87 protein-coding genes, 1 tRNA gene, 10 pseudogenes and 1 riboswitch (1 of these 99 running past the window's edge) are annotated in these 115343 nt (G+C 33.1%); of the genes and pseudogenes, 50 read left to right on the top strand and 48 right to left on the bottom strand.

What is annotated here, in order from left to right:
• On the top strand, window positions 1-671 hold the 3' portion of the coding sequence (locus ACZZZT_RS00490) for a SusE domain-containing protein (protein WP_073394814.1). Its footprint begins 151 nt before the window's first position; only the last 671 of its 822 coding nucleotides appear in the window; its start codon lies beyond the left edge, outside the window; it ends in the stop codon at window positions 669-671.
• 76 nt (window positions 672-747) lie between these two features.
• On the top strand, window positions 748-3624 hold the full coding sequence (locus ACZZZT_RS00485; protein ID WP_463459080.1) for an alpha-amylase family glycosyl hydrolase: 2877 nt from the start codon (window positions 748-750) through the stop codon (window positions 3622-3624).
• Between the two features lie 77 nt (window positions 3625-3701).
• Here the strand turns inward: ACZZZT_RS00485 and ACZZZT_RS00480 are convergent, their stop codons facing one another.
• The 4 genes from ACZZZT_RS00480 to ACZZZT_RS00465 all read right to left on the bottom strand — a co-directional run bounded on the left by ACZZZT_RS00480 (window position 3702) and on the right by ACZZZT_RS00465 (window position 6258).
• On the bottom strand, window positions 3702-3926 hold the full coding sequence (locus ACZZZT_RS00480) for a DUF6814 family protein (RefSeq protein ID WP_042563404.1): 225 nt from the start codon (window positions 3924-3926) through the stop codon (window positions 3702-3704).
• Between the two features lie 14 nt (window positions 3927-3940).
• Complete coding sequence (locus tag ACZZZT_RS00475) at window positions 3941-5437, bottom strand: MFS transporter (protein ID WP_463459079.1); 1497 nt, start codon at window positions 5435-5437, stop codon at window positions 3941-3943.
• A 408-nt stretch (window positions 5438-5845) separates the two neighbouring features.
• Window positions 5846-6133 carry a GIY-YIG nuclease family protein gene (locus ACZZZT_RS00470; protein WP_073394820.1) on the bottom strand — a complete coding sequence of 96 codons (288 nt, stop codon included), beginning with the start codon at window positions 6131-6133 and terminating at the stop codon, window positions 5846-5848.
• A 49-nt stretch (window positions 6134-6182) separates the two neighbouring features.
• Window positions 6183-6258: transfer RNA gene (locus ACZZZT_RS00465), tRNA-Phe, on the bottom strand.
• 103 nt (window positions 6259-6361) lie between these two features.
• Here ACZZZT_RS00465 and ACZZZT_RS00460 point away from each other — a divergent pair.
• From ACZZZT_RS00460 to ACZZZT_RS00425, 8 genes are all read left to right on the top strand, one after another.
• Window positions 6362-7096 carry a type III pantothenate kinase gene (locus tag ACZZZT_RS00460; RefSeq protein WP_463459078.1) on the top strand — a complete coding sequence of 245 codons (735 nt, stop codon included), beginning with the start codon at window positions 6362-6364 and terminating at the stop codon, window positions 7094-7096.
• Window positions 7089-8315, top strand: coding sequence for a hypothetical protein (locus tag ACZZZT_RS00455; RefSeq protein WP_463459077.1), 1227 nt, complete (start codon window positions 7089-7091; stop codon window positions 8313-8315). The genes ACZZZT_RS00460 and ACZZZT_RS00455 overlap by 8 nt, the downstream gene beginning before the upstream one ends.
• A 51-nt stretch (window positions 8316-8366) precedes the next feature.
• Complete coding sequence (gene lptC / locus ACZZZT_RS00450) at window positions 8367-8918, top strand: LPS export ABC transporter periplasmic protein LptC (RefSeq protein WP_042566073.1); 552 nt, start codon at window positions 8367-8369, stop codon at window positions 8916-8918.
• Window positions 8919-8928: 10 nt separating this feature from the next.
• Complete coding sequence (locus ACZZZT_RS00445; protein WP_042566074.1) at window positions 8929-9123, top strand: hypothetical protein; 195 nt, start codon at window positions 8929-8931, stop codon at window positions 9121-9123.
• A 3-nt stretch (window positions 9124-9126) separates the two neighbouring features.
• On the top strand, window positions 9127-10386 hold the full coding sequence (locus tag ACZZZT_RS00440) for a hemolysin family protein (RefSeq protein WP_042566075.1): 1260 nt from the start codon (window positions 9127-9129) through the stop codon (window positions 10384-10386).
• A 107-nt stretch (window positions 10387-10493) separates the two neighbouring features.
• A complete protein-coding gene (locus ACZZZT_RS00435; protein WP_463459076.1) occupies window positions 10494-12245 on the top strand; it encodes a peptidylprolyl isomerase in 1752 nt (583 codons plus the stop codon).
• Window positions 12227-12592, top strand: a complete 366-nt coding sequence (locus tag ACZZZT_RS00430; protein WP_463459075.1) for a hypothetical protein — start codon at window positions 12227-12229, stop codon at window positions 12590-12592. The genes ACZZZT_RS00435 and ACZZZT_RS00430 overlap by 19 nt, the downstream gene beginning before the upstream one ends.
• A 407-nt stretch (window positions 12593-12999) precedes the next feature.
• Window positions 13000-13437, top strand: coding sequence for a hypothetical protein (locus ACZZZT_RS00425; RefSeq protein WP_042566077.1), 438 nt, complete (start codon window positions 13000-13002; stop codon window positions 13435-13437).
• Between the two features lie 19 nt (window positions 13438-13456).
• Here ACZZZT_RS00425 and ACZZZT_RS00420 read toward each other — a convergent pair whose 3' ends face one another.
• Window positions 13457-14371 (bottom strand): GYDIA family GHMP kinase, encoded by a 915-nt coding sequence (locus ACZZZT_RS00420; RefSeq protein WP_463459074.1) that lies wholly within the window; start codon window positions 14369-14371, stop codon window positions 13457-13459.
• A gap of 128 nt (window positions 14372-14499) precedes the next feature.
• A pseudogene (locus tag ACZZZT_RS00415) lies at window positions 14500-15812 on the bottom strand (hydroxymethylglutaryl-CoA reductase, degradative).
• Between the two features lie 181 nt (window positions 15813-15993).
• Between ACZZZT_RS00415 and ACZZZT_RS00410 the strand changes: the two are divergent.
• The 6 genes and pseudogenes from ACZZZT_RS00410 (at window position 15994) to ACZZZT_RS00385 (ending at window position 23292) form a co-directional block, all read left to right on the top strand.
• Window positions 15994-18165, top strand: coding sequence for a S9 family peptidase (locus ACZZZT_RS00410; RefSeq protein ID WP_463459073.1), 2172 nt, complete (start codon window positions 15994-15996; stop codon window positions 18163-18165).
• Window positions 18166-18201: 36 nt separating this feature from the next.
• Window positions 18202-19878, top strand: coding sequence for a peptide MFS transporter (locus ACZZZT_RS00405; protein WP_073395032.1), 1677 nt, complete (start codon window positions 18202-18204; stop codon window positions 19876-19878).
• 1 nt (window position 19879) lies between these two features.
• Window positions 19880-21366: pseudogene (locus ACZZZT_RS00400) on the top strand (peptide MFS transporter).
• A 56-nt stretch (window positions 21367-21422) separates the two neighbouring features.
• A complete protein-coding gene (locus tag ACZZZT_RS00395) occupies window positions 21423-21890 on the top strand; it encodes a thioredoxin family protein (protein WP_042566081.1) in 468 nt (155 codons plus the stop codon).
• A 266-nt stretch (window positions 21891-22156) separates the two neighbouring features.
• Window positions 22157-22570, top strand: coding sequence for a thioredoxin family protein (locus tag ACZZZT_RS00390; protein WP_463459072.1), 414 nt, complete (start codon window positions 22157-22159; stop codon window positions 22568-22570).
• Window positions 22571-23076: 506 nt separating this feature from the next.
• On the top strand, window positions 23077-23292 hold the full coding sequence (locus tag ACZZZT_RS00385) for a hypothetical protein (protein ID WP_463459071.1): 216 nt from the start codon (window positions 23077-23079) through the stop codon (window positions 23290-23292).
• A gap of 8 nt (window positions 23293-23300) precedes the next feature.
• Here ACZZZT_RS00385 and ACZZZT_RS00380 read toward each other — a convergent pair whose 3' ends face one another.
• The 6 genes from ACZZZT_RS00380 to surE all read right to left on the bottom strand — a co-directional run bounded on the left by ACZZZT_RS00380 (window position 23301) and on the right by surE (window position 28112).
• On the bottom strand, window positions 23301-24911 hold the full coding sequence (locus ACZZZT_RS00380; RefSeq protein WP_463459070.1) for a ComEC/Rec2 family competence protein: 1611 nt from the start codon (window positions 24909-24911) through the stop codon (window positions 23301-23303).
• A 17-nt stretch (window positions 24912-24928) separates the two neighbouring features.
• A complete protein-coding gene (locus ACZZZT_RS00375) occupies window positions 24929-25336 on the bottom strand; it encodes a hypothetical protein (protein ID WP_463459069.1) in 408 nt (135 codons plus the stop codon).
• A gap of 53 nt (window positions 25337-25389) precedes the next feature.
• On the bottom strand, window positions 25390-25875 hold the full coding sequence (locus ACZZZT_RS00370; protein WP_463459068.1) for a C40 family peptidase: 486 nt from the start codon (window positions 25873-25875) through the stop codon (window positions 25390-25392).
• Window positions 25876-25885: 10 nt separating this feature from the next.
• A complete protein-coding gene (gene lpxB, locus ACZZZT_RS00365) occupies window positions 25886-27001 on the bottom strand; it encodes a lipid-A-disaccharide synthase (protein WP_463459067.1) in 1116 nt (371 codons plus the stop codon).
• A 66-nt stretch (window positions 27002-27067) separates the two neighbouring features.
• Window positions 27068-27340, bottom strand: a complete 273-nt coding sequence (locus ACZZZT_RS00360; RefSeq protein WP_042566086.1) for a hypothetical protein — start codon at window positions 27338-27340, stop codon at window positions 27068-27070.
• Window positions 27333-28112 (bottom strand): 5'/3'-nucleotidase SurE, encoded by a 780-nt coding sequence (surE, locus tag ACZZZT_RS00355; RefSeq protein ID WP_463459066.1) that lies wholly within the window; start codon window positions 28110-28112, stop codon window positions 27333-27335. Before surE ends, ACZZZT_RS00360 begins: the two co-directional genes overlap by 8 nt.
• A gap of 214 nt (window positions 28113-28326) precedes the next feature.
• On the opposite strand from surE, the gene ACZZZT_RS00350 reads away from it, so the two are divergent.
• Window positions 28327-30510, top strand: coding sequence for a carboxy terminal-processing peptidase (locus ACZZZT_RS00350; RefSeq protein ID WP_463459065.1), 2184 nt, complete (start codon window positions 28327-28329; stop codon window positions 30508-30510).
• Window positions 30511-30595: 85 nt separating this feature from the next.
• Complete coding sequence (locus ACZZZT_RS00345; protein ID WP_463459064.1) at window positions 30596-31393, top strand: DNA/RNA non-specific endonuclease; 798 nt, start codon at window positions 30596-30598, stop codon at window positions 31391-31393.
• Here the strand turns inward: ACZZZT_RS00345 and rpe are convergent.
• From rpe to ACZZZT_RS00305, 8 genes are all read right to left on the bottom strand, one after another.
• Entirely contained in the window at window positions 31370-32032 is a 663-nt protein-coding gene (gene rpe, locus ACZZZT_RS00340; RefSeq protein ID WP_073394850.1) for a ribulose-phosphate 3-epimerase, read from the bottom strand. The two genes, ACZZZT_RS00345 and rpe, sit on opposite strands and share 24 nt — an antisense overlap.
• Before the next feature lie 329 nt (window positions 32033-32361).
• A complete protein-coding gene (locus ACZZZT_RS00335) occupies window positions 32362-33225 on the bottom strand; it encodes a sigma-70 family RNA polymerase sigma factor (protein WP_007804760.1) in 864 nt (287 codons plus the stop codon).
• Between the two features lie 140 nt (window positions 33226-33365).
• On the bottom strand, window positions 33366-35120 hold the full coding sequence (locus tag ACZZZT_RS00330) for a hypothetical protein (protein WP_463459063.1): 1755 nt from the start codon (window positions 35118-35120) through the stop codon (window positions 33366-33368).
• Complete coding sequence (locus ACZZZT_RS00325) at window positions 35108-36283, bottom strand: DUF4249 domain-containing protein (protein ID WP_463459062.1); 1176 nt, start codon at window positions 36281-36283, stop codon at window positions 35108-35110. The genes ACZZZT_RS00330 and ACZZZT_RS00325 overlap by 13 nt, the downstream gene beginning before the upstream one ends.
• 61 nt (window positions 36284-36344) lie before the next feature.
• On the bottom strand, window positions 36345-37541 hold the full coding sequence (locus ACZZZT_RS00320; RefSeq protein WP_463459061.1) for a DUF4249 domain-containing protein: 1197 nt from the start codon (window positions 37539-37541) through the stop codon (window positions 36345-36347).
• A gap of 5 nt (window positions 37542-37546) precedes the next feature.
• Window positions 37547-40327, bottom strand: coding sequence for a TonB-dependent receptor (locus tag ACZZZT_RS00315; protein ID WP_463459060.1), 2781 nt, complete (start codon window positions 40325-40327; stop codon window positions 37547-37549).
• Between the two features lie 5 nt (window positions 40328-40332).
• On the bottom strand, window positions 40333-41076 hold the full coding sequence (locus tag ACZZZT_RS00310) for a hypothetical protein (RefSeq protein ID WP_042566095.1): 744 nt from the start codon (window positions 41074-41076) through the stop codon (window positions 40333-40335).
• A gap of 179 nt (window positions 41077-41255) precedes the next feature.
• Complete coding sequence (locus tag ACZZZT_RS00305) at window positions 41256-42218, bottom strand: helix-turn-helix domain-containing protein (RefSeq protein ID WP_463459059.1); 963 nt, start codon at window positions 42216-42218, stop codon at window positions 41256-41258.
• A 102-nt stretch (window positions 42219-42320) separates the two neighbouring features.
• On the opposite strand from ACZZZT_RS00305, the pseudogene ACZZZT_RS00300 reads away from it, so the two are divergent.
• Window positions 42321-42922, top strand: a pseudogene (locus tag ACZZZT_RS00300) (CDP-alcohol phosphatidyltransferase family protein).
• A gap of 113 nt (window positions 42923-43035) precedes the next feature.
• On the opposite strand, the gene ACZZZT_RS00295 reads toward ACZZZT_RS00300, so the two are convergent.
• From ACZZZT_RS00295 to ACZZZT_RS00280, 4 genes are all read right to left on the bottom strand, one after another.
• Window positions 43036-45171: a polyribonucleotide nucleotidyltransferase gene (locus ACZZZT_RS00295; protein ID WP_042566098.1), complete on the bottom strand. Its 2136-nt coding sequence runs from the start codon at window positions 45169-45171 to the stop codon at window positions 43036-43038.
• Between the two features lie 161 nt (window positions 45172-45332).
• Window positions 45333-45599 carry a 30S ribosomal protein S15 gene (gene rpsO, locus ACZZZT_RS00290; RefSeq protein ID WP_042566099.1) on the bottom strand — a complete coding sequence of 89 codons (267 nt, stop codon included), beginning with the start codon at window positions 45597-45599 and terminating at the stop codon, window positions 45333-45335.
• 215 nt (window positions 45600-45814) lie between these two features.
• Window positions 45815-46426, bottom strand: a complete 612-nt coding sequence (locus ACZZZT_RS00285; protein WP_463459058.1) for a hypothetical protein — start codon at window positions 46424-46426, stop codon at window positions 45815-45817.
• A gap of 100 nt (window positions 46427-46526) precedes the next feature.
• The gene (locus ACZZZT_RS00280) at window positions 46527-46982 is read right to left on the bottom strand and encodes a GAF domain-containing protein (protein WP_042566101.1); all 456 of its coding nucleotides are present in this window, start codon (window positions 46980-46982) and stop codon (window positions 46527-46529) included.
• A gap of 55 nt (window positions 46983-47037) precedes the next feature.
• Between ACZZZT_RS00280 and xrtF the strand changes: the two genes are divergently transcribed.
• From xrtF to ACZZZT_RS00250, 6 genes and pseudogenes are all read left to right on the top strand, one after another.
• Window positions 47038-47589, top strand: coding sequence for an exosortase family protein XrtF (xrtF, locus tag ACZZZT_RS00275; RefSeq protein WP_463459057.1), 552 nt, complete (start codon window positions 47038-47040; stop codon window positions 47587-47589).
• Window positions 47579-48025 carry an exosortase F system-associated membrane protein gene (locus tag ACZZZT_RS00270; protein WP_042566103.1) on the top strand — a complete coding sequence of 149 codons (447 nt, stop codon included), beginning with the start codon at window positions 47579-47581 and terminating at the stop codon, window positions 48023-48025. The genes xrtF and ACZZZT_RS00270 overlap by 11 nt, the downstream gene beginning before the upstream one ends.
• A gap of 44 nt (window positions 48026-48069) precedes the next feature.
• Window positions 48070-48467, top strand: a pseudogene (locus tag ACZZZT_RS00265) (HYC_CC_PP family protein).
• A 104-nt stretch (window positions 48468-48571) separates the two neighbouring features.
• On the top strand, window positions 48572-50578 hold the full coding sequence (locus ACZZZT_RS00260; RefSeq protein WP_463459056.1) for a TonB-dependent receptor plug domain-containing protein: 2007 nt from the start codon (window positions 48572-48574) through the stop codon (window positions 50576-50578).
• Between the two features lie 70 nt (window positions 50579-50648).
• Window positions 50649-50989 (top strand): annotated as a pseudogene (locus tag ACZZZT_RS00255) (heavy-metal-associated domain-containing protein).
• Between the two features lie 131 nt (window positions 50990-51120).
• On the top strand, window positions 51121-51801 hold the full coding sequence (locus ACZZZT_RS00250) for a DedA family protein (RefSeq protein ID WP_042566107.1): 681 nt from the start codon (window positions 51121-51123) through the stop codon (window positions 51799-51801).
• Between the two features lie 191 nt (window positions 51802-51992).
• Here the strand turns inward: ACZZZT_RS00250 and rodA are convergent, their stop codons facing one another.
• From rodA to purH, 6 genes are all read right to left on the bottom strand, one after another.
• Window positions 51993-53228, bottom strand: a complete 1236-nt coding sequence (gene rodA / locus ACZZZT_RS00245) for a rod shape-determining protein RodA (protein ID WP_042566108.1) — start codon at window positions 53226-53228, stop codon at window positions 51993-51995.
• A 15-nt stretch (window positions 53229-53243) separates the two neighbouring features.
• Window positions 53244-55211 carry a penicillin-binding protein 2 gene (mrdA, locus tag ACZZZT_RS00240; protein ID WP_463459055.1) on the bottom strand — a complete coding sequence of 656 codons (1968 nt, stop codon included), beginning with the start codon at window positions 55209-55211 and terminating at the stop codon, window positions 53244-53246.
• Window positions 55208-55714, bottom strand: coding sequence for a rod shape-determining protein MreD (locus ACZZZT_RS00235; protein WP_073394874.1), 507 nt, complete (start codon window positions 55712-55714; stop codon window positions 55208-55210). The genes mrdA and ACZZZT_RS00235 overlap by 4 nt, the downstream gene beginning before the upstream one ends.
• On the bottom strand, window positions 55707-56531 hold the full coding sequence (gene mreC / locus ACZZZT_RS00230) for a rod shape-determining protein MreC (protein WP_042566111.1): 825 nt from the start codon (window positions 56529-56531) through the stop codon (window positions 55707-55709). The genes ACZZZT_RS00235 and mreC overlap by 8 nt, the downstream gene beginning before the upstream one ends.
• 111 nt (window positions 56532-56642) lie before the next feature.
• Window positions 56643-57671: a rod shape-determining protein gene (locus ACZZZT_RS00225; protein WP_007804822.1), complete on the bottom strand. Its 1029-nt coding sequence runs from the start codon at window positions 57669-57671 to the stop codon at window positions 56643-56645.
• 56 nt (window positions 57672-57727) lie between these two features.
• A complete protein-coding gene (purH, locus tag ACZZZT_RS00220) occupies window positions 57728-59254 on the bottom strand; it encodes a bifunctional phosphoribosylaminoimidazolecarboxamide formyltransferase/IMP cyclohydrolase (RefSeq protein WP_463459054.1) in 1527 nt (508 codons plus the stop codon).
• 164 nt (window positions 59255-59418) lie between these two features.
• On the opposite strand from purH, the gene ACZZZT_RS00215 reads away from it, so the two are divergent.
• On the top strand, window positions 59419-60666 hold the full coding sequence (locus tag ACZZZT_RS00215) for an ABC transporter permease (RefSeq protein WP_463459053.1): 1248 nt from the start codon (window positions 59419-59421) through the stop codon (window positions 60664-60666).
• 43 nt (window positions 60667-60709) lie between these two features.
• On the opposite strand, the gene ACZZZT_RS00210 is transcribed toward ACZZZT_RS00215, so the two are convergent.
• The 4 genes and pseudogenes from ACZZZT_RS00210 to tamL all read right to left on the bottom strand — a co-directional run bounded on the left by ACZZZT_RS00210 (window position 60710) and on the right by tamL (window position 65996).
• Window positions 60710-61303 carry a hypothetical protein gene (locus ACZZZT_RS00210; RefSeq protein ID WP_463459052.1) on the bottom strand — a complete coding sequence of 198 codons (594 nt, stop codon included), beginning with the start codon at window positions 61301-61303 and terminating at the stop codon, window positions 60710-60712.
• An 83-nt stretch (window positions 61304-61386) separates the two neighbouring features.
• Window positions 61387-62241 (bottom strand): acetyl-CoA carboxylase, carboxyltransferase subunit beta, encoded by an 855-nt coding sequence (gene accD / locus ACZZZT_RS00205; RefSeq protein WP_042566115.1) that lies wholly within the window; start codon window positions 62239-62241, stop codon window positions 61387-61389.
• A 74-nt stretch (window positions 62242-62315) separates the two neighbouring features.
• The gene (fbaA, locus tag ACZZZT_RS00200; RefSeq protein ID WP_042566116.1) at window positions 62316-63383 is read right to left on the bottom strand and encodes a class II fructose-bisphosphate aldolase; all 1068 of its coding nucleotides are present in this window, start codon (window positions 63381-63383) and stop codon (window positions 62316-62318) included.
• Window positions 63384-63443: 60 nt separating this feature from the next.
• Window positions 63444-65996: pseudogene (gene tamL / locus ACZZZT_RS00195) on the bottom strand (translocation and assembly module lipoprotein TamL).
• A gap of 37 nt (window positions 65997-66033) precedes the next feature.
• Between tamL and ACZZZT_RS00190 the strand changes: the two are divergent.
• On the top strand, window positions 66034-66762 hold the full coding sequence (locus ACZZZT_RS00190) for a TrmH family RNA methyltransferase (protein ID WP_042566118.1): 729 nt from the start codon (window positions 66034-66036) through the stop codon (window positions 66760-66762).
• A gap of 9 nt (window positions 66763-66771) precedes the next feature.
• Here the strand turns inward: ACZZZT_RS00190 and porT are convergent, their stop codons facing one another.
• From porT to ACZZZT_RS00170, 4 genes and pseudogenes are all read right to left on the bottom strand, one after another.
• Window positions 66772-67485 (bottom strand): type IX secretion/gliding motility protein PorT/SprT, encoded by a 714-nt coding sequence (porT, locus tag ACZZZT_RS00185; RefSeq protein WP_042566119.1) that lies wholly within the window; start codon window positions 67483-67485, stop codon window positions 66772-66774.
• A gap of 1 nt (window position 67486) precedes the next feature.
• A pseudogene (ubiE, locus tag ACZZZT_RS00180) lies at window positions 67487-68217 on the bottom strand (bifunctional demethylmenaquinone methyltransferase/2-methoxy-6-polyprenyl-1,4-benzoquinol methylase UbiE).
• 591 nt (window positions 68218-68808) lie between these two features.
• Window positions 68809-69291 carry a dihydrofolate reductase gene (locus ACZZZT_RS00175; protein WP_463459051.1) on the bottom strand — a complete coding sequence of 161 codons (483 nt, stop codon included), beginning with the start codon at window positions 69289-69291 and terminating at the stop codon, window positions 68809-68811.
• Between the two features lie 8 nt (window positions 69292-69299).
• Window positions 69300-69644, bottom strand: a complete 345-nt coding sequence (locus ACZZZT_RS00170) for a 2TM domain-containing protein (RefSeq protein WP_042566123.1) — start codon at window positions 69642-69644, stop codon at window positions 69300-69302.
• A gap of 238 nt (window positions 69645-69882) precedes the next feature.
• Between ACZZZT_RS00170 and ACZZZT_RS00165 the strand changes: the two genes are divergently transcribed.
• On the top strand, window positions 69883-70179 hold the full coding sequence (locus tag ACZZZT_RS00165) for an isoamylase early set domain-containing protein (protein ID WP_463459050.1): 297 nt from the start codon (window positions 69883-69885) through the stop codon (window positions 70177-70179).
• 39 nt (window positions 70180-70218) lie between these two features.
• Here the strand turns inward: ACZZZT_RS00165 and ACZZZT_RS00160 are convergent.
• The 4 genes and pseudogenes from ACZZZT_RS00160 to ACZZZT_RS00145 form a co-directional block, all read right to left on the bottom strand.
• Window positions 70219-71069 (bottom strand): annotated as a pseudogene (locus tag ACZZZT_RS00160) (thymidylate synthase).
• 93 nt (window positions 71070-71162) lie between these two features.
• Window positions 71163-71786, bottom strand: coding sequence for a bifunctional nuclease family protein (locus tag ACZZZT_RS00155; protein WP_042566126.1), 624 nt, complete (start codon window positions 71784-71786; stop codon window positions 71163-71165).
• 164 nt (window positions 71787-71950) lie between these two features.
• A complete protein-coding gene (locus tag ACZZZT_RS00150) occupies window positions 71951-72919 on the bottom strand; it encodes an electron transfer flavoprotein subunit alpha/FixB family protein (RefSeq protein ID WP_463459049.1) in 969 nt (322 codons plus the stop codon).
• 74 nt (window positions 72920-72993) lie between these two features.
• Window positions 72994-73740, bottom strand: a complete 747-nt coding sequence (locus tag ACZZZT_RS00145) for an electron transfer flavoprotein subunit beta/FixA family protein (RefSeq protein WP_302094468.1) — start codon at window positions 73738-73740, stop codon at window positions 72994-72996.
• A 522-nt stretch (window positions 73741-74262) separates the two neighbouring features.
• Here ACZZZT_RS00145 and ACZZZT_RS00140 point away from each other — a divergent pair.
• The 13 genes from ACZZZT_RS00140 (at window position 74263) to ACZZZT_RS00080 (ending at window position 95974) form a co-directional block, all read left to right on the top strand.
• Window positions 74263-74538 carry a hypothetical protein gene (locus ACZZZT_RS00140; RefSeq protein WP_463459048.1) on the top strand — a complete coding sequence of 92 codons (276 nt, stop codon included), beginning with the start codon at window positions 74263-74265 and terminating at the stop codon, window positions 74536-74538.
• Entirely contained in the window at window positions 74504-75568 is a 1065-nt protein-coding gene (locus tag ACZZZT_RS00135) for a hypothetical protein (protein ID WP_463459047.1), read from the top strand. The genes ACZZZT_RS00140 and ACZZZT_RS00135 overlap by 35 nt, the downstream gene beginning before the upstream one ends.
• Before the next feature lie 247 nt (window positions 75569-75815).
• A complete protein-coding gene (locus tag ACZZZT_RS00130) occupies window positions 75816-76082 on the top strand; it encodes a hypothetical protein (protein ID WP_463459046.1) in 267 nt (88 codons plus the stop codon).
• A 191-nt stretch (window positions 76083-76273) separates the two neighbouring features.
• Window positions 76274-77233 carry a T9SS type A sorting domain-containing protein gene (locus ACZZZT_RS00125; RefSeq protein WP_463459045.1) on the top strand — a complete coding sequence of 320 codons (960 nt, stop codon included), beginning with the start codon at window positions 76274-76276 and terminating at the stop codon, window positions 77231-77233.
• A 92-nt stretch (window positions 77234-77325) separates the two neighbouring features.
• Entirely contained in the window at window positions 77326-78558 is a 1233-nt protein-coding gene (locus tag ACZZZT_RS00120; protein WP_463459044.1) for a hypothetical protein, read from the top strand.
• A complete protein-coding gene (locus tag ACZZZT_RS00115) occupies window positions 78540-83861 on the top strand; it encodes a SpvB/TcaC N-terminal domain-containing protein (RefSeq protein WP_463459043.1) in 5322 nt (1773 codons plus the stop codon). The genes ACZZZT_RS00120 and ACZZZT_RS00115 overlap by 19 nt, the downstream gene beginning before the upstream one ends.
• Complete coding sequence (locus ACZZZT_RS00110) at window positions 83765-86917, top strand: RHS repeat-associated core domain-containing protein (RefSeq protein ID WP_463459042.1); 3153 nt, start codon at window positions 83765-83767, stop codon at window positions 86915-86917. Before ACZZZT_RS00115 ends, ACZZZT_RS00110 begins: the two co-directional genes overlap by 97 nt.
• Before the next feature lie 41 nt (window positions 86918-86958).
• A complete protein-coding gene (locus ACZZZT_RS00105; protein ID WP_463459041.1) occupies window positions 86959-87126 on the top strand; it encodes a hypothetical protein in 168 nt (55 codons plus the stop codon).
• Window positions 87127-88225: 1099 nt separating this feature from the next.
• Window positions 88226-89203: a pyruvate dehydrogenase complex E1 component subunit beta gene (locus ACZZZT_RS00100; RefSeq protein WP_042566137.1), complete on the top strand. Its 978-nt coding sequence runs from the start codon at window positions 88226-88228 to the stop codon at window positions 89201-89203.
• Between the two features lie 69 nt (window positions 89204-89272).
• On the top strand, window positions 89273-91774 hold the full coding sequence (locus ACZZZT_RS00095; protein ID WP_463459040.1) for a DUF5686 and carboxypeptidase-like regulatory domain-containing protein: 2502 nt from the start codon (window positions 89273-89275) through the stop codon (window positions 91772-91774).
• 301 nt (window positions 91775-92075) lie between these two features.
• Window positions 92076-92675 carry a DNA-3-methyladenine glycosylase family protein gene (locus tag ACZZZT_RS00090; protein WP_463459039.1) on the top strand — a complete coding sequence of 200 codons (600 nt, stop codon included), beginning with the start codon at window positions 92076-92078 and terminating at the stop codon, window positions 92673-92675.
• Window positions 92676-92785: 110 nt separating this feature from the next.
• Window positions 92786-93316 carry an inorganic diphosphatase gene (locus ACZZZT_RS00085; protein ID WP_042566140.1) on the top strand — a complete coding sequence of 177 codons (531 nt, stop codon included), beginning with the start codon at window positions 92786-92788 and terminating at the stop codon, window positions 93314-93316.
• Between the two features lie 111 nt (window positions 93317-93427).
• Window positions 93428-95974 (top strand): sodium-translocating pyrophosphatase, encoded by a 2547-nt coding sequence (locus ACZZZT_RS00080; protein ID WP_463459038.1) that lies wholly within the window; start codon window positions 93428-93430, stop codon window positions 95972-95974.
• Window positions 95975-96021: 47 nt separating this feature from the next.
• Here the strand turns inward: ACZZZT_RS00080 and ACZZZT_RS00075 are convergent, their stop codons facing one another.
• From ACZZZT_RS00075 to ACZZZT_RS00060, 4 genes and pseudogenes are all read right to left on the bottom strand, one after another.
• A complete protein-coding gene (locus ACZZZT_RS00075; RefSeq protein ID WP_463459037.1) occupies window positions 96022-96390 on the bottom strand; it encodes a helix-turn-helix domain-containing protein in 369 nt (122 codons plus the stop codon).
• Window position 96391: 1 nt separating this feature from the next.
• On the bottom strand, window positions 96392-96688 hold the full coding sequence (locus tag ACZZZT_RS00070) for a type II toxin-antitoxin system HigB family toxin (RefSeq protein WP_042566143.1): 297 nt from the start codon (window positions 96686-96688) through the stop codon (window positions 96392-96394).
• A gap of 178 nt (window positions 96689-96866) precedes the next feature.
• A pseudogene (locus tag ACZZZT_RS00065) lies at window positions 96867-97480 on the bottom strand (deoxynucleoside kinase).
• Window positions 97480-98289: a hypothetical protein gene (locus tag ACZZZT_RS00060; RefSeq protein ID WP_463459036.1), complete on the bottom strand. Its 810-nt coding sequence runs from the start codon at window positions 98287-98289 to the stop codon at window positions 97480-97482. The pseudogene ACZZZT_RS00065 and the gene ACZZZT_RS00060 overlap by 1 nt, the downstream one beginning before the upstream one ends.
• Before the next feature lie 234 nt (window positions 98290-98523).
• Here ACZZZT_RS00060 and ACZZZT_RS00055 point away from each other — a divergent pair, with 234 nt between their 5' ends.
• From ACZZZT_RS00055 to ACZZZT_RS00045, 3 genes and pseudogenes are all read left to right on the top strand, one after another.
• Window positions 98524-99432, top strand: a complete 909-nt coding sequence (locus tag ACZZZT_RS00055) for a GLPGLI family protein (protein ID WP_463459035.1) — start codon at window positions 98524-98526, stop codon at window positions 99430-99432.
• Window positions 99433-99533: 101 nt separating this feature from the next.
• A pseudogene (locus ACZZZT_RS00050) lies at window positions 99534-102220 on the top strand (carboxypeptidase-like regulatory domain-containing protein).
• 95 nt (window positions 102221-102315) lie between these two features.
• Window positions 102316-104541 carry a hypothetical protein gene (locus ACZZZT_RS00045; RefSeq protein WP_463459034.1) on the top strand — a complete coding sequence of 742 codons (2226 nt, stop codon included), beginning with the start codon at window positions 102316-102318 and terminating at the stop codon, window positions 104539-104541.
• Between the two features lie 60 nt (window positions 104542-104601).
• Here ACZZZT_RS00045 and ACZZZT_RS00040 read toward each other — a convergent pair whose 3' ends face one another.
• A complete protein-coding gene (locus ACZZZT_RS00040; protein WP_463459033.1) occupies window positions 104602-106386 on the bottom strand; it encodes a DUF4153 domain-containing protein in 1785 nt (594 codons plus the stop codon).
• A gap of 160 nt (window positions 106387-106546) precedes the next feature.
• Complete coding sequence (gene metK / locus ACZZZT_RS00035; protein WP_073394898.1) at window positions 106547-107797, bottom strand: methionine adenosyltransferase; 1251 nt, start codon at window positions 107795-107797, stop codon at window positions 106547-106549.
• Window positions 107798-108543: 746 nt separating this feature from the next.
• Between metK and ACZZZT_RS00030 the strand changes: the two genes are divergently transcribed.
• The 6 genes from ACZZZT_RS00030 to ACZZZT_RS00005 form a co-directional block, all read left to right on the top strand.
• Window positions 108544-108726, top strand: coding sequence for a hypothetical protein (locus ACZZZT_RS00030; protein ID WP_073394899.1), 183 nt, complete (start codon window positions 108544-108546; stop codon window positions 108724-108726).
• An 81-nt stretch (window positions 108727-108807) separates the two neighbouring features.
• Complete coding sequence (locus ACZZZT_RS00025) at window positions 108808-110112, top strand: O-acetylhomoserine aminocarboxypropyltransferase/cysteine synthase family protein (RefSeq protein ID WP_463459032.1); 1305 nt, start codon at window positions 108808-108810, stop codon at window positions 110110-110112.
• Between the two features lie 183 nt (window positions 110113-110295).
• Window positions 110296-111384, top strand: a complete 1089-nt coding sequence (locus ACZZZT_RS00020; RefSeq protein ID WP_463459031.1) for a homoserine dehydrogenase family protein — start codon at window positions 110296-110298, stop codon at window positions 111382-111384.
• Between the two features lie 625 nt (window positions 111385-112009).
• Window positions 112010-112210 (top strand): hypothetical protein, encoded by a 201-nt coding sequence (locus ACZZZT_RS00015; protein ID WP_042566154.1) that lies wholly within the window; start codon window positions 112010-112012, stop codon window positions 112208-112210.
• A gap of 188 nt (window positions 112211-112398) precedes the next feature.
• A riboswitch (SAM riboswitch) is annotated at window positions 112399-112506 on the top strand.
• A gap of 79 nt (window positions 112507-112585) precedes the next feature.
• Window positions 112586-113569, top strand: coding sequence for an alpha/beta fold hydrolase (locus tag ACZZZT_RS00010; RefSeq protein WP_463459030.1), 984 nt, complete (start codon window positions 112586-112588; stop codon window positions 113567-113569).
• Between the two features lies 1 nt (window position 113570).
• The coding region (locus tag ACZZZT_RS00005) for an aspartate kinase (RefSeq protein WP_463459029.1) at window positions 113571-115343 on the top strand (1773 nt) is incomplete at its 3' end.

Genomic DNA, 115343 nt, shown 5'->3' with positions numbered 1-115343 from the left:
AGGAAACAGAGAAAGAAATTGCTACAACTGTTACGTGGAACAAAGCAACTTATGCAGGAAGTACTGTAGTAGTAAACTATACGATTCAAATTGCAAAAGCAGGAACTAATTTTAAGAGCCCAGTGACGGTAACTAATACTACTGCAGTTTCGCAGGAACTAACTGTAGAAGAATTAAATTCTGCTTTAGTTAATGGAGGTTTTATCGAGAAAGAAGTAAACGATGTTGATCTTCGTATTAAAGCTGTGATAGGTGCAGATGGACTTCCGCAATATTCTAACTCAGTTACTTTTAAAGCGACTCCTTATCATGCGCCACTGGCTAGTTCGCACTGGTTAGTAGGAGGTGCTACTCCTGGTGGATGGTCATGGGATGGAGATGCTGAAACTGAATTTCCGCTAGTTGCCGGACAATCAAAGATCTATGAGGTTAGTCTTGTTCTTAAAAATGGAGAAGCATTTAGAGAATTTTTATCTAATGACTTTACAAGTGGAGGCAACTGGGGCTCAGATAATAGTCACAACTTTGAATATTACGCTAACGCAGGTTATACTATTGATTCAGAATTAGAAAATGCTAATGACGGAGATAAAAACTTCAAATATACCGGAGCAACCGGACTTAGAGTTTTTAAAATTGACAACGTTGCAAAAACAATAACATTAGATTAATTTTTAATGTACATACTGAAAAGGCTATCTCTATGATAGCCTTTTTTTATAATACTAACTAAACCAAAACCACATTATGAAAAAAATTATACTAGTATGTTTATATCTGCTTTTTGTCACTGCCAATGCTCAGCAAATAACAGTGTCTCCTGCTATATTTCAGGTAAATGAACCGATAACAATTACGGCTTCGTTTGCATCACCAACTTGTAATGAAATGGGTACCAATCCTTCAAAAGTATATATGCATTCAGGAATTGGAACAGAAGCTAATCCCTGGGCAACGGCAAAAGGAAATTGGGGAAATGATGACGGAATTGGCTTAATGAACGACAATGGAAATGGCACGTGGAGTATTACCATTACGCCAAGTATCTATTTTGGACTTACTGCAACACAACAAACTGATGCCACAAAAATGGGCATGGTTTTTAGAAACGCAAATGGCTCTCAGACATTAAAGCAAGCGCCATCTTGTTCAGATTTTTTTATTAAAGTTGGTTCTTTTCAGGCAACTTTAACTGCACCATCTGAAAATAGTACTACAATTATAACTTCAGGCGCAAATTTTAATATTACCGCAACCAACACAAACGGAGCAGCAAGCTATACGCTTAAAGCAAACGGAGCTACAATCGATACAAATGCGAGTACATCTTCTTATTCGTTTAATCATACCAATATATTGAGTAATCAAAGTTATGAGCTGAGTATTGTTCAGGGAGCGACAACAATAGTTAAAAAGTTTGCGGTTGTTGTAAATCCCAATACAATTTCTCAGACAATGCCAATTGGTTTAGTTGATGGAATTAATTACAATTCGGGTGATGCAACAAAAGTGACCTTGGTTCTGGATGCGCCTTTAAAAGATTTTGTTTACGTTGCCGGAAGTTTTAATAACTGGCAGCCTTCATCGGCGTATGCCATGAAAAAAGATCCTGCTTCAGGTAAATTTTGGTTAGAATTAACGGGATTAATTTCCGGTGAAAATAATACCTATCAGTATTGGGTGGTTGATGCGACACCGCTTGCCAATTCGCCTTCATTAGTAAAAACAGCAGATCCTTATTCAACTTTGGTTTTGTCGCCTTTTGATGATCCGTGGATTCCTGCAACTTCATATCCCAATATGCCAGTTTATCCTGCAGGACAAAATTTTGAAGTTTCTGTTTTAAAAACAGGGCAAACTCCATACAATTGGCAGGTTACGAATTTTACAAAACCCGAAAAAGAAAAATTAGTAGTGTATGAAGTTTTGGTTCGTGATTTTGATGCAGCCAGAAATTATCAGAGTTTAATTGATCGAATCGAATATTTTAAAAACCTAAAAATAAATGCAATCGAATTAATGCCGGTAATGGAATTTGAAGGCAATGAAAGCTGGGGTTATAATACTTCTTTCCATATGGCGTTGGATAAATTCTACGGGACTTCGGATAAATTAAAAGAACTCATTGATTTATATCATCAAAACGGAATTGCGGTTATTCTTGATGTTGCCTTAAATCATGCTTTTGGAAGAAACCCGATGGTAAGAATGTGGATGAACGATCCTGATGGAGATGGTTTTGGCTCGCCAACTGAAGAGAATCCTTATTTTAATACCGTTGCAAAACATGCTTATAATGTGGGTGAAGATTTTAATCATCAATCCTTAAAAACGCAGAATTATGTAAATCGCGTCATCAAACAATGGATTGAGGAATACAAAATCGACGGTTTCCGTTGGGATTTAACCAAAGGATTTACCCAAAATTGTACAGCTTCTGATGGTGGTTGTACAGATAGTTATCAGCAGGACAGGGTAGATATATTAAAGAAATATGCTGATTATTCATGGAGTCTTGATCCTACACATTATACTATTTTTGAACATTTAGGAAGTGATACAGAAGAGAAAGAATGGGCCAATTATAAAATTGATGAAACGCCAAGCAAAGGTGTTATGATGTGGGGAAAGATGACAGGACCTTATAATCAATTGTCTATGGGATATGCATCAGAAAGTGATATTTCGAGAATGGCGAGTACGGGTCACGGTTTTGTGGCAAACCGATTAATGGGTTATGCCGAAAGTCATGATGAAGAACGTCTGATGTATAAAAATGTACAATACGGAGCTTCAAGCGGAACATATAATGTTAAAGATCTAAATACAGCTTTATCAAGAATGTCCGCCATTGGAGCAGTTTCGCTATTAGTTCCCGGGCCAAAAATGATCTGGCATTTTGGAGAATTAGGCTGGGAAAACTCCATTTTTACCTGCAATGATAATTCTGTAAATAATGATTTCGATGCAATTTCCGGAGATTGTAAATTAGATACAAAACCACAACCGCAATGGGCAAATAATTGGTTAGGAAATTCAAATCGAAATAAAATTTACAACGATTGGGCAAAAATGATTACGCTTAAAACGACTGAGCCGGTATTTTTAGGAACACCAACATTGGCAAGCATAAATTCGTTATCTGTAAATATAAAAATCACCAATAGTAATTTAACTTCTACACAATTAAAAGATGTTTTAATCATTGCCAATTTTGATGTTACGGCTCAAAATGTTGCTACAGGTTTTCAATATACAGGAACATGGTATAATTTAATGGATAACACTGCTGTAGAAGTTACAGATGTAAACGCACCGTTAAATTTACCTCCCGGCGAATATAGAATTTATGGAAATAAAGAAGCCAGCCTGGCCATAGAAAATTTTGAAAAAGGAAATGTTGTGAGTTTATATCCAAATCCGGTTTCTAATTATTTTACCTTAAATATTGCTGCAGCAAAAGTTCAGGTTTACGCAATATCCGGGCAATTGGTAAAAAGTTTTGTGCCTAATGGAAATGTTGATTTTCAATTTGGCGTAAGCGATTTAAAAGCGGGACTGTATGTGGTAAAAGCTTTTGATCAGAATGGTAAAATTCAGGTAATGAAGTTTATTAAAAAATAAATTTCAGAAGAAAATTTTGGTTTTGTTAGTAATGCGAAAGGGTTGTCTGGAAACAGACAACCCTTTTATTTTTCTTTTTATTTCTTTTCGTTGTATTCGCCAATTACAGCAAAATAACCAAAAGTCCCCAGACCTAAAACAATTAAAGGTGTTAGGATAAATAAAATGATGATTCCAAAGACTAAATCGTCTTGTTTGTCTGATAATAGTTTGGGTAAGCCAAATTCAAAGACACAAAAATAAGCTGCAGCCACAGCTAAAATAACCCATAAAACACCTAAAATTTGTTTGATTGCATTCATATTATTATTATTTATTAAAGGTGATTCGTTTTGTTTTTATTATCAATATATACCATTCCAATTACAAAGCATATCGAAGCGATTATAATAGGATACCAAAGTCCGTCAAGATAAAATTCAGGTTTTCCTGCCTCTTTAGAATGCGTCACGAAATAGGTTGAGATTGCTGGCAGCAAACCTCCAAAAATTCCGTTTCCTACATGATAAGGAAGAGACATCGAAGTATACCTGATTTTCGTTGGAAACATTTCTACCAAAAATGCCGCAATTGGTCCATACACCATCGTAACAAATAAAACCTGAACGAAAATTAAAAAAATCAAAGTCCATTCGTCATTTGTATTGATACTAATTGAAGTATTAACCTGAGCTTCTTTTTTGTTTTTAGTATACGTTTTTTTCTCTGTTAAGGTTGTGCCGTCAGTGTATGTTTTTTGAGTTGTAACTATAGAATCATTGATTTTACTGGTTTCAACAACTTGTTTTGTTTCCTGTACAATTTCAGTTTTATTTTTTAAATCAGTTGTTTCGTACATCATTTTATAAATAGGCCTGTATAATAAAACAGCGATTAACATTCCGCCCATCATAATATATTTTCGTCCTATTTTATCGCTAAGCCATCCAAAAACAATAAAAAACGGAGTTCCTAATAATAACGCAATTCCAAGTAATTCATCAACTTGGGAGGAATCAACATTCATTACCGTTTTCATAAAACTCATCGCATAAAACTGTCCAGTATACCAAACAACACCTTGCCCCATTGTGGCTCCAAATAAAGCCAGTAAAACAAATTTTAAATTATATCGGTTTCCAAAACTTTCTTTTAGAGGATTTGTACTGGTTGTACCTTCTTTTTTAGCTTTTGCAAATACAGGAGATTCGTCCATATTTTTTCGAATCAAATACGAAACCCCAACCATTACGATCGAAACCCAAAAAGGTACGCGCCATCCCCAAGAATCAAAATCTTCGGCTGAAAGCACATTTTTTGTAGCCAGAATTACCATTAATGAAATGAATAAACCAACTGTAGCCGTGGTTTGAATCCATGATGTCCAATATCCCTTTTGCCCGGCAGGAGCATGTTCTGCCACATAAGTCGCGGCACCACCGTATTCTCCTCCAAGTGCGAGACCCTGTAATAAACGAAGAATTAAAACCAATAAAGGGGCTAGAAAACCGATCGTTTCATAACTTGGAATACAGCCTATTAAAAAAGTAGAACCACCCATCAATAATAAGGTAGCCATAAAAGTATATTTTCTACCAATAATATCACCAAGTCTTCCGAAGAACAATGCTCCAAACGGGCGAACTACAAATCCTGCCGCAAAAGTGGCCAATGTAGATAAAAAAGCTGCAGTTGGGTTATCGCTTGGAAAGAATTTTGTTGAAATTACAACAGCTAAACTTCCAAAAATGTAGAAGTCATACCATTCAATCATTGTACCCATTGATGAGGCAGAAATTACTTTCCAAATGCCTTTTGTAGAAGTTTTACCCATAAAATAACTCTTGTGTTCTTATTAGTAAAGAAAAGTATAAAGTATTATTTTACGAATATAAAAGATATTTTTTTATTTAATTGATACTTTTTTAACAAAATCATATAATTGTTTAATTTACACTTTTTGGTAATTGAATGTTTACAAATTGGGGTGTTTTTTTACCGCTAAGGCGCAAAGAAAAAGCGCAAAGTCCGCAAAGATTTTATTAAGCTCATATAAAAGCAAAGGTTCGCAAAGCTTTGATAATTAGCTTTGCGAACCTTTGCGTAAATCTTAGCGTTTCTTTGCGGTAAATTTTATTAGATTTTGGAATTTTCCCAAAAGTTATTAAAAACAAAAAACCCACTCAGGTGAGTGGGTTTTGGTGGTACCTCCAGTCCCGAGGCTTCGGGAGAACCAGGGACATTATGGTTTTCTTTTAGACAAGATATCTTTTAAAATAGAAGGATCTGCAATTATTTTGTTATTAAAAGTTTTACTTTTCATTCTTTTAATAAATTTTTCTAAATAAACAGCTTCTTCTCTGTCAATACAATCGACGGTTAAAACAATTTTCCAATCTTCAGCTATTTTGGTAAATGAGTTTGAGTAAAAATGGTTTTGATGTTTCTCAATTCTACTTTCTAAATCGTTGGTTTCGCCAATATAAAATTTTTGAGATGAATCTGAGTAAAGAATATATAAGTAATGCATTTGTAGAAAGTATTAAAAACAAAAAACCCGAATATTGCTATTCGGGTTTTGGTGGTACCTCCAGGGATCGAACCAGGGACACATGGATTTTCAGTCCATTGCTCTACCATCTGAGCTAAGGTACCGTTGTGCGGTTAATGCGGGTGCAAAGATAGAATCATTTTTCGTTTATCCAAAACATTTTTTAAAAAAATCAATTCGTACCTTCGCATTGGTAAATAAAAAAATATGGTTTTAACTGTTGATGTTGGAAATACTCGAATTAAAGCGGCTGTCTTTGAGGGAAGTAAAGTTCTTGAAAATTTTGTTTTTGAGAAAAATGAGCTCGAAAAAAAAATTGAAGAAATTTTAAAAAAGTTTCCAAATTGTTCTGATTTGGTTGTTGCATCGGTTGGAAACATCGAAAAACAATCTTTTTTGACTTTCGAAAAAGAACTCAATATTCATTTTTTAACGCATGAGGATGTTTTTCCCTTTATAAATAAATATGCAACGCCAAAAACTTTAGGAATCGACAGAATGGTTTTGGCGGCAGGGGCAACTTTACAATTTCCAAAACAAAATAGGTTAGTAATCGATGCGGGAACTTGTATTACCTACGATTTTATCGACGAAAACGACAATTATTTGGGTGGAGCTATTTCTCCGGGCCTGCGATTACGTTATGAAGCTTTGCATAATTACACGGCCAAGTTGCCTTTGCTGGCTTTAGAGTTGCCTGATTCATATATAGGAAACTCGACCCAACAAGCCATTCATTCTGGAGTTGTTAATGGTTTCGTCTATGAGATTGACGGTTTTATCGATGAATATCACGCAAACTTTTCAAATTTTATAATAATTTTAACGGGTGGCGATGCAGAATTTTTGGCTAAACGATTAAAAAATACCATATTTGCCAATTCAAATTTCCTTCTGGAAAGTTTGAACCAAACATTTCAATATAAAATCGACAATGATTAAAAAAATTATAATAAGTGCTTGTTTACTTATCTCGTTCGTTTCATTTGCTCAGCAAGGTACTTCGTCACCATATTCTTTTTACGGAATTGGAGAATCAAGATTTAAAGGAACCCTTGAAAACAGATCGATGGCCGGGGTTGCAGTAGAACAGGATAGTATTCACTTGAATATTGAAAATCCGGCAAGTTATGCCAGTCTTGGACAAACGACTTTTACAGTTGGAGGAACTTTTGGAACTAATAATATAAAAAGCAGCACTGAGTCTTCAAAAGCGCAAAGATCAACTTTTGATTATTTAGCATTAGGGATTCCAATGGGTAAATTTGGAGCCGGTTTTGGTTTGGTGCCTTTGTCTTCTGTAGGGTATAAAATTTCAGATCTAAACCCGACACAAGGAGGAGTAAACAGTCAGCTTGAAGGAAAAGGTGGCGTAAACAAAGTTTTCCTTGGTTTAGGTTATAAAATTACACCAAAATGGAATATTGGAGCAGATGTACAATATAACTTTGGTAAAATTTCAACAACTACTATAGAAGCCGTTACCGGAGTTCAAAGTGCTACAAGAGAAACCAATGCTTCTGAATTATCAGGTGTGAATTTTAATATTGGTACAATGTATCAAACTAAAATTGATAAAAAATTAAATCTATATACTAGTTTAAATTACACTTTTGCAAGTACATTAACTTCAGACAGTTCAAGAATTATTGAAGTTGACGGAGATCCGGATGATGTAACCGGTGATCCTGTTGAAAATACGTTGAAATTGCCAAACAAAATAACGTTTGGTGCAGGTGTTGGAGAAGCCAGAAAATGGTTGGTAGGTACAACAATAGCTTTTCAGGGCGATGGAAAACTTAATAATTATTACAACTCAAGTGATAATGTTCGTTACGAAAAGTATTCTAAATATGCAGTTGGAGGATATTATGTGCCAAATTACAGCTCTTTTTCAAGTTATTTTAGCAGAATCACTTATAGAGCAGGTCTTAAATTTGAAAAAACAGGATTAATAGTAAATAACGAATCAATTAATGATGTTGGAATGTCTTTAGGTGCAGGTTTTCCAATTACAGGAACTTTTTCAAACGTAAATTTCGGAATCGAGTTTGGTAAAAAAGGGACAACATCTGCAGGTTTAGTTCAGGAAAACTATTTAAATTTTAGCTTAAGTTTCTCTTTTAACGATAAATGGTTCGTGAAAAGTAAATTCAATTAAGCATAAGGTTTAGGTTTTTTTAAGCTCACTACAATTTACTACATTTGGCAAATGAATTTACCAAAGAGATATATAATAAACGCTGTCACAGTTTTTGCTGTGACACTGTTTTTTGGATGCGAAAGTAATTTTAAAGAAGTTCAGAAAATTAACTTTTCAGAGTTTGTTCCGGGAAGTGATGCTGATACTGTCGATATAAAATATACAGATTCAGGACGCATAACCGGAGTTCTAAAAAGCCGAAAAATGCTCGATTATTCTAATCTTGATTTTCCATTTACAGAATTTCCTGAAGGGATTGATGTTACTTTGTATGATAAAAATCAAAAGCGTACTTTTATAAGATCCAATTATGCTGTTTCATATAAACAAACTGGGATTATTGATTTGCAGGGAAAAGTAAAAATTACCTCAGAAACAGGTCAGATGTTAGAAACAGAACAGTTGTATTTTGATCAGAAAAACGAATGGTTTTATACCGAGAGAAAGTTTAAATTAACAGATGCAAAAGGAGTTTCGTACGGGCAGGGAATTGACTTCAGCAAAGATTTTAAAGTAATAAACTCACAAAGAGTAACCGGCGAATTAGAAGCCGAAGAATAAAATAAAGATTATGGGCATTTTAAAATACACACAATACCTTTACTTAATAATTGCAGTTGCGTTTATTTATGACGGAATTACAAAGTTAAATGATCCTACCGGAAATCCCTGGTTGAGCTTTTTGATTGCCGCAGTGAGTGTTTTTATGTTTTTCTTCAGAAGAAAATATGCTAAAAGATTTGATGATCATTATAAAAAACAATAAAAAATGGAAATTAGTATTATAATACTATGTTTAATACTATCAGCCTTTTTTTCAGGAATGGAAATAGCTTTTGTTTCCTCCAATAAAATTTATCTTGAAATAGAAAAAAAGCAAGATAATTTTCTTTCTCAAATCTTAACGAAACTTACCCAAAATCCGTCAAAATTTATTGCTGCTATGCTTATTGGCAACAATATAGCTCTTGTAGTTTACGGTTTTTTTATGGGAGATGTAGTCCTGAAATGTATTGCTCATTTAGGATATCAGTTTTCAAATATTACCAGTTTATTGGTTCAGACCGTGATTTCTACTTTTGTAGTTTTGATAACGGCTGAGTTTTTTCCCAAAGTTTTTTTTCAGATTTATGCCAATTCCCTGATTAAGATTTTTGCTATTCCGGCTTATTTGTTTTACAGGTTGTTTTATTATATTTCGACTTTTTTCATCTGGATTTCAGATTTTATTTTAAGAAAGTTTTTTAAAACAGAAGGCGATCAGGTTCAATTGTATTTTAGCAAAATAGAGTTAGGAAATTATATCACCGAACAAATGAGTTCTGTAGAAGAAAATGACGAAGTCGATTCAGAAATTCAGATCTTTCAGAATGCTTTAGAATTTTCGGGTGTTAAAGCGCGCGATATCATGACACCTCGTACGGAAATTGTTGATATTGATATATTTGCAGGTGTTTCAGAGCTTAAGGAATTATTTATTGAAACAGGTTATTCTAAAATTGTAGTAAGCCAAAACTCACTTGATGATATTGTCGGCTACGTGCATTCTTTTGATTTGTTTAAAAAGCCTAAAACAATTAAATCGGTTTTAATGACGGTTGAGTTTGTGCCTGAAACAATTTCAATAAAAGACGCTTTAAATTTGTTAATCAAAAAACGAAAAAACGTTGCCGTTGTTTTAGATGAACATGGTGGAACTTCGGGAATTATAACAATAGAAGATATTGTAGAAGAGCTTTTTGGTGAAATTGAAGATGAACACGATTTAGATGAAGAATTAATAGAGCAGGAGCTTGGTGACGGTCAATATTTGTTTTCGACACGTTTAGATGTTGAATATTTAAATGAAACATATAAATTAGACATTCCTGAAGAAGATTCTTACGGAACATTAGGTGGTTTTATCGTGAATTCTACAAAAGAAATACCTCAAAAAGGAGAAAAAATCGTGATTGATCACTTCCATTTTGTGGTTGAAGAAGCGTCAAACAAGAAAATTGAATTGGTAAAAATGACGATAAAAGAGTGATTTTTTCATTAATTAAAAAAAATGTCGAAAATAAAACACTAGTTGTATTGTTATTAACTAGATAATTGTATTTTCGCAAACTGAATATAAAATTAACGATAATAAAAATGGCAGTTTTAGCAAAAATTAGACAGCGTTCCGCTTTATTGATAGGAGTTATTGCACTTGCATTATTTGCATTTATAATACAAGATCTTTTCACAAGAGGAAGCTTCGGTCAGAGTTCAAAAGATGTAGGAAGCATCGATGGAAAAGATATTTCATTTGAAGACTTTAGAGTTAAAGTTAGTAATGTTGAAAAAAGTGGGCAAGGAATTACTTCCACTGAAGCTGCAAACAGAGTTTGGGATCAAGAGGTTTCAATCGCTTTATTGTCATCTCAGTTTGACAAATTAGGATTGAGAGTTGGAGAAAAACACCTTTTGGAAGTTTTAAAAACTGACCCGAACATCGGTAAAAATCCAATGTTTTTAAACGCAGCAGGCGCTTTTGACGTAGCTAAATTTAAAGAGTACTTTAAAACAAATCCTGAAGCAGCACAATATATTTCTGCAAAAGAAAAAGATGCTGAATTAAACGCAAAATTCCAAATCTACAATACATTAGTAAAATCAGGTCTTTACACAACTGCTAGTGAAGGGAAATTGAAATATGAAATGGAAGCTAATAAAGTAAACTTTGCTTATGCTGCCGGATTATATTCTTCAATTAAAGATAGTGATGTAAAAATTTCTGATGATGAAATTGTTGATTATATGAAGAAAAACGAGAAAAAATTCAAAGCGGATGAAACTCGTGAAATTCAATATGTTTTAGTTGAAGACAAAGCTTCAAAAGAAGATGAGGCTGAAATTAAAGCTAAAATTACTGCTTTATTAAACGGAAGAGTAGAATATAACGCAAAAACAGGTAAAAACGATACTTTGCCAGGTTTTAGAAACGCAACAAACATTGCCGAATTTGTAAATGCAAATTCTGATGTTCCTTACGATTCTACATATGTAGCTAAAAATAATTTACCTGCAGTTGATGCTGATAAATTATTCAGCTTGCCTGCCGGAGCGATCTACGGACCTTATGTTTACGGAAGATATTATGCTATATCTAAATCTTTAGGATTTAAATCTGGTGTTAATGCAAAAGCAAGTCATATTTTAATTGGTTATGAGGGATCTCAAACTCCTAACGCAAAAGAAAAAAGAACAAAAGAAGAAGCTAAAGCTAAAGCTGAAGGAATCCTGGCTCAGGTTCAGGCAAATCCTGATAGTTTCATGATGTTGGCTTTTACAAGTTCTGATGATTCATCTGCACAACAAGGTGGTGATTTAGGATATTTTGGTCCAAACCAAATGGTAAAACCATTCAATGATTTTGTATTCAATAATGGAATTGGAAAAGTTGGTTTAGTTGAAACTCAATTTGGATTTCACATTATCAAAATTACAGATAAACAAGACGGAATTCGTTTAGCTACAATTGCTCAAAAAATCGAGCCTTCTGAAGCTACTTCTGATAAAGTATTTACATTAGCAACTAAATTCGAAATGGACGCTGCTGATAAAGATTTTAACGCAACAGCAAAAGCTTTAGGTTTAAAAGTTGCTGCTCCTGTAACTGCAAAAGCTATGGATGAAGCGTTTGGTCCTTTAGGGAATCAACGTAACATTGTAAGATGGGCATTTGACAAGGAAACAAAAATCGGTGATGTAAAACGTTTTGAATTAGCTAATATTGGTCACGTAATCGCACAATACAAAAGCGAAAACAAATCAGGTTTAGTATCTGTAACTGTTGCAAGACCTTATGTTGAGCCTATCTTAAAAAACAAGAAAAAGCAGAAATGCTTAAAGCTAAAATGACAGGTTCAAATCTTGAAGCTATTGCTAAGAGTGCCGGAGTTGCTGTTCAACAAGCTACTGATGTAACTTTGGATAATCCTGTTTTACCTGGTGGAGTTGGGCAAGAGCCTAAAGTTGTTGGAACTGCATTTGCTTTAGGAGCAAATAAAGTTTCTGCTCCAATTGAAGGAAATACTGGGGTGTATGTTGTAAAAAACATTAGTACAGTAAAAGCTCCTGCAATTGCTAACCATGCAGAATATGTTGCAAAAATAAAAACTCAAACTGCATCTGATGCAAGCAGAATTTTACCAGCGTTAAAAAACAATGCTAAAATTGAAGATAACAGATTGCAATTTAATTACTAGTTTATAGTAAGTAAATAAAAAAATATAAAACCCGAAATGTTCATTTGAATGTTTCGGGTTTTTTTATGCGTTTAAGTTTTTAAAGTAATTTTTAGTCAAATTTTTAAAACTAAAACAAGCAATTTCTCGTATGTTATTCTGAACAAGAACTGTAATTTATAAATTGCTTTAATTAGGAATTAAATGTTTTTTTGTTTCCGTTAATTTAGACAAAATCAGAATTATTTTGTAATAAATACATGCCTATTTTTGATAGTTCTATAGGAATAATCGAAATATAATTTAAAAAATTTGTGATATTCAAAATATTGCAGTTTATTTGTCGAAATTTTCAACATAAAATACCAACTAAAATTCCAAAACAAGAATGAGTAAGTACTTTAATAATCAGGCATTTAATTTTTGTTATGTTTAAGTTTTTGTTTAGAAGAAAAGCTAAAGTATACACCAAAATTGAGAATCATATTTTTGGGATAATTACCGAGCTTTTGAAGGTAAGCAGTACTGACATCAATGTTGATGAATTGGGAGGAAAGTATTATTTAAGTAATGAAGAACAACATTTCAAGGTTACGATATTGAGTAACGATTATGTTATCAGACTTACTAATACTCGTGATTCTGTTGCTGAAAAATACGATAAGTTTTTTGTCGAAGATGTTTTAAAAGCGGTAAAGGAAGAGAAACATCGCAGAATGGAACTAGTTTATGATTCTATTACAAATAGTATAGAAAAAATGGCAGAACGCCTGCATAATACTCTTATAGAATCTAACGAACAAGAAAACCAAAAAGTACGCCGACTTGAAACCTCTAAACAAGTTAGGAACAAGAAAGTAAATTAATAAATTGCAGAGAGATAATTTACACTTGTAAAATCATTTCATCATAAGTCAAAATAGTTTCGTATCCTTTCGTAGTAAAATAAGCTTTTGGATCTTCTTTAGAAATTACCATTACAAAATCGCCGCCCCAAGCCCCAAGACTTTTTATTACACCATTAAAATCAGAAAAAGCTATTTCTTTGATTGTTCTTGTTTCCAGGATATTACTTAAATGAATTTCATGTTTTTCTACTGCTAGCGCAAATTCTTTTAGAGTCTTGGCATTTAAAATAGTGTCTGTGATTTTATTGTTTTTAGCAACATTGTCTGCTAAATGTTCGTTTCGGTTATTATAGTAAGCTTTTATTGCTGATTTGCTGTTTTGTTTTTTATTCAAATAAACGAAGTAAATGTTTTCTTTAAAAGCCGGATTAAAAACTACCGGTTTCACAGCATTATTTTCAACCTGATATAAAATAGGAGTATTATTTTGTGCGCAGGCAATATCATATCCGCTGCCTCCAAAACTGTTATTAAGTAAAGTAAACGCATTTATTTTTGCCCATTGCGCAATATTATTTATTAAGGTAGAGGAAGTACCCAATCCCCATTTTCTGGGAAATGTAAGATGTGTACTTACTTTAAATCCTTTAGAATTATTAATAAAATCAGGATTTAATACATAAGCTTCGTGTAGAATATTGATTAAAGTTGTTTTTACAGTTTCTGATTCCGGAATGGTTTTGTTTATAATTTCAGAAAACGAAATAACATCTTCAAACCAAAGATGATCATCATAGTCGTAACTTTTCCATTCTATTGTCTGGTCAGTTCCTTCTGCTATAATTAAATCCTGACCAAATTTTGTGGGCAATGCAAAAGCATTAGCGCCGTCTAAAACAAGATATTCTCCGGAAATTAAAAGTTTTCCATTACTGTAAAAGGTTGTTTTCATTCTATAATTTTTTCAAGGAAATTCCAATCTTTTATCCCGAAGCCTCGGGACTAAATTCCAATTATTGTAGGGAGTTGGAATTTGGGATTTTTATTTGGAAACTATAATTTTTGAAATTTATTAATCAATTATTTTCTTATATTCTCAATAAATTCAACTACCGCACTATGCGAAACGGTATTTTTTTGAAATGAGCTTTAATTAAATGGCGTTCTTCTTCGTTGGCTTCAAATTGGTTAATGATATTGTTTAAATGCATTTTCATGTGTCCTTCCTGAATTCCGGTTGTAGTTAAAGAACGTAAGGCAGCAAAATTTTGCGCCAAACCTGCAACAGCAACAATTTGCATTAATTCTTCTGCAGAAGGTTTTTCGAGCATTTCAAGACATAATTTTACTAAAGGATGTAACGAAGTTAATCCGCCAACGGTTCCTAAAGCAAGTGGGATTTCTAACCAAAAAGTAAATATTCCGTTTTCGATTTTAGCATGTGATAGACTTGCATATTGGCCATTACGTGATGCATAAGCATGTACACCGGCTTCTACAGCTCTAAAATCGTTTCCTGTTGCCAAAATTACGGCGTCAACACCATTCATTATCCCTTTGTTGTGTGTTACGGCTCTAAAAGGCTCAACTTCGGCAATTTGTACTGCCTGAACAAAACGTTCTGCAAAATCCTGTGGATTTGTAATGTGTTTCTCGGTTAAATCTTCAATTGGGCAGGAAACTTCGGCGCGAACAAGACAATTCGGAACATAATTAGATAAAATGCTCATAATTACGTTGATCGCTTCTTCTTCTAAAAACAAATCAGAATTTTGAAACTCCTCTTTTAAAGTCGTTGCAAATTGTTCTAAACAAGAGTTGATGAAATTTGCACCCATGCTGTCTTTGGTTTCAAAAGTAGCATGAAGCTGAAAATAATTTTCTAGTAAACTTCTTTTGTCTTTTAATTTAATATCTAAAATTCCACCGCCACGCTGTTGCATGTTTTTGGTAATGCTTTGCGTTTCTGAGAAAAACTTAGGTTTTATTTGGTCAAAGAAAGATTGTAGTTTTTCTGCATCTCCATTGAAAGTAAAATGAACCTGACCAATTTTTTCGGTGTTAATAACTGTTGCTTTAAAACCACCGCGAGTTGCCCAATATTTTGCTGATTTTGAAGCAGCAGCCACAACTGAACTTTCTTCAATTGCCATTGGAATGGTTTTGTATTTTCCGTTGATTAAAAAATTGGGTGCAACGCCAAGCGGAATATAAAAATTAGTAATCGTGTTTTCTATGAATTCATCATGTAGCTGTTGAAGCTTTTCATCTGAATTCCAGTAATTTCTTATTATATTAAGCGCTTCTTCGGGAGTAGAAAAGTATTCATTGGCGATCCAGTTTATTTTTTCTTTTTTGGATAATTTCGAAAATCCGGCAACAGCATTGTTCATTTTCAGTATTTTAAATAATAATGTTGCGGCAAAGATACCAATTTAAGAGTTTTGTTTATAATCTATTTAAAATTGAAAAATACGCAATCGTTATTTTTTTTAACATTTAACACTTAAAATGTGTATTATGTTTATTTTTTTCACTAAAATTGGGCTCTTTTTTATATTTAAATTAATTCAAATGAATACAAGTAAAATTACTGTTATACTTTTGTTTTTAGTTGCTACGGTTTTTGGGCAACAAAAAATTACTGTTGAGAATATTTATGGTGGAGCATTTCGTGCCAAAGGAATGGATGAATTGCAATCTTTGAAAAATACAGACCAATATACTGTATTGAATGTTGACCAGGCTAGCAGAAGTATGCAAATAGATTTATACGATTTTGCAACGCTTAAAAAAGTGTCTAATTTAATTGATACCAAAAATCATAAGGAATTAGCAGACGGAATTGACAGCTATACTTTTGATGCATCAGAAAAAAAGATTTTAATTGCTTGTAACACGAATCAAATTTTCCGCCACTCTTTTACTGCAGATTATTTTTTATATGATATTGCTTCTAAATCATTAACGAAGCTTTTTGATTTTCAGGTTCAGGAACCAACTTTTTCTCCTGACGGAACTAAAATCGCTTATGCTAAAGAAAACAACCTTTATGTTTATGATGTAGCTTCAAAAAAATCAACAGCGGTTACTACAGATGGAAAGAAAAATGCAGTTATCAACGGTATTACGGACTGGGTTTATGAAGAGGAATTTGCTTTTGTTCGTGCTTTTGACTGGAGTAAAGACAGTAAAAAATTAGCTTATATTCGTTTTGACGAAAGTGCCGTTCCGGAATTTTCAATGTCAATCTTCAAAAAAGACTTGTACCCAACAGTTGAAACATTTAAATATCCTAAAGCCGGAGAAAAAAATTCTGTAGTTTCATTACATATATATGATGCGGCTGCAAATGCAACTAAAAAAGTTGATTTAGGAAATTATAATGATTTTTATATTGCAAGACTAAAATGGACAAATGATAACAATACATTGTCTGCTCAGGTTTTAAACCGTCATCAGGATAATCTTGATTTATTGTTTGTAGACGGAACTACAGCTGCTGCAAAAGTGGTTTTAAACGAAAAAGACAAAGCCTATGTTGATGTGACAGATAACTTAACTTTCTTAAAAGACAACAGCTTTATCTGGACAAGCGAAAAAGACGGTTTTAATCATATTTATGTTTACGACAAAACCGGAAAACTTAAAAATCAGGTTACAAAAGGAAACTGGGAAGTAGTGTCTTACTACGGTTTCGACGAAAAAAATAAAACTATTTTCTATCAATCTACAGAAAATGGTTCAATCAACAGAGATATTTACAGAATTGGTTTAGACGGAAAAAATAAATTACGTTTAACTTCAAAAGTAGGAACAAGTGCTGCTACTTTCAGCCCAAATTTCCAATATTTCATTACTACTTTTTCTAGTAATTTAGTACCAACGACTTATACTTTGAATGAGTCAAAAACCGGAAAAGAAATTCAGGTTATCGAAAATAATCAGGCTCTTGCTGATAAATTGAAAGGATACAGTCTTCCTGCTAAAGAATTCTTCGTTTTAAAAACAGCAAAAGGGAACGAACTTAATGCATGGATTTTAAAACCAAAAGATTTTGATCCTTCAAAAAAATATCCTGTTTTCATGTACCAATATTCTGGTCCGGGATCTCAACAAGTAAACAACGACTGGAACAATACAGATGATTATTGGTTTTTATCTCTTACTCAACAAGGTTATATTGTAGCTTGTGTTGATGGTAGAGGAACTGGTTTTAAAGGTGCTGACTTCAAAAAAGTAACACAGAAAGAATTAGGAAAATACGAAGTAGAAGATCAAATTGATGCTGCAAAAGTAATTGGAGCTTATTCTTATGTTGATGCTTCAAGAATTGGAATCTTCGGATGGAGTTATGGAGGTTTTATGGCTTCAAACTGTATTTTTCAAGGAAACGACGTGTTTAAAATGGCAATCGCTGTTGCTCCGGTAACAAACTGGCGTTTTTATGACAGTGTTTACACAGAAAGATACATGCAGACTCCACAAGAAAATGCAAGTGGATACGACCAAAATTCTCCGATAAATCACGTTGATAAATTAAAAGGTAAATTTTTATTGATTCATGGTTCTGGTGATGATAACGTGCATGTGCAAAATTCTATGCAAATGATGGAAGCGTTGATTCAGGCGAATAAACAATTTGATTCTCAGATATATCCAGATAAAAACCACGGTATTTACGGCGGTAAAACGAGAATTCAGCTTTACAACAAAATGACTAATTTTATCAAAGAAAATTTATAGTACAACTTTATCAACCTTAAATAAATAGTGAATAATATGGAAGAAACTCAAGTGAAAACGGCGCATCCAAAGGGACTGTGGGTTTTGTTCGGGACGGAGATGTGGGAGCGGTTCAATTTTTATGGAATGCGGGCTTTATTGACTTTATTTCTTGTAAACTCATTATTAATGAAAGAAGAAGAAGCCTCGCTGATTTATGGAGGTTTTCTTGGACTTTGTTACCTGACGCCAATGTTAGGAGGTTTTGTTGCCGATCGATTTTTAGGTAACAGAAATTGTATTCTTTTAGGTGGATTATTGATGGCAATTGGCCAGATGTTATTATTTACCAGCGGAAGTATTTTTGAGGCGAATCTGCCTTTGGCTAAAATCATTATGTATTCTGCTTTAGGTGTTATTGTTTTTGGTAATGGATTCTTCAAACCAAATATCTCGAGTATGGTGGGAAGTTTGTATCCAAAACAGGAAAAAACAAAACTGGATACTGCTTTTACTATTTTCTACATGGGTATTAATATCGGTGCTTTTTTAGGACAGTCTATTTGTCCTTTGTTAGGAGATGTTAAAGATTCTGGAGGAATTAGAGATATTCACGCTTTTAGATGGGGTTTTATGGCAGCTTCTGGTGCTATGCTTATCGGAACTGTTCTTTTTTACTTCTTAAAAAATAAATATGTGGTTTCTCCTGAAGGAAGACCATTAGGAGGTTTACCTTCTAAAAATGTTGCAGAAGATTTTGAGGAAGGAGAAGCACAAAAAGCAAATTTTTCTAATAAAGCTTTAACTATTGCGGGAATTGCATTTATCGCTTTAGGTTTCTTTTTTCATTATGTTGTAGGTCAGAATTTAATTTATACTTTGATTTATTCCAGCGGTTTGGCTTTGGCCGGATTAATTATTTCGGATACGTCTTTAACAAAAATTGAAAGAGACAGAATTATTGTAATTTACATTGTCTCGTTCTTTATTATTTTCTTCTGGGCCGCTTTTGAACAAGCCGGTTCATCTTTAACTTTTATTGCTGACAATCAAACAGACAGGCATTTCTTTGGCTATCTAATGCCTCCATCAATGGTTCAGATTTTCAACGGATTATTTGTGGTTGTTATGGCTGTGCCTTTCAGTATTTTATGGGATACTTTGAGAGCAAATCAAAAAGAACCTATTTCTCCTGTAAAGTTAGCTGCCGGACTAGTGATAATCTGTATTAGTTTCTTTATGATTGCCACTCAGGTTTCTTATATCGGAACTTCAGGACTGTTATTAGTAAAATGGCTTATCTTATTATATTTCTTAAATACATGTGCTGAGTTGTGTTTATCGCCAATTGGTTTATCATTGGTAGGTAAATTGTCTCCAAAACGTTTTGCGTCATTATTATACGGAGTATTCTTTTTGTCGAATGCCTCTGGTTATGCTTTAGGAGGAACTTTGGGTTCTATCTTGCCTGCAACCGGAGATAAATTTGCAAAAGCAAAAGAATTAGGAATTGATCTTCAGGCGGTTTTAGATAATAAAATTACACCAACTGCAGAACAATTAGCCTTGTTGGATAAACACCAAATTAGTGCTCATAATCACTTTTTTGCCGGATTTGAAATTCATAATTTATACGAGTTTTTCATGGTATTTGTTGTTCTTACAGGACTTGCAGCAATAATTTTGTTTGCTTTAACTCCTTTCTTGAAAAAAATGATGCATGGAGTTAGATAAGATGGAAAACAATACAATTACATTAGAACAGATACAGGATTTTAAAGGCAAATACCCAAAGCAATTATGGTATTTGTTTTTGGTTGAAATGTGGGAGCGTTTTTGCTTCTACGGAATGAGAGGGGTTTTAGCTTTTTTTATGGTAGACCAGTTAGGTTTGCTTGAAGGAAAAGCAAATCTTCAATACGGAGCTATTCAGGCTTTTGTTTATGCTTTTACTTTTATTGGTGGTATTTTTGCTGATAAAATTTTAGGTTTTAAAAAGTCATTGCTTTTTGGTGGAATCGTAATGATTTTGGGGAATTTGCTAATAGCGGCTTCTCCGCATGATTTCTTTTACTACGGAATTACTTTGTCTATTATTGGTACCGGTTTTTTAAGCCAAATGTGTCTTCAATGGTTGGTGAGTTATATCATGAAAATGACGGACGAAGAGATGCAGGTTATGGAATGTTCTATGCTGGTATTAATATCGGCGGAATGTTGGGTGGTGCAATTCCTATTTATTTAGGAAAAAACTATTCGTGGAGTCTATGTTTCTTATCTGCAGCAATTGTAATGATTATTGGAGTAATTACTTTTCTTTTAACGAAAAAGCATTTGGCGCCAATTGGGAATTCACCTCTTGAAAACCAACCTGCAAAAAAACGTAATCTTTATGAAATCGCAGTTTATGTGGGTTCTATTGTAGTGATTCCGTTAGTTTATATAATGGTTATCAATTCTGATTTTACAGAATATTTTATGTATACGATTGGAATTGCCGCACTATTGTATTTCTTATATGAATTGTTTCAAATAAAAGACAGAAAACAACAATACAAATTATTGGCCGCTTTCATTTTTATCTTCGGATATTTTATGTTCATGGCTATTTCTGAGCAGTCAGGAGGTTCATTGTCTCTTTTTGCTAAAGATAATTTATCAAGCAAACTATTATGGTTTAATATTGATCCAAACGTAGTCAATAACAGTATCAACTCATTATACGTTATTATCTTTAGCCCATTAGTGGGATTATTGTGGATCTTTTTATACAAAAGAAAAATTGAGCCGAATACAGTTATTAAATTTGGATTTTCGTTTATACTATTAGCTGTTGGTTTCTTTATATTTTATAGTGCCAGATTTTTTGTTGATGCAAATGGGCTAAGTTCTTTAGATTTATTTGCGTTAGGATATTTGGTTTATACACTTGGAGAACTTTGTATCGGACCAATCGGAATGTCTGTAATTACCAAATTATCTCCAAAAAGATTGTTTGGTATGATGATGGGGCTTTGGTTTTTATCAAGCGCATTCGGGCAATTTGCAGCCGGAAAACTAGGTTCAGAAATGTCAAATGCTAATACAGGAACGACTTTAATGTCTAAACTTATTGCTTATACAGATGGGTATTATCAATTGGCTATATATGCACTTGTTGCAGGTGTTGTTTTAATTGTAACAACGCCTTTAATTAAAAAATTAATGCAAGAAGTAAAATAGACGACATTTACCGATTCTTTTTTTGTTTAAATTTGTAAAAAATTAAAACGCCGACCATGAAAAAAATATTTTTAGTTGCCTTTTTTGTATTAGGAGCATTTACTTCTCAAGCTCAAGAGTTAAAATGGTATACAGATGTAAAAGAAGCCATTACTGTAAGCAATAAGGAGAATAAACCAATGCTAATGTTTTTTACAGGAAGCGATTGGTGCGGATGGTGTATTCGTTTGCAAAATGAGGTTTTGAAGACAACTGAATTTCAGAAATGGGCAAAAGACAATGTTGTTTTAGTAGAGTTGGATTACCCACGAAGAACTCCGCAAACTCCTGAAATAAAAAATCAGAATAATGAGTTGCAGCAAGCTTTTGGTATACAAGGGTTTCCGACTATTTATTTTACCAGCGCAGAAGCTAAGGATGGTAAAGTAAATTTTAAAGGACTTGGACAGACCGGATATGTTGCAGGTGGACCATCAGCCTGGCTGGCAGTTGCGGAAGGAATTGTACATCCGAAAAAATCTTAAGCGAAAATTTTATTCAATAAATAATTTTAAAAAACTCCCTACAGTAATGTAGGGAGTTTTTTTGTTTAGTAGGAAAAGTTTTGATTTGCATTTTTGGAAATTATTATTTTATTATTTTATTGGTATTAAAAAAACATATAGTGTATTTTTTGTATTAATAAAACTTGTAAAATTAAAATATTATGTTAATTTCGTCATGCTAATCTAACCAAACCTATTACTATGACTAAAAAATTACTTATCCTACTCGTTTTTTTGGATCATTTATGTTACATTCTCAAAATTTAGTCTGGAGAACAAACATGACTGATGCTATCGCTATAAGCAATGAGCAAAATAAACCAATGCTGATTTTGTTTACTGCCTCTGGTGTGCCGGATAATCTTCAAAATGAAATCTTCAAGACGCCTGATTTTGCGGTATGGTCTCGTGATAATGTTATTCTTGTTAAATTGGATTTATCCGATATTAATGCTTCTGATAGCGATAAAGAACAAAACGTAAGACTTAAAAATGCTTTTGGTGTTGTTGAATTACCCGAAGTTTGTTTTGCAAGTGCTTCTGTTAGAAAAAACAAAACGACTTTTAGTGCGTTAGGAAAACTTGCCTACAAACCCGGCGGTGCAAAATCCTGGATTTCTGAGTCAAATTCGATTTTGCATCCCAGCGAAAGCGAATAATAAAACTTTTTAATTACTTTCTAAATTTAATTTGTAGTAATCCCTTTTCACGACAGGTGAAAAGGGATATTTTTTTGCCTGTTCCGGCAATTTAATGTAACGACATTTGCTATTTAAAGCTCGGTTTTTTTTCAAATTGCTATTTTTTTATCAATTTATTGGTGATTTCCTTTTTATTAAGACTTCGTTAACTTTTTAACTCCGTCAGGATTGTTTTTTAGCGTATTTATGTTAAATTGGTTCAATTATTATAACCAAACCTTATTTTTTATGACCCAAAAATTACTTATCCTACTGTTTTTTTTAGGTTCGTTTTTTATGCGATCACAAGGCCTTGTCTGGAGTACAAATCTGACAGATGCGATTGCAATAAGTAATGAACAAAGAAAACCATTATTGATTTTTTTACCGCCTCAAATGCACCGGAAAAAATTCAAACTGAAATTTTTAATACGCCCGATTTTCTAAATTGGTCGAATAAAAATGTTATTTTAGTAAAACTTGATTTGTCTGATACTTCAGCATCTCAGAGTGCAAGAGAGCAAAATGTTTCCTTAAAAAACGCCTTCGGTATAGATGAGTTGCCCCAAGCTTGTTTTGCAACCGCAGCTATGAGAACAGGAAAAACCAACTTTAATTCCTTAGGAAAAATTGGTTACAATTCAGGAGGTGTAAAAGCATGGATTGCTGAATCTAATTTGATTTTGAATCCGGAGGAATAGCTAAAATTTTAATTCAAAGTATAGTATCCCTTTTCGCGTGTTGCGTGAAAAGGGATATTTTTTATCAGGCAACTTGTCCTCCAGCATTTTTGGATAGAATTTGAATTTGTTGCATCTGCCACTACGACTTTTGGTTTTAATTTCTGTAAAATACGATCCAAATTTATTTTGGGTGATTGTGTTAAAATAATAATATCCGGTTGAATTTTATCTTCATAAATACCGGTACTATCTATTAAAAGGATCTTTTTGCCATTAAAAAACAAAAGATTCCTAACGGTTTTTATTTCTTTCAAAGTGGCAAAATTTCCAACTAAATAAGCATCGGTAATGTTGTTTTTTGTTTCTTTTTTTAGAAGGCTGTCATTTGTAAAAATGGAAACATTTTGTCCGGTTCTTTTTGTAATAATTGTTTTTTTTGCTGTATTAAAAACAATTAATTCTCTTTGGTTTTCGGTTTCTTTTTTAGTGTAAACAAATGAAATTTGCAGTAAAATAAAAGTAAAAAGAAACGCAATTAATTTACCGAAACTTGGTTTTTTGAACCATATTATCACTGTTATAGTTACTAAGGAAAATGTAAGCAGATAATAAGAATTGAAACAGATATTTCTAATTACAAAAGAATCAAAAGATGCGACATAATGAATGATAAGGTTTAAAAAATAGATGCTTTTTTCGAAAATTTGAACAATAAATAATGGACAACTTTGAAATACAGAAATCACCATAACAATAATTCCTGCAATCATTATAAAGGATAAAACAGGCAAAATGAGAATGTTGGTAACAAAGAAAAGCCCCGGAAACTGATGAAAATAATACAAGCAAATAGGAAAAGTACCTATTTGTGCTGCGAATGAAACGGTTAAGGCTTCCCACAGATAATTGACGATTTTATTTTTAGGAGTCCATATATTTTTGAATAAAGGCTGAATCCATACAATAGAAAATAATGCAATGTAACTTAACTGGAACCCAACATCAAATAGGAAATAAGGTTCAAAAAGTAAAATCAATAAAACGGAAACAAGTAAAGTATGATAAGTATTAGTACTTCTATGTAAATGATTGCCAATGGCAATAAAAGAAAACATAACAACTGAACGTAAAACGGGAGGCGAAAGTCCTGATACAATACCAAAAAGCGCGAGTGAAATTATAATGACAACTAGTTTTGTAAAAGAACCTTTTTTTGTGTTGGGAATTGGTTTTAAAATAAAAAGAATAAATATCATTATAAAACCTACATGTAGCCCTGAAACTGATAAAACATGTGTAGCTCCTGAATATTGATAATCCTTAATAATATCGGCTGAAATTTCTTGTTGCTGTCCTAAAATTAATGCCATTGCAACATCCATTTCAACTTTATTGAAATTTGCTTTTTCAAGATTACGAATTATTCTTGTGTTTAATCGTGAAGCATAAAACCAAATATCTTTTTTGATTTTTCTGTTAATGTTAATCGCTCCTTTTGATGTATAGATTTGTGCATAAATTTGCTTGTTTGCCAAATATTTACTGTAGTCAAACTGATTTGGATTTTTGGATGGACTATTGTGGTATAAAATTGTTTTTACCTTTATTTTGTTTCCAATAATAAGAAGGTTTGGCAAACTGTCTTTTTGTACGTTTATGATAATTCTCCCCGAATATTTTTTTGGTTAATGCTATTTACAATCGCAATATATCGATCACTATAATCATTGCTTTTGATTTTTTCTCGAAGTGTCAGAGTTATGTAGTGCTCACTTTTAAAAGCGTTTTCGTAATGTGTATAATTAGATTGCTTGAGAGAATCGGTATTGATCAGGAGAGTCGTAATTCCGACACAAAATGAAAGGTAAGTAGTGCTTATTCCAAAAAGATTATTTGCTTTTTTGCTCTTTTTTGAGAGGAAATATAAGATTGAAATTAAAGATATGCCGATACTAAGAGCTATTGTAGCTATTGCAATTGAAGGCTGCCAAAAATAGCAAACCAAAATTCCTAAAATAAAACTGATGGTAATTTTAACCAAAGGAAAATCTAATACTTTCATGATCTAAAAGTATTAAAAATTTGTAAGAAAAATAATATTTTTAATGTGTATTATTAATCAATAATTCGATTAATCTGTGTAAAAGATTTTTGATAATAAACTTCTTTGGTTGATGAAATTATTACGCCTTTTGAAGTTGAAGAATGCACAAATTTTATTTCATCAGAATGGACTTCGGTAATTAAGCCGACATGATTTATTTGGCTGCTTTTATTAGTTTTGAAGAATATTAAATCACCTTTTTGTGCATCATTTAATCGGATTATTTTTCCAATTTTAGATTGCTCATACGAGCTTCTTGGCAGTTTAATATTCTGAGAATCAAAAGTAGTGAAAACCAAGCCAGAGCAATCAAAACCATTTTTGGTTGTTCCTCCGGCTTTATAGCGTACGCCAATATTGTCTGTTGCAGTTTCGATTAAATTATTTACAATATATTTGTTTTCTCGTTTTGATTCAGTTTTGTTTACTGCAGATGATGTCGATTTACACGAAATAAACAGCAAAGACAACAAAGATAAAACGAGTATTTTTTTCAAAATAAAAAGGTTAAGATTTTAAATCGGCAACAATAAGTTTTGCAGTTTTTTTACTTGCGCCAATTCCGCCTAGTTTTTGCTCCAGAATATCATAATTTTTCAGCAGATTTTGACGATAATTTGGGTTTAGTAATTTTTGTAACTCTTCTTTAATACGTTTTGGATTGCATTCATTCTGAATCAATTCTGTTACAACTTCCTGATCCATAATTAAATTAACAAGCGAAATGTATTTTAAGGTAATAATGCGTTTTGCAATTTGGTAAGAAGCCCAGCTTCCTTTATAACAAACCACTTCGGGTACTTTAAAAAGGGCAGTTTCTAAAGTTGCTGTTCCGGATGTTACCAATGCAGCTGTTGAAGAACGCAGCAAATCATAAGTTTTATTAGAAATAAATTTGATGTTTTTATTGGTAATAAATTGCTGGTAAAATTCATAATCCTGACTTGGTGCGCCTGCAATTACAAATTGATAATCTTGGAAATCATCAACAACACTTAACATCAAACTTAGCATTTTGGTGATTTCCTGCTTGCGGCTTCCGGGCAAAACAGCAATAATCGGCTTTTCACTCAATTGATTTTCTTTTCTAAAAATAACTTCATCAAAAGGCGGCTGATTTTGAATAGCATCAATTAAAGGATGACCAACAAAATCTACCGAAAAGTGATGTTTGTCTTCGTAAAAACTTTTTTCGAAAGGTAAAATCACAAACATCTTGTCGACATCCTGTTTGATGGCTTTGATTCTGTTTTCTTTCCAGGCCCAAATTTGAGGAGAAATATAGTAGTGCGTTTTGTAATTTAATGCTTTTGCCCATTTTGCAATACGCATATTAAAACCAGGATAATCTATAAAAATAATGACATCTGGCTGAAAATATGTAATATCTTTTTTGCAAAAAGCAATATTGCTAAAAATGGTTTTTAAGTTAAAAATAACTTCAACAAAACCCATAAAGGCCAGTTCACGATAATGTTTTACCAGAGTTCCTCCGGCTTTTTGCATTAAATCACCTCCCCAGAATCTAATTTCAGCCTGAGGATCTTCCTCATATAATGCCTTCATTAAATTTGAACCGTGTAAATCTCCAGAGGCTTCGCCAGCTATTATGTAGTATTTCATAAAAGTATTTTTGAGATGTGTTTTATTTTAAAAACACAACAAAATTTTGCAATGCAAAGATAGAATTTAAATAAACAAAGTAGAAATCGCCAAAACAATTACAGCAAAAATGACTCCTCTTGCCATAAATTCTTTATTGATTTTTAAAAGAATTGTAAAAACAACTAAATTTAAAGTGGCTCCTAAAGCAATCACTTTTCCCAAATAGCCATATTGTTTTATTGTCTTAATTCCGGTTGAAATTTCAAAATCAGTAAAGATTTTTATAAACAAAAAACTTCCCAGTAAGGCAACAAAAATTCCAATTAGGAAACCAATAATAATGTCTTTTTTATTCATTTAAATTCCATGTATTAAGTTGTTGCATAGTGTGATGTGCTGTTAAGTCAAATTGCACGGGAACAACAGAAATGTATCCGTTTTCCAGAGCCCATTCATCAGTGTCTTCTCCTTGATCTTCGTTTGTAAACTTGCCCGTTAGCCAGTAATAATCTTTCCCAAAAGGTGTTTGGCGCTTGTCGAATTTCTGAGCATAGTAAGCTTTCGCCTGACGACAAATTTTTACTCCCTTAATTTCATTTTCTTTTAATTTCGGAAAATTGACATTTAAAACTACACCTTTTGGTAATCCGTTTGCAATTGTTTCCAGAGTAATTCTTTTGACAAAAGATTTTACAGGTTCAAAATCGGCATTCCAGTCAAAATCTAATAAAGAGAAACCAATTGCAGGAATTCCCTCAATTCCTGCTTCAACCGCGGCACTCATAGTTCCGGAATAAATAACATTTATAGAAGAGTTTGATCCGTGGTTAATTCCAGAAACACACAAATCAGGTTTTCTTTTCATGATTTCATTTACTGCCAGTTTGACGCAATCAACCGGAGTTCCTGAGCAGCTATATTCGGCAATTTCGTCGTCTTCTTTCGAAATTTTATCAAGATAAAGAGTATTGTTGATAGTAATGGCATGACCCATGGCGCTTTGTGGCTTGTCTGGTGCTACAACTATTACCTCGCCAATAGTTTCCATAACACTTATTAAAGCTCTGATACCGGGAGCCAGAATTCCGTCATCATTGGTAACTAATATAAGGGGCTTTTCTTGTTTCATAATTTAAATAAGTGTTGTTATACAGCTAAAAATGCTGCATTATATAACAAATGTAGTGACAGATTTTGTAGAAAAGTAACAATTAAAATAAAATTTGTCAACTAAAGTAAAGATGGCTTTGGTACTTCAAACATTTTTATATCTTTAACAAAAAATTATAGTGAGCTTGGCTTTGTTGGCACAGTTTTTACCGTAACTTAGATTAAAAAATTTGATGAATGCTATTATTATGTTTATGAAAAGAAATTATAAAATACTTATAGCCGTATTATGCTTGTCTTTAACCTTATTTGCTTTTAAAATTAATGCAGATAAGCAAGATGATCCGGATCCAAACAGAGATAAAACGCTTTTAGAATTACTTGCTTTTGTTATTGAAAAAGGACATTACAGTCCTGCTGAAATAAATGATGAGTTTTCTAAAGGAATTTTTAAGGATTATATTGATGCGCTTGACCCTTCAAAAAGATTCTTTTTGCAGTCTGATATTGATGAATTCAAGCAATATGAATTGATGCTTGACGATCAGTTTTTAAATAAGGATCTTACCTTTTTCAATCTTACTTATACAAGATTGATGAAACGTATGGAAGAAAGCAAAAAACGCTATAAAACTATTTTAGCTCAACCTTTTAATTATAATGTTGATGAGACTTTTAATGCAGATTATGAGACGCAGCCTTATGCAAAAAATCCAACAGAAATTAATGAAAGATGGAGAAAGCAAATTAAATTATCTACACTTTCATCACTTGTTACAAAACAAAAGTTAGAAGAAGATAAGAAAAAAACAGATCCTGCTTATAAAGTAAAATCGTTTGAAGCTTTAGAAAAAGAAACTCGTGAAAGTTCACTGAAATCATTAGACGATAACTTTAGTCTTATTAAAGATTTGAATAAGGAAGATTGGTTTTCTGTGTACGTAAATTCTATTATGACACGTTTTGACCCGCATACAAGTTATTTTGCACCAGAGGAAAAAGATCGTTTTGATGTGAATATCAGTGGAAAATTAGAAGGAATTGGTGCAAGATTAACCAAGAAAAATGATTTTACTCAAATCGATGAATTAATTTCAGGAGGTCCGGCATGGAAAGGAAAACAGCTTGAAGCGGGAGATTTAATTTTGAAAGTAGCGCAAGGAAACGAAGAGCCTGTAGATGTTGTGGGAATGCGTTTGGATGATGTTGTGAAAAAAATTAAAGGACACAAAGGAACTGAAGTAAAACTTACCGTTAAAAAAGTTGACGGAAGCATCAAAGTTATTTCTATTATAAGAGATGTTGTTGAAATCGAAGAAACATACGCAAAATCAAGTATTGTTGAAAAGAATGGATTGAAATACGGGGTAATTTATTTACCTAAATTTTATATCGATTTTGAAAATAAAGATGGTCGCGATGCAGGAAAAGATATCGCTCTTGAAGTAGAGAGATTAAAGAAAGAGGATATTAACGGAATCGTACTTGATGTTCGTGATGATGGTGGTGGATCTTTGTCTACAGTTGTAGATATTGCAGGTTTATTTATTGAAGAAGGACCAATTGTTCAGGTAAAATCTGCTGGAAAAAAGAAAGAAGTTTTATACGATAAAGATAAAAAGATAGAGTGGGACGGACCGTTAGTAATTATGGTTAACAGTTTCTCAGCTTCGGCTTCAGAAATTTTGGCTGCTGCAATTCAGGATTACAAACGTGGTATTATCATTGGAAGTAAACAAACTTACGGAAAAGGTACTGTACAAAACGTTCTTGATTTAAATCAGTTTGTTCGTAATGCAAGTTATGGAGATTTGGGTGCCCTGAAAATTACAGGACAAAAATTCTACAGAATTAATGGAGGTTCAACCCAATTAGAAGGTGTTCATAGTGATGTTGTTATGCCAGATCGTTATGCGTATTTAAAAATGGGAGAACGCGATATTGATAATGCAATGCCATGGGATAAAATTGATCAGGCTGATTATAATACATGGACAGAAAACCAAAAATTTAATCAGGCAATTGCGAATAGTACAACTAGAATTGCTCAAAGTCCTCAATTTAAATTAATTGAAGATAATGCAAAATGGATTGATGTTAAAAACAAAGAAAACACTTATAGTTTAAACATAAACAGTTTTAAAGCTACTCAAGAACAAGTTGAAAACGAGGGTAAAAAATATAAACCAATTTCAGAATACAAAAACAATTTGGTTTTTAAATCATTGCCTTATGAAGAGCTTGAAATTAAAAACGATGCAACTTTAAAAGAAAAGAGAGAAGCCTGGCACCAGGCATTATCAAAAGATGTTTATGTAGAAGAAGCATTAAATGTTTTGGATGATTTGCAAAGTAAAGGTAATGTTGTAAAAGGTACTTCATCTAAAATGAAAAAAGATAAATTAGTAAAATCTTAATTTCTTAGAAAATTAATTTGTTATGAAAACGCTCCGAAAGTTTATATTTACGGAGCGTTTTTTTATGAACTTTAATTAAAATAATATGATAAAAAGTCTTGTGTTTAGTTTGATTGGTTTGGCATTGTTTTCTTGTAAAAGTGATGTGAAAGAGAAAAATGAAATTATAATTGAAGAATCTGAAAAAGATAATTCACCATCTTTTGTTTCAAGTCAAAGCAGTACAGATTCGTTGTATAATGTTTCTTATTTGCCAACATCTACAACAAACCAAATTGTGAAACACAAGTATTACACGCTATCATATAATGAAAAATTTGAGCAGGCAGAATGGGTTGCTTATGAATTAAAGAAAGAATATTTAAAAAATAATGATTTTAAAAGACCTTATTTTGTTGAAGATCCAAATGTAACAACGGGTTCTGCTGATTGGAGAAATTATAAAAAATCAGGATATGACAAAGGGCATCTATGTCCGGCTGGAGATATGGAGTTTAATAAAGACGCTTATAATGATACTTTTTATACCTCAAATATTTCGCCTCAAAGACATGATTTTAATAGCGGGATCTGGAATAGATTAGAACAGAAAACGCGTTATTGGGCAGATAAATACAATGATGTGTATGTTGTTACAGGCGGAATCCTGAAAGATTCGGATAAAAAAATAGGAACAGAAAAAGTATCTGTTCCTAAATATTTTTATAAAATCATTTTGGCTAAATCAGGGAAAGAACATAAAGCAATTGCTTTTTTAGTTCCGAATGAAGATAGCGATAAGTCACTTTATGATTTTGTAGTTTCTATTGAAACTTTAGAAAAAATGACTGGTATTGATTTCTTTCCGAATTTGAAAAATTTAAAAAGTAGTAAGGACTTTTAAGTCAGCAATAGTTTGTGTTGGATTCTCGGCTTTAAAAACAAAGCTTCCTGCAACTAAAACATCAGCTCCGGCCTCTACTAATTGTTTTGCATTTTTATTGGTTACACCACCGTCAATTTCGATAATTGTCGAAGCGCCTTTTCTTGTAATTAAATCTTTTAGTTTTTTAACTTTAGCATAAGTGTTTTCGATGAAAGATTGCCCTCCAAAACCAGGATTAACGCTCATAATACAAACTAAATCAATGTCATTAATAACATCTTCTAATAAATCAATATTAGTATGAGGATTAATGGCAACTCCTGCTTTCATTCCTTCGGCTTTGATAGCCTGAAGTGTTCTGTGTAAATGTGTACAGGCTTCGTAATGTACACTTAAAATATTGGCACCTAAATCAGCAAAAGTTTTGATATATCTGTCAGGATCAATAATCATCAAATGTACGTCGATTGTTTTTTTTGCATGTTTAGAAATTGCTTCCAAAACGGGCATTCCAAAAGAAATATTCGGAACAAAAACTCCATCCATAATATCAATATGAAACCAATCTGCCTCGCTGTTATTGATCATTTCGATATCACGTTGTAAATTGGCAAAATCAGCTGCAAGAACAGAAGGAGCAATAAGTGTATTCTTCATTGTGTAGTTGTGTGTGTTATTTTTTGCAAAGGTAGATTTTAGTTTGTTTAAAATAAAATTTTATTTTTCTAACCATTAAGAGATTAAGAAAATAAAGTAGCAGTTGATACCCTTTTTTAGTTTTAGAAACAGAATGATCTTCCTTAATTTAACTTAATATCTTAATGGTTAAAAAGCAATAAAAAACTCCGGTAATCAGCCGGAGTTTCAATCATCAATCAAAAAACGAACAGTCAATCAAACTGTTGTTTGCGTTAAAAAGGTTTCAAGTTTCAAGTTTCAGGTTACTCATAGCAACCTGAAACTTGAAACCTGAAACAAAATATTATTTATCCTAAATATGTTTTTAAGATTTTACTTCTAGAAGTATGTTTTAATCTGCGGATTGCTTTTTCTTTAATCTGACGAACACGCTCACGAGTTAGGTCGAAAGTTTCTCCAATTTCTTCTAAAGTCATTGGGTGTTGATCTCCAAGACCAAAATATAAACGAACAACATCTGCCTCTCTTGGAGTTAATGTTTCTAATGAACGCTCAATTTCAGTACGTAATGATTCATGAATTAATTCTCTGTCCGGGTTTGGAGATTCTCCAGAACGTAAAACGTCGTAAAGGTTAGAATCTTCTCCTTCAACAAGAGGTGCATCCATTGATAAGTGACGACCAGAGTTTTTCATAGACTCTTTTACGTCATTTACAGTCATGTCAAGTTCTTTTGCAATTTCTTCAGCAGAAGGCGGACGCTCGTTAGATTGCTCTAATAACGCATACATTTTGTTGATTTTATTAATAGAACCAATTTTGTTTAATGGTAAACGAACAATACGTGATTGTTCTGCCAAAGCCTGAAGGATCGATTGACGAATCCACCATACTGCATAAGAGATAAATTTGAAACCACGAGTTTCATCAAAACGTTGAGCTGCTTTAATTAAACCTAAGTTTCCTTCGTTAATTAAATCAGGAAGTGTTAATCCTTGATTTTGATATTGTTTAGCAACCGATACTACGAAACGTAGGTTGGCTTTTGTAAGTTTTTCTAAAGCTCTTTGATCACCAGCCTTTATTCTTTGTGCTAATTCTACCTCTTCATCAGCGGTAATTAGGTCAACTTTTCCGATTTCTTGTAGATATTTATCTAACGATGCAGTTTCACGATTGGTTACCTGCTTGGTGATTTTAAGTTGTCTCATTGTATTGTCTCCTTATTTTTAAAGTGTACAATTAGTTATACGTAATAAGTTATGAAAAAGTTACAAATATTTTGAAAAAAATAAAAATTCCCATTTCTACACTTTAGAAACGGGAATTTTTATTTAATGATTTAAGTCTTTTAATTTGACGTTGAGTCTTTTATCTCGATGATTTCTTTTAAAGAAACTGCTGATCCGTTTTTTGCAAAACCCTCAAGTCTTACTTCAAAAGTTCCTGAAATATCTGAGGTGTAAAAAGAATTATTATTCTTGCTGTTTAAAGCGACTTCAGGATTCCAGAACAATTGATTTCTGAAATCTGGAATTCTTGCATTATCACTAGAATTTGTATACTCTATTTTGTTGTATAATTTCTTTGGTTGTGGTCTTAGTACAGTAGGTTTTGCGATAAAGCTTCCTTTTTGTGTGCTTTTAAAATCTTTATCAAAAGTGGTGAAACTAACCAAACCGTTAAAAGATTTTGAACCTACATAATATCTTCCAATAATTACATCAATTTTATAAACGTTTTTCATGTTGTAAATCATCAAATCATTTTGATTTTCTAAATATAATCCATCAACCAAAACTAATGCAGCATCAGGTAATTGAGGAAAAACACTCGGATCGTTTACGTGTAAATAAGTTTTATCGCCAACCTGTTTATGGTAAACTTCTGTAGCAACCTCGGTCATCGTTTCTTTTAATGTTTTAAATCGGGTAAAATCATCCAGAACATATTCTTTTCCAAGAGGATAATAAAACGTTTCCAGAGTTGGTGTTTTTTCAATATTATCTACTTTTTTATGATAATAAGCATTTTCAACCTGACTTGAAACAGATCTGTCCAGAAGGCTTTCTTTGATTACATACGATAAATTAGCATTTTGCTCATAAGATAATTTTGAGTAATCTATTTCCGGAGCATTATTTATAGTCAGATTATAATTAATCGCTTTTTCATCAATTATCTGAACAATAATATCCGGAGTGTAATACGTTTTATTTATGTTGAAAATAAAATTTCCGTCAGCATCCGTTTTTACTACTTTAAATGCAAAAGATTTCCCTGGAAGTGATAAACCAACGCTTATGTCTGCAATTTTATCGCTGCCATTTTGTGCTGTGATTTTTCCGGAAATAGTTTCTCCTCTTAATTCAGGCAGAATTATTTTCTGATCTTTATTTTGTAAATCAAGCAATGCCGGATATGATGATTTTGTTGCAAAATCTGTTGCAGAAATTTGACTTTTAGTTGGTATGTTGTCTAGTTTTCTAACAGATAAAGAATAATTTCCATCTGCGAAAACTGCATTTGAAGTTTCAATTTTCAAATCAACTAATTCACGATTTGAAAATGTTTTTTTATTCAAATTAAGTTTGACATTTTCGTTTGTGATACTACTTTGATTTGATGCAGTTTCTGAACTATTAGAAGAACTAACAGCACTTGAAGTTAAAGCATTTTCAGAAGTGCCTTTTTCAGTTGTTTTATAAGGATTAACGATATTGATATCTAATTGAAATAACTCAGAAACAGGTTTGTTTAACATCCAGTTTGTATAACCAATCAGTTTGTAATTTCCGGTTTTTAAAGTTGTAGCAATAAAATAATCGCCTTGTCCAACTGAGTTTTCCAGCGAAACTTTGGTTTTAAATACCGATTTTTTATTATTGTCTACAAGTTCAACATAGGCTACTTTGCTAATATTGCTGGGTGTTTTATCTGTAGATTTTAAACAATAAATTTTATACAATAAGGTTTCACCCGAAACAAATGTGGTTGCATTTGAATGAATGAAAACAGTCTCATCTAAAGAGATGGTTTGCTGTGCGCCGACGAATTGTGTACTCACGAGTACAAACAATGCAATAAGGTGTTTTATTCTGTCCAAAATGAAGGTATTATGTTAGATGAAAATGATGTGCAATCTCCGCATTCTGCGTCTACTAGTCTATAATTTAGTGCACTGTTACTAATATACGTCATGAGGTTTCTATTGATGTTATAAATCATACTTTCTCCTGAGCAGTCTTCTCCTCCAAAGCAAAACAGAAAAGGAATATCTTCACATGTATTGAAGTAAGGTGCTGGTTTAGCAGGAAAAAAATCATTGTAATTAAAAAATATCCTTATTTCAGAGTAAGAAGCGACATCAAAAAAGCCAATGACTTTTGTGTTAGAATCACTAATGCATTTTATGTTTCCGGATAGCAAACCAGGCTGTTTGGGAGATAAAATACTTGATGATCCTGCTATATCTTTTAATATTCTATGGAAAGTATAAGCTTCTAAGTTTTCTATATATTGTTTAACCAGTATGCTGTATCGATGGCCAATGATATAATTGTCTTCTTGTATAAAACGAATTGGTAAGTTTACCCTGTCTTCTGTCTGAGTGTTAGTATTCGCTAAAATAATATCGCTCGATTTTTGAGTTGAATAACAAATTCTCGTACTTGGATCATTGTTAATCAACGCAACGGTTTGTGGTCCAGTTGCTATAATTTTTAAAGAGTTCCATCTTGGTGCAACAATTTTATAGGTTTCTTCATACTCATAACGATAGTATTTTGAACTCTTGTTTTCATCATAACTATTTACATTAATTTGAATTCCGGTTTCATTATTCTTATTTGTTGCAAGCGATGGCACAACGCTTTCAATTGGATTTACAGCTGTTAAGGTTTGTGGCGTTGATTGGTAAATTTTCCTGTCTTTTGTGGTAATTTCCAATGTGTATTGTCTATCCGGAGCTGCGGCAAAAGCAGTTTGAGATTTGTAAGTTCCTGCACTTTCTTCAAACAAATATTCATTGTTCTGATCATCTTTAACGACAACTTTTGCACCAGTTTCGGGTTCAATACCATCATCTTCAAATCTTGAAGTTTTGGTAATTTTTATTTCCTGGTTTTTAAGTTCGTTAGTTAAAGTGGCTTCAACAACAATTATTTCTTCATATGTGTTAGTCAAAAGCGGATACGTTTCTGTACATCCATTTAAAAGGATAGCAAGAAAAGCAAAAAGGATTATATTTTTTATTTTATGGATTTTCATTACTTAAATTTTGCACTTTTTGATTTAGAAACTTTTCATTTTTTTATTAGAATTGAAAATGTTAATCTGTCCAGAAAGTTGGTTTTATATTCGATGCAAAAGTGGTACAATCTCCACAAGGAGCATTAACCCAATAACTAAATGAATCTGGGCCGTCAATTCCTGTGAAATAAGTTACAAAGCCTAATGCTAAATCTTGGTTGGGCGACAATACATGTGTACAAGGTACAGGAGAAGTTCCGGCTTCAGGATTACCATAACAATATTCCAGGCAATCAGTAACATATGGCGGCGCGCCTTTGCCCGGAAATAAATCAGCATAATTAAAATAAATTCTTTCTGTTGATACTGATGCAACATCGAAATATCCCACTATTTTATTGTTCAGATTGTTGAGAGATTGTATGTTACCCAATAAAAGTCCCGGTTGAGTTGGAGATAAAATACTTTCTGACCCGGATAATTTTTTTAAAGTTGTGTAGTAATTAAAGGCAGCTAAACTTTCTATATATTGTTTTACCAGAATACTATATCTGGTTGTCATTATATAATCCTGATCACTAATGAATCGTGCCAGAAAATCAACACGATCTTCACTCAAATCATTTGTATTGGCTAAAAGAATCTCTGTGCTTTTTTTGCTTCCATAACAAACTTTTGTATCTGGTGAATTTGTAAGGAAAATAAGTGAGCCGGTATCGCTTAGTTCTGCTTTTATTGGTCTCCATTTTGGAGTGACAATCTTATAGGTTTCCTCGTATTCATATCGATAATAGGTTGATGCGTGTGCAGCATCGAAACTTTTTATTCTAATACTTACTCCATTCACATTATCTTTAGCTTCAACTGCAGCAGTTACCTCTTGCATCGGATTAATGGTAGTTAAAGTTTCAGGAGACGATTCAAACGATCTTCCGTCTTTGGTATTAATATGTAATTGATATTTTCTTTCTGGTACAGCTTGAAATTCTACTGTAGAAATATATTTTTCAGCGTCTTCTTTAAAGTTATACTGATTACCTGAGTCATCTGTTATAAAAACTTCTGCGCCACTTTCAGGAAGATAACTTTCATCCTCAAACTTGGCAGTTTTAGTAAGTTTTATTTCCTGCGTTTTCAATTCATTAGTTATTGTAGCTTCAACTACTAAAGCCTCTTCGTAGCTATTAGTTAGCAGCGGATATGTTTCTGTACAGCTATTACAGAGAATAACTAATAGAGTGAAAACCAGAATATTATTTAGTTTATAATTTTTCATTTAAATTAAAATTTAAAATTATAAGTAATACTTGGTACAGGTATTGAGAAAATTGATGTTTTATAGCCTTTTACTTTTCCACTTTGGTCAGTGACAAAATAAATTGAGTACGGATTATTTCTTCCTAAAACATTATAAACGGATATGTTCCAGAAGCTATGAGCCAGTTTTTTTATTTTATGGTTTCCTTCAATGTTAATTCCGATATCCAGACGAATATAGTCAGGAATTCTATAAGCATTTCTGTCGCTATACAATGTATATTGTGCATTTCCATATTGATAAGTTCCAATAGGATAAGTAATAGGTCTTCCGGTTTGATATAAGAAATTGGTTGATAAACTGTAACGTCTTGTAAATTTATAATTTAAAATCGCACTTAAATCATGAGGCTTATCAAAATTTGCAGGGAAATAATTTCCGTTATTTACTTTTTCTGAACTAAACTGGCTGTCAAGTTTAATAAGCGTGCGTGAGTACGTATAACCAATCCATCCGTTTAATCTTCCGGTTGTTTTCTTCAATAAAAGTTCAACTCCATAAGCTTTTCCTTCGCCTTGCAATAATTCTGTTTCTACATTTTCGTTTAAAACAAGTTGTGCTCCAACTTTGTAATCAAGAATGTTTTTAGATCTTTTGTAATATCCTTCAAGACTAATTTCATATTCTTCATCTTTTAGATTTTTAAACAAACCTAAAGAAACTTGTTGTGCGGTTTGTGGCGCAACATTCGAATCTGATAATTTCCAGGTATCTGTAGGTGATTGTGTTACATTACTTGATAAAAGATGAATGTACTGTCTGGTCATGTCATATCCGGCTTTTATCGAGAAATCTTCGGTAATAAAATAACGTGCCGCCAAACGAGGTTCTAAGCCGCCATATGTTTTTATAACTTCATTTTTTTTATAATGTGTAGTTCCTGTTACAGTTTCGTTACTTAAAGGCAAACCTTCCTGATAAGAATTTATATTGGCTTCTCCCAGAGCTGCATAATAAGAATACCTCAAACCTAAATCAAGCAATAATTTATCGCTTAATTTGTAGCTGTCGGCTAAATAAATGGCAGATTCTAGTGCCCTTTCTTTTTCAATATCAGTAGAAATTAAAAGAGATTCAGGATTTTTAGGATGTTGGTATCCTGGAGCAATATTGTATAATTTACTTGCAATACCGTATGATAAATTATGTTTTGGAGTTAATTGATAATTGAGTTTTAACTGTACTTGCGACTCGTTTACTTTATATCCAAAATCAAATGAATCAACATTATCTGAATCATAATCAATATTAAACTTATATTCACTATTTGTAAAAATTAAAGCTGCTTTGCTTTTTTTGTTGAAAGTATGATCCCATTTTAATGAAGCAAGTCTGTTGCTGTATTTATAAATAGAATCTGTATCCAAACTAAAACGGTCATGGCTATAATAAGCCGTAGCTTCAAGATTGTTATTGCTGTTAATAGCGTTATTGTATTTAAGGATTCCGTCATAAAAACCAGCCTGACTATTTTTAAGATTTTCATCATCTAAAGATTTTAAAATCCAATCCGAATAGGTTGCACGACCTCCAAAAATAATACTTGATTTGTTTTTTTCTATTGGCAAACTAAGTGTAAGGTTTGATGTAATTGGACCAATTGCCCCTTCACCGGAAAACTTTTCAGGATTTCCGTTTTTGGTTGTAATATCAAATACAGATGATAATCTTCCGCCAAAATCAGCAGGAATACTTCCTTTATAGATGTCGGCTTTTTTAGCAGTATAAGGGTTTATGGCAGAGAAAAAACCTAAAAAGTGTTGTGGATTATAAAGTACAGCATTATCTAAAAGAATTAGGTTTTGATCGTCTTTTCCTCCCCTAACGTTGAATCCCGCCGATCCTTCTCCCGTTGTTTTAATACCAGGAAAAGTAGTTGCAACTTTTAAAATGTCTCTTTCGCCAAGAATTAAAGGAACATTTTTTATTCCTTCAATATCAATAGAAACCAAGCCTGAAACAGCGGTTTCAGTTTGTTTTCTTCCTTTTTTATTAATTACAACTTCATCTAACTGATTTGATTTGTCGTTAACATTAATATCAAAAGTACCATCATCATAAACCATTAAAGTTTTGGATACATCCTTGTGGCTTAATGATTTTATTTCAATAACATTGATTCCTCTGGGAAGTTGCAAAGTATAATTTCCATCAGGATCACTAGAAGTACTGATGTTTTTATTTTTTACTTTAATATATATGTTGGCTTCGGGTTTACCGGTTTCGGCATTTTTTATAGAACCGGAAACAGTATAGTTTTTCTTGGTTATATCCTTATTTTCCTTACCAATAAAAACAATAGATGCTTTTTTTGTAACGCTGTAACTGTTTAATGAGTCATATTGCTGATAAAAAACAGGATTGTCACTATTATTATCGTTGCTAGGAGTTTCAATCGGAGCGTCAGAAAAATAATTAGCAGGCAAATCATCGTGAATTGTGCTATTTAGTGTCAGAATGATTTTGTTTTTTAGAATGATAAAATTTAAATCGGTTTTATTTAAAATTTTATCCAGTATCTCATCAATTTTAACGTCGGTGTAAGTTCCGTTTATCAACTCTTTATTAGCGCCAACCCATGTAGGATCAAAATAAATCTTGTAAGATGTTTTTGTTTCAATTGCTTTTAATGCACTTTCAAGAGTTTCATCTTTAAAAGTAATAGATATTTTCTCATTCGTATTTTGAGCAACAGATAATTGAAATGAGAATAAAATAATTAAGGCGAGTAGAAATTTTTTCATTTGTCTTATTTGGTTTGAATGGAAAGAGAATTACTAATATATTTCATCAAATTTCTCATAAATTGATTTTCGTCAGATTTTCTAAGTTCTCTATTCATTAAATAAAACCCATTGATTTGTTTTTTTTGATCTGGAAACAGTTTGATGATATCGTTTTTGCTTTTTATAGAATAAATTTTACCTTTTAAATCAAGAAAGTATGATGTGTTTTCTTTAAAAGTATAAAGTAAGACACCTTCATTTATCGATTTTATTTGGTTTTTATGATGCTTAATGTAAAATACAAAATCAGGCGAAATTTTATTCTCTTCATAGTAACCTGCTGTAAATTCAGGAACCGCCGGATCTTTTTTATCGATATTCACAAAGTTTTTATCTTTAATAGAAAAAGATCCAACTTTGGTAGTGATAACATTTATACCAACACTTTCTGATTCTCCAAAAGGATTTAAAACCAAAATATCTCTATAAATATCATATTTTAGTTTTACGTTGTAATATAATTGTCCTTCATAATTAAGGGTTCCTAATTCGTATTGATCAATATAATACAAATGACTATCTCCGGTTGTTCTGTAAGGATTGGTGTGCGGGATGCCGTTAATGATGTCCAGATTCTCTTTCCCTATAGTTTTGTCAAACCAATTGTAAATAGCAACATCATTGCTGGTTTGACTGTGAATAATGGAAATGTTTAAGAATAATCCAAATAAAATAAGGAATGCAGATTTTTTTTGATAATTTTTCAAAGGATTGTGTGGTTTTAATGTTTGGTTTTGGCGATTCCAAAAGTATCAAAAAAATGTTACAAATTTCACGGATAAGTGTTAAAATGTCATTTAATGTTTGTTTTTTTATAAGGAAAATCCCAATTCAAATAAATGAATTAGGATTTTATGTGAATAAATTACGTATTTAATATCTGCTTTTAAAATAATAGATCTACCTGCGAATTTATCTTCTCCAGATAATACTCTATCTTTCTAATGGCTCGATTAAAAAATAAATTTTGCTCTTTTATTCCAGATTGCCCTAAGGGTTTTGAATTTGTGATTTGTTGTTTGAAAAACTGATGTACATTTTTGCAGCCATCTTCATTATCAGTTATAAAATAACCTAGTAGCGTATAAGGTACAAACATCGTTAACTTTTGATCGGTTTCTATGAGCATGTTATTATTTAGTAAAATCAACTCATTATAATAAATTGCAAAATTGGTATTGGGTTCATTGCATTTTTCCTGTATTAAATTAATGATTCTCTTTAAATCTTTACACAGGGCATTTGCATTTTTTAGACTAAGTAATCCTGCTTCATAAAAATACAGAATTTGTTGTAGACTGCTATTGATGGTAGTATCATTCCATATTTCATTTACACGGACATTTTCATATACAGTTTTTAGTTTTTGCATGTATTCTGTAAAGGATTCTTCAATCACAAAATTTTCAAAGGAAACTTTTTTTGGATTTGTATTTAAAAGATTAAGCCAGACAAAAGCTTTAAATTTTGATAATATGGTTCCGTCCATGAAATAAAATAGGGGAATGTCTTTTGCAGAATAAAATAATACGGTATTAGAATCTTTCGTTAATATTTCAATTTGCTCTGCCGATCTTTTGAAATACTGAAGCATATCTTTTAATGTTTCTATTTCAATTGTTTTCTCAACAATAATATTTTCCTTTTTCGCATATAAATTATCCAGTGAAATATTAAAATGATTGGCTAGTTTAATAGTTTCATCCAATGAAAATTTACTTTTTCCGGATATTCTTCGGTGCGATGCATCGTAACTGATTTCTAAAACGGTAGCAATCTCATCTATTAGAGAAGTGGATTTTGGAATTTTGTTTCGAATTGATTTTAAAAAGGATTCCTGATGTTTCATAATTTGCGATAATCACAAATGTATAAATTGTTATTATTGTTTTGCACAAATCAAAATGCGATAATTGCAATAGGTTTGTTGGGAATTATTAAAATTTTAGAAATGAAAAAAGTTCCTTTATTGCTTATTCTTATTAGATTATTGTTAGGTTTCATAATGATTCTAATTGCGAGCACTAATTTTGTGCATGTTAGAATGATTTTAGTGTCATTAATGATCTTCGGATTGTTAACGGATATTTTTGATGGTATTATTGCCAGAAGAGTAGGTGTGTCATCAGAAAAATTACGTCGAATGGATAGTCAGGTCGATTTAGTTTTTTGGATTTGTGTAGGTTGGTGTACGTGGTTATTAAATCCAGAAATTATTATTGAACATAAATATGCGATTATTTCAATTTTTGTAATGGAAGGTCTGACATATGTTTTTAGTATTCTAAAATTTGGAAAAGAAACATGTACACATGCTCTTTTATCTAAATTGTGGGGTATAACATTGTTGCTCGCATTTGTTTCTATGATTGGATTTGGTCACGCCGGAATTCCTTTTTTCTTGCAGTATTTTTTGGAATAGTGGGGCATATTGATGTTTATCTAATAATTTATTTTTTACCTAAATGGACACATGATGTTCCAAGCTCTTATCATGCTTATTTAATTAGAGAAGGAAAATCAATAAAAAGACACAAATTGTTTAATGGATAGTTTTTGAAAAGTTGATTTGTTATGAATTGAAAAAAGATAAAAACGAAAAACCCCAAGTCAAATAAATGAATTGGGGTTTTCTATGAATAAACCTTTAGTAAACTAAGATCTGATTACTCTTTTTTCTCCTCACGTGGAGGTCTTTGTAAAAGTGCTTTTCTTGACACTTTTTCTTTTTTAGTTTTAGGGTCAACACCTAAGTATTTCACTTCAAAAACATCTCCCATGTTTACAACATCAGTTACATTTTCAGTACGTTCCCAAGCTAATTCAGAAACGTGTAATAAAACTTCATTTCCTGGTGCAGAAGTATATTCTACTACAGCTCCAAAATCTAACATTTTAATTACTTTTACTTCGTAAGCTTCTCCCATTTGTGGTTTAAAAGTGATTGACTTAATTTTAGCCAATACTGCTTCGATTCCGGCAGGATCTGTACCTAAGATTTCAATAACACCTTGCTCATCGACTTCGTTGATCACAATAGTTGTTCCTGTAGCTTTTTGTAATTCCTGAATTACTTTTCCACCAGGTCCAATCAATGCTCCAATAAAGTTTCCAGGAATAGTTCTTGTAATAATTTTTGGTGCGTGAGCTTTTACGTCAGCTCTTGGTGCAGCGATAGTTTCAGTAAGTTTACCTAAAATGTGTAAACGTCCTTCACGTGCTTGTCCTAAGGCCTGCTCCATAATATCATAACGTAAACCGTCAATTTTGATATCCATTTGACAAGCTGTAATACCGTCAGCAGTTCCGGTTACTTTAAAGTCCATATCTCCTAAGTGATCTTCATCACCTAAAATATCAGACAATACAGCAAATTTCTCACCGTCAGTAATTAATCCCATAGCAATTCCAGAAACTGGTTTCACCATTTGAACTCCAGCATCCATCAAAGCCATTGTGCCAGCACAAACTGTCGCCATAGAAGAAGAACCATTAGATTCTAAAACTTCAGAAACAATACGAATTGTGTAAGGACAATCAACAGGAATCATATTTTTTAAAGCTCTTTGAGCTAAGTTACCGTGACCAACTTCTCTTCTTGAAGTTCCTCTTAGAGGTTTTGCTTCACCAGTAGAGAAAGGAGGGAAGTTATAGTGTAAGTAGAATTTCTCTTCACCTTGTTCAGATGGAGAGTCAATTTGGTTAGCTTCTCTGGAAGTTCCTAAAGTTACAGTAGCCAAAGCCTGAGTTTCTCCACGTGTAAATAAAGAAGAACCGTGAACTCTTGGTAAATAATCAATTTCACACCAGATTGGTCTGATATCAGTAGTTTTTCTGCCATCTAAACGAATACCTAATTCTAATACTACGTTACGAACAGCTTCTTTGTTTGTTTTGTAAAAATATTTAGAAACTAAATCTCCATCAGCAGCTAATTCTTCTTCAGTAAATAAAGCTTTTACTTCTTCTTTTACTTCAGCAAATGCAGCGCTTCTTTCGTGTTTAGCCGATCCAACTTTTGCAATATTATAAATTTTATCATATGCTGCAGCTTTTACTTTTTTGTAAATTTCTTCGTTTTCTTTCTCACCTTCGTAAGTACGAATTTCTTTTTTACCAAAAGCAGCCTGCAAACGCAATTGTGCCTGAATTTGAACTTTAATAGCTTCGTGAGCAAATTTAATTGCTTCAACCATTTCAGCTTCTGAAATTTCTTTCATCTCTCCTTCAACCATTGCTACAGAATCCAAAGAAGCTCCAATCATCATATCGATGTCTGATTTTTCTAATTCTGTTCTGCTTGGGTTGATTACAAATTTCCCGTCGATACGTGCAACACGAACTTCAGAAATTAAGTTGTAAAATGGAATATCTGAAACTGCTAATGCTGCAGATGCAGCTAAACCAGCTAAAGCGTCTGGCATAACTTCTTCGTCATGAGACATTAACTGAATCATAACTTGTGTTTCAGCATGGTAATCATCTGGGAAAAGCGGACGTAAAACACGGTCAACTAATCTCATTGTTAATACTTCGCTATCGCTAGGGCGAGCTTCTCTTTTAAAGAAACCTCCTGGAAAACGACCTGCTGCTGCAAATTTTTCGCGGTAATCTACCGTTAATGGTAAAAAATCAACCGCTGGGTTAGCGCTACGTGCAGATACTGCTGTTGCAAGTATCATCGTGTCGCCCATTCTTACTACTACCGAACCATCAGCTTGTTTTGCTAAACGACCCGTCTCGATTGTGATGCTTCTGCCATCACCTAAATCGATCTTTTCTACAAATAATTGTGGAATCATAATTTTTCCTTATTGGTTATACAATGGGTTTTAGTTGTGTTGTAGTTGTTGTGTGTAGTTGTTGTTTCTAAAACCCAATGAAAAACCAAACTTTTTTTCTTATAAAATGCTTGTAATCTAAAAACAAAAAGAGGCACTTTCGCACCTCTTTTCTATATTGATTATTTTCTGATATTCAATACTTTGATAATCTCACGATATCTGTTGATCTCTTTCTTTTTCAAGTAATCCAACAAAGATCTTCTTTTACCTACTAATAGTACAAGAGAACGCTCTGTGTTGTAATCGTGACGATTTTTTTTCAAGTGCTCAGTTAAGTGTGAAATTCTGTAAGTGAACAATGCAATCTGACCTTCTGCGCTTCCAGTGTTTGTTGCACCACCGTGTTGTGCGAAAATCTCTTCTTTCTTTTCTTTAGTTAAATACATTCCAATATTATTTAATGATTTTTATGTATGTCATACATCTTTTGTAAGACGGGTGCAAAAATAAGGTAAAAAAACAAAAGAATCAAACAAAAATAAGAGAATCTTAAAATAGAATACCAAATTTTGTTTTTTGAGCAATATTTGATCTTTTTTTAGATTGTTAATTGGTACTGTAATAGGTATCACATATAATGATCTAATTATTATGATTAGAATTATTTTCTGCCTGCTTGTTTCTTATCTAAAGAAGAATACGAAGATTTCACATTGTTTTCATCGATACTAACGCCCGAAATTAAAACGCCCCGATCATAATTATCAATAAAGGTAATCTTGCGCAAAATGTCACTCCCTTGCCACGTACCTTGTTTTAGTCCGTTTTTAATAGTTCCTTTTTGTGTTGTATATTTATCTGTTTCTTCATATTCTCCGTTTCCATCAATTATGGTTTGATTCTTGTTTTCATCCCAGTAATTAAGAATTAAAGTTTGGGATTTTTTTGTTTTTGAATCCCAGAGATTCTGTTTTTCAGATTTCTTACTTTGGTTTTCGTACCAATTAATTTCTTTGCCTGATTTATGATCTTCTAAATAATTTACGACAGATTCTTTTGCCCCATTTTTATAATAACAAATAAATTCTCCATCTTTTTTTAAAATATCCTTGTCTAAAGTAGTACCTGTCATTTTCTTTCTTCCGTTTTTGTAGAAATCGGTAACAACGTATCTTGCACTTTTTTGAGAATAATTCGTAATTATTCGTGTGTAACTGTAGTTTTCGGGCGTTGTTTCACGATTTAATGAGTCAAGAAAAATTTTCTTAGACATTACATTAATTTGTGAAAACAGATTAGCTGAAATTATCAGAAGCAAAAGGAGTAATATGTTTCTCTTCATTCAGTTCTATTTTTTATTAAAAATAGCCCTTTTAGAATAGTTTAGCAACTTCTTGATTTACAAATTCTAAAAATCGTTCATCAGCCTCTGTAAAAGGATCTATAACATGGCTGTCAATATCAATCTGACCAATATTTACACCGTTTACAAATAAAGGAACAACGATTTCAGACTTTACTGTAAAGCTGCATGCAATATAATTATCCTGAGCAGCAACATCAGGTACTACAAAATTGGCATTACTTTCTGCAACCTGTCCACAAATTCCTTTTCCAAACGGAATCACAGTATGATCTGTTTCTGCACCAACATAAGGGCCTAAATGAAGGGTTTTGTTTTCGTGATTGGCAAAATAAAAACCAACCCAGTTATAATATTCTACATTTGCATTTAATAATTGACAAATTGCCAAAAGTTTTTCGTCTCTAACAATGTTGTTTTCAGCTACTATAGCGCTTATTTTCGGTTGTAATTCCTGAAATGTCATGGTATAAAAATTTTATACAAAAGTATTTAAAGCCGAAGTTAAAAAATATATAAATTTGAAAAAAAATCCTTTGAGAAAATATTTATTACAATTCAAGCCATTTCTAATTTTTATTAGCACTTTTTTTGGTGTTTATATATTGCTTACGGTAGTTTATAAATTCTATTTGAATAGTTTTGAAATCAATGATGTTGACGGAATAACAAATGTTGTTGGTCATAATGTTAACCAGTTAATGGATTTGTTTAATTGTGATATTAAAATTTTCAAAAGTATTACGAATCCTTATATAGAGGTTTGGTACAACAAAAGATATACATTGAGAATCATAGAAGGCTGTAATGCCATAAGTGTTATTATATTATTTATATCTTTTGTAGTTGCATTTTCAGGAAAATTTAAAACCACTTTGTTTTTTATTCTTTTTGGAATCCTTATCATATATCTGTTAAATGTAATTCGAATTGCATTACTAACGGTGTTATTATTTCATTTCCCCGAAAAAGAACATATTCTGCATGGAGTTCTTTTTCCATTAGTTATTTACGGAGTAGTTTTTATTTTGTGGATCATTTGGGTGAATAAATTTTCAAAGTATGCTAAATAACATATTCGAACATAAGTGGAAAATTATAATAGCAATTGTAATTGTAACCTGTTTCGGAATTATCAGAGCTTTTGAAAATCAGCTTTTTTATGATCCTTTTTTAGTTTATTTTGAATCTGATTTTAAAAGTTTGCCTTTTCCCGAAGTTGACCTTTTGAGGCTTTTTGGAGGACTTTTATTTCGGTATTTTTTGAATACAGTATTGTCTTTAGTGTTAATTTATTCTTTGTTTGAAGATGTTGAGATAATTAAATTCAGTTCCGTTTTATACGTCTTTTTTTTATTGCTGCTTTTTGGTATGTTTTTCACAATCCTGAAATTTTATCCGGAAGGAAGTTGGATCCTTTTCTATGTAAGACGATTTATTATTCAGCCAATATTTGTGCTGTTATTTATTCCGGCTTTTTATTATCAGCAGCAAAATCTCAAAAAATAACATTTTTTTGCGCTTTTCCGAAGCTTTTTAAATAGTTTTGCAATATGAATTTAAAAAAGTGCACAGGACTATTTTTAGCTTTCCTATTGTTGGTTTCCAACATTGGGTTTGCTTTTGATGTGCATTATTGCGGAGGAAAAATTGCTTCTGTTTCATTAAATACCACAGCTTCTGTTTCCTCTGAAAAAAATGCTGTGGAGCATCCGAAAAAAAATCTTCTTGTTGTAAAGACAAAGTAGTTCATTTTGAAAAAAAATCAGATGATGCCACTATCAAAATATTCTTTTTTCAAATTGCTTTTCCTGCAATAATTCAGGAATTTAAACCAATTGCTTTTTTATCAATTCCTATTTTCAAAAGCAATCAAATCACTTCGTATTATTCTGATGCGAATGCGCCGCCTTTATATCAATTATATCAACAATATATTTTTTACGCCTGATTTTAATGTTTAGAATCAAGCCTGACTTTGGCTTGTGATTCCCTGTTTTTATTTCTTGTGAGAATTCAAAAACAGCATTTTCTAAATAATTAAAATCATTTTTTATGCAAAAAAATATCATGCTTTTTGTGATGACTTTGCTTTCTGTTTCTGTGTTTTCGCAAGAAGATTTGGAGGAAGTGAAAGTTACAAAAAAGCAAAAAGGAATAAAAAAATCCTATACGCTTACGGCAAATACAGCAACAATTACCAGTAAAGAATTACTCAAAGCTGCGTGTTGTAATCTGGCCGAAAGTTTCGAAACAAATCCATCTATTGATGTCAATTTTTCTGATGCTTTAACAGGAACCAAACAAATTAAAATGTTGGGTTTAACAAGTCCGTATTTAATGATTACCGAAGAAAATATCCCTTCAGTCCGCGGTGCTTCTCAGGTTTACGGATTATCATTTACGCCCGGAACCTGGATAGAAAGTGTTCAGATTACAAAAGGGGCAGGAAGTGTTATTAATGGTTACGAAAGTATTTCGGGACAAATAAACACAGAGCTTTTAAAACCGTTAAGCGATATTCCGTTTTTTCTGAATGCCTACGGTTCTACAGATTCGCGGTTTGAGCTAAATACGCATTTCAATAAAAAATTATCTGATAAATGGGCAACAAGTTTGTTTGTACACGGAAATACGCGAGTAGCGAAGAATGATATGAACGATGACGGATTTTTAGATAATCCGTTAGGGAAACAAATCAATGTTTTGAACAGATATCAGTATTATGATCCTGAAAGTGGATTGGTGAGTTTTATCAATTTCAGATATATGAATGATAAAAAACAAACCGGAGAAGTCGATTTTGATAAAGACAGAGATCGCGGTACAACTAATTACTGGGGATCAGAAATTAATACCGAACGTTTTGAGGTTTCTACCAAAATAGGTTATGTCTTTAAAGATATGCCTTACCAGAGTATCGGTTTTCAAAATGCTTTTAACAGTCATAATCAAAATTCTTACTTTGGTTTAAATCAATATGATATTAAGCAAAATAGTTATTATTCGAATTTAATTTTCAATTCGATTATCAATAATACCAAACATAAATTCACAACGGGTTTAAATTTTACTTACGATCAATATCAGGAATTTGTGAATGTAAACGATTATAGCCGAATTGATAATTCAGTTGGGGCATTTTTTGAATATACATATGACAATACCGATAATTTTAGTTTGATTTTAGGAGGAAGGGTTGATAATCATAACCGTCTTGGTTTTTTCGTAACGCCACGTTTACACATGCGATACAATCCTTGGAAAAATGGAGTAATTCGTTTTTCTGCCGGAAGAGGAAAACGTTCTGCCAATATTTTTGCCGAAAATCAACAGCTTTTTGCGAGTTCAAGAACTTTTTCAATTTTAGATAATAACGGAAAAACGTATGGACTAAATCCTGAAATTGCATGGAATTATGGTATTAGTTTCTCTCAAAAATTTAAACTTTTTAATAAAAATGCCGATGCAGGTTTTGATTTTTACAGAACCGATTTTCAAAATCAGGCCGTTGTCGATTTAATGCAAAGTCCGCAGGAAGTTTTGTTTTATAATTTAAAAGGAAATTCATTTGCGAATAGCCTGCAGGTTGAGTTTAATTATGAGTTAGCACATAATCTGAATTTGCGTACCGCTTATAAATATTATGACATTCAGACCGATTATTTGCGAGGAACTTTTCAGCGCCCGTTGCAGGCCAAACATCGTTTTTTAGGAAATTTGGAATACGAAACCAATCTTAACGATGGTAAACAATGGAAATTTGATTATACTTTTAACTGGTCAGGAAAACAACAATTGCCATACACGGCTACAAACCCTGCTGCAGATCAATTTCCTGATTTTTCTCCTTCTTATGCTGTGATGAATATTCAGGTGACAAGAGTTTTTTCTCCTGTTTTTGAAGTTTATATTGGTGGAGAAAATATTGGAAACTATAAACAAGAAAAAGCTATTTTAGGAGCAGATAATCCTTTTGGTCCAAATTTTGACGCTTCGATTGCATATGCACCTATTTACGGACAAATGTATTATGCAGGATTACGATTTAAAATAAAATAATTCAATAGCAATGTCAATGTCAATATTGATATCAATTTTAAAAATCAATTCAATAACAACAAATAATAATATGAAAAATTTAATTTTAATTGCGATGATCACTTTTTTGGGATTTTCGGCACAAGCCCAAACTAAAAAAATAAGAATTTTAAATATACAACAGAGGTAAACGGAAATTGTGAGCAATGCAAAAAACGAATCGAAAAAGCGGCTTATAGTGTTCCTGGCGTAAAAACAGCCAACTGGGATATTAATACACATCAATTAAGTGTAATATTAAATGAAGAGAAATCTTCGCCTGCTGATTTAAATAAAGCCATTGCCAAAGTCGGTCATGACACAAAAGAAGTAAAAGCAACTCAGGAAGATTACGATAATTTGCACTCTTGTTGTAAGTACGAAAGAGGTTAATAATTTAAAGCCCAGGTTTGATAGCCTGGGCTTCTTTGAATAGTTAATTTATCTTTAAAATACCGTATTTTATTGTGGTTAAAGTAAATTATTGTTACTTTCACCAACTATAAATGTAACCAAACCATTTTATGAATAATTTTGATTGGACCCAATTAATTAACCCTGAATTTTATATTACTTTAAGCATCGGAGGTTTCCAAATTGGTTTGTATATTGTTTTGTTTATAGTTTTTGCCGAAACAGGACTTTTTGCTGGTTTTTTTCTTCCCGGAGATAGTTTGTTGTTTTTAGCAGGTATTTACAGTCGTGATTTAATTCAAAATGTAGTTTATATTCCAAGTGATTTTATAAATGTTTTTATACTTTCAATTTTGGTTGCTATAATGGGAGTTCTTGGAAATATGACCGGTTATTGGTTTGGTGCTAAAAGCGGATATTATTTATTTAAAAAAGAAGATTCTTTCTGGTTCAAAAAGAAATATTTGTTACAGTCAAAAGATTTCTTTGAAAAATATGGAGGAAAAGCTATTATCTACGCTAGGTTTTTGCCTATTTTTAGAACTTTCGCTCCAATTATTGCAGGTATAGTTTCGATGGACAAAAAGAAATTTATGTTTTATAATGTTCTGAGTTCAGTTTTATGGTCCTTCTTATTGATTTTTTCCGGACATTACTTATATGGAGTGTTTTTAAAACAAGGAATTAATTTAAAAGAGCATATTGAATATATCATCATTATAATTGTAATAATCTCTACATTCCCGGTTCTTCTTAAATTATTAAAGAAAAGACCAATTGAAAAAATATAATTGAAATCATATATAGTAAGAAGTCCGAAGTTTTAAACTCCGGACTTTTTTTATACAACAAATTTGATCTGTAGCTATTTGTTATTTATGAAAGCAAAGAATGATAAATAAAAAAATCCAAGTAAAATAGAACTTGGATTTTTTTATATCAATTGGAATTTGGAATTTAAAAATTGAAATTTAATGTATGTTTACCATTCATTAACCTTGTTAGCATCCATTTTTAAGAAGATAAACAATAAAATAGTGAATCCCCAAAGTCCGGAACCTCCATACGAAAAGAACGGCAACGGAACCCCGATAGTAGGGAAGATACCCACAACCATTGCTATATTTACAAAAAAGTGAATAAACAGAATTCCTGCAACGCAATAACCATAAACCCGGCTAAACTTCGTCTTCTGTCTTTCGGCTAAATAAATCACTCTTAAAAGCAATCCGGCAAAAAGAAGAATAACAACAAGTGATCCGGCAAAACCCCATTCTTCTCCAACGGTTGTAAAAATATAATCGGTATGTTGCTCCGGTACAAAACCTCCTTTGGTTTGAGTTCCTTCTAAAAAGCCTTTTCCTATCCAACCGCCAGATCCAATCGCAATTTCAGATTGATTGGTATTGTATCCGATACCTTTCATGTCAACTGTTTTTCCTAGTAAAATATTAAAACGGTCTCTATGATGCTGTTTAAAAACGTTGTCAAAAACATAATCGACAGATAAAACAAAACCTGAAATCAAAGCCAAAAGTATCGTGCTTAAAAGTAGATTTCGATCTACTGCCCGGCCTTTAAAATGTATAATTATTAATACTCCTAAAGAAATTAGTATAACAACATAAGGTTCTAAAACCAGCGTTAATACAAATAATAATATAGTTATAAAGCCTGTCCAGACGTACCATGAAGGTAATCCTTCTCTAAACAAAACGACAATAAAAATACTATAGATTAAAGCACTTCCGGGATCGGGTTGTGGTAAAATTAAAAGCACGGGCAAAAACACAATGGCCAATGCCTGAATTTGTCTGTTTGTTTCCTTTAAGTTAATTTGACTGTCACTTAAATATTTGGCCAAAGCCAATGATGTTGCCGCTTTTGCAAACTCAGATGGCTGAATTGTAAAACTTCCAATAGCATACCAGCATCTTTGTCCGGCTATTGTTTTTCCAAAAAGAAACAATCCCGCTAAGGATAACAAGGAAACACCAAATATAATACTGGCGTATTTTTCGTAAAACTTACCGTCTACAAACAGAACAACAAGTATTAACGGAATAGTACAGGCAATAAATATTAATTGTTTTTCGTAAGTGCCATCTGTAGACAATAGGGAAGATGAATATATATTCAGCCAACCCAGAGTTACTAAGGCAATGTAGATAAAGACACTTATCCAATCAATATTATTTTTTACACTTTGATTTCTCATTTGAAATAACCCTTATTAGTTCTCTTTAGTAGTGTCTACGGCTGTTTTTTTAATTTCTGTTTTTGGAGCTGTTGGTACTTTTGGCACCACTATTTTAGCTTTTAAGACAGAATCTTTTGGAGTAGATTCGATAGCGCTTGCTTCGTTCATTCCTCCTAATTTGGCATATTCGCTGGCTAAGCTTTTATTTAATACGCGAACCTCCAGATCTGTTCGGGTAATTTTCTTTCTTAGATATTTTTCTATCATCAAACTGGCAATTGGTCCCGCAACGGTAGCACCAAAACCTCCGTTTTCAATCATAATTGCAATAGCAATTTTCGGATTGTCTTTTGGGGCAAAGGCTACAAATATAGAGTGATCTTTAAGCTGTGTTCTTTTTCCGTTTATTTTAGCGAAATTTTCTGCTGTACCCGTTTTTCCGCAAATATCAATGCCATTTACCCTAAGCGCATAAGCTGTTCCTTTATTGTATACATCAAATAAACCACTTATTACAGGTGGAAAATATTTTTGATCAATTGTCGTAACATGCTTGGTAGTAAATTTAGCATCAATTTTTTTGCCTTCAATCTTTTTAATGATATGAGGTGTGTAATAATAACCTTGATTGGCAACTGTTGCCATCATATTGGCAAGTTGTATTGGCGTCATTAAAACTTCTCCCTGACCAATTGAATTTGATACAATTGTTGTGCTTCTCCAACCTCCATTAGGATATATTTTTTTGTATGTTTTAGAAGTTGGTATGTTTCCTTTTTTACCTGTAGGTAAATCATAGCCCATAAACTGACCTAATCCAAAACTTTTTACGTGATTACTCCAAACATCAACAGCTTTTCCCGGATCAGAATATTTATTAATAGTTAACATGTATGCATTTGCAAAATAAGTGTTACAGGAATTATAAATTCCGTTATGCAATTGATGCGGACCAAAACCGTGACATTTCATAAAACGTCCTCTACCGTAACTAAATCCGTGGTGGCACATAAAGGATGTTTGCTCATTGATAACGCCTTCTTGCAATGCTACCAAACCGGTTAAGATTTTGAATGGTGAACCCGGAGGATATTCTGCCAGAAGTCCTCTGTCATATAAAGGTTTTGCAATAGAATCGTGATATAAAAGCGTGTAATTTTTAGATCTTTGTCTTCCAACCAAAATACCCGGATCATACGATGGAGCAGTTACCAAAGCCAGAATTTCACCTGTTTTAGGTTCAATGGCTACAATTCCGCCTCTTTTATTAATCATTAGTTCTTCGCCATATTTTTGAAGTTCGGCATCAATTGTTAAGTTGATATCTTCTCCGGCAACGGCAATAGTATCATATTTACCGTCCTTATAAGAACCAATTTCTCGGTTGTATTTGTCTTTCTGAATGTATTTTACACCTTTTATACCGCGCAAAATTTCTTCGTAGCTTTGCTCAACCCCTTGTTTTCCAATTAAATCTCCACTATTATAGTATGGGTTTTTTGCAACTAATCTTTCGTCTACCTGCGTTATAAAACCAAAAATATTTGCACCATAATCTACTTCGTAATCACGAAGCGATCTTTTCTGGAAATAGAAACCCTCATATTTTCTGATCTTTTCCTGAAAGGCAGCAAACTCTGATTTGTTTAATTGTGCAAGAAAAACAGATGGTAATCGTGGGCTATATACTTTTGCCTTTGCAATTCTCTTATAATATTCTTCGGGAGTAATGCTTAGTAAATTACAAAATTCAGTAACATTAAGATTTTCCTTGATTTCTCTCGGAATAACCATAATGTCATAAGAAGCCTGATTGGCTACCAATAATTTTCCATTTCGGTCATATATATATCCTCTTTCAGGATAATCATACGCCTTTTTTATTGCATTATTTTCTGATTTTAATTTGAATGAATCATCAATAATTTGCAAATAAAATATCCTGATCACTAGCAAAGATGCTGCAATAATAATTAAAGAGGGCAGCAGGACTTTTCTCATCTTCTATTGGGCTTAATAAGATAAATTATTATGATTGAAATAATTATGGTGAATATCGAACTAAATAAAGTTCTTAATAGTATGTCCCAGATAAATTTAAACTGAAAAGCTTCGAGTATAAATAGTATAATGTGATGTAATAAAACCGATACAAGAATAAACGAAAACCTTTCGGGTGTTAAAGACTCATTTAGTTTGATTGTTTGGTATTCGTAACTTAGACCAAATGAGAATTTAAAAATATAAGGCCTATAATACGCCAGAATTACACAAGCTGTTGCGTGAATTCCGCCAGAATTACAAAACATATCCATGGTAAGGCCAAGTAAGAAACTCGAAATTATTAACCCTGATTTGTTACTGTTTACCGGATAAAGAATGATATAAAGAATATACGGAAAAGGACTTATGTATCCTAAGAAATTCATATTATTAAAAATAACAACCTGAATTGCCAGTAACATTATAAACCGAAAAATATTGACTAACAATGCGCTATTCATCTTTCTCCTTTTTTTCTAAATTAATAAGTTCTTCGCGGTCTTTACTTTTAATAATATAAACATGTCCAAGATTGGTCATATCGTTAAATAGTTTTACGTTTATGACGTAAAAACTTGTCTTGTCTTTAATGTAAATTTTATCAACGGTACCAATGTTAATTCCTTCAGGGAAAATTACAGATTGGCCTCCGGTAACAATTGTATCGCCTTTTCTGATTGATGCTAATCTAGGTACATCTTCTAACTGAACATATCCGGTGCTTTTACCGTTCCAGGTTAAAGAACCAAAGTGATTTGACTTTTTGATTTTAGCATTAATCTGAGATTTCATATTCAAAATACTAACCACAGTAGAATAGTTTTTTGATGTATTATCAACCACACCAATAATTCCTAAACTGTTGATTACTCCCATATCCTGTTTCACTCCGTCTTTTGCTCCGGAATTTAAGGTAATATAGTTTTCGTGAGTGCTGTAAGAGTTATGAATTACTTTTGAAACAATGATATCAGCAGGTTTTACTCCTTTTATACTGTCAGCCAAAGGTATTTTTGTGGTGTCTTTTTTATTAAATAAAAGGCTTTTTAATCTTGCGTTTTCAAGTACCAGTTCGTCATTTTCGGTTCTTAAATTCAAATATTCATTTACGTGATTAATTTTTTCATAAACGCCTCCGCTTAAAAAATTAGCCGAACTGATTACTCTGCTTCTGTGATAGGAATGAGATTGAATTGTGAGAGCCAACGAAATACCTAAAAGCAGCAAAAACAGCAATCGATTACTGTTTCGTATAATGAAATTAAAAATTTGCTGCATTTCTTGTTCGGTTATTTTGTTTCAGGATATGCTTTAGGGCTTCAAATTTTATAAGAGCCGAATGATTCAATTCGACTCTTATAAAGATCTTTTAATTTGTTATTTAGAATCTTATTTTATTAAGATGCTTTTAAATTTTGCAATGTTTTTAAGTGCCATTCCAGTTCCACGAACTACTGCTCTTAATGGATCTTCAGCAATGTAAACAGGTAAATCTGTTTTTTGCGAAATACGTTTATCCAAACCTCTTAACATTGATCCACCACCAGCTAAATAAATACCTGTATTGTAGATATCAGCAGCTAATTCAGGAGGTGTTTGAGATAAAGTTTCCATTACAGCGTCTTCAATACGTTGAATTGATTTGTCTAATGCTTTAGCGATTTCACGGTAAGAAACATCTACTTGTTTTGGTTTACCGGTAAGTAAATCTCTACCCTGCACAGACATATCTTCAGGAGGTCCGTCTAAATCTTCGATAGCGGCTCCAATTTGAATTTTTATTTTCTCTGCAGTACTTTCTCCCACAAAAAGATTGTGTTGAGTACGCATGTAATAAACGATATCATTTGTAAAAACGTCACCTGCAATTTTCACAGATTTGTCACATACAATTCCGCCTAAAGCGATAACGGCAATTTCGGTAGTACCACCACCAATATCAACAATCATGTTTCCTTTTGGTTGCATAATATCGATACCAATACCAATTGCTGCTGCCATTGGCTCGTGAATTAAGTAAACTTCTTTTCCATTTACTCTTTCACAAGATTCTTTTACTGCTCGCATCTCAACTTCAGTAATACCAGACGGAATACATACTACCATTCTTAATGCTGGAGTAAACATTCTTTTCTTTAGTGCTGGTATGCTTTTAATGAACATATTGATCATTTTTTCTGAAGCATCAAAATCGGCAATTACACCATCCTTCAAAGGCCTTATGGTCTTGATGTTTTCATGTGTCTTACCCTGCATCATGTTAGCTTCTTTACCAACAGCAATGATTTTGCCTGATATTCTATCACGTGCAACGATTGATGGACTATCAATAACAACTTTATCATTATGAATGATTAAAGTGTTTGCGGTACCAAGGTCTATCGCAATATCCTCGGTCATGAAATCAAAAAATCCCATAAGTTTTTTAGGGGTTTAAAATGTTATAAATAATTTATCGAACAAAGTTAAACAAATTAATGTTTAAAATGACGTGTTCCTGTAAATACCATTGCAAGATTATTTTCGTTGCAATAATTTATACTTAATTCGTCTTTTATTGAACCTCCCGGCTGAATTACTGCTGTTATTCCTGCTTTTTTGGCTAATTCAACACAATCCGGAAAAGGGAAAAATGCATCACTTGCCATAGAAGCGCCGGTTAAATCAAAGCCAAAAGCTTTTGCTTTATCAACAGCCTGCACTAAAGCATCAACTCTTGATGTCTGACCTGTTCCTGACGAAATTAATGTTCCGTTTTTAGCAAAGACAATCGTATTTGATTTTGTGTTTTTGCAAATTTTTGAAGCAAATATCAAATCTTCTATTTCCTGAGCCGTAGGTTCTGTCGTAGTAACGGTTTTTAAATGCTCTTTATTATCTGTAATATTATTTCTATCCTGAATTAACAAACCATTAAGACATGTTCTTACTTGTCTTGAAGGTAATTCAACTTCATTTTGAACTAATATAATTCTGTTTTTCTTTTCTTGTAAAACTTCAATTGCATCATCATCATAACTTGGAGCAATTACAACTTCGCAAAATAATTTGTTGATTTCTTGTGCTGTAGCTAAATCAATTTTAGTATTTGCAATTAAAACTCCGCCAAAAGCAGATGTTGGATCGCAAGCCAAAGCTGCCAGATAAGCTTCGCTGATTGTTTTTCTTGAAGCTAAACCACAAGCATTGTTGTGTTTTAATATTGCAAACGTTGGACCGTCAGTTTTAAACTCGTTAATTAAGTTTACAGCCGCATCAACGTCTAATAAATTATTGTAAGATAACTCTTTTCCGTGGACTTTTTTAAACATTGCATCAAAATCTCCAAAAAAGAAACCTTTTTGATGTGGGTTTTCGCCATATCTCAAAATTTGACCGCCTGCAATACTTTCTTTGTAGATCGTTTCGTCAGTATTAAAATAGTTAAAAATAGCACCATCATAATGAGATGAAACATGAAATGCTTTTGTAGCAAACAATCTTCTGTTTTCAAGAGTTGTTGCACCGTTTTGTTCTGTAATCAAATCCAAAAGCAAACTGTATTCATTTACCGAAGCTACAATTACAGTGTCTTTGAAGTTTTTTGCACCGGCACGAATCAATGAAATTCCGCCAATATCAATTTTTTCGATAATTTCCTGTTCACTTGCACCAGAAGCAACAGTTTTTTCAAACGGATACAAATCAACAATCACCAAATCAATCTGAGGAATATCAAATTCTTTCATTTGCTGAACATCACTTTCATTATCCTGACGATTTAAAATTCCGCCAAAAATTTTTGGGTGTAATGTTTTTACTCTTCCACCAAGAATTTCAGGAAAAGAAGTAATATCTTCAACAGGAACTACCGGAATTCCAAGGTTTTTAATAAAATCTTCTGTTCCGCCAGTTGAGTAAAGTGTTACATTTTGTTCGTGTAATTTTCTAACGATTGGCTCTAGTCCATCTTTTGAAAAAACAGATATTAATGCCGATTGTATTGTTTTAGTTGTGCTCATTGTGTAGTTATGATTTTCAGACTGCAAAAGTAGTTTTTTTAAATATTATTTTAAAGGATTTAATGTAACATTATACTAAAAAAATGTACTCATGAGTAAGTTGATTTTTATTAGGTTTTTGATTTTAATTTATTGAATTTTACTTTATTGAAAAATACAAACATATGCTACTTTATCTTCGGTTATTAAAAGAAAGTCTGAGCTTTGCCATTAACGCTTTACGAAATAATAAATTGCGAACTTTATTATCATTGTTAGGTGTTACAATCGGTATATTTTCAATTATTGCTGTTCTTGCTGCTGTTGATTCTTTAGACCGAAAAATTTCTAAAGATTTGAGCAGTTTAGATAAAAATACGATTTATTTAATGAAATATTGTTTTGGGCCGTCAGAAATTCCGCAATGGAAAAGAGAGCAATTCCCGAATGTAAAATATGACGAGTACATCAACTTAAAAAATTCACTAAACAATACAGAGCAGGTTGGTTATCAATTATTCGTAAATCGTGAAAGTTTAAAATACGATTCTAAAACCGTTGCCGATGTAAATATGGTTCCGTCATCATTTGAAATGGTCGATATTGATGGCTTAAGTTTCGACAAAGGAAGATTTTACAATGAATCTGAATCAAATTCAGGAACTCCTGTAATTGTTTTAGGATATGATATTGCCAACGGACTTTTTGCAGAAAGTGATCCTATCGGAAAAAGTATTCGTTTATACGGACAGCGTTTCACCGTTATTGGGGTAATGAAGAAGCAAGGTGCAGGTTTTTTTGGAGACAGTAATGATACTTCGGTTTACTTTCCGGCAAATTTTCTTCGCAGAATGTACGGCGACAGCGATGCTATGACACCTGTAATAGTTTTAAAACCTGTAAAAGGTATCGATATGGATGCTTATAAAGCTGAAGTTGCACAAAAATTACGAGCAATTCGCGGAATGAAAGCAGGGGAGATGGATAACTTTTTCATCAATGTACTTTCCGGATTTACCGATTTTATAGATGGAATTTTAGGTCAGATGAATGTTGTAGGATGGATTATCAGTGGGTTTTCTCTTTTAGTTGGAGGTTTTGGAATCGCCAATATTATGTTTGTTTCCGTAAAAGAACGAACCAATTTAATCGGAATTCAAAAATCGCTTGGTGCTAAAAATAGATTTATTCTGTTTCAGTTTTTATTCGAAGCCATAATTCTTTCTGTAATTGGCGGAATTATCGGTTTGTTGATGGTTTGGGGAATTGCATTGATTCTAACAAAAGCACTCGATTTTGAATTCGTCTTAAGCTTTGGAAATATAATTTTAGGAACAACTCTGGCTGCTCTTATCGGATTAATTTCAGGAATTTTACCTGCGATTTCTGCAGCAAATTTGGATCCGGTTGAAGCGATTAGAACGGGAATGTAACTCTAAGATTCTGAGATGCTGAGTTGCTAAGGTTCTAAGTTTTTTATTTATGATTTAAAATTGGTTTAATGAAAGGGAAAGTAATTCTTTCGTTATCCCATTTGATGTTTTCTGAATTATAATATAAATTGTTTTTCTTGTATTTTAAAACAGTATCTTCTTCTTGAGTTGTTCTTCTTATTCCAAAGTGTCTTAATGAATTTTGATTTAAAAAAGATAATATAATGCTATTTTTTATAGTATCATTTTGAGAAGCTACAATTAGTCTTCGTTTCATCTCATTTTTGTTAGAAACATTTTGGTTGATAAAATCAGCAATACTATTATTTGGAATTTTTATAATTTCGATCGGACTGATATTGAAGAAATCTGGTATTGTATCTCCTTCTGATGGAATGCAATGCCAAGGAGTGTACTCTTTTTGATAAAAATAAAAATCACCCTTCTGATCTATTATAATATTGTTATAAGAATAAAAACCACCAGGTGGAGTAGGCATTTTTTTCTTCTTTAATTCAGTTAATAATTTTCTGTTTTCTACTGAAATTACATAAGAAATATTGTCTTGTTGATTTTCTCTCTTTTTGCAATTGCAAAGTAGAAAACAAACTATAAAACCAATAAATACTCTGCTCATAAAACTAGATTTGAAATAAAGATATAAAAAAATCCCATTTGCTTTTGCAAATGGGATTTTTTGTATTTCAGACAGTTTTAAAACTATCTAATATTGTTATTCTGAATCAAATCAATATATAAATTGATCTTATCTTTTAAATCTTTTCTTGGTGTAATAAAATCAAGGAAACCGTGTTCTAAAAGAAACTCAGCCGTTTGAAAACCTTCCGGTAAATCTTTTCCTGTAGTATCACGAACGACACGCGGACCAGCGAAACCAATCAAAGCACCTGGCTCAGAGATGTTAATGTCTCCTAACATGGCGTAAGATGCAGTTGTTCCTCCTGTAGTTGGATCAGTACATAAAGAAATGTATGGTAAACCAGCTTCGGCAAGCTGCGCAAGTTTAACAGATGTTTTTGCTAATTGCATTAATGAATAAGCTGCTTCCATCATACGAGCTCCACCAGATTTAGAAATCATTACAAAAGGCATATTGTTTTTGATCGCGTGATCAATACCTCTGGCAATTTTTTCACCTACAACAGCTCCCATAGATCCACCAATAAAGGCAAAATCCATACAGCAAATTACAAGTTCTTTTCCTTTAGATTTTCCTACTCCGGTACGTACAGCGTCTTTAAGATGTGTTTTTTCCATTACATCTTTCAATCGCTCTGCATATTTTTTTGTATCCACAAAATGCAAAGGATCTTTTGATGTCATGTTTTTATCTAACTCAACAAATTCGTTGTTGTCGAATAAAATTTCAAAATAGGTTGCGCTTCCAATTCTAACGTGAAAATCATCTTCCGGACTAACAAATAAGTTTCGGGCTAATTCGTCAGCGTCAATAATTTTTCCAGTAGGAGATTTGTACCACAATCCTTTCGGAACGTCCATCTTATCTTCTGTAGCGGTTGTAATCCCTTTTTCCTGTCTTTTAAACCAAGCCATATTTTTTGTTTTTTTTGTTTCAGGTTTAAAGTTTAAAGTTGCGAAACTTGAAACCTGAAACTTTAAACTTTTAATTATAGTGTATTCACATTGTTTAAGTCTGCAAAAGCTTGCTCAAGTCTTGTGTTGAATGTAACTTCGCTTTCACGTACCCATTTTCTTGGGTCATAATATTTTTTGTTAGGAACATCAGCACCTTCAGGGTTACCAATTTGTGTTTTTAAATAGTCAATGTTTTTAACCATATAATCACGAATTCCTTCAGTATATGCAAATTGTAAATCTGTATCAATGTTCATTTTGATAACTCCGTAGCTAATTCCTTCTCTGATTTCTTCAAGTGTAGAACCTGAACCTCCGTGGAAAACGAAATCTACCGGGTTAGGACCAGTTTTGAATTTGTTTTGAACGAAATCCTGAGAATTTTTTAAGATTTTTGGAGTTAATTTTACGTTTCCTGGTTTGTAAACACCGTGAACGTTTCCAAAAGCTGCAGCGATAGTAAATTTAGGACTTACTTTAGATAATTCTTCGTAAGCATAAGCTACTTCTTCTGGCTGAGTGTATAATTTTGAACTGTCAACATCAGAGTTGTCAACACCATCTTCTTCACCACCTGTAATACCTAGCTCGATTTCTAATGTCATACCCATTTTACTCATTCTTGCTAAATACTCTTTACAGATCTCGATATTTTCTTCGATAGGCTCCTCAGACAAATCGATCATATGAGAACTGAATAATGGTTTTCCTGTTTCTGCAAAATGTTTTTCAGATGCATCTAACAAACCATCAATCCAAGGCAATAATTTTTTTGCGCAGTGGTCAGTATGTAAAATTACAGTAGCTCCGTAAGCTTCTGCTAATGCGTGGATATGTTTTGCTCCTGCGATTCCACCAGCGATTGCTGATTTTTCACCTGCATTAGATAATCCTTTTCCAGCATTAAATTGTGCTCCTCCGTTTGAAAATTGAATGATAACTGGCGCGTTTAGTTTTGCTGCAGTTTCAAGCACTCCATTGATTGTGCTAGACCCTGTAACATTTACTGCTGGTAAAGCAAAACCTTTTTCTTTCGCATAATTAAAAATCTCCTGAACCTGATCTCCTGTAGCTACTCCTGGTTTAATATTGTGTGCCATTGTAATTTTTTTTATAGTTGTTTTTAGTTTTTAGGTTGCAAAAATAAGAATTAATTAGCATTAGAAAGGATAATTTATTCCAAAATTTAAAACCGAGTGCCCAAAATTGTATTCTTTAAACCAACGATCTCCCTCTGGATGCGCCGGATTATAGGTCTTAAAGCCTAAATCTAAACGAATAACAAAAAAGCTTAAATCGTAACGTAAACCAAATCCTGACCCCAAAGCAATTTCTTCTAAATCGTTTAAGTTGTTGAATTTTGCTTTGTCATCAATCACATTATCGAGTACATTCCAGATATTTCCGGCGTCTGCAAAGATAGCTCCTTTGACATCTCCGAAGATTTTAAATCGAAATTCGGCACTCATTGCAATTTTCATATTGGCCTCATTAAAATCGTTCAAAGCATTTGTGCTTCCGGGACCTAACGAATAAGGCTGCCATGCACGATTATCATTAGAACCTCCCGCATAATAACTTCTTGAAAACGGAATGTAATTTGAGTTTCCAAACGGAATTGCGATTCCAAAAAGCTTCTTACTGCCAAAACTTTTTCTTTACCAAAATCCCAGTGTTTAATATAATCTAATTCGGTTTTTACATATTCTGAATATTCCAAATTAAAAATTTCATAGTTGCCGTTTGTGTTTTTAGGTAAACTCGCAACGCTCGAAATGGCTGATAATAAAGTGCCTGCAGATTCTATTTTTGTTTTAAACTGATAGAAAGTATTGTCGGCAAGATCTTTTTTTGTTGTTGTTGTAAAAGTATAACTCGTTGCCAGAATAAAATCGTTTTCTGTCAATCTTACTCTTCTTTCTTCAATACTTTCAACATCTTTATATTGTGCATCTGCCGGAGTTAATGCTGTTTGATTGTTTAAAACTTCATTAGTAAAATTTGTTGTTCCCTGGCTAATAATTAAATTTCCATTTTCATCTATGTTTGTCGCATCAGTATTGTATTGATTTGCAATTCCGTTTAATTCATTATAAGAAGAAGTATAAACTCTGTAATAATTGCCTGGATTTAAATTACGTACAAACTGTGCATTCAATAAATCAAGTTTTACTGTATTACGTCTTTTTGGAGACCAGTTATAAGATAATCCACCTGTAAAATTTTCTTTATCTAAACCAATATTTCTTTGTTTTGAAAAACCAGCTGCAATACTCGTTGAAGGAATCATTCTTTTCGGAATAATTTTTTCAGTTCCAAACGGCATCAAGATTCTTGGAAAATTAAGTTTTGTATCAATTCCGTATTCCGAAACATTAAAGAAATTATTATTTGGATTGGCCATATCTTTTGATGATCCAATATTTAAACGCGCCGAGATTTCTAAAGTTTCAGCCCTGTTAAAAACATTTCGAATCGTTTCAGATACACTGGCTCCAATTCCAAAATCTTGAATGTTAGAATGTGTAAAATCCAAAGTAGCCCCAAAACTATATTTCTTTCGTGGTGTTAAATAAACATTAGCAATTAAAGATTCTCCTGCGGGATCTCGTTTGTCGACCTCATATTGTATCGAAGGATAATTAAAAATCTTCAAATTATTCAAATATCGGGAAGAAAGAGTTGTTCGGGTATCTGAAAAAGTACTTCCCTTTGTGATAAAAATCGCATCTGTTATTGCGCGAGGTTTATACTTTAAGGTTTTGTAGCTGTATAAATTAAAGTTGTTATAAGCCGTACTATCGTTAATTTTTGTTTTTGCATTCGTTGGAGAATAATCTGTATAAATATTGACATCGCTGATTTTATACAATTTAAAAGGTTCAGTGCGGCTCGAATCTCTTTCCTGAATGTTGTTGTTTTTAATGATTAAAGTTACATCTGCCTTGTTTTGTTTACCAATCGTATCAATATTATAATTGATATAAGTTGGCTGAAAAAGTAAGCACCATGATTTCTGAAATAGGTGGTAATACGGCTTTTTCTTCCTCAAAATCAGAAGTTTTAAATTGATTTCCGGATTTTAAAAGAGAAGGTTCATTATTTGTTTTGTATAATGAATCGAGAGCAGGAGTAAGAATGTTGGTTTTAATTGAATCTAAAGTATAACCCGGTCCTGTTGTAATATTATAATTTACCTGAGCTTTTTTTCTGCCAACGCTATCAATATTATAATCTGTTTTTACATTAAAAAAACCATTATTGAAATAATAATATTTTAAACGAGTCAGGGATTTTTTTGTTTTTGCAGTGTCGATAATAACAGGTGGTTCACCGGTATTTTTTAAAAATTCGTGAATTCCTTTATATAAAAATGATTGTCCAAGACGATCTACTTGCTTTGCAGATAAAACTTTTGCCTGGCGCTCATAAAGACCTGGATTGTTTTTAAATTTTGCCTGATAAGTAGAATCAGGATTTAGATTGGCTAAATTGTACATGTTTAAACGCAATTTGTAGCCTAATAAAGTACCATTTGGTTTTTGGTACATTTGATTTGATGCTATTTCGTCGTTTGTAGACTTTCCATTAACCAGAATATTATTTTTTACAAGAAGGTTTTTTCCATCCGGAACTCTTTTTACGGCATTACAAGCAGAAATAAATATTGCTATTAGAATAAATGCTACTATTTTTGTGGAATTCTTTTTCAAGTGTTTTTTAATATTTAATTCAAAAGTACATTATTTTATGGTTAGTAAAAACCAAATAAAACTTATAACAGGTTTACATCAAAAAAAGCAACGTTTTGCAAATCAATTATTTTTTGCCGAAGGAGTAAAAGTAATTCAAGAACTCTTGCAATCCAATTTTGAATTAGAACATTTATACACAACACAAAATGATTTTGAAATAGTTGAGCCTTCAAAACGCACGCTTATTAATGAGCAGGAACTTAAAAAAATAAGTGCTTTATCAACTCCAAATTCATGTTTGGCGGTTTTTAAAATTCCTGCCGAAAATAAAATTACCGACTCTGGTTTAATTGTAGCTTTAGACGACATTCGTGATCCCGGAAATTTAGGAACCATTTTGCGTCTTTGTGATTGGTTTGGCATCAAACAAATTATTTGTTCAAAAGAAACCGTTGATATCTACAATCCCAAAGTAGTTCAGGCTACAATGGGTTCTATTACCAGAGTAAATGTAAATTATGTCGATTTGAAAACTTTTATTTCGCAAACAAAATTACCGGTTTTTGGAACTTTTATGAACGGAGAAAACATTTATCAATCTAATTTACCACAAAACGGAATCATTATTATGGGTAATGAAGCCAATGGTATTTCGGCAGAAATTGAAAAAACGGTTACCAGCCGACTCACAATTCCAAGATTTGGAGAGCTACAAAAAACGGAAAGTTTAAACGTAGCTACTGCAACAGCAATTATTCTAAGTGAATTTAAACGAAATAGTTGAAAAATTGTTTTAATGAAAAGTGAAATTTATTAAAATCGCTCTTGATTTCATAGAATCAATATTATCTGTCCACGGACTTGGCCCGTTTGCCGGATTATCACGAATTAATTCATCGGTTATACCAAACATTCCTCTAATAGAAGGTGAGAAAATAAAATATTCAGAGAAAATATCTATTCCAAAACCAAGTTCATAAGCGGCAGTCCACGGTTTAACCCTGAATTTTCCTTCATGGTTGTCATCCTTAGATTTCGAATTACTCGATAAGTTTAATGTCGTAGACATTCCGCCAACTAAATATGGGCGAATGTTTCCGGTACGCAATGATGAGAATTTTAATAGTAAAGGAAAATGTATATAAGTACTGTTTACTTCTCTTAAATAATCTTTTTGTAAAGGCATTTCAGGATAATACAAATCTCTTTTTGTGTAATACAAACCTGGCTCAAAACGCAAGTTAATGTATTCCTGCAATCTTAAATCGGCAACAACACCAACATTAAAACCAGTTGTTTTTTTTACCTGAATGTCTTGTTGAACGACATTTTTGTAATCAATTTTAAAGTCGAAACTATTGAAACCTAAATAATACCCGAAGTACAGGCGTTGTTTTTGCCAGTTTTCGAGATTAATAATAGGATCTTTGCTAAACATGTTTTTAGCAAATTGAGAATATCCTTTTGTCGTTAAGACTAATAAAAGTAAGATTACTGTTTTTTTCATACTATTTTTTAGAAGCAGAATAAATGGTTGCAACTCCAAACGTTTGTGGCATAGCCACAACATCTATAAACCCAATTTTTCTCAAAATATTGTTTAACGCTTCTCCATAAGGAAAAACAGCAGCCGATTCAGACAAATATCCATAAGCTGAATTATCTTTAGAGAATAACTTTCCTATAACGGGAAGTATGTTTTTTGTATAGAATTTATATCCTTGTTTATAAGGTGTTTTATCTGGTACCGAAGTTTCTAAGATAACAAAAACACCATTTGGTTTTAAAACTCTTAAAATTTCTGCGAAACCTTTTTCTAAATTCTCAAAGTTTCGAACTCCAAAACCAACAGTAATTGCGTCAAAATAATTATCTTCAAAAGGTATGCTTTCTGAATCCCCTAAAACTAAATCAATAACATTTGATAGTTTTTTTCTTCTACTTTCTTTTTTCCCACCTCAAGCATTCCTGCAGAAATATCCAGGCCTATAATTTTTTCAGCATTAGTTTGTGTCATTAAAATAGCAAGATCACCGGTTCCTGTCGCAATGTCAAGAATGATTTTTGGCTTTTTATCAGAAACTATTTTCAATACTTTTTTTCGCCATTTAATATCAATTCCAAAAGAAATTACGCGGTTTAAATTATCATAGTTTCCAGAGATAGTATCAAACATTTGGGCAACTTGTTCTTTTTTGCCTAGTGTAGAGTCTTTATATGGGGTTACCTTTTCAGTCATTATTTTTTATTTACGCAAATATAATACAATCTGACTTAACTGTTATGGGTTTTTTAATTTGTAAATCAAATGTTTCAGAAAAAGATTTTTAAGCTAACAATTGTCTTTTGCTTATCACGGAAAGTGGGTATTGTGAAAAAATCACGGAAAGTGGGTATTGTGGCAACAAGATTTTATTGTCACTTTTGTCCTATAAAAATATTAAAATTTTTAATGATTAATAGTTGTTGTGACTCAAATCAAATGAATACTTTTTTTGTGCTGGTAATTTCATTTGTTCTTGTAGGTAGTTTTGAAAGTATTATTTTTAATGATACTATTTTTTAAAGCGCAAAATACGTTCTTAGGATTAAATTTGTTTTTGGAAATTTTAATTTTCTTGTCTTTAATACCTTCGTGGTATTTGGTATTAAAGACCCCATTTTTTGAGATTTATTCTCAGAAAAACAATTCATTTATAACAATAGTTTTCAATTGTTTAACAATTGTAAATTTTACGTCATGTTATCAAATACTATTTCTTGAATGAGTCCTAAGCTAGAAATCATTTTTTATTAAAGACATCCTCATTTTTGGGGATGTTTTTTATTTTTATCTTCTAATGTAAGTTTCGTAAGTGTAGTCAAAAAGATGTTTTTCATCTTTAAAATTTTCTTCAGATTCAACCAACAGCCAATCGCTTTCATTAATTTTAGGAAAAAATGCATCAGCTTCAAAAGTATGATGAACCTTTGTGATTTCTATAATGTCTGCATATTGCAAACCTAAGTTATAAATCTCTCCTCCGCCAATAATGTATGAGTCTTCGTTTTCAGGACATATAGCAATTGCTTTTTCAATGCTATTTACAACAATGCAGCCATCGGGGTTGTAGTTCTCCTGACGCGTTATAACAATATGGGTTCTGTTGGGTAATGGCTTTGGAAAACTTTCAAAAGTCTTTCTTCCCATAACAATATGATGACCGGTTGTAAGTTCCTTGAATCTTTTAAAATCATTTGGTAAATGCCAAACAAGTTCATTATTTTTTCCAAGCGCATTGTTTTCGGCTACAGCCGCTATCATTATAAGCATCGTATAAACTAAATTTTGTTATCTGTATCCTCGTTGATTTTTGATTCTAATTGACTGATTCTTTTTTGTTGTAAAGCAACAAGTCTGTCAATTTGTTCTCTTTCCCACTTTTTATTCATAAATCTGTCTGTAATGTAGACTTTTATAAAATGCAGAATAAAAATGAAGAGCCATATCGTTATGCCCCAGATACACCAATTTTGATCTGTGTTGGCACCAAAACCAAAAAACCTATTTGCTATAAATAAAAATAGACTCCCTATTAAAAAAAGAACAAAATGAAAATAAAGAACTTTCTTTTGTCTTAATCTTCTTCTGGCATATTCGTATTGTTCGTGCGCTTCTTTTTCCATAAGATATAAATGAGGTCATAAAGTTAAAATTTATTTTGAAATTCAACAATTTGAAGCGTGGAATATTTCGTTAAAAACAACTGTTTAATTCTAATTGCTAAAAAAAATAGTATTAAAATTATAGATATGATTAAAATTACACGCGCTTTTTGTTATTGTCACAAATCGCTTTAGTACGTGTCTAATGTAAGAATGATTTTGTGTAATTTAGGTGTATAAATCTAAAAATTAAATAGTTATGTCTTTAAAGAAGCAATTTATCAAAACAAAACCAGTTTGTAAGGTTACATTTTCTGTAGAAGCAAAAGAAGCAAGTTCGGCTGCTGTGGTTGGAGATTTTAATAATTGGAATGCTGAAGAAGGAACTTTAAGCAAGTTAAAAAACGGGACTTTTAAAGCTACTTATGACTTAGTAAAAGATGCAATTTACGAGTTTAAATACGTAATCGATGGAAGTTATGTTAACGATCCTGAAGCAGATTCATACAAATGGAATGATTTTGCAGGAAGTGAAAATAGTGTTTTGGTAGTATAAAAAAATCCGCTTAAAATTAATTTTAAGCGGATTTTTTATTTATACAGCAACACTTCCTTTTATGCCCGCATGTGGTTCATAATCAACAAGTGTAAAATCGTCATAATCAAAATCAAAAATATTTTTAATCGCAGGATTTAAAATCATTTTTGGTAATGGTTTTGGCTCACGCGTTAGTTGTAATTCTAATTGTTCAAAATGATTGTTGTAAATGTGTGCATCTCCAAAAGTATGAACAAATTCGCCGGCTTCAAGATCGCAAACCTGAGCAATCATCATTGTTAATAAGGCATAAGAAGCTATATTAAACGGAACGCCTAAAAATATATCGGCGCTTCTTTGGTATAATTGGCAAGATAGCTTTCCTTTTGTTTCGCCTTTTTCAAGATCAGGACTTGTAACATAAAATTGAAAAAAGCATGACAAGGAGGCAAGGCAGCTTTGTTGTTTGCTACATTTTCTTCAAATGATTTCTTTGTGTCTGGTAAAACTGATGGGTTCCAGGCCGAGATTAACATTCTTCGGCTGTTTGGATTTGTTTTTAATTCAGTAATTAATTCAGAGATCTGGTCAATTTCTTCGCTATTCCAATTGCGCCATTGATGACCGTAAACAGGACCCAAGTCTCCATTTGAATCTGCCCAGGCATCCCAAATTTTAACTCCGTTTTCCTGTAGATATTTAATATTGGTATCACCTTTTAAAAACCAAAGCAGTTCGTAAATGATAGATTTTAAGTGTAACTTTTTGGTTGTAACCATTGGGAAACCTTCACTTAAATCAAAACGCATTTGGTAACCGAAAACGCTTTTTGTTCCGGTTCCTGTTCGGTCACCTTTTTGGTTCCCGTTTTCTAAAACATGTTTTACTAAATCTAAGTATTGTTTCATAATTGGTTTAATCGTTTATTCGTTTTGTTGTTTATTCGGGTAAATGTTTAATCGATTTAACGAATAAACAAATCCACGATTAAACAATCAGAATTATCTTTTTGAGATTTCGTCTCTAATTTTTGCTGCTTTTTCATAATCTTCCTGAGAAACTGCCTGATCTAAAAGTTCATTTAGTTCTTGTAAACTATGTTTTGCATAAACATCGCCGGATTGATTGCTTTCTTCTTCATGCCCGAAAGTTTCCGGATTCGAAAGTACATCATCTATTTCCTGAGAACCCTGATCTGTTTCTGCAGTATTTGATTTTAAATAAATACCCGCTTTGTCTAAGATATTTTTGTAAGTAAAAATCGGAGCATTGAAACGTAATGCCAATGCAATAGCATCAGATGTTCTGGCATCGATGATTTCTTCGATTTTATCTCTTTCGCAAATTAAGCTTGAATAAAAAACGCCATCAACCAGTTTATGGATGATTACTTGTTTTACAACAATGTCAAATCTTTCAGCAAAGTTTTTGAACAAATCGTGTGTTAACGGGCGAGGAGGTTTTATCTCTTTTTCTAAGGCAATAGCGATCGATTGGGCTTCAAAAGCACCAATAACAATAGGTAGTTTTCTTTCACCATCAACTTCATTCAAAATTAAGGCATAAGCGCCATTTTGAGTTTGACTGTATGAAATTCCTTTTATGGACAATTTTACTAGACTCATATATATGGGTAAAAAAGGGCACTTAATGCCACATTTTAATACTTTTTTTGATTGGAAAATAAAGGTGCAATTTTAATCAAAAAATATGGAACAAAAAAGCTACCTAAAACAAAGATACGATTATCTTGTTTTTAGGCAGCTATATTTTTATAGAGAATTTTAAATTAAGAATGCTGTGCTTTAAAAGCTTTTAATTTCTCTGTTAACTTAGGGACAATTTCAAAAGCATCTCCAACAATACCGTAATCTGCTACCTTAAAGAAAGGTGCTTCCGGATCGCTGTTGATTACAACTTTTACTTTTGATGAGTTAATACCCGCGATATGCTGGATAGCTCCGGAAATTCCTATTGCAATATATAAATTTGTTGCAACCGGTTTTCCTGTTTGCCCAACGTGTTCGCTGTGAGGTCTCCATCCTAAATCAGAAACAGGTTTAGAACAAGCAGTTGCAGCGCCTAAAACAGCAGCAAGGTCTTCAACTAATCCCCAGTTTTCAGGACCTTTCAATCCGCGTCCGCCAGACACTACGATATCAGCATCAGCAATAGATACTTTTCCGGATACTTTTTCTACAGATTCTACTTTTACTCCAAAGTCATTATCTCCAATAGTTGGATTAAAATCTTCTACAGATGCAGATCCTGCACTTTCGAAAATTCCGTAAGAGTTTTTAGCCAAACCAAGAACTTTTACATCTGTACTAATTTCGGTAATATTAAAAGCTTTGTTTGAGAAAGCATTTCTTTTTACCTGAAAAGGAGAAGTACTTACCGGTAATCCAACAACATTTGAAGCGAAACCAGCTTCTAAAGCTACTGCAACTAATGATGATAAATAAATACTGTCTGTAGTCGAAGAAAGTAAAACAACTTTTGTTCCTTCTTTTTCAGCAGCTTGTTTAATAACATCGGCGTAAGCCTTAGCTGTAAAACCTGCTAATTTATCATTTGTAACTTTTAATACTTTATCAACTCCGTATTTAGATAACTCGCTTACATCGCTAATGTTTACAGTTAAAGCGGTAACGGTTGTTCCTAAAGTTTCTGCCACTTTTTTAGCGTAAGAAGCTAATTCAAAAGCAACTTTTTTAAATTTTCCTTCTGCAGATTCTGCATATATTAATATTGACATATTTTTTTTGTTTAAAAGTTTAAAGTTTCAGGTTTCAAGTTCGAAAACTGAAAACTGCGACTGAATACTGATTACTAGATTACTTTAGCCTCGTTGTGTAATAAATTGATTAACTCATCTAAGTTATCAGGAGAAATTAATTTTACTGCTGATTTCGGAGCTGGTTTTTCAAATTTTACTGCTTTTGTATTTACAGGAGCATCAACAGGCTCAAGAATAGTTAAGGCTTTTGTTCTTGCAGTCATAATCCCTCTCATGTTCGGGATACGAAGATCTTTTTCTTCAACAAGACCTTTTTGTCCACCAATAATCAGAGGTAAAGTAGTGCTTACAGTTTCTTTTCCACCATCGATTTCACGAACTGCTTTTACATTGTTTCCATCAACAATTAAAGAAGTACAAGAGTTTAAAAAGTTAGACCCTAAAATTCCTGCAATCATTCCAGGAACCATTCCGCCATTATAATCTAAAGATTCTTTTCCTGCAATTACAAGATCATAACCTCCATTTTTAATTACTTCTGCCAATTGTTTAGCTACAAAAAAACCATCAGTTGGATTTGCGTTTACACGAATTGCTTCGTTTGCACCAATTGCCAAAGCTTTACGTAAAGTTGGTTCAGTATCAGGACCTCCAACATTCACTACTGTAACGTTAGCACCTTGTTGCTCCTGAAACCAAATCGCACGCGTTAGGCCAAACTCGTCATTAGGATTAATTACATATTGTACACCATTGGTATCAAATTCTGAGTCACCATTGGAGAAGTTAATTTTTGAAGTAGTATCAGGCACATGGCTGATGCAAACTAGTATTTTCATAAGTATATATTTTGAATTTATAATATGCTTTTACAAATTTAGAATTTAATTTGGAATAATTATACTATGCATGCATAATATTTTTAAAAACTATTACGATTTCGCAGAAAGGTAGAAATGAAGCTTAAAATAAATTTTTTAAGCTTATGAATTGAAAGATGAAGGAATTATATAATAAAGTTAATCCCTGATTTTTAAAGAAATAATTCGAAAACCGATTTTAGTTTGTCAACCTCTATTTTATAAGACAAAAACACAAGTTACTGACTTATAGTAATTTGTCAGCTATTTGTTTCTCTTTATAACGCAATCATATTTTAAAAACATCAATATAAACATTTCTTTTTTAAGAATTAACTATCCCAATTCATCTTACTAAAAATATTTTTGTAAGAAAATATATCAATTTTATTTTGACAAGTCGAATATTTAACTTAAAATTGTAGGAAATTTATGTTAAATATTTATTTGCAAATAAAGCATAAAAATAACTTAGTCACTAATAATCAGAATACAAGCATAATGGTAAGAGTAAGAAGTATAATTTGGAGTTTTGTTTTGGTTATTAATTTTATAGGTTATAGTCAATCTCCTGGTGGAGTTCCGGGATCACAGGTTTGGTTTAAAACAAATCAATTGCCAAATGGTTATTTTAACTGGCAGGATTTCAGTGGCAACGGGGTTAAGTTTAATGATTGGAATAGTACTAAAGAATATACTTATACCAACCGTAATTTTAATTTTAATACCGGATTGAATATGAATGGTTGGAGCAGTGAGTTTTTTAAACCAAACTAACCTACAACAAGCTACAATAATTGGAATTTTCGGTTTTGTAACCACCAATTTTAACTATGAGACTACTTTATTTGGAGTTAAAGGCCGACCAAATGAAAGCACATTAATAACGAATGATAAAATAGTAGACAGTGCTGAAAGAGGGGGCGAAATTTTGGATTATGGAGAAGCGAATGGAGAAGATTTGTACCGAAAACAAGACAACAGCGAAGGATCGGAAGCCAAATTCAGAGAACGTTCTTTAAAAATTGTTTCGTATTATCAATATCAGCAGCCTAATATTTCGGTTTGGGGAGAAGACCAAAATTCAAGTCTAACTCTTGGGAATGTTCATATTAATGAGCCCAATGGTTTTTCAACCTATACCATGAAAAATTTCTATAATAATCTATATGGTTATCTGCCCGAATTATTTGTCTACAGCCGTATTTTAACACTGCTTGAACGCCGAAAAGCCGAAACTTATCTGGCTGTAAAATATGGTGTGAGCTTAACTAATTCTTATATAGCGAGTGACGATAAATTAATTTGGGATTATAGTGCAAACACAGCCTACAACAACCGTATTGCCGGAATTATGCGTGATGATGCCAGTGGTTTAAATCAGCCTTTTTCTACTACAAGTTACGAAGAAGGACCTTATTATTCTGATTCTTATGATTCTTATCAGGAGCCTGCTTATAGAGACCAGTCTACACGTTACCGTTTATTGGCAATGGGGCAGATGCCCGCAAATGAATTGGCAGATAAGAATGCCGCTTTATGGGGGGATGACAATGGTATTTTAGCCACTAAAGATGCCGGTGGTATTGCAGGGATAAAACGAATGACCCGAACATGGAAACTTGTTACGAACATTCCAAACCCAACAGCAGAACAAAAGAAATTACTTTTTAACAGTAAAGGATTTGAGGTAGATTCGAATTTAGGTAAAAGTACATTTACTAGTGATTATGCATATGTGGAAGGAATAAGTGTCACAAAAACGCCTACGCAGAAAAAAATGGTTATCTGGAGTTTAAAACAGTAGCAAAAGGAAGTGACGTAACAGTAAAATTTGGAGCGCAGAACGGGCTTGCAGGATCAATGGATTATGGTATAAAAATGGATCCAAATGGATCAATTTATGCAATCGAAAACACCAAACAACCCGTTTATTTAGGAGTGATAATACCAAATTATCATAAAACTACCATAGAAAAAAAGGAAATCAGGTTTTTATAAATATCTATGATCCCAATGGCGTAAAATCAATTACAACAAGAATCCTAACCGTTTTGCCAGCAGATGTAGATAAGGATTTTTATGGTGTTGTATCGTCAAAACAAAAAGATGTAAATTTTTCGCTGACAGTACTTCATGGCGGTTTTGTAGCAACAGGATCAAGAGTAGAACTTTCTTATGATAGTTCAAGAGCGGCAGAATTTGCAAACTATACAGATAGAAGTTACCTGATTATAGACCGTTCTGGTACTGGAGAATTTGGAGTTGCTAATGTAGAATACCTACCCATTAGTGAGATCGACAATACCCGAAAAAAATAATTTTCAACAATGTACTATGGGATACAGATGGTAATGGCAAGGATGTTTTTTCTTTTGGATATAAAGATAAAGCCGTAAAATTAATTGCCGTTGAGGAAGCCATACCGCCTACTTGTGTTGATGGAGTCTTACAACAAGACGGAAAAATCAATATTGAAGTAAAAGAAGGTTTTCCGGCATATAAATACACTTTGAATAAAACAGGAACTTCTACGGTTTTGCAAACAGGGACTTTTAATGAACCTAAAAAAACGTTGACCAATCTGGAAGCAGGTAATTATGATTTGACTTTGGAAATGGTAGGGACCAATTTTGAAAGAAGCGGAGGAAATCAATCCGCTCTGGTAGCCTCAGTGACAAACACAAGCTTAATCACACCAGGAAATGGAAGTTTGGAATGGACAGTATCTGATATTTTTGACTACTATGGATATGAGGTTAAATACATAGGTTTTATTGATCAAAAAACAACCCTCACCCGAGATGCTTTAAATTATGGACTGCACATAGATGTAGGTGGTAGGCTATCTTTCTTTAGTAGAGGAGGTATATACGACGTTGTTTTAGCAATATTAAATAAAGGCGACAGAATAAAATTGGAAATGCAGAACGATATCCTAAAATGCTCGGTTAATGGCAATCTCGTGGGAACTAAAAATTTGTATCCATCAGAGGTGGGAAAACCTTATTTTGGATTTATAGGTTTTGAAGGAACAAGTAATGGTATTTATAATGTAACTCATACCGGTTTTGTAAACAGTTCGACCAAACTTGGATGGTCAACGGCAACCTACTTAACCATAACAGAAGGTGACGGTATAGCCAGCAAAGTAGTGCAAAAAATAGAGATTAAAGCTCCTGAATGCAAGGAAATTCTACCGCCTTTAACACCACCTGTAACAGATAATCTTGTCGTAGCTCCGGTACCTTCAAAAGCAGGGGCAAATTTCAATATTTATGTAAAATTAAATAATCCTTCAGAGATGATGGTATTGATATTTAATACAGCAGGGACATTAATAACGCAGCTTCGAAATCCTGAACTTCAAAAAACAGGCACGTTTACTACCAGTATTCCTACATCAGGAATTTATATCATAAAGGTATTGACAACCGAGGGTGAATTCTCTAAATCAATCATTATACAGTAGTAGTAATTAAAAATGACGGCTTTTTTTAAAACCTCAGGACTACAGATCAAAAAATAATCATCCATACCAATTCAGGAAAATCAATACCCATAATGGAAAACAAAGAAAATATAAAATCAAACTTGCAAAGAATTACTGCGAGTATATTGGCTGTCATAATCTTTGGGCAAAGCGCACTTGCCTATAATTTAAATACTGCCAAAACGGTATCTTTTAATACAGCATCGGGAGCAAATACTCAAAATAACACACAGAAGCATGCGGCAGTATTGCCAAATTTGAAAGCAGCAGATAGTAACAGCAAGAAAAAAACGACCGAAAACCTGCCTGATGAAAGCAAACAGCTTATAATTCCAGCAGCCGAAAATGGAGGAGTTATCGGGTTGTATGCAGGTAAACTTCTGGATAATCCTGCAGATAATGTATTCCATTTTTCACTTAAAGAAAAACTAAACTCGGGAGATCGTGTTAAGCTTGTTTACGACCTGCAAGGTATTTCAGACTATCATGGTGCAGCAATCAGTATCAATGACGAATTTTCAAGAGGAGGAAACTGGGTGCAGAAGAGCGACCAGTGGAGCACGCAGGAGCAATATATAAGCGTGGGAAGTTTGCAACAGGGCGATAATACTCTATTGTTTTCATTACCAGAAAATGCGAGTTATGGTTATCAGGTTCGTAATCTGGCTTTGGTAATCGAAAAAGGGAAATCAAAATCACTTCAATTAGACAATCTTACTGCTTTAAGTTATAATGAACAAGGATATATAAGTGGTTTTGTAGATGGATTGACATCAGACAGCAAGATTAGTATTGAAGGAAAAGAAATTCCCCATCAAAACGGATTTTTTGAGTATGTTATGCCAGCGCAAAACAATTCAAAAGCAACTGTAAACATTACTACAGCCGGACAAACTTTACAGCAAAATATTGTGATGAAACCAGTTTCGGTAACTCATCAGGAACCTTTATTGAATGTTCTTTCAGGAAGTTCTAAAACATTTGTAAAAGGACAAAAAATGACATTGTCTATTGGCGCTGCCAGTATTCAAGTTGATAATACTGCTTTACTAGAAAATAAAACATTAAGCATTACCCCTTTACGATCTATTGATCTGCCTGCGTTAGACCCTTTAATGACCAATTTAACCAATGGCAGAGGATATCGTTTTTTACCTCACGGAGAACATTTTGCAGACGGGGCGGTGGTAAAATTAGGATACAACAAAGAATTACTTCCTCCGGGTTATACGGAAGAAGACATTCGTACTTTCTTTTTGATAAAAACACAGGACATTGGGAAGCATTGGAACGTGATAGTTTAGATGTTGCAAATCAAATCATCATTTCAAAGACAACTCATTTTACCGATATGATCAACGGGGTTATCAAAACACCCGAATCTCCAGACACGCAAGGTTTTGCGGCAACCATGATGAACGACATCAAGGCAGCAGATCCTACAGCAGCTATACAAACCATACAGCCGCCAAGCGCAAACCAACAGGGATCTGCCAATTTAAGTTATGCTATCGAAGTGCCGCCAGCACGTAATGGTATGCAGCCCAGCATAAATGTAACTTATAACAGTGATGGAAGCAGTGGCTGGCTAGGTGAAGGCTGGGATATAGAAATACCTAAAATTACGGTAGATACCCGCTGGGGAGTGCCGCGCTACAGCCCTACGGAAGAAACAGAAACTTATAGTTTAAATGGTGTGATGCTAGTAATGATGGACAATCAAAATCCAACAGTGGCACACCGAGGCAATAAAATTACCCGTAAAAGTGGTGAAGTGCAATTTTATCCTAGAATGGAAAGTAATTTTAGTAAAATTATAAGAATAGGGAGTCTTAACAACTATACCTGGCGTGTAACAGATAAAAATGGTATTGTATATTCTTATCAATCCGGGATTAAAAGCAGCAGTGGCAATTATGCAGAGTGGTACTTGACATCGGTGGTAGATCTGCATGGTGATTATATAAAATACAATTACAATTCGGCTTCTGAAAACATAGGGGGCAAGCTATTGGCGCAGTCACTGTATCTGGGTTCTATTTTATGTGGCACGAAGGAAACCACCGAGCAAACTTTAATCTGGTTTACCAGTGCGGGTACAAAAACAGTAAAAACGAATAGTGGACGTTACGGCTTTTTAACCTCCCAAAATAAATTGCTGACCAAAATACTAGTAACGCAGTTTGGATCAACTTTACGTAGCTATGATTTTGTTTACAAAAAAGATGATGGTGCATTCAAGAAAACCCTTCTGGAGAAAATAGTGCAGAATACTGCAGCAGGCGTAAAATTTAACGAACATGTTTTTGAATATTACGATGATGTAAAAGCGTCTGAAGGGTATGTGCCTTTTAAAAATGACACCGAAAACTGGAATACCGGAAGCGATAAAATAACCGGAAATGGTGTTATTACTAAAGCAGATATTACAAGAGATGGCGTTAGTTTCAATGACAAAATATCAGCATTAGGAGGAGGAGTTTCTACCTCTGAAGGATTCTCATTGTTTGTAGGAGTAGGTGTTGATGATAAAATGTATGCTTCTGAAAGTAATACTTTTGGAGCCAGTTTTTCTTATTCACCTTCAGAGTCAAAAGGACTTTTGGCTTTAGTAGATATTAATGGAGATGGTCTGGCAGATAAAGTTTTCAGTGAAGCAGGCCGTATTTACTACCGTTCTAATCAAGGGGATAATACTTTTGGAGATAAACTTGAAGTTAATGGAATTTCAACATTTTCATTTACAAAGTCAACAGCTACAAGTTATGGAGCAGTTGCAAATATTGGATTAGGATTTTCAGTAGGGAAGGTAGGAACAAGCTATGAAAATAGTAAAACAACTACCAGTGCATATTTTCAGGATGTAAACAACGATGGTCTTGTCGATTTGGTTCGTGACGGAGTGGTTTATTTTAATCATATTGTAAATCTTAATGGTAAAACGATACCAACTTTTACAACCTCAAGTTCGGATACTGCAAGTCCTATAAAGGCAGGCGGAACTATAGATACCAGTGTAACAGCGGTAGATCCGGCAGAACAAGCAGAGGCAATTGCCAATTCTCCTTTACACGATGTAGTAAGGGTATGGGAAGCACCTTTTGCAGGAACAATAAAAATAGAAAGTACAGCGATGCTTATTGCGCCAACAGGCAATTATGATGAAGCCGAATATGCTTTGGCAGACGGTGTATTTGTTGGGATCCAAAAAGGATCAACACAAATTGTAACACAGCAGGCACTAACTAAAACAGCAAATTCAAAAACGCTTTCGGTTGCTTCACAGACAGTAGCCAAAGGTGAAAAAGTCTATTTCAGGGTACAATCCGGACGTACAGATTTGGCCAATGGAGCTTTTGATCAGGTCGACTGGAACCCGGTTATCACTTATACTGATGTCGCCCGAACCAATCTGCCCACAAATCCAGAAGGGCAACAGCGTTTTAGCTATAAAGCAACAGAAGGGTTTGTCGTAGATAACAATACGTCTAATATAGTAATCCAGAAAACAAATGAGCAGGGAGCAGTACAGGTTACAGGAGTTTTTACAAAACCCATTACCAGTGACGCCGTTACGGTTAGCCTCTTAGGAAAAAACAGTTCAGGTATATTTAATACACTTTGGTGCAAAACCTATGCCGCTACAGAAACTGCTAATGGCGTATTAACAGCAAAAACGGTGCTACCTGCCCTTACAGAAGAGTATCAGGAAGTAAAAATTACCATAACCAGTGATACGAATGTCGCTTGGGACAAAATAAGCTGGGATGCTAAACTAACACATTATCCTTCAGGACAATATAGTGCGGTAATTCCTGCGCCTTCAGATGTTAATTGTACAGGAGTAAATTCTGCCAATATAACCGGAACATCAGATTATGAAACAGTACTTTTTAAAGACTACGGCCTTTTTGGCACTCACTTAATAGAAGGACAATTGTACACAGCTGCTGCAGCAGGAACACTTACTTTGACACCGGCATTAACAGCAGTAAATACTAACGGAATTGCTTATAAAGTAACCTTATCTGCAAAAACAAGTACAGGAGTTTTATTAGGCAAGAAAAATTACACTATGCTAAATGGCGCACTTACAGCTGCAACACCATTAGCAGTAACCGCAGCGGCAGGTGACAAAATCTGGATAGAATATACCGTATCTGATCGCACAGCTTTAGGAAATAGCGCAACAGTTGTAACGAAAGTAACTGTAAATGGAACTTCAATTACAGCAGCGGTATTTGCTCCGGTTTTATCTGATACGGAGAAATTTGGACCTATGCAGCGTCATTGGGGACAATTTATCTATAATGCTATGGATAAACGTTACGATAAACCCATAGACGAAAGCAAACTAGTATTGCCTAATTCAGACAAAGAAGAAACAGATCCTAGAAAGATGATCTTTAATGTAATGAGTCCTGATGTAATAGCTAAAAAATATTGGTCAGGTGGAGATGACCTAACTTATATAAATGGTACAGTCGTATCAAGTTCGCGTTTAGGAGAGGATAATGTAGTACTAACTAACCCGCTCGATGGTTTAGCTGCAGGGGCTGTAAATACAAACAATCCGTATTGTACAGAAGGTACGAGCGCTTTTGGAGTTAATAAAGTAACTAAATCCAAAAGTACATCAGTTCAGGCGGGAGTAGCGCCTTTAACTGCCAGCACAGCAACAGGAAGTTCAGAAGTTATTATTGATTTCCAGGATATGAACGGAGATGGATTTCCGGATATTATTACCAAAGCAAATATCCAGATGACCAATAGCAGAGGAGGTTTTGATGGTGAAAATATTGCGATTAATGGAGGGCATAAGAGCAGCCACGAAGCTTATAGTTTATCTGCGGGAGGTAACGCTTTCTTCTCTAGTGAGGTTGCAACAGCAAGAGCAGATTTTAAGAAAGATAAATCAAACAAAGTTGCTAAAAGCGCTTTAAATAAAGCCAAGGCCGCATCTTCATCACTGACTATAAGCGGGGGCGTAAGTTATAATAAAGAAGCAGCTGTACAAAGCTGGATAGATGTAAATGGCGATGGCTTGCCTGATAAAATATTAAGTGATAAAAAAGTACAGCTTAATTTAGGTTACAGCTTTACAGAACCAATAGATCTTGGTTTAGAAGATATTTCTAAGGGAGAATCAATATTCCCAAGTTTTGGTTTGGGAGTTGATCTTGGTTCTTCTTCCATAAGTGCAGGATACGGAATTTCAAAAAATATCAGCTGGAACGATTTTAGTCTTCAGGATGTTAACGGAGACGGGTTAGTAGATCAGGTGTTTAAAAATAATTTGGTTCGTTTGAATTTAGGAGACCGTTACAGTTCCCCAATGCCATGGAGTGGATTAGAAGTTCTAGGGCAGGTATCTTCTACTGCAGAATCACTTAACACAGCGTATACTGTAGGTTTTGGAATACCAATAGTTAGTATTAAAGTATCGGTTACACCAGGAGTAAATGTAGGGCTTTCAAGCAACCGTGTTGAAACACAATTACAAGATATTGACGGAGATGGATTTCCGGACTACCTGACTTCAACATCAGATGACAATATGGGCGTAAAACGTTCCACCATTGCACGTACCAATAAATTAAAAGCAGTTCATACGCCACTTGGAGGTGAGTTTATTGTAGACTATAGTCGCAGCACCCCAACATATGACCACCCAGGAGGAAAATGGGTTATGCAAAGCGTTATTATCAAAGACGGAATTGCGAGCGATGGTCCCGATATGAAAACTCAGTTTGCATATGCTAAAGGAAAATATGAACGACATGAAAGAAGTTTCCTTGGTTTTGGAGAAGTAAAAACCCAAAGCATTGATACAGAGAACGGAGATAAAGTATACAGAACACTAACACAAAATTACGATGTATCTGATTATTACAATGCCGGACACTTATTAAGTTCTGTTTTAGAAGGTAACGAAGGTGTAAATAGCAGTTCAAATTCAGGAGTAAAATATACCGAAAGTACTCAGGATTATTATACATATGCTGTAAAAGCAACAGGTGATACTTATAGTTTTGCACCGACTGAAAAAATATGCTCAGACAGAGGCGTAAGTTTTAATCCAGCTAAAAAAATCATTTCTTATGCTTATGAAGGCGGTGCTACACCCCTTAAATTAAGCGAAATAAATAGTGAATATTATGTAGGTTCAGGCAATTTTGGAGACTTAAAAAGTTATACCTATAAAGACAATAGCACTGCAGATTATAAAACCGAAATTGAGTATGGAAACAATTTATCTAAACATATCATAGGATTACCTACAAGTAGCAAAGTAACCATTGGCGGGGTAACAGTGCATGAGGTAAAAGCTGTTTATGACATCTATTATGCTGGTCATCTTACAAAGGTGTCCCAAAAAATCAATGACAGCCAATGGGCAGTTACTGATATAAATTATGATATTTATGGAAATATAGTTCAAAAAACACTGCCCGAGAATTACAAAAAGAACGTCCGGTTTATAAATACCGTTATGACAGGTATTATAAAATGTACGTCGAAGAAATCTCAGATAATTTTGAGTATCGCAGTTATGCCAGAGATTACGATTATCGTTATGGGATTGCACTTGAAACAGAAGATATAAACGGTTACGTAATTAAAAAAGAAATAGACGAATTTGGAAGATTAACCAAAGTACAGGGACCCAAAGAAGCTGCTGCAGGACAACCATACACCATAATGATGGATTATTTTCCAACAACAGTGGTTTCTAACGGAAATATCACCAGAACCGCTTATGCGAGAACGAAACATTTTGATGCTCAGCATCCAAATGATCCTATCGAAACTGTAACTTTTGTTGATGGATTAGGAAGGCCAATTCAGGTTAAGAAAGATGCTGCAATTACAAATAATACAACACCTGATCAACAAAGTGATGTAATGGTGGTTTCAGGACGTGCGAAATTTGATGCTTTTGGTCGTGCCAAAGAAGCCTACTACCCACAGACAGCACCTTTGGGTGATTGGAATAAATTTATGGATAGTTATGATTCGACTGCGCCGACCAAAACGACGTATGATATTTTGGACAGACCCATTACAACGACTTTGCCCGATGGTGCAGCAACTAAAATGGCTTATACCATAGAAAGTAATTTACTTAAAACAGAAGTTACAGATGCATTAAACAATACCAATGCAAGTTTTGTCAACGGTTCAGGACTGACCATGAAAACTCTTGATGCAAACAATGTGGCAACACAGTTTGGTTATGACGGAATAGGTAGAAATATTACCGTTACTGATGCACAGGGACAACAAACAGTAAGCACTTATGATTTAGCCGACAGGCGCATACAAGTCATTCAGCCAGATGCAGGAAAAAGTACTTTCAAGTTTGATGCTTTGGGGAATTTACTCGAAAGACAAACAGCGAATCTGGAAGCCAAAAGCAAAAAGATTACGTATGAATATGATTTCAACCGATTAACAAATATTCATTATCCCGAACATCCTGAAAATGATGTGCGTTATGTTTTTGGGTCTAGAAACGAGAGCCAGAATCGTAGAGGGAAGTTAATTTTAATGGAAGACGTTACAGGTGCGCAGGAATTCTCATATGGTGTAATGGGAGAGATTGAAAGTATTCGTAGAACCGTAATTGTTCCCAACCAAGCCATTGCAACCTATGTTACAAGTTGGAAATATGATAGCTGGAACCGTTTGCAGGAAATGATTTATCCCGATCAGGAGAAAATTAGTTATACCTACAATTCAGGAGGATTATTGCAGGCAGTGGCAGGCAAAAAAGCATATAGTTACAATTATGTAAACAAGATAGGCTATGATAAGTTCGAACAAAGAAGTTATTTAAAATATTGTAACGGAACAGAGACTAAGTACAACTACGAGCCTCTTAGACGAAGATTGGATAATATGACCGTAGCTTCAGGAACAGGATATCAAGGTGCCAATACGCCAAGAATGTTCATGAACAATAAATACCAGTACGACAAAGTAAGCAATGTACTGAACGTGACTAATAGCGCTGCAGGTGTAACAGCTAAAATGGGCGGTATGATAGCGCACAATTACAGTTACGATAATTTGTACCAGTTAACCGGTGCGAGTGGAGTGTACACCGGAGCCGATCAGAAAACAGCCAATTACAACCTGACAATGAAGTATGATGATCTGCACAATATCGTGAGTAAAACACAAAACGTAGCGCAGAACAAAGTAAGTGATCCGGGAGCGTTGAAAGCAGGTTATGTGATGAATTACAATTACAACAGTAATAACAAACACCAGCTCGATAATGTATCCGAAACAGAATACAGAACTAAAAATACAGACCCAAAAGTCGACAAACAGAAAAACAACAAATATGTTTATGATGCTAATGGGAACATGATTTATGTAAATACCGAAGAAGTAAAAGCTGATGGTAAAGTGGCTGAAAAAGCATTCGAGAAAAAAATGCTTTGGGATGAAGAAAACCGTTTGGGAGCAGTAAGTATAAACGGTTATGTTTCATCTTACAGTTATGATGCAGGAGGCGAACGTATAACGAAAATGTCCGGAGGCGGACAAGGTATTTTTGTAAACTCTGCTTTCTCTGGAGGAAAAACTTCTACAAGTGATTTTTCACTGTATGTAAACCCTTATTTGGTAGCTCAGAATGGCGGAAGATACACCAAACATATTTATATAGGCTCACAGCGTATTGTAAGTAAGATTGGAGATTTCGACAGTTACGGAGCAGATCCGCGACGTGTAGAGAAAGCAGGGGAATCATTTTCTGGTGTAAAAGTAGATTATGACACTAAATACAAAAAATCGTTAGAAACAGTTAAAGCAAATTATGCTTCGCTTGACGTTCCTTACTATGGTTTGGATAATAATGATTATGTAAACGGACTTGGATTTTGTTGTAATCCTTCCGGAGGAACTGCTTCGGGTGGTTCTTCAACAGGAAAAATGACAGCAAAAAATGATAATGCCGAGTTACAGCAATTTTATTACCATCCAGATCATTTGGGAAGTTCTTCGTATATTAGCAACTTAGATGGAGAGGTTGTTCAGCATGTAGAGTACGTGCCTTTCGGGGAAGTTTTCTTGGAAGAGAAGAATGCTAAGTGGAATACGCCGTATTTGTTTACTTCTAAGGAATTAGATAGAGAAACTGGAATGTATTACTTTGGTGCAAGATATGAGGATCCGAAACTTGGGATTTTTATATCGGTCGATCCGATGGCAGAGAAATTTAAAGGATGGTCTTCATATGCTTACGCTCTTAATAATCCTTTGAAATTTATCGATCCTACGGGAATGAGTGCAGAGGAAAATAAATGGCATCCTAACAAGAGTGGACTTTTAGTTAAGGATAAAGGAGATAATGCAGAAACGCTTAGGACATATGTGAATAAAAACTACGAAAATGCAGATTTAAGTAAGAAAGGTGCTGAGAAATTATATTCAACTATGAAAGATAATAAAGTAGATCTTGACAAGTTAAATCCAGAAACTTTAAATAAAAATTTATTTGGATATAATTATCCCGGAGCTAATAATCCTAAGAAATACAATGGAAAATCTGATTATTCAGTAAAACCTACCGAAATAGAAATTCCTGCTTTTAATCACGACAAAGACTATGATAAAATAGGAGCTGTTGGTGGAGGGGGCTCTTTGTAGATTTAGCAACAACTACTGCTGATAATACATTCGTAAAAAGTATGGATAAATTGGTAGATAAATATAGTAAGGCTGGAGAATATAAATTAATGAGTAAAGCCATTATTTTAAGAGATGGATTAAATGCCGCTTCATCTTTTAAACAAAGTTGGTCTAATATTAGACAATCTTTGGTAGTTCCTGCATCTCTAACTAATCCATCATTTTAAATGAGAAATAAAAACTTATGTAAAGCACTAATAATAAGCTTTTTTTACGTACTATTGGGAACTATCGCTGTTATGGTAAGTTTTCCTGATTATTCAATAATGGGTTTTGACTATAATAATCCTTTGTGGTTACCTCTAGTAATATTAACTATTCCAGTAAATATTCTATTATTTGGCTTAGTAATGGTTGATATTTCCTTTATAGCTATCTTTATCCTACAATCAATAGTGTTTTTAATAACTTGGCTAGTAGTTTTTAAACTTCTAAATTTTATGAATAAGAGAAAGTACCCGAAAAGATCCTGACCACAGCTCCCGCACGAATCCTTTCGTGTGGTTCAAAGAGCATCGACAAAGAATAAAAGCATTAAACCTCGCCAAAAATGGCGAGGTTTTTTTATGTTTCCAAACGAAATAAATAGCTGTGTTTTTTTGGGGAGAATGCCCCGCTGAGAGTTGTAATTGAAAGGAAAAATTCCTGGCATTATCTTAAAAAAAATGCTTAGTCATGTGGCGATTGAACAAATAAAAAACAAATCCTAGTGCGTGGGCAGAAGCGTCGGGATCGGGAAAGGTTTTGAAGAAATGTGATATTTTACATAATGAGTTTATAGTGCAGCGCGATAGCGGTACCACTACAATGACTTATTATGTAACATAGCTTTGAGGATAGGGCTAAAGTTGCAGTTTAGGATATTTTGTAAAATGATCGTGACTGATAAAAGATAAATTACAATGTGCATAAAAAAGGAGTGTTGAGGTTGTAAAACTTTGTATTGAAAGTCATTTAAGAATAAATATTTTAATGTCTAAGCTATTAAACGTGAAATCGCCTTATATGTACTTTTTAATTACCATCATTCTTAAATGAATAATAGATAACCGACGTTAAAAAGATAAAATAAAATTTTTCTAAAAAATGGTTTTCACAAGCGAAATAACCAACGTTACATCGATTTCGTAAATATCACAATAAAGTTTAAAAAGTTAAAACCTAAATATAGAAAGAACTTCGAGTGATTTTAAATTCAATTTATGCTTTTAAGTTATTTAAAATATTTATTTTTGCTCTTCAGAAAATTCAACATACAATATAAATATGAGAACAATACAATTTAGAGAGGCCATTTGTGAAGCGATGAGCGAAGAAATGCGTCACGATGAATCCATATATTTAATGGGCGAAGAAGTTGCAGAATATAATGGAGCATATAAAGCTTCAAAAGGAATGCTTGCTGAGTTTGGCGAAAAAAGAGTAATCGATACTCCAATTGCTGAGCTTGGTTTTACAGGAATTGCAGTAGGATCAGCGATGAACGGTTGTCGTCCTATTGTTGAATATATGACTTTCAACTTCTGTTTAGTAGGTATTGATCAAATTATAAATAACGCTGCTAAAATGCGTCAAATGACAGGGGGACAATTTAATGTGCCAATCGTTTTCCGCGGACCAACTGCTTCTGCAGGTCAATTAGGAGCAACACACTCTCAGGCTTTAGAAAACTGGTTTGCAAACACTCCGGGACTTAAAGTTGTTGTACCTTCAACTCCTTATGATGCAAAAGGACTTTTAAAATCTGCAATTCGTGATAATGATCCTGTAATTTTTATGGAATCTGAGCAAATGTATGGTGATAAAGGTGAAGTGCCAGACGGAGAATACACAATTCCATTAGGAGTTGCTGATATTAAACGTGAAGGAAAAGATGTAACTATCGTTTCTTTCGGAAAAATCATTAAAGAAGCGTTTATTGCTGCCGATGAATTAGCTAAAGAAGGTATTTCATGCGAAATTATCGACTTAAGAACCGTTCGTCCTATGGATAAAGATGCAATTCTTAAATCTGTTAAAAAAACAAACCGTTTAGTAATTTTAGAAGAAGCCTGGCCATTTGCAAGTATTTCATCAGAAATTACATATATCGTTCAAGAGCAGGCTTTTGACTTCCTTGATGCGCCAATTCAACGTATTACAACTGCAGATACTCCTGCACCTTATTCTCCAGTATTATTAAAAGACTGGTTGCCAAATGCAGGTGATGTAGTAAAAGCAGTTAAAAAAGTGTTATACAAATAATACAAATTTAAAATACTCACAAAACTTCATCATTCATAGTTAATTGATGAAGTTTTTTTTGCCCAGACAATGAAAAGAATAATTTTACTTAGTCTATTTTTGGTATTCGCATTTGCGAATATTGCTACTGCACAAACGAAAGTGAGTGGAATTGTTTTGGATAAATCAAATCAGCCCATTCCGTTTGCAAATGTTGTTTTTAAGGGATCAAATACCGGAATAGTTTCTAATGAAGATGGGCGTTTTTATCTTGAATCACCAAATACTTATACGGCTTTACTAGTTACATCTGCAGGATTTTCAGATAAAGAAGTTCCATTAGATAAAGCTGTAAATTATGATTTTAAAATTGTTTTAGGGGAAGCCGAGGCGCTTAATGAAGTTGTAATTTTTACCGGGAAAACATCTAAAAAGAACAATCCGGCATTAGATATTTTGAGAAAAATCTGGGAAAGAAAGCGTAAAAACGGTTTATATCTTTTCAACCAATATCAAATGCAAAAGTACGAGAAAGTCGAGTTCGACATGAACACGATCGATAGTGCTTTTATGAAAAACAAACTTTTTAAAGGAATGGAGTTTGTATTTGATCATGTTGATACATCAGATGTTACCGGAAAAACCTATTTGCCTATTTTCATCAATGAATCGGTTTATGATGTTTATGGCGATAACAAATTAAAGAAAGTAAAAGAGAATATTACAGGAAACAAAATGTCTGGTTTCAATGGAAATCAGCAGATTTTGTCATTTGTAAAAGATCTTTATTCAGACTATAATATTTACGATAATCACCTTACCTTTTTTGATAAAAGTTTTACAAGTCCGCTTTCAAAAACCGGAATTGACGTCTATAATTATGTTTTAAAAGACAGTGCATTTATTGACAAAAAATGGTGTTATAATATTGTTTTTTATCCAAGGCGAAAAAATGAATTAACCTTTAAGGGAGATTTTTGGGTAAACGATTCTACTTTTGCCATCAAAAAAATTAATATGGGTGTTACTAAAAGCGCCAATATTAACTGGGTAAAAGATATTTATATCGAACAGGAATTTGAGGTAGAAAATGATTCTGTTTTTTTATTGACGCGCGATTACATGATGTCTGATTTTGCTTTAAATAAAAAAGAAAAATCAAAAGGTGTTTATGGAAAACGTACCACATTATTCAGAAATCATAAATTCAATATTCCAAAGCCGGAGAAATTTTATAAAGAAGAAGTCAATTTTATAGACAATGCTGTCTATGACAGACCACCTGAATTCTGGGAAGAAAATCGTTTTGAAAAATTAAATAAAGACGAAGCCGGAATTTATAAAATGCTTGACACGTTGCAAACAGTGAAGCGATTTAAACAATTATACAGTCTCGTTTCGATTTTAGGAAGCGGTTATATCGAGTTTAAAAACTTTGATTTCGGACCTATATTTTCTACGTTTGGTTACAACGAAGTCGAAGGTTTACGATTAAGAGCAGGAGGCCGAACGTATTTTGGACCAAATGATCCATGGCGTATACAAGCTTATACAGCCTATGGTTTTGATGATAGTAAATTCAAGTACGGAGTTTCAGGGAAATGGATGGTAGATAAACAAAAAAGAGTCATCATTTCTGGAGGAAACAGGCGTGATATTGAACAAATTGGAGCCAGTTTAACCACAACAAACGATATTTTAGGCCGAAGTTTTGCTTCTTCAGCTTTGTTTACAACTGGAAGCAACGGAAAATTAACCAATATTAATTTGAGTAATATTTCGGTTGAAATGGAACCAATGAAAAACTTTGTTGTTCAGGCTGGACTTTCATATCGTACTTTAGAATCAGCTTCACCAACTTTTAGTTTAAATTATTACAGTACATTGCCCACAGCAGAGAATCCTGCAGGAGTTGTGCAAAGTGCCGTAACACAATCAGAAGCTAATATCCAGTTCGAATTTATGCCAAACCGTAAAACAATTGGTTTTGGGGTAGAAAGAGATCTTGTCGATAGTCCTTTTAGTCATTTCTTTGTAAACTTTAGTTATGGTTTAAAAGGAGTATTAAACAGTGATTTTGCTTACGAAAAAATACAAGTATTCTATAAACAGCCAATTATTATCGGGCCTTTGGGAAGATCAAATATTATTTTGGAAACAGGAAAAACTTTCGGAACAATTCCGCTAGGATTAATGAGTGTAATTCCCGGAAACCAGACTTATTTTACGATTGAAAATACCTTTAGTAACTTAAATTTCTACGAATTCATAACAGACCAATACACTACTTTGCAATGGAATCATGATTTTGGAGGAAGATTATTTGCAAGAATCCCTTTTATGAGAAAACTGAATTGGAGAGAGTTTGTTGGTGTAAAAGCAGTTCATGGAACTATTTCTGCGGCAAATAGAGCAATAAATGCTTCAGATCAGCCTTATAATGCACCAGAGAATGTATACTGGGAGTATAATGCAGGAATTGGAAATATCTTTAAAGTTTTCAGAATCGATTTCTCCTGGAGAGGAAGTTATCTAAATACTCCGGATGCTAATAAATTTGCAGTAAAAGGATCTTTCGGATTCTATTTCTAATAAAATAAAGTTATACTACAAAGACGCCAAGCCGCTAAGTTTTATTCTTGCAGTTTGGCGTTTTTGTCATTTTATTTAAAAATGCAGTTGAATTATTTCACGCAGATTTTTTTGTTCGATTCAAATTAAAAATCTGCGTTTATCTGCTTAAATCTGTGTGCAAAAAAACTTCGCGACTTCACGCCTTTGCGAGATTTTTTATTAATTTTAGAAGCTATTCCCGCTATCCGCTTGTATCTTTTCCTAGCTAAAGAAGCTAGAAAAAGGATACCGCTTCTATCGGGGCTAAAAACTCTTAGGTATGCAAGAAGCCATTGATTTTCTATCAACTAAAAATCCAATCTTTCAGGAAATTATAGAAAAGTACGGATTACCGCCCATTCCAAAACGTCCACAAGGTTTTGAAACTTTGGTATTGCTTATTCTTGAGCAACAAGTTTCTATAGATTCGGCGAAAGCCACATTCTTAAAGATCAAAGGATATACTACTTGCAACCCGGAAACAATGTCGGTTTTGTCAGATGAAGAATTCAGAAGTCTTGGTGTAAGTCGTCAGAAAACAAAATATATTAAAATTCTGGCTGATGCAGTTTTAAGCAAAGAACTGGATATTGAAAGTTTGGCTACAAAGTCGGCACAACAGGTTCGGGAAGAATTGATCAAATTAAAGGGAATTGGAAATTGGACGATCGATATTTATCTGATGTTTTGTTTACAAGAGCCTGATTTGATTCCGCTAGGCGATATTGCAGTCGTAAATACAATTAAAGAATTACTCGATATTCATGATAAACAAGAAATGGAAATTCATGCCGAACAATGGAAGCCATATCGATCTTATGCAACATATTTGTTATGGCATTATTACCTAAATAAGCGAAATAGGAAAATTACATATTAACTGTCTGTTATTTAAAAGAAAAGTAGGCAGATTAATGCAGTTTTTTATTGTAAAAAAGGATTGTTTGGTTACTTTTGCAATCGCAATTATAGAAATAATAAAAAACGAAAATGACCGCAGACAAACTAACAACTTTCGATGTATTAATCGAAATACCAAGAGGAAGCAGAAATAAATATGAGTACGATTTTGAAATCAAAAGAATGCGTTTCGACAGAATGTTATTCTCTTCAATGATGTACCCTGCTGATTACGGATTTATTCCTGAAACTTTAGCTCTTGATGGAGATCCTCTTGATGTATTGGTTTTAGTAAACGAACCAACTTTTCCAGGATGTGTTATGGAAGTAAAACCAATTGGTGTTTTCCATATGGCTGATGATAAAGGACCGGATGAAAAAATTATTTGTGTACCGGTTTCAGATCCAATCTGGAATTCTTTAAATGACCTTTCAGATATGAATCCACACTTAGTAAAAGAAATCGAGCATTTCTTCCAGGTGTACAAAGATCTTGAAAACAAAAAAGTAGATGTAGAAGGTTGGGGAGACGTAAACGAAGCTTTTGCAATTATTGCTGAGTGTACAAAACGTTTTAACGATATCGAAAACAAACCAGAGGGATTATTTAGTATTAAATAATTTTTACCCTGTTCTATTATAAAAAAAGCAATACTCCGTCAGGAGTATTGCTTTTTTGTTTAAATTCGTTTAGTTAGATTGTTGATTATTAACCAAAACCATTACTATATTATGAATGCATTTATGATTTACTTGCCAATCGTTATGGCAATTATTGGATTACTTTTCATGGGAATAAAAAGGACTTGGGTTTTAAAACAAGATGCAGGCGACGGAAAGATGAAAGAGATTTCAGATCACATTTACGAAGGCGCCCTCGCATTTTTAAAAGCAGAATATCGATTACTAACCTTTTTTGTAATTGCTGCAAGTTTAGTTTTAGCCGGAATATCTTTTATTGTTCCTACCACACATATATTAATAGTAGTAGCGTTTATTTTTGGAGCATTTTTCTCAGCATTAGCCGGAAACATGGGAATGAAAATAGCAACTAAAACGAATGTAAGAACAACACAAGCCGCTCGTACAAGTTTACCGCAAGCCTTAAAGGTTTCTTTTGGAGGCGGAACCGTAATGGGATTAGGTGTTGCAGGTTTGGCTGTTTTAGGATTAACAGGTTTTTTTATTATTTTCTTTCAGATATTCATGAATGGAGTTTGGACTTCATCTCAAGATATGACTAAGGTTTTAGAGACATTAGCAGGATTTTCACTTGGAGCAGAATCTATTGCTTTGTTTGCGAGAGTTGGCGGTGGAATTTACACTAAAGCCGCCGACGTTGGTGCTGATTTAGTAGGTAAAGTTGAAGCTGGGATTCCGGAAGATGACCCTCGTAATCCTGCGACAATTGCAGATAACGTAGGAGATAATGTGGGAGACGTTGCCGGAATGGGGGCTGATTTGTTCGGTTCGTATGTGGCAACTGTTTTGGCTGCAATGGTTCTGGGGAATTACGTTATCAAAGATATGGGTGGAAATATCCAGGATGTCTTTGGCGGAATCGGACCAATTTTGCTTCCAATGTCAATTGCAGGTTTCGGAATTTTATTCTCGATTATCGGAACTACGTTAGTAAAAATCACAGATGAAAATGCTAAAGAAGCACAAGTTCAAAAAGCATTAAATATTGGAAACTGGGTATCGATCGTTTTAACTGCAATCGCCTGTTTCTTTTTAGTAAAATACATGCTTCCAGAAGTAATGACAATGGAGTTTTTTGGTGAAGGATCTCAACAAATTTCGTCACTGCGAGTTTTTTATGCCACTTTGGTCGGATTAATTGTTGGTGGTGCTATTTCATCAGTAACAGAATATTATACAGGATTAGGCACAAAACCGGTTATGGCGATTGTGCAAAAATCTTCGACAGGAGCAGGGACAAACGTAATTGCAGGTTTGGCAACAGGAATGATCTCTACTTTTCCAACAGTATTATTATTTGCTGCCGCAATCTGGATTTCGTATGCTTTAGCAGGATTTTACGGAGTTGCATTGGCAGCTTCTGCAATGATGGCAACAACTGCTATGCAATTAGCAATTGATGCTTTTGGGCCAATATCTGACAATGCCGGAGGAATTGCCGAAATGAGCGAATTACCAAAAGAAGTTCGTACCAGAACCGATATTTTAGATTCAGTAGGAAACACAACCGCAGCAACCGGAAAAGGTTTTGCAATTGCTTCTGCAGCATTAACTTCATTGGCATTATTTGCAGCGTATGTAACTTTTACAGGAATTGACGGAATCAATATTTTTAAAGCGCCAGTTCTGGCAATGTTATTTGTTGGTGGGATGATTCCTGTGGTTTTCTCAGCTTTGGCTATGAATTCTGTTGGAAAAGCTGCAATGGACATGGTTTACGAAGTACGTCGTCAGTTTAAGGAAATTCCGGGCATTATGGAAGGAACCGGAAAACCGGAATACGGAAAATGTGTTGAGATTTCGACAAAAGCCGCTTTACGCGAAATGATGTTACCGGGAATCTTGACAATAGGTTTTCCGATTGCAATTGTGCTATTAGGAAAATTAGTTTATGGAGATAACAACCAATTGATTGCTGAAATGTTAGGAGGATATATGGCAGGCGTTACAGTTTCAGGAGTGCTATGGGCAGTTTTTCAAAACAATGCCGGAGGAGCCTGGGACAACGCTAAAAAATCTTTTGAAGCCGGAGTTTTAATTAATGGTGAAATGACTTATAAAGGTTCTGATGCACACAAAGCAGCAGTAACCGGAGATACAGTTGGAGATCCGTTTAAAGATACGTCAGGACCTTCAATGAACATCTTAATTAAATTAACTTGTTTGATCGGATTGGTAATTGCTCCAATTTTAGGAGAAGGACATTCAGCTTCAGGAATTGCAGAAAAAGGTGCTTGCTGTAAAATGGAAATGCATGCAGGAACTGCTTCTAAATGCGGAAATCTGGCCATGCTGACCAAAGAAGAATGTATTAAAATGTGCAAAGAAAAAGGATGTTCTGCAGAAGAAACGGCAAAATGTCTGGCGCATTACGATGCAAACGGGAAATATCCGAATCAAAAAACAGATTGTTTTGATACAAGAAAATACAGCAAAAACAGAGTTGAGGTAAATTTATCTACGATCAATGGTGTAACAGTTGGAACTGTAACCAAAACCGAAAACGGCACAACAACAACAGAAGTTTTTGAAGGTACAGAAGCTGACGTAAAAGCGAAAATAGAAGCTGTAAAATAGAAGACAACCTGATAAGCTTTGTCAAAATTTAAAACTTTGACAAAGCTTTATTTAACTAAAGCATATTCCTTAATTAAAGTTGAGGCAGGAATATTAAGTTTTTCATTTAAAACCCTAATTTGTGTAATTGTTAAAGCTCTTTTTCGTTTAAAAATTTCCGATACTCTAGAGCGGCTATTTAATATTATACCTAAATCAGCATCAGTAAGTCCATTTTGTTCCATCATAAATTTAATAGCTTCAATTGGGTCTGGTTCTGGAATTGGATAATGTATTTTTTCGTATTTTTCTATAAGAGTTACCAAAATGTCTAATTCGTCAGCCTCATCTGTATTAGGCCTAGCATCAAAAAGAGTATTTACTCTCTCTAAAGCTAAATCATAATCTTGTTCTGTTTTAATTGGTCTTATATCCATTTTACAAGTTTTTAATATCTTTTAAATCGTCATATTCATTGTGGGTTCCAACAAATAGAATATAGACAATTTGTGTTTCATAATTAATTTTTACAATTAAACGATAATGGTTTCCACAAATATTAAAAACCACTTTGTTATTCCCTATAAAATCTGCAGAACCAAATAAAGATTTTATTGAATTAGAATTATCAAAATTGTTTTTATCAAAAACCTGATACCAAGATAATAATTGTTGTTTTGCATTTGGAAATCTTTCCCAAAAATTCTGCAAGGTTCTTTTGGCTATTATTCTCATAATTAACTATGGCAAATATACTGAATTTTCCCAAAACGGGAAAATATTTTTAAACGAAATAAAAGTAAGAAATTAATTATAAATAAAATTATCTTTTAAAATTTTAGTAACAAAAAATGCCTCTAAAATTTTAGAGGCATTTTTCTATTAGTGTAAATTCGTGAAATTCGTGTTTTTTCTAAAACAACCCATTCAATTCAGCATCAATTCTATTAATGATGTTTCCTAAATCTTCAGGATTATCTACAAAATTGATATTATCAACATCAATAATCAATAATTTTCCTTTTGAGTAAGTCTGAACCCAGGCTTCGTATCTTTCGTTCAAACGGCTTAAATAATCGATAGAAATAGAGTTCTCGTATTCGCGTCCGCGTTTGTGAATTTGACCTACTAAGTTTGGAATAGAGCTTCTCAAGTAAATCAATAAATCAGGAGCTTTTACCAAAGATTCCATCAATTCAAAAAGTGAAGTATAATTTTCGAAATCGCGACTTGTCATCAATCCCATCGAATATAAATTGGGAGCAAAAATATAAGCATCCTCATAAATGGTTCTGTCCTGAATGATTTTTTTCCGCTTTCGCGAATTTGCTGCACCTGACGAAATCTGCTGTTTAAGAAATAAATCTGCAAATTAAACGACCAACGCTCCATCTGGTGGTAAAAATCATCCAAATACGGATTATCAACAACATCTTCGTAATGTGGTTCCCATTTAAAATGTTTGGCTAATAATTTAGTCAAAGTAGTTTTTCCAGCGCCTATGTTTCCTGCTATTGCTATGTGCATTACGGTGTTACGATTTTATAATTGGTAATTTCTTTAGTTGTAAAAATAGATAAAATTTGGTCTTTGTAGCAGAATTTATCAAAGGTTTTTTCTAAAACTTCGATTTCAGAAACAGTATTCGAATTTGTATCAGAAATGTCTTTAAAATACAACAAATTAGCCTTGCTAAAAATGTACTGATGATTGTTTATAATTTCTAAATCATCAAAATCGGGTATTTTTCCTAAAGCAGTTGTTTTCCCGAAAATATCGCAGGAAAACCAATTATTCTTTTTATCAATCCAGTAAAAAGTATTAAAATCAGTTTGATAATATTTAATGGTTTCTGTTAATGGCGTAGAAACTGTTTTGTATTCATTTTTTAAATAATCAAAAAGACCAATTTGCTGGTTTAAGGTATTAAAAATCCATAATTGATTTTGAGTAGACATACCAATTGCTGGAACAACAATAGGAATATTGTTTTGAGAAAAATTAATTTCTGTCATTTTATTCAATTGATTGTCAAGTAAAACAACAGTATTAAAATCTTCGTAGAATAAAACAATTTTCAAAGGATTCAGAATATCTGCTTTAGTAATATTTCCAAGAGAAATGCTTTTGTATTCAAAAATCTCATTTCCTTTTACTTTGCTGAAAACATTGTTTTTTATCTGATAGGAAAATCCAAAAGAGTCATAACCTATAAATTCATCAGCATCTAATTTAAAATGAGAGATTGAAGTGGAATTTAGCTTTTGGTTTTGCGAAAAAACAGAGACAGTACAGCCGATAAATAATAAAAATAAAATGCGAACTGTATTGCCCATAATATTAAGATTTCAGAAGAGCCAAATTACAAAAAACTACCCGATGAATATCCTAAATAAGACATATTTACGTGAATTTTCCATTTAAACCGTTGTAAACCGTAATAGTCTAACTAATAGGCAATTTTGTCTATACCTTACAGCAATTGATATATTTAACTTTCAGTATTTTAAAATAAATAATACATTTGAATGTAAGTTTTATCGGATTTACTCAATTTTAAACAAAACGAAATGAAAAAAGTAATTATATATATGTCTTTGATCCTTGTATTTACTCAAATGCAGGCTCAAAAAGATTTTCAAGGAATGGCTGTTTATGAGTCAAAAACGCAGGCGCCAAAATTTGAAGGTATGCGGGGCGGTAATCGGGATATTACGCCAGAAATGCAAAAGAACATGGAGGAGCGAATGAAAAAAATGCTGGAGAAAACGTTTATTCTGAATTTTGATAAATCGGCTTCTATATATAAAGAAGAAGAAAAACTGGACGCGCCCGGACAACAAGGCGGCGGAATGCGAGTAATGATGAATTCGTTTATGGGCGGCGGCGGAACTTTTTATAAAGATGTAAAAACGAAATCATATACAGTTGATAAGGAATTTATGGGAAAAGAATTTCTCGTTGTTGATTCCTTGCCAAAATTGAATTGGAAATTAGAACAGGAAACCAAGCAAATTGGCGGTTACAATTGTTACAAAGCTACGGCTGTAAAAGAAGCCAGTAAAACTGATTTTAGAAATTTCAGACCTAAAAACAACGAAGATAAAAAACCCGAAGAAAAGAAAGACGAAGCCAAAAAAACTTCGGGAGAAACAAAAACCAACTTTGAAGATAATTTTGAAATGCCAAAAGAAATTATCGTAACAGCTTGGTATACGCCGGAAATTCCGGTGAATCAGGGGCCGGAAAACTATTGGGGTTTACCAGGTTTGATTTTAGAAATAAACGACGGAAGAACAACGATTTTATGTTCGAAAATTGTTTTGAATGCCAAAGAAAAAGCAGAAATAAAACCATCTAAAAAAGGAAAAGTAATTTCGCAAAAAGATTACGATGAAACCGTAATTAAAAAGATGGAAGAATTTAGGGAAATGAATCGTGGTCGTGCAGGTGGACCACCTCCAATGATGGGAAGATAAAATTTATAACTTTTAAATTTCCATCCCGAAGCCTCGGGACCAAATTTCAAATTGCTTTGTCTGTTCGCTATCGCTCGGGTTCAAATTCCAAAATTATTAAAATGAACAAAATACTTTGTTTCGTAGCCTTTTTATTGACTTCTGTTTCCTTTTCTCAAAGTGTTCGTTATGATGGATTCATTCAGGACGAGCAGAAAAATCCGTTAGAAATGGCCAATATTATGGCTGTAAATTCGGCTACAAAAGCTATGGATTCGTACGGAATTACAAATGATAAAGGAAGATTTCAGCTTACTCTGAAACCTAACGCATCTTATATCGTGAAAATCAGTTATCTCGGAATGAAATCGAAAGAAATTACTATTTCGACAAAGACTGAAAATATAGTACAGAACATTGTCATGGATGGCGCCGGAATTGAATTGGAAGGCGTAGAAATTGTGCGTGAAATGCCCGTTTCCATAAAAGGCGATACCATTGTTTATAATGCAGATTCTTTTAAATCGGGAACAGAAAAAAAACTGGAAGATGTACTGAAAAAGCTTCCCGGAGTTGAGGTAAATGCTGATGGAGAGATTGAAGTTGAAGGAAAAAAAGTTAGCAAATTGATGGTTGAAGGCAAAGATTTTTTTGACGGAGATACCAAACTCGGTGTTAAAAATATTCCTGCCGATGCCATTGATAAAATTCAGGTTTTGCGAAATTATAACGAAGTCAGCGCCTTAAAAGGTTTAGAAAACGATCAGGATAATGTGGCGATGAATATTAAACTGAAAGAAGGCAAAAAGAACTTTTGGTTTGGTGATGTTACCGCAGGAATTGGAGTTGGAGAACTCGATAGCCGATATATTATTAACCCGAAACTATTTTATTATAGTCCGAAATACAGTATAAATTTAATCACCAATTTCAATAATATTGGAGAACTGCCGCTTACGGCACAGGATTATTTTAAGTTTACGGGAGGTTTTAAAAATATGATGAAAAAGGGCGGAAGTAATTTTAATATTTCTTCGAATGATATTGGTATTTCGCTTTTGAGAAACAATCGCGCCAAGGAAATTGAAACGAAATTTGGAGCGACAAATTTTGCTTATTCCGTTACAAAATCATGGAATATTAGCGGTTTCGGAATTCTTTCAACTTCAAAAACAGATTTGGAAACCAAGTCCCAAACTACCATTATAGATTCTGGCGATCAGCAAAAACGAGATGAATTAACCCATCAAAAAAACAATTTGGGTCTTTTTAAACTGAGTTCAACATATAAACCAAATGATAAATTTCAATTTGATTATGACATCTTAACAAAATTATCAAAACAAGATGAAGACACCAATTTGTTGCGGGAATCTGTTGTTGATAATATTTCGGATACCGAAACTATTTTAACGAATAAAAAGCAGGATCCAACATCGGTAAATCAAAATTTGAGTTTGTATTATACGCAAAGCACCAAAAATATTTTTGCTTTTGAAATGCAGCATTTATATCAGGATGAAAATCCGTTTTATAATGCCAATTTAAGAACACAGCCTTTTGATTTGGCAGGCTATGTTTCCGGACAAGACAGAAATGATTTGAATCAGGATCGTTTTGTAAAAACCAATAAAATCGATGCAAAACTGGATTACTATTATATGGTAACGCCAAAAAGCAACATCAATATTACATTTGGGAATACCTATTCACATCAAAATTTTAATTCTCATATGTTTCAGATTTTGGATAATGGTGACAAAAATGACCTGAATACTTCGGAAAATAACAATCAGGTAAATTATAATTTTGATGACGTGTTTTTAGGATTTCATTATAAAATATTGACAGGGAAATTTACATTAACGCCCGGATTTAGTGTGCATTCGTATGCAATGAAAAACACGCAGTTAGGAACAGATTACTCTCAGAATTTTACAAAAGTATTACCGGATTTTTTTGCTCTTTATCAAATTAAAAAAGCAGAAACGCTAACTTATAATTTCTCTTTGTCAAACGATTTTACAGATGTTAATCAATTGGCGGCGGGTTATGTTTTATCTGATTACAGTAGTTTGTTTAGAGGAAATCGTTTTCTGGAAAATGCTACTTCGCAGGTACATACGTTGCGATATTTTAAATATAATATGTTCAATTTTGAAAATATTTTTGCGAATGCAACCTATACTAAAAAAGTCGATGCGATAAAAACAGCAGCAGAATTTACAGGAATTAATCAGTCATCTGTTCCTTATAATTCAAATTTGGCAGATGAAACTTTTTCGGGAATGGGAAATTACGGTCGATCATTCTTGAAGAATTATAAAGCTTCTGTAAATGCAAGTTTCAATTGGTCGAAGTTTAATAATATTCAGAACAATCAATTGGCTACAACAGAAAGTTTTGTACAGAGTTATACTGTAAAAGCTTCAACAAATTATAAAAACTTGCCCAATATCGAGTTTGGATACAATGCGTTAATCAATAAATACAGTGGTTCGACCTATTATACAGACAAACCTTTTGCGAGATTAGATTATTATTTTCTGAATAGTTTTTCGTTTGTTTCAGAATATGAATTTTACCATTATTATAACGGAAATAAAACAGTCAATAACGAGTATGATTTTCTGAGTGCCAGTTTAATTTATCAAAAAAAGACAGCAAATGGGAGTATAAAATATCGGCTACAAACTTGCTAAACACAACCTATTTAAATGATGACAGTTTTTCGCAGTTTTCTACAAGGGTTTCTCAATATACCGTGCAGCCGCGCTATATTATTTTTTCGATGAAATATAATCTATAGTATCTATTAAGTATCTATTTTTGGATTTAAGGCAATTGATTTCGATAATAATCAAATATCTTTACGTTTAATATTAACAAGCCAAAATTTATATTATGCGCAATTATATATGGAGTTTCTTATTGTTTTTTTGTGTAGTGTTTGCCTCTTTCTCTCAAACAAAAACAATAGAAAAAGGAACTTATATTTCTACAAATAAGGGTCAGAAAATCAAATTAAACTTATTAGACAATAATAAATACGAATTGGTTTTTTACTCTGGAGACTACAAGATTAAAGGCGATTCTTTAATATTTATTCAAAGTAAAAAGGTCGAAAATCCTTTTAACCTTACTTATAAGAATGATAATAAATCCCAAAAAATTAAAATTAAGTTTATAGATCCTTCTTTTTATTCATTTTATGTAGGAACACAAAAAGGGTCTGAAGCTGTTCAATATGAAAGACTTTCAGATATTAAAACCAAGCTGGATCCCGAATGGACCAATATCGACGTAGAGTTTGAAATTGATCGTACCGATTATTTATATTTAGTATTCGAAGAATATGAGGCAAAGAGTACGATTTCAAAATTTGCTTTACCAAAAGACGTTTCAGAAATTACGATTAAATATGAACTTAATGAAGTAAATGATTTAAATCTGGCCGGTTTTTATGATAAAAAAACAAATGAATTGCAGATTGCAGAACATGCAGGAAAAAATCCTCTGACATTTATAAATTCAAAAGATGCACAGCCTGATGTAGCATCAAATGTTACGCCAATTGAAAATAAAAGTGTTTTAAAATGGACATATCCAGGAAAAGAACCTTTAGTTAGCGATGATTTTGGAGTTGCTGTAGATAGTGCTGCAACAGTAGATTATGCTTCTAAATATGATTTTAAATTTAAAGTCGAAAACAATTTAAAAAGCGCTATTGCTGCTACTAAAGCTGCTAAAACTAAATTTTTAATAGTTTATAATGATAGTAAAAACCCTGCAGCAAAAACTGATTTTGATGCAGTATTAAAAGATCTTGAAGAACAGGTTGGGTATTATATGTATGATGCTTACAATGCGCAATATGATGTTTTTAATTATTATTTGGCTACAGCCGATGATAAAAAATGGCTTAAAACCGCTAAAATTTCTGATAGTCCTGCTATTGTAATATTAAATGGTGATGGTGATGTTTTGGCAACCGCAAAATCGAATTTATTAGATAAAAAATCAGAGTTAAGTTATTATGATGAGTTTGCCAAAAAACTGCAAAGAGCCAATGCATTTTTTGCTTTTGCTAAAGTGGCAAAGAATAAAAAAGCAACAGATACGGATGTTATTTCGGCTTTTTATAAAGCTTCAATACTTGATATACCGTATGAATATGAAACGACAGATTCTGTTACAGTAGAGGTAAATCCGGTTGATTTTAACATTGCAAAAGTTACTCTGGATAAAAAAGAAGTGACCCAAATCTGGAAAAAATTAATTGAATCACACCAAAAAGATACAAAACCAAACAGAGAGTTGGCAGAAACGATTTTGAGAGAAATAAAAAACGTTGGCTTTTTTAAACAATTTTTTAATGAAGAGCGTGTTTTTAATGATACCGATTTCTTAGCAATCGATTATTTGTTAAAGCACTACGATGCCATTGAAAAAATGAACATAGAAGATGAAAATGGAACTGCCTTAGCATTACTAAAAGGAAGTTTAAGTTTTGAAATTTCATCGGCTTTGCAACAAAATAGTTATGTAGTGCAAGAAGGTGTTGCAGGAAAAGCAAATCAGAATAAAATAATTGCGATCTACAAAAAGTTGATTGTAAGCGGTAAAGGAAATTTTGATTGTTATAAAAATTACTTTGAATATTTGAATTCAGATAGTCAAAACAGTGTGGATGATATTGCTTTCTTAAAAGAATTTAAATCTTATTTTGATTCGAATTTATCAACCGAAAAAGGGAATGCTATTGAGAGATTAGACAGTATGTTTGCGACATTAGACACTGATTCTGATTATTCTTATAACGGATGGAATTCGTTTAAAGATTATCATTCCAATCTTGCGAATAATGCTGCCTGGGCAACAGTATTAAAACCTGCAAATAATAGTTTCATAAAAGATGCTGTAAGTTGGTCAGAGTATAGTTTAATTGTAACTAAAAATAACCCGTATTATTTAGATACATTAGGGCAGTTGTATTATAAAGACGGTCAAAAAGAGAAAGCAATCGCAACTCAAAAGTTGGCAGTTAAGTTTTTAACTGATGAAATTGACGAACAAACTGCCGTTGAAATTCGCGAAACATTAACTAAAATGGAAGACGGAACCTATTAGGATTTTAAAATTCGTATAAAAAAGAACCCGACAAGATTTTGTTTTTGTCGGGTTCTTTTTTTATTTTTTAATACCAATCATTACTTTTATTTGGTAGTTTTCTAAGATCTTTTTGTTGTTTTCGATCTTACCATTTGCGCTAATATACGTTAGCAAAATGTTGTATTTTGAGTTTTCTATCTTTTGATTAATTTTTACGGCTGAATTATCGTAATTATTTCTACTCTTAAAGGCTGAATTTGAATTAACAAAATCATTTATTTTTAATGGAATTATATCCTCATTGATCTGTAAATTACGATCGTATTTTTTTTGTTGTGATAGTATTGAATAAGGTGTGTTGTCGATAGTGATACAATCTTTACAATCAAAAGAGATGCTGCTATGGATTGTAAAACTAAAATCATAGCCATGAATATTTTCAACGGCATTATCATTTCTTTCATAAAAATAATAACTAAAAGAATCGTTTAAATCGTCTTTTCGATCATATTCAGATCGATATTCAAAACCTAAACTTTCCATAATTTGATGTGAATCCGGATCTTTATCTTTTTTATAAAGTGCGTCTAATTTTTTGTCAGCGTACGGCAACATAACTTCAAAACCATAATTTCTCTCCAAAAAATAAACAATGCTGCTCAATTCCTGTTCTTCTTCAAAAGTTAGTTTTGTTTTTTTATCCTTTTGCAGATAACTTTCAAAGCGGGATAACTGACTGTATTTTGAAACAGAACTGGCACTTTGCGGGCCAGCAATCGAAAACAAACCGGCAATGCACATACTTATAGGGATGAATTTTATTTTAGGATGTTTTTGAATTAAAAAATAAGCCACAACAACTGCCAGCCAAACCGACAGTAATAAAACATAATAACGTTCGTGTGTAAAACCGTAAAGATTAATTCGGTATAAAATAGCCCAAAATAATAGTGCCAATAGTGGAATTAATAAGAAATAAAACCAGCGATTATACGTGCGCATCCAGAGATTTCTGCTTTCATTTGCAATTGGGTGAACGAGTAAAAAGGAAAGAATTCCGGTAATGGCAAAAGCCAAAACAAGGTAAGAAACCCAACCAACCGGCAACGAAAGCGTAATAAGAATTTTGGCTTCGTAACAAATTAAAATTACAAGGTAAAGACTTATTAAAGGCAATAAAACATATTGAGTGAAGTTTTTAAGTCCTTTTGGATAATTTAACTGAAGCGGAACCTCATCATTATCAATTTCAGGAACTCCGTTTAAAAAGAAAATGGTATTGAAGATTCCGCCAATAACGAAAAAGATATAAAGGTAAATATTATCGTAAAAATCAAATTTAAATAGTTTTTCGACAGCTAAAATAGCCAAAGCCAAACCGCAATAAAGTACAAAGCTATATAACCCAGAAGTTAAAATCCTGAGAAAAAGCTGTTTATTGAATTCCCAAAACTCTTCCTGATTGTACTTTTTTGGTAAAAAACCAGCAAAGGAAACCAAAAGATGCAGCGCAATATTAAGAACAAAAAACTGCTGAAATTCTGTATCTATCATTCGGTCTCTAAAACTAAAAACAAAAGCGACAACCAGCGATCCAAGAATTAGACTTGTGATAAAACGTAAAATGTTCTTTTTGTTCGAACTAAGAAAAAACAAACTCACAGAAAGAAACAGAACCAAACATAGAGAAGAACTCAATAAAGCTTTTTCGAAAAAATGTTTTTTGGGATTGCTGTAATCAAACTCATTTAGTATGATGGCAAAAATAGTTCCCAGAATTGCTGTAATGGTTTCTAAAGGGAATCTAAGAACTGTTTTTTGTATTGCATTTAATACGTTTTGTAACGAAGGAAGTTTGCTCATTTTTGGGATGGTTAATTTCACACTAAAGAAAAGCAAATGCAAACTAATAACCAAATAAAAACCCCGATCTCTAAACGAATAGAAATCGGGGGTAATATAAGTAAGATTAAAAAGAAATGGACTGTGAAGTCTAAGAATTAATAACCGTTTGAATTAAAAATTAAAGTCCGAATGCAGCTTTTACTTTGTCTACAAAATCAAGTTTTTCCCAAGTAAACAACTCAACAGTTACAGTTTTTGAATGCCCGCCCGGAGCAGCAAAAGTTTTAGTAACAACCTCTGGTTTACGTCCCATATGTCCGTAAGCAGCAGTTTCGCTATAAATAGGGTTTCTTAATTTTAAACGTTGTTCAATAAAGTAAGGACGCATATCGAATAACTCTTCTACTTTTTTAGCAATTTCACCGTTAGTTAAATTTACTTTAGAAGTTCCGTAAGTTTCGATAAAAATACCCATTGGCTGTGCAACACCAATTGCGTAAGAAACCTGTACAAGAATTTCGTCAGCAACACCTGCAGCCACTAAGTTTTTAGCGATATGACGTGTAGCATAAGCAGCACTTCTGTCTACTTTACTTGGATCCTTTCCAGAGAAAGCACCACCACCGTGAGCTCCTTTTCCACCGTATGTATCAACAATGATTTTTCTTCCTGTTAAACCAGTATCTCCGTGAGGTCCACCAATTACGAATTTTCCTGTTGGGTTAATATGGTAGTTGATTTTATCATTAAATAAATGAGCGTGAGCTGGATTTTTAGCGATAATTCTAGGAATCAAAATTTCGATAATATCTTTTTTGATTTTAGCAAGCATTGTAGCTTCTTCATCAAAATCATCGTGTTGAGTTGAGATTACAATCGCATCAATACGAGTTGGTTTGTTATCATCGCTGTATTCTAAAGTTACCTGAGATTTAGCATCCGGACGTAAATAAGTGATTTCATTATTTTCGCGTCTTAAAATAGCTAACTCCTGTAATAATTTATGAGATAAATCAAGAGCCAGAGGCATGTAGTTTTCAGTTTCGTTAGTTGCGTAACCAAACATCATTCCCTGATCTCCTGCACCTTGTTCTTCTGGCTTAGCTCTGTCTACACCTTGATTAATATCAGCAGATTGTTCATGAATTGCTGATAGAATTCCACAAGAATTTGCCTCAAACATGTACTCGCTTTTTGTATATCCAATTTTACGGATTACTTCACGAGCGATTTGCTGCACATCAAGATAAGTATTCGATTTTACTTCTCCGGCCAAAATTACCTGACCAGTTGTAACTAAAGTCTCACATGCTACTTTTGAGTCAGGATCAAATGCTAAGAAGTTATCAATTAATGCATCCGAAATTTGATCTGCAACTTTGTCTGGATGCCCTTCACTAACAGATTCTGACGTAAATAAATAAGCCATAATAATTATTAAATTAAAATTAAGCGAGGAAAATAATTGCTGAAAAAGGCTAAAGGAGAATTCCTGCTTTAGCATTTTTTACTACTGAAATCAATCTTTCAGTATTCATAACGAACCGTTTCATTATGAAGAGGTTGCAATCAGTTCAAATTTTTCCTCTGTATTCGGGTGCAAAAGTACAAAACCATTTTGATTTGCAAATTAAAGTTGAACTTTTTTCTTTTTATAAGCAGAAATTTAACATATCATACTAATTTGATAGGGTAATGGAAAATAAATCAATTTTTGTTTGGTGGATTGAAAAAAAGTTCTCACATTTGCCAAACAAAACAAGAACAAAAATGAATTTAGTTATTAAAAATATGTGTTGCATGATGCCGGAAACTTCCGCAGAGTGCACTATTGTTTAGTATCTAAATCTAAAAATAACAATAAGACCTCTGCAAATCGCAGAGGTTTTTTTTTGATCAAAATTTAATTAAAACATATAAGTGATGTAAGGAAATATAAGTGGAGTTTCAAAATAAAACTAAAATGAACTTATATCACTTATATGGTGAAAACAAAAAAATAAAATGAATTCAGTAGTAAATAAAATGATGATGTGTTGTAAGATGTCGATGTGCATCCAGACCTGCTATTGCCGAAAGTGAAAGATAAAATCTTTGTTATAGTTTCAACTATAAGCCCTTTTGGTAAGCCATCCGAAAGGGCTTTTTTATTTCCAACAATTAAAATTAAAAATCATGAACACACTAGATATCAATACAATCGCATTTCAATACTTATTAAGAACAGATTCTCAAAAAAACAATAATGCTGAAGAAACCAATAAAGTTTTACAGTATAATCCGGAACAGTATATGAAAAGTCAAAAATCATTACTGTTTCAAATGTATGATCTTGAAGAAGAGGAAGACTTTGTTTAAATCTATTTCAATATCTATTTCAAAAATAAAATTCAATTACAATATAAAATCTATTTAACAATATTTAAAAACTAAGAAATCATGAGCACACAAAAATTCGCAACAAACGCACTACATGCAGGACACGACGTAACTAAAAACGGAAGCACAAGAGCAGTGCCAATTTACCAAACATCGTCATACGTATTTAATAATGCTGATCACGCTGCCAATTTATTTGGCCTTGCCGAAGCCGGATTTATTTACACCAGATTGAATAATCCAACAAATGATGTTCTGGAACAACGTTTAGCAGCGCTTGAGGGCGGAATTGCAGCCGTAGTTACAGCATCCGGAGCATCGGCAATTGCGACAACTTTCCTGACTTTGCTAAAAGCCGGAGATCATATTGTGGCTTCGAATAGTTTATACGGCGGAACTTATAATTTATTAAAAGTGACTTTGCCTCGTTTAGGAATTACAACCACATTTGTGGATCCTGCAAAAGCAGAAAATTTCACAAAAGCCGCAAAAGAAAACACCAGAGCATTCTTTGTAGAATCTTTAGGAAATCCAAAATTAGACGTATTAGATCTGAAGGCAATTTCGGCGGAAGCCAAAAAATTTAAAGTGCCGTTTATTGTAGATAATACTGTCGCGACTTCTTATTTGTTAAAACCAATTGAACACGGAGCGAATATCGTAATTCACTCTTTAACTAAATATATTGCCGGAAACGGAACTTCATTAGGCGGTGCGATTATCGATGCCGGAACTTTTGACTGGTCTAACGGAAAATTCCCTGAATTTACAGAACCTTCTGCCGGATATCATGGATTAGTGTATCACGAAGCTTTAGGGAATGCTGCTTTTATTGCAAAGGCAAGAATTGAAGGATTACGTGATTTCGGATCTGCTTTGAGTCCGTTTAATGCTTTCCAGATTATTCAGGGATTAGAAACATTGCCAATTCGAATTAAAAAACACAGCGAAAATGCTTTAGCTCTTGCCGAATGGTTAGAGAAACAAGATGAGGTGGTTTGGGTAAATTATCCGGGTCTGAAAAACAATAAATATTATGATTTAGCCAAACAATATCTTCCGGAAGGACAGAGCGGAATTATCACTTTTGGATTAAAAGGAGGTTTTGAAGCGGCTAAAAAAGTAGTAGATCAAACAAAATTATTCTCATTGCTGGCCAATATTGGTGATACAAAATCATTAATTATTCATCCGGCAAGTACAACACATCAACAGCTAACAGATGATGAACAACTGGAAACGGGAGTTTCAAAAGATTTGATCAGACTTTCCGTTGGAATCGAAGATATTGAAGATTTAATCGCAGACTTGGAAACTGTATTTGCAAGTGTTACACAATCGCAATACAGCATCAATAAAAATTAGGTTTTTTTGTTTTTTGTTTGAAAAATTGCCTTTAGCGAGTGAGTTTTTGCTAAAGGTGATTTTTTATGAGAAAAGCATTCAGTATAAAAGTTTTGAACCATATAAGTAGAGACGCACAGCAGTGCGTCTAAATTATATGAACTTATATAACTTATATGGTTTAATAAATTAAAATAAAAAATTATGTCAAAGCTTAAAATAAATATTATCCTTTTCGGAATTGGAAATATCGGAAGCACTTTGATCAATCAGATAATAGAAAGTCAGGAATTTTTTCTGCAAAGTAAAAACATCGATTTTCATTTTCCGATAATCACCAATTCTACCGTTGCTTTTTTCGAGAAAGAAGGCGTTGGATATGCCTGGGAAACCAATTTTGTGCAATTGGCTGTTCCGTTTAAAGTAGAAGATATCATAGAATTTGCAAAAGAAAACGAATTTGAAAATTTGATTGCTGTTGATGCCACGGCGAGCGATGAATTGATAAGTCATTATAATACATTGATTCAAAATGGATTTAATATTGTCGCGGTAAATAAAAAGGCAAATACGCTTCCGCTTGATCTTTATAAAGAAATACGGGAAAATCTTAAAAAGTACGACAAAGAGTTTTTGTATGAAACATCGGTTGATACCGGATTTCCGGTTTTACAGACTTTGAGAGATTTGTATTATTCGGGAGAAAAAATAACCAGGATTCGGGGTGTTTTCTCTGATAATCTGAGTTATGTTTTTAATCGATTTTCGAATGAAGAAACCACTTTTTCTTCTGTTTTAAAAGATGCCAGTTTGTTAGGATTGATGCGTTCTACTTTTAAAGAAGATTTATCCGGAAATGATACGGCAAAAAAACTGCTCATTCTGACCAGGGAAATTGGAAAGGATTTTGAACTGTCGGATATTAAAATCAATTCTATTATTAAAGAAGAACATCTAGAGAAAAACGGAATTCTTGATAAAGAAGCGATTGACCGATATTTTAAAATTTCAAAAATCACCCAGGCCGATAATCATGTTTTAAGATACGTTGGCGAATTTGATGTAGAGAAAAATACATTGGAAGTGAAATTGGTTTCAGAATCTGCAGCATCGGCAATTGGACAATTAAAAGGTTCTGATACTATTTTTGAAATCTACACACAATCATATGCCGATGTTCCAATCGTAATTCAGAGTGCTTCGGCTTGTAAACAGGCAATTTCAAGAGGAATTATAACTGACATCTTAAAAGTTGCCGAAAAAATTAAAAATAAGGAAGCAGTTTGGCTTTAAAACCAGATTAAAAAATGCTTTGAAATGTTCTTTGATAAACTGATTTGTGGAAATATTAAGGTGTAAATCAATTATTTGTAAGTTTTTACTTCTGTTTTGTGTAACAAAAGTTTTGTAAGATGTTTTTTATCAAAAAAAAGTGATTTTTTGTCGGATTTTCGTATTAATTTATTGTTTTTTATTTGCGTAATTAAAATAATATTGCCATATTTGTTAAACCCAAAAGCTACTGAATCAATGAACTTAAATGTCTATAAAATGTTTTGCGCCATTTCGGTTAAAACCGTTGGGAAGTCTTTTGCTTAAATTGTAAGAAAACAATAAAAACATATGCAAAAGCCTCCCGATAATTTTTTTGGAGGCTTTTTAATTTTATAAGAAAATGCAAGAATTTAAAATAATAAATAAATCACAGATGAATAAATCCCTACAGATGAACAAGATGTTCTCTGTCGCATTTATTTGCGTACGCGTCTGTTGATACTAAAAGAATATATGAGTTTGAAAAACTTAAACCCTTTTGGTATCCCGATCCAAAAGGGTTTTTTTATTTCATTTGGCTTCTTAACACAATAATAAACGAATAGTAAACATAATAATACACAACAAACTAAAACTTAATATCATGAGTACATTAAACTACATCGCAAAAACATTTTCAACATTGAAAAACAGAACTAAAAGAAACAATCCGCCGCCGCCAAAGAACGAATTGATCCATCCAAGGTTCGGAATAACTGAAACAGATAAAAAAGAAGAGAAAAAAGAGCCAAACTCTTTATTGTTTTTGATGTACTCAAAAGAAAATGAAACGCTTTTTATCTAAATCGAAAAGCATCATAGAATAAGGGAAAACCTGCTTAATTTTACTGGGCAAATTGTTCGGTAAATTTTTGCGTACAATAGTTTTAGTTTGAATTATGTTTAAGAAATTGAGCAATCAGTTTCGATAAAATTTGTTTGTTTAAGAAATTAGTAGTTAATTTGCACCTTTAAGTTCAAAAACGTATTGAAATGTTATAAAGAAAGGACGAGGGATTAGACCCGATGAATCCTTAGCAACCCTTCGGTAAAGCGAAGAAGGTGCTGCATTCTACCACGCCAAACGTGGAAAGATAACAACAAGAATTTTTCTAGTTTAATACTAGTTTTTTCTTTCTAATATTTCCAGATACAAATCAATAATACAACAGATTTGAAATTGGAAAATATACCAAACCCTATTAGCATACAAAATTTCACCACCGAAAATGGTGCACTTTACCGTTCTTTACCTTTAAGTTTTACCGTTTTTGGTTTGCCATTGCATAGCGCGCCTATTGTTTTGGTTAATCATGCTTTAACCGGAAATGCTCAGGTTACAGGCGAAAATGGCTGGTGGAATGACTTAATTGGCGAAGGAAAAACAATCGATACGGAAAAATATACAGTCCTTGCCTTCAACGTTCCCGGTAACGGAACTGATTCTTTCATTATAGAAAATTACCAGGATTTTACAACCAGAGATATTGCCAGAATTTTTCTTGAAGGACTTGATGCCTTAAATATAACTCAGGTTCATACTATAATTGGCGGTTCTGTTGGCGGTGGAATTGCCTGGGAAATGCTGGCATTAAAACCAAACATTACTCAAAACCTGATTCCAATTGCAACAGATTGGAAATCGACAGACTGGATGATTGCCAATTGCTTTTTACAGGAACAAATCCTGAACAATTCATCACGACCAATTGAAGATGCCAGAATTCATGCCATGTTGTGTTACAGATCTCCGGAATCATTTAAAGAAAAATTTCAACGTACGACAAACCCAAATCTTTCTGTTTTTAATATAGAAAGCTGGCTGGCACACCACGGAGACAAATTGCAAAAAAGATATCAATTGGCTTCTTATAAACTAATGAACCAATTGCTTAAAACCATAGATATAACTCGAAATAGTGAGAGTTTCGAAACCTTAATATCAAAAACAAATGCCACAATTCACATTATCGGAATTAATTCTGACTTATTTTTTACGGCAAAAGAAAACAGAGAAACTTATCAGGAATTAAAAAAGTTCAAAGACAATGTTTTTTATAACGAAATTGATTCTGTTCACGGACATGACGCTTTTTTAATCGAGTACAAACAATTAGATCATTTACTTGCCGATATTTTTAAGGCAGAAACAATAGCAAAATAAAATGAAAGTATTAAAATTTGGAGGTAAATCATTATCAAACGGAGAAGGACTTAACAAAGTTGTCTCAATTATTTCAGATAAAGTAAATCAGGGCGAACAAATTGCCGTTGTAGTTTCTGCCCGCGGAAATGCTACAGATGAATTAGAATATATTTTAAAAATTGCTGCCAAAAACGGAAATTATAAACCATTATTCGAAAACTTTAAAATCTATCAAATTTCAGATTATCCACAAGTTGATTTATCTGAAGAGTTTACCATTTTAGAAAAACTTTTTGAAGGTGTAAGCTTAATTGGCGATTATAGCAATAAAATTAAAGATCAGATTTTGTCTAAAGGCGAATTGCTTTCGGCTAAATTATTGACTTCGATTTTAAAAGAAAGAGGAATTCCGGCTAATTTTGTTGATGCAAGAGAATTGCTAAAAACCGATTCTAAATTTGGTGATGCACAGCCTTTAGAACAGCTTTCGAAGAAAAATGTTGTCAATTATTTTAAAGAACATAACGGTTCAACTGTAAACATTGTAACCGGTTTTATTGGTTCAAACAACAATAACGATACGACAACTTTAGGAAGAAACGGCAGTAATTACACCGCTTCGTTAATTGCTAATTATTTGAATGCCGAAGAATTACAAAACTTTACGCACGTTGACGGAATTTACACAGCAAATCCTGATTTGGTTGCAGATGCTAAAAAAATCGAATTCCTTTCGTTTAACGAAGCAAACGAATTAGCCAATTTTGGAGCAACAATTCTGCACGCAAAAACGATTATTCCATTATTAGAAAAAAACATTCCACTTCGTATTTTAAATACTTTCAATCACGAAAATCGCGGAACTTTAATTACTTCAGATTCTGCAAAAGAAGGAATCAAAACACTTTCAGTATTAGAGAATGTTTCTCTTGTAAATCTTGAAGGTCGCGGATTACTTGGAAAAGCCGGCGTTGATGCCCGAATTTTTAAAGTAATGGGCGATCACAACATCAGCGTAAGTATCATTTCGCAAGGTTCTTCAGAAAGAGGAATTGGTCTTGTAGTGGCAACTGATAAAGCGACAACCGCAATGGTTGAACTAGAAAAAGAGTTTGAAAACGATTTTTATTCTAAAGATGTAAACCAGATTACAGTAACAGATAATGTATCTGTAATTTCAATTATTGGTCAGGATTTGAGCACTTTCCATAAACCTTACACGGCATTAATCAAAAATAAAATTGTTCCGATATTGTTTAACAACACCGTTACGGGTAAAAACGTGAGTTTGGTGGTTAAAAAAACGGAGCTGCATAAAGCGTTAAACGTAATTCACGGAGAGATTTTTGGAGTTTCTAAAAAAATCAATATCGCGATTATAGGTCATGGTTTAGTTGGCGGAACTTTAATCAATCAGATTTTAGAATCAGCATCAGCTATTGAAAAAGAAAAAGATGTTCGATTGAATGTTTTTGCAATTGCCAATTCTAAAAAATTACTTTTAAATAAAAATGGCGTAACTTCAAGCTGGAAAACTGACATTGAAAAAGAAGGTCTTGCTTACACCATTCAGGATATTATTGCTTACGCCAATCAGCATCATTTAGAAAACCTAATTGCGATTGATAATACGGCAAGTGCTTCATTCGTAGAAAATTATATTCCGTTTATAGAAAGCAGTTTCGACTTGATTTCTTCAAATAAAGTTGCTAATACATTAAGCTATGGTTTTTATAAAGAATTGAGAAAAGCTTTGGCAGAAAACCAAAAGAATTATTTGTATGAAACCAAT

Source organism: Flavobacterium sp. AC274 (assembly GCF_979258275.1).
Note: the sequence above shows the minus strand (reverse complement) of the source record. Positions and strands in the feature narration are given on the sequence as shown.

Coding starts and splice junctions, on each gene's coding strand:
- ACZZZT_RS00485 (WP_463459080.1), top strand. CDS start 748: ATGAAAAAAATTATACTAGTATGTTTATATCTGCTTTTTGTCACTGCC.
- ACZZZT_RS00480 (WP_042563404.1), bottom strand. CDS start 3,926: ATGAATGCAATCAAACAAATTTTAGGTGTTTTATGGGTTATTTTAGCT.
- ACZZZT_RS00475 (WP_463459079.1), bottom strand. CDS start 5,437: ATGGGTAAAACTTCTACAAAAGGCATTTGGAAAGTAATTTCTGCCTCA.
- ACZZZT_RS00470 (WP_073394820.1), bottom strand. CDS start 6,133: ATGCATTACTTATATATTCTTTACTCAGATTCATCTCAAAAATTTTAT.
- ACZZZT_RS00460 (WP_463459078.1), top strand. CDS start 6,362: ATGGTTTTAACTGTTGATGTTGGAAATACTCGAATTAAAGCGGCTGTC.
- ACZZZT_RS00455 (WP_463459077.1), top strand. CDS start 7,089: ATGATTAAAAAAATTATAATAAGTGCTTGTTTACTTATCTCGTTCGTT.
- lptC (WP_042566073.1), top strand. CDS start 8,367: ATGAATTTACCAAAGAGATATATAATAAACGCTGTCACAGTTTTTGCT.
- ACZZZT_RS00445 (WP_042566074.1), top strand. CDS start 8,929: ATGGGCATTTTAAAATACACACAATACCTTTACTTAATAATTGCAGTT.
- ACZZZT_RS00440 (WP_042566075.1), top strand. CDS start 9,127: ATGGAAATTAGTATTATAATACTATGTTTAATACTATCAGCCTTTTTT.
- ACZZZT_RS00435 (WP_463459076.1), top strand. CDS start 10,494: ATGGCAGTTTTAGCAAAAATTAGACAGCGTTCCGCTTTATTGATAGGA.
- ACZZZT_RS00430 (WP_463459075.1), top strand. CDS start 12,227: ATGCTTAAAGCTAAAATGACAGGTTCAAATCTTGAAGCTATTGCTAAG.
- ACZZZT_RS00425 (WP_042566077.1), top strand. CDS start 13,000: ATGTTTAAGTTTTTGTTTAGAAGAAAAGCTAAAGTATACACCAAAATT.
- ACZZZT_RS00420 (WP_463459074.1), bottom strand. CDS start 14,371: ATGAAAACAACCTTTTACAGTAATGGAAAACTTTTAATTTCCGGAGAA.
- ACZZZT_RS00410 (WP_463459073.1), top strand. CDS start 15,994: ATGAATACAAGTAAAATTACTGTTATACTTTTGTTTTTAGTTGCTACG.
- ACZZZT_RS00405 (WP_073395032.1), top strand. CDS start 18,202: ATGGAAGAAACTCAAGTGAAAACGGCGCATCCAAAGGGACTGTGGGTT.
- ACZZZT_RS00395 (WP_042566081.1), top strand. CDS start 21,423: ATGAAAAAAATATTTTTAGTTGCCTTTTTTGTATTAGGAGCATTTACT.
- ACZZZT_RS00390 (WP_463459072.1), top strand. CDS start 22,157: ATGTTACATTCTCAAAATTTAGTCTGGAGAACAAACATGACTGATGCT.
- ACZZZT_RS00375 (WP_463459069.1), bottom strand. CDS start 25,336: ATGAAAGTATTAGATTTTCCTTTGGTTAAAATTACCATCAGTTTTATT.
- lpxB (WP_463459067.1), bottom strand. CDS start 27,001: ATGAAATACTACATAATAGCTGGCGAAGCCTCTGGAGATTTACACGGT.
- ACZZZT_RS00360 (WP_042566086.1), bottom strand. CDS start 27,340: ATGAATAAAAAAGACATTATTATTGGTTTCCTAATTGGAATTTTTGTT.
- surE (WP_463459066.1), bottom strand. CDS start 28,112: ATGAAACAAGAAAAGCCCCTTATATTAGTTACCAATGATGACGGAATT.
- ACZZZT_RS00350 (WP_463459065.1), top strand. CDS start 28,327: ATGAATGCTATTATTATGTTTATGAAAAGAAATTATAAAATACTTATA.
- ACZZZT_RS00345 (WP_463459064.1), top strand. CDS start 30,596: ATGATAAAAAGTCTTGTGTTTAGTTTGATTGGTTTGGCATTGTTTTCT.
- rpe (WP_073394850.1), bottom strand. CDS start 32,032: ATGAAGAATACACTTATTGCTCCTTCTGTTCTTGCAGCTGATTTTGCC.
- ACZZZT_RS00335 (WP_007804760.1), bottom strand. CDS start 33,225: ATGAGACAACTTAAAATCACCAAGCAGGTAACCAATCGTGAAACTGCA.
- ACZZZT_RS00325 (WP_463459062.1), bottom strand. CDS start 36,283: ATGAAAATCCATAAAATAAAAAATATAATCCTTTTTGCTTTTCTTGCT.
- ACZZZT_RS00320 (WP_463459061.1), bottom strand. CDS start 37,541: ATGAAAAATTATAAACTAAATAATATTCTGGTTTTCACTCTATTAGTT.
- ACZZZT_RS00315 (WP_463459060.1), bottom strand. CDS start 40,327: ATGAAAAAATTTCTACTCGCCTTAATTATTTTATTCTCATTTCAATTA.
- ACZZZT_RS00305 (WP_463459059.1), bottom strand. CDS start 42,218: ATGAAACATCAGGAATCCTTTTTAAAATCAATTCGAAACAAAATTCCA.
- ACZZZT_RS00295 (WP_042566098.1), bottom strand. CDS start 45,171: ATGATTCCACAATTATTTGTAGAAAAGATCGATTTAGGTGATGGCAGA.
- rpsO (WP_042566099.1), bottom strand. CDS start 45,599: ATGTATTTAACTAAAGAAAAGAAAGAAGAGATTTTCGCACAACACGGT.
- ACZZZT_RS00285 (WP_463459058.1), bottom strand. CDS start 46,426: ATGTCTAAGAAAATTTTTCTTGACTCATTAAATCGTGAAACAACGCCC.
- ACZZZT_RS00280 (WP_042566101.1), bottom strand. CDS start 46,982: ATGACATTTCAGGAATTACAACCGAAAATAAGCGCTATAGTAGCTGAA.
- ACZZZT_RS00270 (WP_042566103.1), top strand. CDS start 47,579: ATGCTAAATAACATATTCGAACATAAGTGGAAAATTATAATAGCAATT.
- ACZZZT_RS00260 (WP_463459056.1), top strand. CDS start 48,572: ATGCAAAAAAATATCATGCTTTTTGTGATGACTTTGCTTTCTGTTTCT.
- ACZZZT_RS00250 (WP_042566107.1), top strand. CDS start 51,121: ATGAATAATTTTGATTGGACCCAATTAATTAACCCTGAATTTTATATT.
- rodA (WP_042566108.1), bottom strand. CDS start 53,228: ATGAGAAATCAAAGTGTAAAAAATAATATTGATTGGATAAGTGTCTTT.
- mrdA (WP_463459055.1), bottom strand. CDS start 55,211: ATGAGAAAAGTCCTGCTGCCCTCTTTAATTATTATTGCAGCATCTTTG.
- ACZZZT_RS00235 (WP_073394874.1), bottom strand. CDS start 55,714: ATGAATAGCGCATTGTTAGTCAATATTTTTCGGTTTATAATGTTACTG.
- mreC (WP_042566111.1), bottom strand. CDS start 56,531: ATGCAGCAAATTTTTAATTTCATTATACGAAACAGTAATCGATTGCTG.
- ACZZZT_RS00225 (WP_007804822.1), bottom strand. CDS start 57,671: ATGGGATTTTTTGATTTCATGACCGAGGATATTGCGATAGACCTTGGT.
- purH (WP_463459054.1), bottom strand. CDS start 59,254: ATGAGCACAACTAAAACAATACAATCGGCATTAATATCTGTTTTTTCA.
- ACZZZT_RS00215 (WP_463459053.1), top strand. CDS start 59,419: ATGCTACTTTATCTTCGGTTATTAAAAGAAAGTCTGAGCTTTGCCATT.
- ACZZZT_RS00210 (WP_463459052.1), bottom strand. CDS start 61,303: ATGAGCAGAGTATTTATTGGTTTTATAGTTTGTTTTCTACTTTGCAAT.
- accD (WP_042566115.1), bottom strand. CDS start 62,241: ATGGCTTGGTTTAAAAGACAGGAAAAAGGGATTACAACCGCTACAGAA.
- fbaA (WP_042566116.1), bottom strand. CDS start 63,383: ATGGCACACAATATTAAACCAGGAGTAGCTACAGGAGATCAGGTTCAG.
- ACZZZT_RS00190 (WP_042566118.1), top strand. CDS start 66,034: ATGGTTAGTAAAAACCAAATAAAACTTATAACAGGTTTACATCAAAAA.
- porT (WP_042566119.1), bottom strand. CDS start 67,485: ATGAAAAAAACAGTAATCTTACTTTTATTAGTCTTAACGACAAAAGGA.
- ACZZZT_RS00175 (WP_463459051.1), bottom strand. CDS start 69,291: ATGCTTATAATGATAGCGGCTGTAGCCGAAAACAATGCGCTTGGAAAA.
- ACZZZT_RS00170 (WP_042566123.1), bottom strand. CDS start 69,644: ATGGAAAAAGAAGCGCACGAACAATACGAATATGCCAGAAGAAGATTA.
- ACZZZT_RS00165 (WP_463459050.1), top strand. CDS start 69,883: ATGTCTTTAAAGAAGCAATTTATCAAAACAAAACCAGTTTGTAAGGTT.
- ACZZZT_RS00155 (WP_042566126.1), bottom strand. CDS start 71,786: ATGAGTCTAGTAAAATTGTCCATAAAAGGAATTTCATACAGTCAAACT.
- ACZZZT_RS00150 (WP_463459049.1), bottom strand. CDS start 72,919: ATGTCAATATTAATATATGCAGAATCTGCAGAAGGAAAATTTAAAAAA.
- ACZZZT_RS00145 (WP_302094468.1), bottom strand. CDS start 73,740: ATGAAAATACTAGTTTGCATCAGCCATGTGCCTGATACTACTTCAAAA.
- ACZZZT_RS00140 (WP_463459048.1), top strand. CDS start 74,263: ATGGTAAGAGTAAGAAGTATAATTTGGAGTTTTGTTTTGGTTATTAAT.
- ACZZZT_RS00135 (WP_463459047.1), top strand. CDS start 74,504: ATGGTTGGAGCAGTGAGTTTTTTAAACCAAACTAACCTACAACAAGCT.
- ACZZZT_RS00120 (WP_463459044.1), top strand. CDS start 77,326: ATGGAAAACAAAGAAAATATAAAATCAAACTTGCAAAGAATTACTGCG.
- ACZZZT_RS00110 (WP_463459042.1), top strand. CDS start 83,765: ATGTACGTCGAAGAAATCTCAGATAATTTTGAGTATCGCAGTTATGCC.
- ACZZZT_RS00105 (WP_463459041.1), top strand. CDS start 86,959: ATGGATAAATTGGTAGATAAATATAGTAAGGCTGGAGAATATAAATTA.
- ACZZZT_RS00100 (WP_042566137.1), top strand. CDS start 88,226: ATGAGAACAATACAATTTAGAGAGGCCATTTGTGAAGCGATGAGCGAA.
- ACZZZT_RS00095 (WP_463459040.1), top strand. CDS start 89,273: ATGAAAAGAATAATTTTACTTAGTCTATTTTTGGTATTCGCATTTGCG.
- ACZZZT_RS00090 (WP_463459039.1), top strand. CDS start 92,076: ATGCAAGAAGCCATTGATTTTCTATCAACTAAAAATCCAATCTTTCAG.
- ACZZZT_RS00085 (WP_042566140.1), top strand. CDS start 92,786: ATGACCGCAGACAAACTAACAACTTTCGATGTATTAATCGAAATACCA.
- ACZZZT_RS00080 (WP_463459038.1), top strand. CDS start 93,428: ATGAATGCATTTATGATTTACTTGCCAATCGTTATGGCAATTATTGGA.
- ACZZZT_RS00075 (WP_463459037.1), bottom strand. CDS start 96,390: ATGGATATAAGACCAATTAAAACAGAACAAGATTATGATTTAGCTTTA.
- ACZZZT_RS00070 (WP_042566143.1), bottom strand. CDS start 96,688: ATGAGAATAATAGCCAAAAGAACCTTGCAGAATTTTTGGGAAAGATTT.
- ACZZZT_RS00060 (WP_463459036.1), bottom strand. CDS start 98,289: ATGGGCAATACAGTTCGCATTTTATTTTTATTATTTATCGGCTGTACT.
- ACZZZT_RS00055 (WP_463459035.1), top strand. CDS start 98,524: ATGAAAAAAGTAATTATATATATGTCTTTGATCCTTGTATTTACTCAA.
- ACZZZT_RS00045 (WP_463459034.1), top strand. CDS start 102,316: ATGCGCAATTATATATGGAGTTTCTTATTGTTTTTTTGTGTAGTGTTT.
- ACZZZT_RS00040 (WP_463459033.1), bottom strand. CDS start 106,386: ATGAGCAAACTTCCTTCGTTACAAAACGTATTAAATGCAATACAAAAA.
- metK (WP_073394898.1), bottom strand. CDS start 107,797: ATGGCTTATTTATTTACGTCAGAATCTGTTAGTGAAGGGCATCCAGAC.
- ACZZZT_RS00030 (WP_073394899.1), top strand. CDS start 108,544: ATGAACACACTAGATATCAATACAATCGCATTTCAATACTTATTAAGA.
- ACZZZT_RS00025 (WP_463459032.1), top strand. CDS start 108,808: ATGAGCACACAAAAATTCGCAACAAACGCACTACATGCAGGACACGAC.
- ACZZZT_RS00020 (WP_463459031.1), top strand. CDS start 110,296: ATGTCAAAGCTTAAAATAAATATTATCCTTTTCGGAATTGGAAATATC.
- ACZZZT_RS00015 (WP_042566154.1), top strand. CDS start 112,010: ATGAGTACATTAAACTACATCGCAAAAACATTTTCAACATTGAAAAAC.